This window comes from Saccharopolyspora sp. NPDC000359 (genome assembly GCF_040300525.1).
In the GTDB taxonomy this organism is placed as follows: Bacteria; Actinomycetota; Actinomycetes; order Mycobacteriales; family Pseudonocardiaceae; genus Saccharopolyspora.
The window spans coordinates 223,264-337,449 of sequence record NZ_JBEPDU010000001.1 but is presented as its reverse complement, the minus strand read 5'-3'; the positions used below and the strand labels follow the sequence as shown (position 1 = coordinate 337,449).

Annotated in this window: 105 protein-coding genes and 3 tRNA genes (2 of these 108 cut by a window edge); 42 read left to right on the top strand and 66 right to left on the bottom strand. The window is 71.7% G+C overall.

Annotated elements, in window-relative coordinates; all coding sequences use genetic code 11:
- Window positions 1-566, bottom strand: the 5' portion of a protein-coding gene (locus ABT324_RS01720) for a thiamine-phosphate kinase (RefSeq protein ID WP_502949667.1). 400 nt of this gene lie to the left of the window's left edge; the window shows 566 of its 966 coding nt (coding positions 1-566); its start codon is at window positions 564-566; the stop codon falls past the left edge of the window.
- 97 nt (window positions 567-663) lie between these two features.
- Here ABT324_RS01720 and ABT324_RS01715 point away from each other — a divergent pair, with 97 nt between their 5' ends.
- Both ABT324_RS01715 and ABT324_RS01710 read left to right on the top strand, forming a co-directional pair.
- Entirely contained in the window at window positions 664-897 is a 234-nt protein-coding gene (locus tag ABT324_RS01715; RefSeq protein ID WP_351169880.1) for an Lrp/AsnC family transcriptional regulator, read from the top strand.
- A 226-nt stretch (window positions 898-1,123) separates the two neighbouring features.
- Window positions 1,124-1,657, top strand: a complete 534-nt coding sequence (locus tag ABT324_RS01710) for a DUF3515 domain-containing protein (RefSeq protein ID WP_351169877.1) — start codon at window positions 1,124-1,126, stop codon at window positions 1,655-1,657.
- 51 nt (window positions 1,658-1,708) lie between these two features.
- Here the strand turns inward: ABT324_RS01710 and ABT324_RS01705 are convergent, their stop codons facing one another.
- A complete protein-coding gene (locus ABT324_RS01705) occupies window positions 1,709-2,800 on the bottom strand; it encodes a D-alanine--D-alanine ligase family protein (protein WP_351169874.1) in 1,092 nt (363 codons plus the stop codon).
- 76 nt (window positions 2,801-2,876) lie between these two features.
- Window positions 2,877-4,289, bottom strand: coding sequence for a MocR-like pyridoxine biosynthesis transcription factor PdxR (pdxR, locus tag ABT324_RS01700; protein ID WP_351169871.1), 1,413 nt, complete (start codon window positions 4,287-4,289; stop codon window positions 2,877-2,879).
- A 60-nt stretch (window positions 4,290-4,349) separates the two neighbouring features.
- Between pdxR and ABT324_RS01695 the strand changes: the two genes are divergently transcribed.
- The gene (locus ABT324_RS01695; protein WP_502949666.1) at window positions 4,350-5,012 is read left to right on the top strand and encodes a pyridoxamine 5'-phosphate oxidase family protein; all 663 of its coding nucleotides are present in this window, start codon (window positions 4,350-4,352) and stop codon (window positions 5,010-5,012) included.
- A gap of 50 nt (window positions 5,013-5,062) precedes the next feature.
- Here the strand turns inward: ABT324_RS01695 and ABT324_RS01690 are convergent, their stop codons facing one another.
- The 4 genes from ABT324_RS01690 to ABT324_RS01675 all read right to left on the bottom strand — a co-directional run bounded on the left by ABT324_RS01690 (window position 5,063) and on the right by ABT324_RS01675 (window position 8,814).
- Window positions 5,063-5,545 (bottom strand): cysteine dioxygenase, encoded by a 483-nt coding sequence (locus ABT324_RS01690; RefSeq protein ID WP_351169865.1) that lies wholly within the window; start codon window positions 5,543-5,545, stop codon window positions 5,063-5,065.
- Window positions 5,546-5,806: 261 nt separating this feature from the next.
- Window positions 5,807-6,907, bottom strand: coding sequence for a cystathionine gamma-lyase (locus ABT324_RS01685; protein ID WP_351169862.1), 1,101 nt, complete (start codon window positions 6,905-6,907; stop codon window positions 5,807-5,809).
- A 136-nt stretch (window positions 6,908-7,043) separates the two neighbouring features.
- Window positions 7,044-8,051, bottom strand: coding sequence for an NAD(P)H-dependent glycerol-3-phosphate dehydrogenase (locus tag ABT324_RS01680; protein WP_351170053.1), 1,008 nt, complete (start codon window positions 8,049-8,051; stop codon window positions 7,044-7,046).
- On the bottom strand, window positions 8,038-8,814 hold the full coding sequence (locus ABT324_RS01675) for a lysophospholipid acyltransferase family protein (RefSeq protein WP_502949665.1): 777 nt from the start codon (window positions 8,812-8,814) through the stop codon (window positions 8,038-8,040). Before ABT324_RS01675 ends, ABT324_RS01680 begins: the two co-directional genes overlap by 14 nt.
- 112 nt (window positions 8,815-8,926) lie before the next feature.
- On the opposite strand from ABT324_RS01675, the gene cofC reads away from it, so the two are divergent.
- The 3 genes from cofC to ABT324_RS01660 are packed head-to-tail and all read left to right on the top strand — an operon-like array spanning window position 8,927 to window position 13,009.
- Window positions 8,927-9,643 carry a 2-phospho-L-lactate guanylyltransferase gene (gene cofC / locus ABT324_RS01670; protein ID WP_351169856.1) on the top strand — a complete coding sequence of 239 codons (717 nt, stop codon included), beginning with the start codon at window positions 8,927-8,929 and terminating at the stop codon, window positions 9,641-9,643.
- A gap of 33 nt (window positions 9,644-9,676) precedes the next feature.
- On the top strand, window positions 9,677-11,965 hold the full coding sequence (locus ABT324_RS01665) for an RNA degradosome polyphosphate kinase (RefSeq protein ID WP_351169853.1): 2,289 nt from the start codon (window positions 9,677-9,679) through the stop codon (window positions 11,963-11,965).
- Between the two features lie 39 nt (window positions 11,966-12,004).
- On the top strand, window positions 12,005-13,009 hold the full coding sequence (locus ABT324_RS01660; RefSeq protein ID WP_351169850.1) for an NUDIX hydrolase: 1,005 nt from the start codon (window positions 12,005-12,007) through the stop codon (window positions 13,007-13,009).
- A 355-nt stretch (window positions 13,010-13,364) separates the two neighbouring features.
- Here ABT324_RS01660 and ABT324_RS01655 read toward each other — a convergent pair whose 3' ends face one another.
- The 3 genes from ABT324_RS01655 to leuC all read right to left on the bottom strand — a co-directional run bounded on the left by ABT324_RS01655 (window position 13,365) and on the right by leuC (window position 16,321).
- Window positions 13,365-14,057, bottom strand: coding sequence for an HU family DNA-binding protein (locus ABT324_RS01655; protein WP_351169847.1), 693 nt, complete (start codon window positions 14,055-14,057; stop codon window positions 13,365-13,367).
- A 232-nt stretch (window positions 14,058-14,289) separates the two neighbouring features.
- On the bottom strand, window positions 14,290-14,892 hold the full coding sequence (leuD, locus tag ABT324_RS01650) for a 3-isopropylmalate dehydratase small subunit (RefSeq protein ID WP_351169844.1): 603 nt from the start codon (window positions 14,890-14,892) through the stop codon (window positions 14,290-14,292).
- A gap of 25 nt (window positions 14,893-14,917) precedes the next feature.
- Window positions 14,918-16,321 (bottom strand): 3-isopropylmalate dehydratase large subunit, encoded by a 1,404-nt coding sequence (leuC, locus tag ABT324_RS01645; protein ID WP_351169841.1) that lies wholly within the window; start codon window positions 16,319-16,321, stop codon window positions 14,918-14,920.
- Between the two features lie 88 nt (window positions 16,322-16,409).
- On the opposite strand from leuC, the gene ABT324_RS01640 reads away from it, so the two are divergent.
- On the top strand, window positions 16,410-17,111 hold the full coding sequence (locus tag ABT324_RS01640) for an IclR family transcriptional regulator (RefSeq protein ID WP_351169838.1): 702 nt from the start codon (window positions 16,410-16,412) through the stop codon (window positions 17,109-17,111).
- 442 nt (window positions 17,112-17,553) lie between these two features.
- Here the strand turns inward: ABT324_RS01640 and ABT324_RS01635 are convergent.
- From ABT324_RS01635 to gltX, 5 genes are all read right to left on the bottom strand, one after another.
- A tRNA-Glu gene (locus ABT324_RS01635) sits at window positions 17,554-17,626 on the bottom strand.
- A gap of 402 nt (window positions 17,627-18,028) precedes the next feature.
- A tRNA-Glu gene (locus tag ABT324_RS01630) sits at window positions 18,029-18,101 on the bottom strand.
- Window positions 18,102-18,150: 49 nt separating this feature from the next.
- A tRNA-Gln gene (locus ABT324_RS01625) sits at window positions 18,151-18,222 on the bottom strand.
- A 154-nt stretch (window positions 18,223-18,376) separates the two neighbouring features.
- Window positions 18,377-19,126 carry an HAD family hydrolase gene (locus ABT324_RS01620; RefSeq protein ID WP_351169835.1) on the bottom strand — a complete coding sequence of 250 codons (750 nt, stop codon included), beginning with the start codon at window positions 19,124-19,126 and terminating at the stop codon, window positions 18,377-18,379.
- A gap of 191 nt (window positions 19,127-19,317) precedes the next feature.
- Window positions 19,318-20,817, bottom strand: a complete 1,500-nt coding sequence (gene gltX, locus ABT324_RS01615; RefSeq protein ID WP_351169832.1) for a glutamate--tRNA ligase — start codon at window positions 20,815-20,817, stop codon at window positions 19,318-19,320.
- Between the two features lie 102 nt (window positions 20,818-20,919).
- Between gltX and ABT324_RS01610 the strand changes: the two genes are divergently transcribed.
- Window positions 20,920-22,149, top strand: coding sequence for an FAD-dependent oxidoreductase (locus ABT324_RS01610; protein WP_351169829.1), 1,230 nt, complete (start codon window positions 20,920-20,922; stop codon window positions 22,147-22,149).
- Between the two features lie 19 nt (window positions 22,150-22,168).
- On the opposite strand, the gene ABT324_RS01605 is transcribed toward ABT324_RS01610, so the two are convergent.
- The 8 genes from ABT324_RS01605 to ABT324_RS01570 form a co-directional block, all read right to left on the bottom strand.
- On the bottom strand, window positions 22,169-22,951 hold the full coding sequence (locus ABT324_RS01605) for a fumarylacetoacetate hydrolase family protein (protein WP_351169826.1): 783 nt from the start codon (window positions 22,949-22,951) through the stop codon (window positions 22,169-22,171).
- Between the two features lie 168 nt (window positions 22,952-23,119).
- The gene (gene cimA, locus ABT324_RS01600) at window positions 23,120-24,748 is read right to left on the bottom strand and encodes a citramalate synthase (RefSeq protein ID WP_351169823.1); all 1,629 of its coding nucleotides are present in this window, start codon (window positions 24,746-24,748) and stop codon (window positions 23,120-23,122) included.
- Window positions 24,749-25,043: 295 nt separating this feature from the next.
- Window positions 25,044-26,087: a 3-isopropylmalate dehydrogenase gene (locus tag ABT324_RS01595; protein WP_351169820.1), complete on the bottom strand. Its 1,044-nt coding sequence runs from the start codon at window positions 26,085-26,087 to the stop codon at window positions 25,044-25,046.
- Between the two features lie 306 nt (window positions 26,088-26,393).
- The gene (gene serA / locus ABT324_RS01590) at window positions 26,394-27,989 is read right to left on the bottom strand and encodes a phosphoglycerate dehydrogenase (protein WP_351169817.1); all 1,596 of its coding nucleotides are present in this window, start codon (window positions 27,987-27,989) and stop codon (window positions 26,394-26,396) included.
- A 370-nt stretch (window positions 27,990-28,359) separates the two neighbouring features.
- Complete coding sequence (locus ABT324_RS01585; protein ID WP_351170050.1) at window positions 28,360-28,605, bottom strand: DUF397 domain-containing protein; 246 nt, start codon at window positions 28,603-28,605, stop codon at window positions 28,360-28,362.
- Between the two features lie 167 nt (window positions 28,606-28,772).
- Window positions 28,773-29,768 (bottom strand): ketol-acid reductoisomerase, encoded by a 996-nt coding sequence (gene ilvC, locus ABT324_RS01580; protein WP_351169814.1) that lies wholly within the window; start codon window positions 29,766-29,768, stop codon window positions 28,773-28,775.
- Between the two features lie 156 nt (window positions 29,769-29,924).
- A complete protein-coding gene (gene ilvN / locus ABT324_RS01575) occupies window positions 29,925-30,431 on the bottom strand; it encodes an acetolactate synthase small subunit (protein WP_351169811.1) in 507 nt (168 codons plus the stop codon).
- A gap of 7 nt (window positions 30,432-30,438) precedes the next feature.
- On the bottom strand, window positions 30,439-32,268 hold the full coding sequence (locus ABT324_RS01570) for an acetolactate synthase large subunit (protein ID WP_351169808.1): 1,830 nt from the start codon (window positions 32,266-32,268) through the stop codon (window positions 30,439-30,441).
- 391 nt (window positions 32,269-32,659) lie between these two features.
- Here ABT324_RS01570 and ABT324_RS01565 point away from each other — a divergent pair, with 391 nt between their 5' ends.
- The 4 genes from ABT324_RS01565 to ABT324_RS01550 all read left to right on the top strand — a co-directional run bounded on the left by ABT324_RS01565 (window position 32,660) and on the right by ABT324_RS01550 (window position 36,619).
- Window positions 32,660-33,121: a PH domain-containing protein gene (locus tag ABT324_RS01565; protein ID WP_351169805.1), complete on the top strand. Its 462-nt coding sequence runs from the start codon at window positions 32,660-32,662 to the stop codon at window positions 33,119-33,121.
- A gap of 146 nt (window positions 33,122-33,267) precedes the next feature.
- Window positions 33,268-35,112, top strand: coding sequence for a dihydroxy-acid dehydratase (ilvD, locus tag ABT324_RS01560; protein WP_351169802.1), 1,845 nt, complete (start codon window positions 33,268-33,270; stop codon window positions 35,110-35,112).
- 194 nt (window positions 35,113-35,306) lie between these two features.
- Window positions 35,307-36,374 (top strand): TrbL/VirB6 family protein, encoded by a 1,068-nt coding sequence (locus ABT324_RS01555; protein ID WP_351169800.1) that lies wholly within the window; start codon window positions 35,307-35,309, stop codon window positions 36,372-36,374.
- On the top strand, window positions 36,371-36,619 hold the full coding sequence (locus ABT324_RS01550; RefSeq protein WP_351169797.1) for a hypothetical protein: 249 nt from the start codon (window positions 36,371-36,373) through the stop codon (window positions 36,617-36,619). Before ABT324_RS01555 ends, ABT324_RS01550 begins: the two co-directional genes overlap by 4 nt.
- Window positions 36,620-36,689: 70 nt before the next feature.
- Here ABT324_RS01550 and ABT324_RS01545 read toward each other — a convergent pair whose 3' ends face one another.
- Entirely contained in the window at window positions 36,690-37,439 is a 750-nt protein-coding gene (locus ABT324_RS01545; protein WP_351169794.1) for a DoxX family protein, read from the bottom strand.
- A gap of 111 nt (window positions 37,440-37,550) precedes the next feature.
- Between ABT324_RS01545 and ABT324_RS01540 the strand changes: the two genes are divergently transcribed.
- Window positions 37,551-38,489, top strand: a complete 939-nt coding sequence (locus ABT324_RS01540) for an alpha/beta fold hydrolase (protein WP_351169791.1) — start codon at window positions 37,551-37,553, stop codon at window positions 38,487-38,489.
- Window positions 38,490-38,590: 101 nt separating this feature from the next.
- Window positions 38,591-39,748: a PQQ-dependent sugar dehydrogenase gene (locus ABT324_RS01535; RefSeq protein WP_351169788.1), complete on the top strand. Its 1,158-nt coding sequence runs from the start codon at window positions 38,591-38,593 to the stop codon at window positions 39,746-39,748.
- Here the strand turns inward: ABT324_RS01535 and ABT324_RS01530 are convergent, their stop codons facing one another.
- Window positions 39,749-40,339, bottom strand: coding sequence for a TetR/AcrR family transcriptional regulator (locus tag ABT324_RS01530; RefSeq protein ID WP_351169785.1), 591 nt, complete (start codon window positions 40,337-40,339; stop codon window positions 39,749-39,751).
- Window positions 40,340-40,424: 85 nt separating this feature from the next.
- On the opposite strand from ABT324_RS01530, the gene ABT324_RS01525 reads away from it, so the two are divergent.
- Window positions 40,425-41,840 carry an FAD-dependent monooxygenase gene (locus tag ABT324_RS01525; protein WP_351169782.1) on the top strand — a complete coding sequence of 472 codons (1,416 nt, stop codon included), beginning with the start codon at window positions 40,425-40,427 and terminating at the stop codon, window positions 41,838-41,840.
- A gap of 66 nt (window positions 41,841-41,906) precedes the next feature.
- Here ABT324_RS01525 and gatB read toward each other — a convergent pair whose 3' ends face one another.
- The 4 genes from gatB to gatC are packed head-to-tail and all read right to left on the bottom strand — an operon-like array spanning window position 41,907 to window position 45,413.
- Window positions 41,907-43,412 (bottom strand): Asp-tRNA(Asn)/Glu-tRNA(Gln) amidotransferase subunit GatB, encoded by a 1,506-nt coding sequence (gene gatB, locus ABT324_RS01520; RefSeq protein WP_351169779.1) that lies wholly within the window; start codon window positions 43,410-43,412, stop codon window positions 41,907-41,909.
- Window positions 43,409-43,609, bottom strand: coding sequence for a hypothetical protein (locus ABT324_RS01515; protein WP_351169776.1), 201 nt, complete (start codon window positions 43,607-43,609; stop codon window positions 43,409-43,411). Before ABT324_RS01515 ends, gatB begins: the two co-directional genes overlap by 4 nt.
- Window positions 43,606-45,114 (bottom strand): Asp-tRNA(Asn)/Glu-tRNA(Gln) amidotransferase subunit GatA, encoded by a 1,509-nt coding sequence (gatA, locus tag ABT324_RS01510; protein ID WP_351169773.1) that lies wholly within the window; start codon window positions 45,112-45,114, stop codon window positions 43,606-43,608. The genes ABT324_RS01515 and gatA overlap by 4 nt, the downstream gene beginning before the upstream one ends.
- The gene (gene gatC, locus ABT324_RS01505; protein ID WP_093146731.1) at window positions 45,114-45,413 is read right to left on the bottom strand and encodes an Asp-tRNA(Asn)/Glu-tRNA(Gln) amidotransferase subunit GatC; all 300 of its coding nucleotides are present in this window, start codon (window positions 45,411-45,413) and stop codon (window positions 45,114-45,116) included. The genes gatA and gatC overlap by 1 nt, the downstream gene beginning before the upstream one ends.
- A 304-nt stretch (window positions 45,414-45,717) precedes the next feature.
- Between gatC and ABT324_RS01500 the strand changes: the two genes are divergently transcribed.
- Window positions 45,718-46,371 carry an ACT domain-containing protein gene (locus ABT324_RS01500; RefSeq protein WP_351170047.1) on the top strand — a complete coding sequence of 218 codons (654 nt, stop codon included), beginning with the start codon at window positions 45,718-45,720 and terminating at the stop codon, window positions 46,369-46,371.
- Window positions 46,372-46,665: 294 nt separating this feature from the next.
- Here the strand turns inward: ABT324_RS01500 and ABT324_RS01495 are convergent, their stop codons facing one another.
- The 8 genes from ABT324_RS01495 to ABT324_RS01460 all read right to left on the bottom strand — a co-directional run bounded on the left by ABT324_RS01495 (window position 46,666) and on the right by ABT324_RS01460 (window position 55,437).
- Entirely contained in the window at window positions 46,666-47,151 is a 486-nt protein-coding gene (locus ABT324_RS01495) for a GNAT family N-acetyltransferase (protein WP_351169770.1), read from the bottom strand.
- 37 nt (window positions 47,152-47,188) lie between these two features.
- Window positions 47,189-49,309, bottom strand: coding sequence for an NAD-dependent DNA ligase LigA (ligA, locus tag ABT324_RS01490; RefSeq protein ID WP_502949670.1), 2,121 nt, complete (start codon window positions 49,307-49,309; stop codon window positions 47,189-47,191).
- 217 nt (window positions 49,310-49,526) lie between these two features.
- Window positions 49,527-50,201, bottom strand: coding sequence for a hypothetical protein (locus tag ABT324_RS01485; RefSeq protein WP_351169767.1), 675 nt, complete (start codon window positions 50,199-50,201; stop codon window positions 49,527-49,529).
- A 66-nt stretch (window positions 50,202-50,267) separates the two neighbouring features.
- Window positions 50,268-51,275 (bottom strand): DUF6461 domain-containing protein, encoded by a 1,008-nt coding sequence (locus ABT324_RS01480; RefSeq protein ID WP_351169764.1) that lies wholly within the window; start codon window positions 51,273-51,275, stop codon window positions 50,268-50,270.
- 167 nt (window positions 51,276-51,442) lie between these two features.
- Window positions 51,443-52,471: a methionine synthase gene (locus tag ABT324_RS01475; RefSeq protein ID WP_351169761.1), complete on the bottom strand. Its 1,029-nt coding sequence runs from the start codon at window positions 52,469-52,471 to the stop codon at window positions 51,443-51,445.
- 53 nt (window positions 52,472-52,524) lie between these two features.
- Window positions 52,525-54,057, bottom strand: a complete 1,533-nt coding sequence (locus tag ABT324_RS01470; protein WP_351169758.1) for a fatty acyl-CoA synthetase — start codon at window positions 54,055-54,057, stop codon at window positions 52,525-52,527.
- 34 nt (window positions 54,058-54,091) lie between these two features.
- Complete coding sequence (locus ABT324_RS01465; protein WP_351169755.1) at window positions 54,092-54,877, bottom strand: alpha/beta fold hydrolase; 786 nt, start codon at window positions 54,875-54,877, stop codon at window positions 54,092-54,094.
- Window positions 54,878-54,915: 38 nt separating this feature from the next.
- Window positions 54,916-55,437 (bottom strand): TetR/AcrR family transcriptional regulator, encoded by a 522-nt coding sequence (locus ABT324_RS01460; protein ID WP_351169752.1) that lies wholly within the window; start codon window positions 55,435-55,437, stop codon window positions 54,916-54,918.
- Between the two features lie 507 nt (window positions 55,438-55,944).
- Here ABT324_RS01460 and ABT324_RS01455 point away from each other — a divergent pair.
- Window positions 55,945-56,658: an alpha/beta hydrolase gene (locus ABT324_RS01455; RefSeq protein WP_351169749.1), complete on the top strand. Its 714-nt coding sequence runs from the start codon at window positions 55,945-55,947 to the stop codon at window positions 56,656-56,658.
- On the opposite strand, the gene mnmA is transcribed toward ABT324_RS01455, so the two are convergent.
- From mnmA to ABT324_RS01425, 6 genes are all read right to left on the bottom strand, one after another.
- Window positions 56,642-57,730 (bottom strand): tRNA 2-thiouridine(34) synthase MnmA, encoded by a 1,089-nt coding sequence (mnmA, locus tag ABT324_RS01450; RefSeq protein ID WP_351169746.1) that lies wholly within the window; start codon window positions 57,728-57,730, stop codon window positions 56,642-56,644. The genes ABT324_RS01455 and mnmA overlap by 17 nt on opposite strands.
- 3 nt (window positions 57,731-57,733) lie before the next feature.
- The gene (locus ABT324_RS01445) at window positions 57,734-58,969 is read right to left on the bottom strand and encodes a cysteine desulfurase family protein (protein WP_351169743.1); all 1,236 of its coding nucleotides are present in this window, start codon (window positions 58,967-58,969) and stop codon (window positions 57,734-57,736) included.
- A gap of 33 nt (window positions 58,970-59,002) precedes the next feature.
- Window positions 59,003-60,367, bottom strand: coding sequence for an MFS transporter (locus tag ABT324_RS01440; RefSeq protein WP_351169740.1), 1,365 nt, complete (start codon window positions 60,365-60,367; stop codon window positions 59,003-59,005).
- A gap of 71 nt (window positions 60,368-60,438) precedes the next feature.
- Window positions 60,439-61,278 (bottom strand): lysophospholipid acyltransferase family protein, encoded by an 840-nt coding sequence (locus ABT324_RS01435; RefSeq protein WP_351169737.1) that lies wholly within the window; start codon window positions 61,276-61,278, stop codon window positions 60,439-60,441.
- Window positions 61,275-62,039, bottom strand: coding sequence for a GNAT family N-acetyltransferase (locus ABT324_RS01430; protein WP_351169734.1), 765 nt, complete (start codon window positions 62,037-62,039; stop codon window positions 61,275-61,277). Before ABT324_RS01430 ends, ABT324_RS01435 begins: the two co-directional genes overlap by 4 nt.
- A gap of 136 nt (window positions 62,040-62,175) precedes the next feature.
- Window positions 62,176-63,396 (bottom strand): glycosyltransferase, encoded by a 1,221-nt coding sequence (locus ABT324_RS01425; RefSeq protein ID WP_351169731.1) that lies wholly within the window; start codon window positions 63,394-63,396, stop codon window positions 62,176-62,178.
- 100 nt (window positions 63,397-63,496) lie between these two features.
- Between ABT324_RS01425 and rnhA the strand changes: the two genes are divergently transcribed.
- On the top strand, window positions 63,497-63,955 hold the full coding sequence (gene rnhA, locus ABT324_RS01420) for a ribonuclease HI (RefSeq protein ID WP_351169728.1): 459 nt from the start codon (window positions 63,497-63,499) through the stop codon (window positions 63,953-63,955).
- 56 nt (window positions 63,956-64,011) lie between these two features.
- On the opposite strand, the gene ABT324_RS01415 is transcribed toward rnhA, so the two are convergent.
- Both ABT324_RS01415 and ABT324_RS01410 read right to left on the bottom strand, forming a co-directional pair.
- The gene (locus ABT324_RS01415; RefSeq protein WP_351169725.1) at window positions 64,012-64,962 is read right to left on the bottom strand and encodes an electron transfer flavoprotein subunit alpha/FixB family protein; all 951 of its coding nucleotides are present in this window, start codon (window positions 64,960-64,962) and stop codon (window positions 64,012-64,014) included.
- A 34-nt stretch (window positions 64,963-64,996) separates the two neighbouring features.
- On the bottom strand, window positions 64,997-65,779 hold the full coding sequence (locus ABT324_RS01410; RefSeq protein ID WP_351169722.1) for an electron transfer flavoprotein subunit beta/FixA family protein: 783 nt from the start codon (window positions 65,777-65,779) through the stop codon (window positions 64,997-64,999).
- 283 nt (window positions 65,780-66,062) lie between these two features.
- Between ABT324_RS01410 and ABT324_RS01405 the strand changes: the two genes are divergently transcribed.
- Window positions 66,063-66,905 (top strand): DegV family protein, encoded by an 843-nt coding sequence (locus tag ABT324_RS01405; protein WP_351169719.1) that lies wholly within the window; start codon window positions 66,063-66,065, stop codon window positions 66,903-66,905.
- Between the two features lie 315 nt (window positions 66,906-67,220).
- Here the strand turns inward: ABT324_RS01405 and hrpA are convergent, their stop codons facing one another.
- From hrpA to ABT324_RS01390, 3 genes are all read right to left on the bottom strand, one after another.
- Window positions 67,221-71,162 carry an ATP-dependent RNA helicase HrpA gene (gene hrpA, locus ABT324_RS01400; protein WP_351169716.1) on the bottom strand — a complete coding sequence of 1,314 codons (3,942 nt, stop codon included), beginning with the start codon at window positions 71,160-71,162 and terminating at the stop codon, window positions 67,221-67,223.
- 150 nt (window positions 71,163-71,312) lie between these two features.
- Window positions 71,313-72,095, bottom strand: a complete 783-nt coding sequence (locus tag ABT324_RS01395) for an enoyl-CoA hydratase/isomerase family protein (RefSeq protein WP_351169713.1) — start codon at window positions 72,093-72,095, stop codon at window positions 71,313-71,315.
- Between the two features lie 107 nt (window positions 72,096-72,202).
- Window positions 72,203-72,970 carry an ABC transporter ATP-binding protein gene (locus ABT324_RS01390; protein ID WP_351170044.1) on the bottom strand — a complete coding sequence of 256 codons (768 nt, stop codon included), beginning with the start codon at window positions 72,968-72,970 and terminating at the stop codon, window positions 72,203-72,205.
- A gap of 528 nt (window positions 72,971-73,498) precedes the next feature.
- Here ABT324_RS01390 and ABT324_RS01385 point away from each other — a divergent pair.
- The 3 genes from ABT324_RS01385 to ABT324_RS01375 all read left to right on the top strand — a co-directional run bounded on the left by ABT324_RS01385 (window position 73,499) and on the right by ABT324_RS01375 (window position 76,030).
- Window positions 73,499-74,071 carry a cysteine dioxygenase gene (locus ABT324_RS01385; protein WP_502949669.1) on the top strand — a complete coding sequence of 191 codons (573 nt, stop codon included), beginning with the start codon at window positions 73,499-73,501 and terminating at the stop codon, window positions 74,069-74,071.
- Complete coding sequence (locus tag ABT324_RS01380; protein WP_351169710.1) at window positions 74,068-74,496, top strand: rhodanese-like domain-containing protein; 429 nt, start codon at window positions 74,068-74,070, stop codon at window positions 74,494-74,496. Before ABT324_RS01385 ends, ABT324_RS01380 begins: the two co-directional genes overlap by 4 nt.
- 373 nt (window positions 74,497-74,869) lie before the next feature.
- Window positions 74,870-76,030 (top strand): hypothetical protein, encoded by a 1,161-nt coding sequence (locus ABT324_RS01375; protein WP_351169707.1) that lies wholly within the window; start codon window positions 74,870-74,872, stop codon window positions 76,028-76,030.
- Between the two features lies 1 nt (window position 76,031).
- On the opposite strand, the gene ABT324_RS01370 is transcribed toward ABT324_RS01375, so the two are convergent.
- Complete coding sequence (locus tag ABT324_RS01370) at window positions 76,032-76,976, bottom strand: NADP-dependent oxidoreductase (protein WP_351169704.1); 945 nt, start codon at window positions 76,974-76,976, stop codon at window positions 76,032-76,034.
- A gap of 69 nt (window positions 76,977-77,045) precedes the next feature.
- On the opposite strand from ABT324_RS01370, the gene ABT324_RS01365 reads away from it, so the two are divergent.
- Window positions 77,046-77,984 carry a GlxA family transcriptional regulator gene (locus tag ABT324_RS01365; protein ID WP_351169701.1) on the top strand — a complete coding sequence of 313 codons (939 nt, stop codon included), beginning with the start codon at window positions 77,046-77,048 and terminating at the stop codon, window positions 77,982-77,984.
- A 21-nt stretch (window positions 77,985-78,005) separates the two neighbouring features.
- Here the strand turns inward: ABT324_RS01365 and ABT324_RS01360 are convergent, their stop codons facing one another.
- Together ABT324_RS01360 and ABT324_RS01355 are read right to left on the bottom strand one after the other, a co-directional pair.
- Entirely contained in the window at window positions 78,006-78,671 is a 666-nt protein-coding gene (locus ABT324_RS01360; protein WP_351169698.1) for an HNH endonuclease, read from the bottom strand.
- Window positions 78,672-78,827: 156 nt separating this feature from the next.
- Window positions 78,828-79,418, bottom strand: coding sequence for a TetR/AcrR family transcriptional regulator (locus ABT324_RS01355; RefSeq protein WP_351169695.1), 591 nt, complete (start codon window positions 79,416-79,418; stop codon window positions 78,828-78,830).
- Window positions 79,419-79,529: 111 nt separating this feature from the next.
- Between ABT324_RS01355 and ABT324_RS01350 the strand changes: the two genes are divergently transcribed.
- A complete protein-coding gene (locus tag ABT324_RS01350) occupies window positions 79,530-80,705 on the top strand; it encodes a Cmx/CmrA family chloramphenicol efflux MFS transporter (RefSeq protein WP_351169692.1) in 1,176 nt (391 codons plus the stop codon).
- Between the two features lie 5 nt (window positions 80,706-80,710).
- Here the strand turns inward: ABT324_RS01350 and glgP are convergent, their stop codons facing one another.
- Window positions 80,711-83,260, bottom strand: a complete 2,550-nt coding sequence (gene glgP / locus ABT324_RS01345) for an alpha-glucan family phosphorylase (protein ID WP_351169689.1) — start codon at window positions 83,258-83,260, stop codon at window positions 80,711-80,713.
- Window positions 83,261-83,418: 158 nt separating this feature from the next.
- Between glgP and ABT324_RS01340 the strand changes: the two genes are divergently transcribed.
- The 3 genes from ABT324_RS01340 (at window position 83,419) to ABT324_RS01330 (ending at window position 87,103) form a co-directional block, all read left to right on the top strand.
- Window positions 83,419-84,579 (top strand): neutral zinc metallopeptidase, encoded by a 1,161-nt coding sequence (locus ABT324_RS01340; protein ID WP_351169686.1) that lies wholly within the window; start codon window positions 83,419-83,421, stop codon window positions 84,577-84,579.
- Between the two features lie 267 nt (window positions 84,580-84,846).
- A complete protein-coding gene (locus ABT324_RS01335) occupies window positions 84,847-86,319 on the top strand; it encodes a neutral zinc metallopeptidase (protein ID WP_351169683.1) in 1,473 nt (490 codons plus the stop codon).
- A 91-nt stretch (window positions 86,320-86,410) separates the two neighbouring features.
- On the top strand, window positions 86,411-87,103 hold the full coding sequence (locus tag ABT324_RS01330; RefSeq protein ID WP_351169681.1) for a tyrosine-protein phosphatase: 693 nt from the start codon (window positions 86,411-86,413) through the stop codon (window positions 87,101-87,103).
- Between the two features lie 60 nt (window positions 87,104-87,163).
- Here the strand turns inward: ABT324_RS01330 and ABT324_RS01325 are convergent, their stop codons facing one another.
- Window positions 87,164-88,081 (bottom strand): tetratricopeptide repeat protein, encoded by a 918-nt coding sequence (locus tag ABT324_RS01325; RefSeq protein WP_351169679.1) that lies wholly within the window; start codon window positions 88,079-88,081, stop codon window positions 87,164-87,166.
- A 391-nt stretch (window positions 88,082-88,472) separates the two neighbouring features.
- On the opposite strand from ABT324_RS01325, the gene ABT324_RS01320 reads away from it, so the two are divergent.
- Complete coding sequence (locus ABT324_RS01320; RefSeq protein ID WP_351169676.1) at window positions 88,473-88,673, top strand: hypothetical protein; 201 nt, start codon at window positions 88,473-88,475, stop codon at window positions 88,671-88,673.
- A 76-nt stretch (window positions 88,674-88,749) separates the two neighbouring features.
- Here the strand turns inward: ABT324_RS01320 and ABT324_RS01315 are convergent, their stop codons facing one another.
- The gene (locus ABT324_RS01315; protein ID WP_351169674.1) at window positions 88,750-89,052 is read right to left on the bottom strand and encodes an MTH1187 family thiamine-binding protein; all 303 of its coding nucleotides are present in this window, start codon (window positions 89,050-89,052) and stop codon (window positions 88,750-88,752) included.
- Between the two features lie 139 nt (window positions 89,053-89,191).
- Here ABT324_RS01315 and ABT324_RS01310 point away from each other — a divergent pair, with 139 nt between their 5' ends.
- Complete coding sequence (locus ABT324_RS01310) at window positions 89,192-89,692, top strand: MarR family winged helix-turn-helix transcriptional regulator (RefSeq protein ID WP_351169671.1); 501 nt, start codon at window positions 89,192-89,194, stop codon at window positions 89,690-89,692.
- Between the two features lies 1 nt (window position 89,693).
- Here ABT324_RS01310 and ABT324_RS01305 read toward each other — a convergent pair whose 3' ends face one another.
- From ABT324_RS01305 to ABT324_RS01295, 3 genes are all read right to left on the bottom strand, one after another.
- Window positions 89,694-90,053, bottom strand: coding sequence for a DUF3817 domain-containing protein (locus tag ABT324_RS01305; protein ID WP_351169668.1), 360 nt, complete (start codon window positions 90,051-90,053; stop codon window positions 89,694-89,696).
- A 78-nt stretch (window positions 90,054-90,131) separates the two neighbouring features.
- A complete protein-coding gene (gene cutA / locus ABT324_RS01300; RefSeq protein WP_351169665.1) occupies window positions 90,132-90,449 on the bottom strand; it encodes a divalent-cation tolerance protein CutA in 318 nt (105 codons plus the stop codon).
- Window positions 90,450-90,532: 83 nt separating this feature from the next.
- Window positions 90,533-91,930 carry a glycoside hydrolase family 47 protein gene (locus tag ABT324_RS01295; protein WP_351169662.1) on the bottom strand — a complete coding sequence of 466 codons (1,398 nt, stop codon included), beginning with the start codon at window positions 91,928-91,930 and terminating at the stop codon, window positions 90,533-90,535.
- Window positions 91,931-92,371: 441 nt separating this feature from the next.
- Between ABT324_RS01295 and ABT324_RS01290 the strand changes: the two genes are divergently transcribed.
- The 8 genes from ABT324_RS01290 to ABT324_RS01255 all read left to right on the top strand — a co-directional run bounded on the left by ABT324_RS01290 (window position 92,372) and on the right by ABT324_RS01255 (window position 99,571).
- Window positions 92,372-93,346 carry a LacI family DNA-binding transcriptional regulator gene (locus ABT324_RS01290; protein ID WP_351170038.1) on the top strand — a complete coding sequence of 325 codons (975 nt, stop codon included), beginning with the start codon at window positions 92,372-92,374 and terminating at the stop codon, window positions 93,344-93,346.
- On the top strand, window positions 93,343-94,386 hold the full coding sequence (locus ABT324_RS01285; RefSeq protein WP_351169659.1) for a class I mannose-6-phosphate isomerase: 1,044 nt from the start codon (window positions 93,343-93,345) through the stop codon (window positions 94,384-94,386). The genes ABT324_RS01290 and ABT324_RS01285 overlap by 4 nt, the downstream gene beginning before the upstream one ends.
- Complete coding sequence (locus tag ABT324_RS01280) at window positions 94,383-95,147, top strand: ATP-binding cassette domain-containing protein (protein WP_351169656.1); 765 nt, start codon at window positions 94,383-94,385, stop codon at window positions 95,145-95,147. Before ABT324_RS01285 ends, ABT324_RS01280 begins: the two co-directional genes overlap by 4 nt.
- Window positions 95,147-96,190 (top strand): ABC transporter permease, encoded by a 1,044-nt coding sequence (locus tag ABT324_RS01275; RefSeq protein WP_351169653.1) that lies wholly within the window; start codon window positions 95,147-95,149, stop codon window positions 96,188-96,190. Before ABT324_RS01280 ends, ABT324_RS01275 begins: the two co-directional genes overlap by 1 nt.
- A gap of 48 nt (window positions 96,191-96,238) precedes the next feature.
- Window positions 96,239-97,216: an ABC transporter substrate-binding protein gene (locus ABT324_RS01270; RefSeq protein WP_351169650.1), complete on the top strand. Its 978-nt coding sequence runs from the start codon at window positions 96,239-96,241 to the stop codon at window positions 97,214-97,216.
- A gap of 117 nt (window positions 97,217-97,333) precedes the next feature.
- A complete protein-coding gene (locus ABT324_RS01265) occupies window positions 97,334-97,516 on the top strand; it encodes a hypothetical protein (RefSeq protein ID WP_351169647.1) in 183 nt (60 codons plus the stop codon).
- A gap of 170 nt (window positions 97,517-97,686) precedes the next feature.
- Window positions 97,687-98,106, top strand: a complete 420-nt coding sequence (locus ABT324_RS01260; RefSeq protein ID WP_351169644.1) for a TipAS antibiotic-recognition domain-containing protein — start codon at window positions 97,687-97,689, stop codon at window positions 98,104-98,106.
- 145 nt (window positions 98,107-98,251) lie between these two features.
- Entirely contained in the window at window positions 98,252-99,571 is a 1,320-nt protein-coding gene (locus ABT324_RS01255) for a DNA polymerase IV (protein ID WP_351169641.1), read from the top strand.
- Here the strand turns inward: ABT324_RS01255 and ABT324_RS01250 are convergent, their stop codons facing one another.
- The 3 genes from ABT324_RS01250 to ABT324_RS01240 all read right to left on the bottom strand — a co-directional run bounded on the left by ABT324_RS01250 (window position 99,572) and on the right by ABT324_RS01240 (window position 102,772).
- Window positions 99,572-100,333, bottom strand: a complete 762-nt coding sequence (locus tag ABT324_RS01250; RefSeq protein ID WP_351169638.1) for a hypothetical protein — start codon at window positions 100,331-100,333, stop codon at window positions 99,572-99,574.
- Between the two features lie 81 nt (window positions 100,334-100,414).
- Window positions 100,415-101,602, bottom strand: coding sequence for an acetyl-CoA C-acetyltransferase (locus ABT324_RS01245; RefSeq protein WP_351169635.1), 1,188 nt, complete (start codon window positions 101,600-101,602; stop codon window positions 100,415-100,417).
- 204 nt (window positions 101,603-101,806) lie between these two features.
- Window positions 101,807-102,772 carry a hypothetical protein gene (locus ABT324_RS01240; protein WP_351169632.1) on the bottom strand — a complete coding sequence of 322 codons (966 nt, stop codon included), beginning with the start codon at window positions 102,770-102,772 and terminating at the stop codon, window positions 101,807-101,809.
- A gap of 172 nt (window positions 102,773-102,944) precedes the next feature.
- Here ABT324_RS01240 and mce point away from each other — a divergent pair, with 172 nt between their 5' ends.
- Window positions 102,945-103,391 (top strand): methylmalonyl-CoA epimerase, encoded by a 447-nt coding sequence (gene mce / locus ABT324_RS01235; protein ID WP_351169629.1) that lies wholly within the window; start codon window positions 102,945-102,947, stop codon window positions 103,389-103,391.
- A gap of 115 nt (window positions 103,392-103,506) precedes the next feature.
- On the opposite strand, the gene ABT324_RS01230 is transcribed toward mce, so the two are convergent.
- The 3 genes from ABT324_RS01230 to ABT324_RS01220 form a co-directional block, all read right to left on the bottom strand.
- Window positions 103,507-105,900 carry a penicillin acylase family protein gene (locus tag ABT324_RS01230; protein WP_351169626.1) on the bottom strand — a complete coding sequence of 798 codons (2,394 nt, stop codon included), beginning with the start codon at window positions 105,898-105,900 and terminating at the stop codon, window positions 103,507-103,509.
- 164 nt (window positions 105,901-106,064) lie between these two features.
- Window positions 106,065-106,700, bottom strand: a complete 636-nt coding sequence (locus ABT324_RS01225; RefSeq protein WP_351169623.1) for a TetR/AcrR family transcriptional regulator — start codon at window positions 106,698-106,700, stop codon at window positions 106,065-106,067.
- Window positions 106,701-106,799: 99 nt separating this feature from the next.
- On the bottom strand, window positions 106,800-107,198 hold the full coding sequence (locus ABT324_RS01220; protein ID WP_351169620.1) for an SPW repeat domain-containing protein: 399 nt from the start codon (window positions 107,196-107,198) through the stop codon (window positions 106,800-106,802).
- A gap of 305 nt (window positions 107,199-107,503) precedes the next feature.
- On the opposite strand from ABT324_RS01220, the gene ABT324_RS01215 reads away from it, so the two are divergent.
- From ABT324_RS01215 to ABT324_RS01205, 3 genes are all read left to right on the top strand, one after another.
- Entirely contained in the window at window positions 107,504-109,435 is a 1,932-nt protein-coding gene (locus ABT324_RS01215) for a M protein (RefSeq protein ID WP_351169617.1), read from the top strand.
- Window positions 109,436-109,605: 170 nt separating this feature from the next.
- The gene (locus ABT324_RS01210; RefSeq protein ID WP_351169614.1) at window positions 109,606-110,427 is read left to right on the top strand and encodes a MerR family transcriptional regulator; all 822 of its coding nucleotides are present in this window, start codon (window positions 109,606-109,608) and stop codon (window positions 110,425-110,427) included.
- 104 nt (window positions 110,428-110,531) lie between these two features.
- The gene (locus ABT324_RS01205) at window positions 110,532-110,696 is read left to right on the top strand and encodes a hypothetical protein (protein WP_351169611.1); all 165 of its coding nucleotides are present in this window, start codon (window positions 110,532-110,534) and stop codon (window positions 110,694-110,696) included.
- Window positions 110,697-110,702: 6 nt separating this feature from the next.
- On the opposite strand, the gene ABT324_RS01200 is transcribed toward ABT324_RS01205, so the two are convergent.
- Both ABT324_RS01200 and ABT324_RS01195 read right to left on the bottom strand, forming a co-directional pair.
- Entirely contained in the window at window positions 110,703-111,518 is an 816-nt protein-coding gene (locus ABT324_RS01200; RefSeq protein ID WP_351169608.1) for an alpha/beta fold hydrolase, read from the bottom strand.
- Window positions 111,519-111,596: 78 nt separating this feature from the next.
- Entirely contained in the window at window positions 111,597-112,559 is a 963-nt protein-coding gene (locus tag ABT324_RS01195) for an extracellular catalytic domain type 1 short-chain-length polyhydroxyalkanoate depolymerase (protein WP_351169605.1), read from the bottom strand.
- Window positions 112,560-112,720: 161 nt separating this feature from the next.
- On the opposite strand from ABT324_RS01195, the gene ABT324_RS01190 reads away from it, so the two are divergent.
- On the top strand, window positions 112,721-113,968 hold the full coding sequence (locus ABT324_RS01190) for a tannase/feruloyl esterase family alpha/beta hydrolase (protein WP_502949664.1): 1,248 nt from the start codon (window positions 112,721-112,723) through the stop codon (window positions 113,966-113,968).
- Window positions 113,969-114,039: 71 nt separating this feature from the next.
- Here the strand turns inward: ABT324_RS01190 and ABT324_RS01185 are convergent, their stop codons facing one another.
- Window positions 114,040-114,186: the 3' portion of a helix-turn-helix domain-containing protein gene (locus tag ABT324_RS01185; RefSeq protein ID WP_351169602.1), read on the bottom strand. Its footprint extends 1,635 nt past the window's final position; only the last 147 of its 1,782 coding nucleotides appear in the window; the start codon falls outside the window, past its right edge — the gene reads right to left on this strand; the stop codon is at window positions 114,040-114,042.

Sequence of the window (114,186 nt, the reverse complement as noted above, 5' to 3'; positions counted from 1 at the left end):
CGGAAACCCCGGCCGAGCACCGCCAGCCCGGCCGCCGACCAGCCCAGCCGGCCGGCCACCGCGACCACGTCGCCGGGCCGCGCGCCCGCACGGGTCACCGGCGGGCGGCCCTGCAGGTCGCCGAGGGCTGTGACGGAGATCGTCAGCGAGGCCGCCGTCACCATGTCGCCGCCGATGATGCTGATGCCGACCTGCTGTGCTTCTTCCCACATGCCGTCGAGCAGCTCGTCGGCGACGTTCGTGGGCAGTTCCGGGGAGCAGCCCAGCCCGACCAGCAGGCCGGTGGGCACCGCGCCCATCGCGGCGATGTCGGAGAGGTTGACCGCGACGGCCTTGCGCCCCACCTGGTGCGGCGTGGACCAGTCGAGGCGGAAGTGCACCTGCTCGACCAGCACGTCGGTGGTGGCCACCACCCGCCCGTCGGGTGCCGCCAGGACCGCGGCGTCGTCCCCTGGTCCGAGCACGGTGCCGGATGACTGCGCGCGACCGGCTGTCACTCGATCGATGAGACCGAACTCACCCAACTGGGAAACGGTCTGTGCGTCCTGCGACGAATCAGGACCCAACTGGGACCTTCCTTCCTTGAGCATCCGCTCGGTCCGATGAGGTAGCTTTCTGCCAGTTTCCTACCCCGAGCACATCGGCAAGACGAAGGGGCACGCCGTGGTTCAGGCTTACATCCTCATCCAGACCGAAGTCGGCAAGGCCGCTGCGGTGGCCGGCGAGATCAAGGACTTCCCGGGCGTCATCAGCGCCGAGGACGTCACCGGTCCGTATGACGTGATCGTGCGCGCCGAGGCGGACAACGTCGACCAGCTCGGCAAGATGGTCGTCGCCAAGATCCAGAACGTGGAAGGCATCACCCGCACCCTCACGTGCCCGGTGGTGCACCTGTAAGTCCTCCGGCGGTGACGAGCACCCTCCGGTTCGGGCCCGGTCGTTCCGGGGGTCGTGAGCGCGTAACAGTGTTCCAACCCCGTTTCGCACTCACGACCAGGATCTGAGGGTGCCTCGCCGGGAGGAGTGCGCGGCCAGGCCGGTGTCCAGCGACGACGGCGGCCGTGCTGTAGTGGACGACGTGGTTCACCAATCAGCGACCGGAGTGCCCCGGCCGGTGTTGATCGTGGCGATCACGCTCGGAGCACTCCTCGCCCTGGCGGTCGCCGGAATCGGCACGTACGGCTGGTACACCGCCCGACAGGAGCAGCAGGCGGTCGAGGCCGCCGAGCAGGCCCGCCGCACGGGTCCGCTGGCCCTCGCCCCGATCCCCGCGCCGGAGGCGGGATCGGCGGAGTGCGCCGCGGTCATCGACGCGCTGCCGCGCGAGCTGGCCGTCGGCGACGCCCTGGTCCCACGCCGCGAGCTGGCGCAGCCCGCGCCCGCGGCGACGGTCGCGTGGGGCGATGCCGACCACGACCCGATCACGGTCCGCTGCGGCATCGATGCGCCCGCCGAGCTGACGCCCACCTCGCAGCTGGTCGACGTCTCCGGCGTGAGCTGGCTGGAGATCAACCAGGGCGGCGACACCTCGTGGCTGGCGGTCGACCGCCCGGTCTTCGTCGCACTGAGCGTCCCCGGTGACACCGGAACCGGCCCGCTGCAGGACCTCTCGGCGATCCTGCGCGAGAAGCTCCCCAAGCAACCGGTCTTCCCCTGATCCCGCGCGTCCGGCCCCGGTCCCCGCAGGTGGGGGCCGGGGCCGGACGGGTCAGCGCAGGCCGGTGCCGCGGGCGGTGGCCGTGTCGATCAGGGTGGTCAGCAGGGTCGGGTAGTCCACGCCGCTGTGCGCCCACATCCGCGGGTACAGCGAGATCGGCGTGAAGCCCGGCATGGTGTTGACCTCGTTGACGATCAGCTCGCCGTCCTCGGCGAGGAAGAAGTCCACCCGCGCCAGGCCCTGGCACTCCAGCGCGCGGAAGGCGCGCACCGCGTCCGAGCGCAGCTGCTCGATCGCGTCGTCGCCGATCTTGGCCGGGATGTCGAACTCGGTGACGTCGTCGAGGTACTTGGACTCGTAGTCGTACCAGTCGGACTCACCGGTCACCCGCAGCTCGGCGGGTTGCGAGGCCTCGACCCGGCCGTCCGGGAACTCCAGCACACCGCACTCGATCTCGCGCCCGACCACCGCGGACTCGATGATCACCTTGGGGTCGGTGCGCCGCGCCTCGGCGATCGCGGCGTCCAGCTCGGCCCAGTCGGTGACCTTGCTGATGCCCAGCGACGACCCGGCGCGCGCGGGCTTGACGAACACCGGCAGCCCGAGCCGCTCCCGCTGCGCCTCGTCCAGTGTGGACTGGTCGCGGCGCAGCACCTCGTAGCGGCCGACCGACAGGCCCTCCGCGGCGAGCAGCTTCTTGGTGTACTCCTTGTCCATCGACACCGCGCTGGACAGCACGCCCGGCCCCACGTAGGGCACGTCGGCCATCTCCAGCAGGCCCTGGATGGTGCCGTCCTCACCGAACGCGCCGTGCAGCACCGGGAACACCACGTCCACCGACGACAGCACCTCGCCGCCCCGCTCCGGGCCGAGCAGCACCAGCTCGCGCCGGGTGGGGTCGCCGGGCAGCGCGATGGCAGTGCCGGACTCGACCGCGGGCTCCTTGCGGTCCCGGATCTCCAGCTGCTCCGGGTCGTCGGTGCCCAGCACCCAGGCACCCTCGCGGGTGATGCCGACCGGCACGATCTCGAAGCGGTCCTGGTCCAGGTGCGCGAGGACGCTGCCGCCGGACACGCAGGAAATGCCGTGCTCGGTGCTGCGCCCGCCGAAGACGACCGCCACCCGGGTCTTGCGCTGTGTCATGCGCCGGACCATACCTGCCGAGGCGGGTGCCCGTTCCGCCGCGACCGATCGCGAGTGGCGGTGGTCGCTCTGGGGCTCACCGGCCGCCGCGGCACAGACCAGCGACGACCGGCAGCGCTCGCACCAGGTCGTCCCGCGAGCACGCGGCGTACCCGAGCGCCAGGCCGAACCACTGCTGGGGGCCGCAGTGGTGGCGCCGCAGGCCGTCGAGGACGAGCCCGCGCTCCCCCGCCTCCGCGACCACCCGCTGCTCGGTCCGGGCGTCCGGCAGGGGCAGCACCACGTGCGCGCCCGCGCGGTCGCCGAACACCGCCACGCCTTCGGCCGCCAAGCCCTCCACCACCAACGCGCGGCGCTGCGAGAGCTCCCGGCGCAACCGGCGCAGGTGCCGCCCGAGGTCCCCGTGGCGGGCGAACTCCGCCAGCACGCGCTGCCCCGCGGCCGCCGGGCTGGTGCCGGTGATCTCGCGGCGCTCCACCACCGCCGCGGTGACCCGGTCCGGGGCGAGCATCCAGCCCACGCCCAGCGTCGGCGAGATGATCTTGCTGGTGGTGCCCAGGTGGACCACCACGTCCGGCGCCATCGACGCGAGCACCGGCAGCGGCGCGACGTCGTAGCGCAGCTCCCCGTCGTAGTCGTCCTCGATGATCAGCCACCCCTCGGCGCGCGCCCGCTCCACGAGCGCGATCCGCCGCTCCGCGGGCAACCGGCCGCCGATCGGGTACTGGTGCGCCGGGGAGCAGTAGACCGCGCGCACGCCCGCCGGGATGGCGTCCACCACGATCCCGGCGTGGTCCACCCGCGCCGGGACGACCTGCACGCCGCTGGCCCCCAGAGCGCCGACCGCGCGCTGGTACCCGGGCTCCTCCACGGCGATCGCGGCCCCCGGTTCCAGCACGGCGGCGGCCAGCTCGATGACCGCGGCGGTGGTGCCCCCGGTGGCGAGGACGTTGTCGACCGTCAGCCCGCCCAGGACGAGGCCGCGGTGCCGCAGCAGGTGCTCGACGACGGCTTCGCGGTAGGCGAGCACGCCCGCCCGGTGCGGCTTGGAGTCCGGCTCCACGTCGGCCGCCGCGCGCCAAGCCCGCCGCCACGCCGCGCGGTCGATGCCCTCCGCCCAGGGCACCCCGGGAGTGAGCACCACGGTCGGCTCCTGCGGTTCGCGCGCGGCCTGGGACGTGCCGTGCGGCGTTCCGGCCTGAGCACCGGGCGGGCTCGTCGTGACGTAGGTCCCCGACCCGTGCCGCCCGGCTAACCAGCCCTCGGCGTGCAGCTGCTCGTAGGCGGCGGCCGTCACCGTGCGGCTCACCGCGAGGTGGCGCGCGAGCGCCCGGGTGGAGGGCAGGCGGTCGCCGCCGCGCAGCTGGCCGACGGTCGCCGCGTGCCGGAGGGCGTCGGCGAGCTGGACGGCGAGCGGCCGCGGATCGTCGCGGCGCAGGTCGATGGCGAGCTCCAGCAGCGGTGAACTCGCGGGCACGACATGTGGCATTTCGAAATTCTCCCCGATTGGCACTTCGATAATGCCACTTGCCGGAAGATCCTGGTGCCCGTGACCCCACACCTGTCCCCCACCGAACGGTCCACCATCCGCCGCGGCAGCAACCGTGCCCGGACCGAGCGCGGTGAGCTGCACGCCGTGCTCGACGCAGGCCTGGTCTGCCACCTCGGCATCGTGGTCGACGGCGCGCCACGAGTGCTGCCCACCGGTTACGGCCGCGACGGCGACACGCTGTACCTGCACGGCTCCAGCGGTGCGCGGAGCCTGCGGGAAGCGGCCGAGGAACCGGAGATCTGCGTCGCGGTGACCAACCTCGACGGCATCGTCTACGCACGCTCGGCGTTCCACTCCTCCATCAACTACCGGTCCGCGGTGATCCACGGCCGCCCGCGCCAGGTCACCGACCCCGGCGAGAAGTGGCGGGCGCTGCGGGTGATCACCGAGAACCTGGCCCCCGGGTCCTGGGAGCACGCGCGGCAGCCGAACAAGCGGGAACTGGCCGCGACGGCCGTCATCGCGCTCGACCTGACCGAGGCCGCGGTGAAGGTGCGCACCGGAGGCCCCGCAGACGATCCCGAGGACGTCGAGGCGAACAAGGCGTGGGCGGGAGTCCTCCCGCTGGAGACCCGCTGGGGCTCGCCGGAACCGTCCGACGACCTCGCGCCGGGTTTCGAGCTCCCGGCGCACGTGCTGGAGCGGGGACGCCCGACATGACGCCCGCCCACCCCACCGGGGCGTGACCGTCCGGTGTGGACGGCCGCGGCTCAGCCGAGGTGCGTGCCCACCGGGTGCAGGCCGGTGACCGGGTCGTGCGCGTAAGTCGTCATCGGCGACCGGGCCGGGCGGTAGACGTGGATGCTCACCGCCGGGTCCGCACCGGTGTTGCTCACCTGGTGCACGTAGTCGGGACCGAAGACGCGGGACTGCCCGGTGGTCAGCTGGTGCAGCACCTCGGTGGTCCCGCCGCGCACGACGCGCTCGGTGAGGTCGCCGGAGACGATGGTAAAAGCACCGGTGGCACCACCGTGGTCGTGCAGCTCGGTGCGCTGGCCAGGCAGCCAGCTCAGCAGCCAGGCCTCGTGGTGCTCGGTGCGGGACAGCAGGCCGAACCAGCGCTCGTCCGGGTCGTAGCGCAGCAGGTGCGTCCAGGAACCGCGGTCGGCGGCGAGCTCCCGGGCGATGCGCACCGGGTGCGCGGAGGACAGGTCGGCAGCGGCGGCGAGGGTATTCGGCGGAACGGCGAACACGTGCGGAAGTCCTTCGGGATCGGCGTGGGTTCCGGGAACCGGCGCTCGGGAGCGCGCAGCAGCACCCGGGGATTACCTGGGATCGATCAACACGAAGAACACGAACAGAGCGCGCTGGCCACGCGGTGGAGGTCGATGTGACCCCGCCGTCCGGTCATGGCGCGCAACAACATGGCCCGCACTCAACCAGCCCCGCCGACCCCGAGTCAACTCGGACCGGCCCCATCTCACTCCACGGGGTGTGCCCCACCCCACACCAACTCAGGACAGCGCTTGGAGCACGTCGGCGACGAGGTCGTCCGGGTCCTCGCAGCCCGCGGAGAAGCGGACGAAGCCCTCGGGCACCGGGTCGCCCCACTGGGCCCGGCGGTCCACGGTGCTGTGCAGCCCACCGAAGCTGGTCGCCGACACCACGAGCGAGCTGCGCCGGACGAACTCCTCCACCGCCGCGGCGTCGGCAAGCTCGAACCGGAACACCCCGCCCCAGCGCCGCATCTGCCGCCGTGCGAGATCGTGCGACGGGTCGCCGGGCGCACCGGGCCAGCGCAGGCCGGAGATCGCGGGGTGCCCGCGCAGCGCCGCGACGAGTGCGGCGGCGTTCTCCGCCTGCCGCGCCAGGCGCAGGTCGAGGGTGCCCATGCTGCGGTGCACCAGCCAGGTCTCGAACGGCCCCGGGATGGCACCGGAGAGGGTCCGCGCCCGCACCAGCCGCTCGGCCAGCTCGGGGTCGCGCACCGAGACGTGCCCCATCAGCAGGTCGCTGTGCCCGGCCAGGGCCTTGGTGTCGCTGGCGATGACGATGTCCGCGCCCAGCTCCAGCGGGCGCTGGCCCAGCGGCGTCGCCGTGGTGTTGTCCACCGCCAGCAGGGCGCCCGCCCGGTGCGCGCGCTCGGCGAGCTCGGCGATGTCGCACACGTCCAGCCCCGGGTTCGAGGGGGTTTCCAGCAGCACCAGGCGGACCCCGGCGAAGACGTCGTCGGTCCACGGGCCGGGGGTGCCGACCTCCCGGACGTCCAGCTCCAGCTCGGTCAGCTCGTCGCGCACGAACTGCCGGGTCGCGTAGTAGCCGTCGTTGGGCAGCACCAGCGCGTCGCCGCGGCGCAGCACCGCGCGCAGCACCGTGCTGATCGCGGCCATGCCCGAGGGCAGCAACAGGCAGTGCCCGCCGTCGAGCTCACCGATCGCGGCTTCCAGCGCGCGCCAGGTCGGGTTGCCCGCCCGCCCGTAGAAGTCCCCGCCCTGGAAGTCCTCCCCGAGGTGGAACGGGGCGGCGAACACCGGCCCCGGCAACATCGGGCTCCCGCTCACGGGTTCGGGGTGCCCGCCTCGCACGCACCGCGTGCCGTCGCCGTAACCGCTCACAACTCACCTGCCACATCGCTGCGCTGGACCGAACGCCACCGACCGCTGCTGCGCCCGAGGCCACGACCCAGCCAAGCAGCTCCCGCCCGCGGGGACGACCCAACGTGCGCTGGCCCACCTGCGGATCCAGCGGAAATCACTCGGGCTTGCGCTCGCGCCCCAGCAGTTGCGCCGCCGCCGGTCCGGGCTGCAGGCCTTCGTGGCAGACGCGGTGCACCACGTCGGTGATCGGCATCTCCACCCCGTGGCGGGCCGCCAGCTGGCGGATCGACGAGCAGGACTTGACGCCCTCGGAGACCTGGCCGTGCGCCGCTTCCTGCGCCTGGGCCAGGGTCTCACCGCGACCGAGGCGCTCGCCGAAGGTCCGGTTGCGCGACAGCGGCGACATGCACGTGGCCACCAGGTCACCCAGCCCGGCCAACCCCGCGAAGGTCATCGGGTCCGCGCCGAGCGCGACGCCCAGCCGCGTGGTCTCGGCCAGGCCTCGGGTGATCAGCGAGGACATCGTGTTGTGCCCGAAGCCGAGCCCGACCGCCATGCCGCAGGCCAGCGCGATGACGTTCTTGCACGCCCCGGCGATCTCGATGCCGACCAGGTCGGTGTTGGTGTAGGGCCGGAAGTACGGCGTCGAGCAGGCGTGCTGCAGGGCGACCGCACGGTCGTGGTCGGCGCAGGCCACCACGGTCGCGGTCGGCTGCTCGGCGGCGATCTCCTTGGCCAGGTTCGGGCCGGACACCACCGCGACCTGCTCCATCGGCACGTCGGCGACCTCGGCGATGACCTCGCTCATCCGCTTCAGGGTGCTCAGCTCCACCCCCTTGGCCAGGCTCACCAGGGTCGCGCCAGCGGGCAGCAGCGGTTGCCAGCCCGCGAGGTTCTCGCGCAACGTCTGGCTCGGCACGGCCAGCACCACCACGTCGGCGTCGTGCACCGCGGCGGCCGCGTCGTCGGTGGCGCGCAGGGACTCCGGCAGGCGCACGTCCGGCAGGTAGCCCGCGTTGCTGCGGGAGCCGTTGACGGCCTCGGCGACCTCCGCGCGGCGCGCCCACAGCACGACGTCGTTGCCCGCGTCGGCGAGCACCTTCGCGAAGGTGGTGCCCCAGGACCCGGCGCCGAGCACCGCGATCCGCTCAGGCCGCACCATCATCGCCCCGCTTCTTGCGGGCGGGGCTGAAGAACTCGGTCGGCGGTTGCTCCTCGCGGATCTCGCCGAGCAACTCCCGGACCCGCCGCATGGTCAGCTGGGTGACCTCGCGCAGCGCCTGCCCGTCCGGGTCCGCGCCGCGGTGGGCCGACAGGTCCAGCGGCTCGCCGAAGGCGAACTTGACGGTCTTGCGCGGGAACGGGCGGAACCGCTTGGCGTAGTGGTCGTAGATCTCCTTGGTGCCCCAGCGGGCGGCCGGGATCACCGGGATGTCGTGGGCCAGCGCCAGCCGGGCCACCCCGACCTTCGGCGTCATCGGCCAGCCGTCCGGGTCCTTGGTGATGGTGCCGTCCGGGTAGATCACGATCGCCTTGCCGCGCTCCAGCGCCTCGTGCGCGTCCCGCAGGCTCTTCTGCGCGTCGGCGGTGCCGCGGTAGACCGGGATCTGCTCCACGCCGACCAGCACGCTCTTGAGCACCGGGACGTTCCACAGGGTGTGCTTGGCCAGGAAGCGCGGCACCCGCCCGGCGCGGTGCACGGTCACCGCGTCGAACACCGGGTCCAGGTGGGAGACGTGGTTGAGCACGATCAGCGCCGGTCCGTCGGCCGGGATGTGGTGCAGGCCGCGCACCTCGGTGCGGGCCAGCGCGGCGGTCAGCGGGTAGAACACCGCGCGGGCCAGGCCGAGCCAGAACTTGCCCACGCCCCGCGCCTTCTCGCTGCTTTTCCTCCGCTGGCGCCGGAGGCTCCTCGGTTCCGCCACGGCATCTCCTCATCTCTCCTCGCGAGCGCCCGCAAAGTTACCCCGACCCCGGCCGCGCACCGGCAACCAGTCGGTTCCCCAGGCCTGTCGGCCGAGCCGGGAAGATGGGTGCGTGAGTGCCAACCACACCCGGCCGGGCGGCCGGTCCGCACCGCGGGCCTGCCCCGCGGTGCACCTCATCGTGCCGATCAAACCGCTGCACCTGGCCAAGTCGCGGCTGTTCAGCGGCGGCGCCCGCCACCCCGCCGCGCACGCCGAGCTGGTCGCTGCCGTGGCGTTGGACACAGTGGCCGCCGCGCGCCGCGCCGAGGGCGTCGCCGACGTCGTCGTCATCACCTCCGATCCGCGGCTGACCACCGAGTTCACCGCCGCGGGAGTGGAGGTGCTGGCCGACGTCCCGGCGGCCGGGCTCAACCCGGCGCTGCGGCACGGCGCGGCCGAGCTGTGGCCGCGGGTGGCGCGGATCGGCGCGCTGCAGGCGGATCTGCCCGCGCTGCGGCCGGACGAGCTGGCGGCCGCGCTCCGCGCCGCCGGGTCGGACCGCTCGTTCTGCCCGGACCGGCACGGCACCGGCACCACTCTGCTGCTGGCCGAGCCGGGGCAACCGCTCGACCCGCGCTTCGGCCCCGGTTCGGCCGACGCGCACGCCGAGTCCGGGGCGAAGCCGCTCCTCGGCCCGTGGGACTCGCTGCGCTGCGACGTAGACACCGAGACCGACCTGGCCGCCGCCCGCGCCCTCGGTCTCGGTCGGCGCACCGGCGCGGTGCTGTCCGGCGGAATCGGCTCGAACCACGCGAACCAGCACAACGGCGACACGAAACGACTGTGAACTCTTTTCACAGACATCGGCGGAGCCGGTTCCATGGGCGACAATGGACGGGTGAGCACCGACAGCACCGGCCGGGCCGAGCAGCCCGCCAAGCGAACCACCAGCGGCCGGTCCACTCGCCGCGCGCCACGACCGGCGCGGCGCACCGGTGACCCGAGCGCTGCCACCACCCAGGCGGCCTCGCGGCGCAACGGCACCGCGGACTCCGGCGGTGCCCGCGTCCCCTCCGCACCCCCGGCGGTGACGCGCGCGGCGGCCTCCACCGACCTGCCCGAGGACCGCTACCTCAACCGCGAGCTGTCCTGGCTCGACTTCAACGCCCGGGTGCTGGCCATCGCCGAGGACACCTCGCAGCCGGTGCTGGAGCGCGCCAAGTTCCTCGCGATCTTCGCGTCCAACCTGGACGAGTTCTACATGGTGCGGGTGGCCGGGTTGAAGCGCCGCGAGGAGACCGGGCTGTCGGTGCGCAGCGCCGACGGGCTCACCCCGCACGAGCAGCTGACCCGCATCGCGGCCCGCAACCAGGACCTGGTGGAGAAGCTCAGCCGCATCTTCCTCGACGAGCTGCGGCCCGAGCTGGAAGCGCACGGCATCCGCATCCAGAACTGGTCCGAGCTGGAGACCGCCGAGCAGGAGAAGCTGACCCGCTACTTCGAGGACCACATCTTCCCGGTGCTCACCCCGCTGGCGGTCGACCCGGCGCACCCGTTCCCCTACATCTCCGGGCTGTCGCTGAACCTCGCGGTCACCGTCGCCGACCCGGACGCCGGGATCCGGCGCTTCGCCCGGGTGAAGGTGCCGGACAACGTGCCGCGGCTGATCCGCGTCGAGTCCGACCGGGAGACCGAGCGCGCCACCTTCCTGCCGCTGGAGGAGCTCATCGCCGCGCATCTGGGGAAGTTGTTCCCCGGCATGCGGGTCGCCGAGCACCACATCTTCCGGGTCACCCGCAACGCCGACCTGGAGGTCGAGGAGGACCGCGACGAGGACCTGCTGCAGGCCATGGAGCGGGAACTGGCGCGCCGCAGGTTCGGCCCGCCGGTGCGCCTCGAGGTCACCGACACCATGAGCGAGAACATGCTGGAGCTCCTGCTGCGCGAGCTGGAGGTCGACCAGCACGACGTGGTGGAGGTCAAGGGCCTGCTGGACCTGTCCTGCCTGTTCCAGCTGGAGCGGCTGCACCGGCCGGACCTCAAGGAGTCGCCGTTCGTGCCCGCGACGCACCCGGCGTTCGCCGAGGGCCAGACGCCCAAGAGCATCTTCTCCACGCTGCGCGAGGGCGACGTGCTGGTGCACCACCCCTACGACTCGTTCTCCACCTCGGTGCAGCGGTTCATCGAGCAGGCCGCGGCCGACCCGCACGTGCTGGCCATCAAGCAGACCCTCTACCGGACCTCCGGTGACTCGCCGATCGTCAACGCGCTCATCGACGCCGCCGAAGCGGGCAAGCAGGTGGTGGCGCTGGTGGAGCTCAAGGCCCGGTTCGACGAGCAGGCCAACATCCAGTGGGCGCGCACTCTGGAGCGCGCCGGGGTGCACGTGGTCTACGGCCTGGTCGGGTTGAAGACGCACTGTAAGACCGCGCTGGTGGTGCGCCAGGAGGGCTCCACCATCCGCCGCTACTGCCACCTGGGCACCGGCAACTACAACCCGAAGACCGCGCGGATCTACGAGGACCTGGGGCTGCTGACCGCGTCCCCGGAGATCGGCGCCGACCTCACCGACCTGTTCAACGTGCTCACCGGGTACGCCAGGCACGGCGAGTACCGCCGGATCCTGGTGTCGCCGCAAGGCATCCGCAACGGCATCGTGGAGCGCGTGGAGGCCGAGATCGAGCAGGCCCGGCAGGGCACGCCGTGCGGCATCCGGATGAAGGTGAACTCGCTGGTCGACGAGCAGATCATCGACGCGCTGTACCGGGCGTCGCTGGCCGGGGTGCCGGTGCAGGTCGTGGTGCGCGGCATCTGCTCGCTCAAGGCCGGTGTCGAGGGCCTCAGCGAGAACGTCGAGGTGCGCTCCATCCTGGGCCGGTTCCTGGAGCACTCCCGGGTGTTCCACTTCGTCGGCATCGACGAGCACTGGATCGGCAGCGCCGACATGATGCACCGGAACCTGGACCGCCGGATCGAGACCCAGGTCCGGGTCACCGACCCGAAGCTGACCGCCCAGCTGGACGCGATGTTGGACTCGGCGCTGCACCCGGCAACCCGCTGCTGGGTGCTCAACGCCAAGGGCGACTGGGAGGCCTCCCCGCGCAGCGGCGAGCAGGTCCGCGACCACCAGGTGGAGATGCTGCGCCTGCACGGGGCGAAGGTCTCGTAGGCCCGTTGCCCGACCCGAGCGCTGGAGTGCCTTAGGACGATGAGCGCAACCGAGAACCAGCCGGCTTCCAAGCCGATCGACGGCGAACCGACTGATGCTCCCGGCCGGTCGGTGCGGGCCGCCGGAGCGGTGCTGTGGCGCGACGGCCGCGGCGGTCCGGAGGTGGCGGTGGTGCACCGCCCGCGCTACGACGACTGGTCGCTGCCGAAGGGCAAGCTCGACCCCGGCGAGCTGCCCGCGCACGCGGCCGCCCGCGAGGTCGCCGAGGAGACCGGGTTTTCCTGCGTGCTGTCCCGGTTCCTCACCCGGGTGCACTACGCGGTCCCGGCCCCGGGTGGCACCGCGCCGAAGGTCGTGGACTACTTCACCGCCCGCGCCGACGGCGGGGCCTTCGCCCCGAACGGCGAAGTGGACGAACTCCGGTGGCTACCCGCCCCAGCAGCACGCGAACTGCTCAGCTACCCGCACGACGGGCGCGTGCTCGACGCCTTCGAGGAACTGCCCGCGGAGTTGGCGACGGTATTGCTGGTCCGCCACGCGAAAGCGGGCAAGCGCTCCGAATGGACCGGCGACGACGTGCTGCGCCCGCTCACCGCAGCCGGGCAGCGGCAGCGGGACGCATTGCATTCGCTGCTGCCGTTGTTCGGTCCGACCCGCGTCCATTCCGCGCCCCGGCTGCGCTGCGAGGAGACGGTGGCGCCGATTGCGGCGGACTTGGGAATCGGGATCAGCACCGAGCCGCTGTTCTCCGAAGAGGGTTATCGGGCCGACCCGGCGGCTGCGGTGGCGCAAATGCTGCGGGTGGCGGCCGGGGCCGGACCGGCGCTGGTGTGCAGCCAGGGCGGCGTGATCCCGGACCTGGTGGCGCGGCTGGTGGATTCCAGCGCGCTGAGCGGTCGGCCCGGGCTGCGGCCGGGCGAGGTGGCCAGCCGCAAGGGCAGCGTGTGGACGTTGAGCTTCCGCCGCACCCCGGTCACCGGCAACGGCAGCGCCCCGCAGCCGCAGCTGGTCGCGGCGGACTACCTGGCGAGCCCGCTCCCCTGACCGGGGTCCCGGCTCTCCACGGGTCGGATGCGTCGGCGTCCGGTTCGCCGACGCCCCGGCTCCGTCGGGCAGCGGTCGCGTACCGCTGCCCGGCGCTGAACGCGCCGTGTGGGCGTCGCGCGCCGCTCACCGGGGAGGGGGCGCGGCTGGCCGGTCCTCCGGTCACCACGGCCCGCTCAACCCCGAACGCACCGCGGGTGGGCGCCTCGCGCGGACGCCGCCCCGCTCGGCGGAATCCTCCCCGCCTCGCGGGTCGAGGGGCTTCCTGCCGAAGAGCGGGCGGTGCCTCACCCCGTTGCCCGGGGTCAGATCACCGCCCGCTCGGTCCACTGGTGCTCGCTGCTGGGGCGAGCACTCACTTCTTGGTGGACTTGCGAGTCGTCGTCGCCTTCTTGGTCGCCGGACGGGTCGTCTTGGACGCGGCCTTGGTGGTGCTGGCCTTGGCCGTGCTCGCCCGCTTGGGCGTGGCCTTGGCCGTGCTGGCCTTCGCGGTGCTCGCCTTGGCCGTGGTGGCCTTGGTGGCCCGCTTCGGCGCGGCCTTGGTGGCGGTGGTCTTGGCAGCGGTGGTCTTCGCCGGGGCCTTGGTCGCCTTGGCCGCGGTCGCCTTGGTGGTGGCGGCCTTCGCGGTCGTGCGACCGGTGGTCTTGGTCGCAGCGGCGCGCGTGGAGGCGGCCTTGGCCTTGGTGCCGGCGGCAGCCTTGGTCGCGGAGGCGGTCCGGGTGGTGGCACCACGCGTGGTGGCCGCCTTGACCGAGGACTGGCGCGGCAGTTTCCGCTGCCCGCCCACGACTTCCTTGAACTGGGTGCCGGCGCGGAAGGCGGGGACGTTGGTCTTCTTGACCTTCACGGCCTCACCGGTGCGCGGGTTGCGGGCGGTACGCGCAGCACGGGCCCGCTTCTCGAAAACCCCGAAGCCGGTGATGTTGACCTTCTCGCCTTTGTTGACGTTGCGGACGATGATGTCCACGACGTTTTCCACAGCCTGGCTGGCGGTCTTCTTGTCGCCGAGGCGTTCTGCCAGAGCCTCGATGAGTTGGGCCTTGTTCACTTCAGTCCCTCCCAGGACACAACAACGGCCCCGTTGGGCCGACTCAATGTCAACGGTAAAGCCCCGGATAAACAAATGCCAATCGCCACGCCCCATTTTTTCGTTCAGGGCGCGGGCATTCGTCTCCGGGCAACGGGGCCGCGGTGCTCGTGGAGCAACTGTTCAGTTGTGCCCCGGGTGGCGGGAATTCCTTTGCGCGACAAAGGAATCCCGCCACCCGGGGAGCGGTCGGTCAGCCCTGCGGGGCGGGCAGGGTGGCCGGTTTGAAGCTCGGCCGCGACTGCTCAAAAGTGTCGATCGTCTCGGCGTGCCGGAGGGTCAGGCCGATGTCGTCGAGGCCTTCCAGCAGCCGCCAGCGGGTGTAGTCGTCGATGCTGAAGGCCACCGTGAGGTCCTTGGCGTGCACGGTCCGCTGCTCCAGGTCCACCGTGACGGCGGTACCCGGCTCGTTCTCCAGCAGCTTCCACAGCAGTTCCACATCGGACTGCTCGCACTGGGCCGCCAGCAGGCCCTGCTTGCCCGAGTTGCCGCGGAAGATGTCGGCGAAGCGGCTGGAGATGACCACCCGGAAGCCGTAGTCCTTCAGCGCCCACACGGCGTGCTCGCGGGAGGAGCCGGTGCCGAAGTCGGGCCCGGCCACCAGCACGCTGCCGCCGCGGAACGGCTCCTGGTTGAGGATGAAGTCCTCGTCGGCCCGCCAGGCGGCGAACAGGGCGTCCTCGAAGCCGGTCCGGGAGACCCGCTTGAGGTAGACCGCCGGGATGATCTGGTCGGTGTCCACGTTGGACCGGCGCAGCGGGACGCCGACCCCGGTGTGCGTCTTGAACGGTTCCATCGTCACTGCTCCTGGTGGGTGGGTCTCAGTCGAGGTCTTCGGGCGAGGACAGGGTGCCGCGCACCGCGGTGGCGGCGGCGACGAGCGGGGACACCAGGTGGGTGCGGCCGCCCTTGCCCTGCCTGCCCTCGAAGTTGCGGTTGGAGGTCGACGCGCTGCGCTCGCCCGGCGTCAGCTGGTCCGGGTTCATGCCCAGGCACATCGAACAACCGGCCGAACGCCATTCCGCGCCGGCGGCGGTGAAAACGTCGTGCAGCCCCTCGGACTCCGCCTGCTCGCGGACCTTCATCGAGCCCGGCACCACGAGCATCCGCACGTCCGAGGCGACCTTACGGCCCTTCAGGACGTCCGCGGCGGCGCGCAGGTCCTCGATGCGGCCGTTGGTGCACGAGCCCAGGAACACGGTGTCGACGGAGACCTCGCGCAGCGGGGTACCCGGTTCCAAGCCCATGTAGGCCAACGCCTTCTCGGTGGCGAAGCGCTCGGCCTCGTCGGCGATCTGCTCCGGGTCCGGCACCCGCTCGCCCAGCGGCAGGCCCTGGCCCGGGTTGGTGCCCCAGGTGACGAAAGGCGTGAGCTCGTCCGCGTTGAGCGTGACCTCTGCGTCGAAAGTGGCGTCGTCGTCGGTGCGCAGCGTCTTCCAGTACTCGACGGCGGCGTCCCACTCGGCGCCCTGCGGGGCGTGCGGGCGGCCCTTCAGGTACGCGAAAGTCGTGTCGTCCGGCGCGATCATGCCGGCCCGGGCGCCCGCCTCGATGGACATGTTGCAGATCGTCATGCGGGCTTCCATGGACAGCTGGCGGACCGCCTCGCCGCGGTACTCGAGCACGTAGCCCTGCCCACCGCCGGTGCCGATCTTGGCGATCACGGCCAGGATCACGTCCTTGCTGGTCACCCCCGGGCGAAGGGTGCCCTCGACGTTGATGGCCATGGTCTTGAACGGCCGCAGCGGCAGGGTCTGGGTGGCCAGCACGTGCTCGACCTCGGAGGTGCCGATGCCGAAGGCCAGCGCGCCGAACGCGCCGTGCGTGGAGGTGTGGCTGTCCCCGCAGACCACGGTGGTGCCGGGCTGGGTCAGCCCGAGCTGCGGGCCGACGACGTGCACGATGCCCTGCTCCGCGTCGCCCATCGGGTGCAGCCGGATGCCGAACTCCGCGCAGTTCTTCCGCAAGGTGTCGACCTGGGTGCGCGACACCGGGTCGGCGATCGGCAGGTCGACCCCGGTGGTGGGCACGTTGTGGTCCTCGGTGGCCAGCGTCAGGTCGGGTCGGCGCACCGCCCGGCCCGCCAGCCGCAGCCCCTCGAAGGCCTGCGGGCTGGTGACCTCGTGCACCAGGTGGAGATCGATGTAGAGCAGGTCTGGCTCGTGCCCCTCACCGCGGCGCACGATGTGCGCGTCCCAAACCTTCTCCGCGAGTGTTTTTCCCATCGCTGCTCCCAGTCGAGCCTGCCGAGACCCCGGAACGGGTCTTCCCACAGAGTGGACTTCCCAGATGCCGGGAAGCTAGTATCGGTACGTGGGACAGCATAGCGGCATCGGAGTACTGGACAAGGCGGTGGCCGTTCTGCAGGCCGTCGCCAACGAACCGTGCGGCCTCGCGGAACTGTGCAGCCGCACGGGCCTGCCGAGGGCAACGGCGCACCGCTTGGCGGTGGGCCTGGAGGTGCACCGCCTCCTGCGCAGGGATTCGGACGGGCGCTGGCGCCCAGGAGCGGCCCTCGCGGAACTGGCGGGCGGAGCGGTGGACCCCCTGCTGGAAGCGGCAACCACGGTACTGCCCAAACTCCGGGACATCACGGGCGAGAGCGTCCAGCTCTACCGCCGCGACGGCATGCAACGCCTCTGCATCTCGACCGCAGAACCCCCGGCAGGCCTCCGCGACACGGTCCCGGTCGGCACGGCCCTCCCGATGACAGCAGGCTCCGGAGCCAAGGTCCTGGCTGCCTGGGCGGACCCGGCCACCCAGAGAGCAGTCCTGGCAGAAGCGGTCTTCGGCGAGCGAACCCTCATGGAGGTGCGCCGCCGAGGCTGGGCCCAGAGCGTCGCGGAACGAGAATCAGGAGTAGCAAGCGTGAGCGCCCCGGTGAAGGACTCGCAAGGCGCAGTAGTAGCGGCGATCTCGGTCTCCGGTCCCATCGACCGAATGGGTCGCCGCCCAGGAGCCCGCTGGGCAGCAGACCTCCTAGCAGCAGCAGAAGCCCTCCAAAACCGCCTCTGACCCGCCCCGCCCGGCCACCCCGGCCGGGCCCGAAGGGTCCGAGGGAACCGAGGAACCGAGGAGCCGAGCCACCAGGGACGGTGTGAGCCGGAGGATCGGATGTCATCCGAGAGCCCGAGGGAATTGAGGGCGCGAGGCACCAGAGGATCGGTGGTGATACCGGGCGGACTCGCGGATGAGGGGGCACGGAGCTGCGCGATGTCCAAAGCCCCCGGTGGTCACCCCGCGGTATGCGATTCCAATCGAAATCGGCGTAGTTCGCGACGCACCCGGCGGTCCGGAGATGAGCCGATCCCAATCGAAACAGCAATCGTCACCACTCCACCCCACCAAGTGATGACTCCGGCTCCACAATCCCTCGCAAGGAGGTCCGCGAGGGCCCCGGCCCGAGCGAGAACGAAGAGGGCCCCACCCACAAACCCGGGTGAGGCCCTCTTCTTCGTAGTCCCGACGGGATTTGAACCCGCGCTACCGCCTTGAGAGGGCGGCGTCCTAGGCCGCTAGACGACGGGACCGCGCTACGAGAAGAACTCTACAACACCCCCAAAACCCCCCGAACACCACCCCCCTCCAACCAAAACCACCCCACCCCCAACAACCAAGAAACCCCCAGGCCAAGCCAAGCCAAGCCAAGCCAAGCCAAGCCAGGCCAATCCAGGCCAGGTCAGGCCAGGCCAGGCCAGCCCAACAAGGACACCCCACCAAGTCCCCCCGGCAACCCACGCCACCCCGCCAACCCCGCCAAACCCAACCCGAGGCAAAGCTGGTCCGTGAGCAGCCCAACCCCCACCCCACGCAAGGAGCCAAAGAAGAGCAACCCCCGCACCGTGGGGGGCTTGGGGGGCTCGGGCCCCCCAAATACAAATACGGAAAGGGCCCTGTCTACGCATTACGTAGACAGGGCCCTCCCACCCTTGTAGTCCCGACGGGATTTGAACCCGCGCTACCGCCTTGAGAGGGCGGCGTCCTAGGCCGCTAGACGACGGGACCACGCTTGAGCGATCTTCGGCTCGACAGTGCCGAGCTTCGGAGCTGCTCGCTGGGGTACCAGGACTCGAACCTAGACTAACTGAACCAGAATCAGTCGTGCTGCCAATTACACCATACCCCATGGTGCCGCGCGGCCAGTTCGTCCTTTTTCCGATCTCCCCGGGGAGTTCGGCTTCCGGACTGCTGTCCGCTGCGTTGGTAAGAATATTAGACCATCGCCGCGGGGGCCCGGAATGGGGGGTGGGGTTTCGGGGTCGCCGCAGGTCGCGGCGGGTTCAGCGGACCAGTTCGGGTAGTGCGGGCAGGGCTGCCAGGTCGCCGACGAGGAGTTCGGGGAGTTCGTGCAGGCTTGTGATGGCGGGCACACCGCCGTGGGTTGGAGCGCGCTGGTCGCGGTTGAGCCAGATGCCGTGGAGTCCGGCGCGGGCTGCGCCTTGGGCGTCGGTGTCGAGGCGGTCGCCGACGTGGGCGACTTCGTCGGGGCGCAGGCCGAGGGCGTCGCAGGCGGTGTGGAAGATCCGCGGGTCGGGTTTGGCGACGCCGACTTCGCCGGAGATGACGAGCGCGTCGAAGGTGTCGGCGAGGCCGACGGCGGCGATCTTCTTGCGCTGGTAGGCGCTCGGGGCGTTGGTGATGACGGCGAGCCGGAGGCCACTGTCGCGCATCCAGTCCAGGCAGGGGCGGGCGTCGGCGAAAAGTCCCCAGGAGCGTTGCATGGCGGCCATGCGGAGGCTTTCGCGGCGGGCGGCTTCGGCGTCGTCGATCTGCTCGCCGAAGGCGGCGAAGAAGGCCTTGGTGCGTTCGACGCACATCACGTCGAAGTCGAGTTCGTGGTTGACGTACCGCGCGTAGTAGTCGTCGGTGGTGCGTTCCCAGACCGGCCACGCCCGGTCGGTGCCGAGCAGTTCCCGGAGTCCTTGCCGCGCCGCCCGCTGGCTGTCCAGCAGGGTGTCGTCGACGTCGAGGCACACGGCTTTGAGCTGTCCGGGTGCAGGGGTGCGGGATGGCTTCGGCGCGGATGTCACCCCGAGAGGCTAGGCGTTTGTACGCTGCGTCCGATTCGGCCAACACGGTGATCCTGTCGGCCCATTTCCGCTTGGGCGCGTCAGGCGGTTCGGCGTGGCTACGCCGGGTCGGCGGGCAGCACTGCGCGCCCCGTCGCGGCGTCCGCGGGGACAGCTGCGACGGGGCGCGCTAACAGCCGTGAACCGGCCTCTCAGGCGCCCAGGGCCTGGTTCAGGCGGGCGAGGGAGACCTCGCGGCCCAGGAGCTCCATCGACTCGTACAGCGGCGGCGACACGGTGCGTCCGGTGACCGCGACGCGGACCGGGGCGAAGGCCTTGCGCGGCTTGATGCCCAGGCCGTCCACGACCGAGTCCTTCAGCGCCTGCTCGATGGCCGCCGAGGTCCACTCGGGCAGCGCGCTGAGGGCACCGATGGCAGCTTCCAGCACCGGCTTGGCGTCCTCGCCGAGCGCCTTGTCCGCGGAGGCCTGCTCCGGGGCGAAGTCGTCACCGGCGAACAGGAACCCCATCATGCCGACCGCGTCGGAGAGCACCACGAGCCGCTCCTGCACCAGCGGCGCGGCGGCGCGCACGACCGCCAGCTGCTGCTCGGTCGGCTCGGCGGGCAGCACGCCGCCGTCGACGAGGTAGGGCACGATCCGCGCGACGAAGTCGTCCGGCGCCAGCGCCCGCAGGTGCGCGGAGTTGATCGCGTCGGCCTTCTTCTGGTCGAACCGCGCCGGGTTGGCGCTGACCCGCCCGATGTCGAACGCCTCGACCATCTCGTCGAGGGTGAACACGTCGCGGTCCTCGGAGATGGACCAGCCGAGCAGCGCCAGGTAGTTCAGCAGGCCCTCGGGCAGGAAACCCCGGTCGCGGTGGTGGAACAGGTTGGACTGCGGGTCGCGCTTGGAGAGCTTCTTGTTGCCCTCCCCCATGACGAACGGCAGGTGCCCGAACTCGGGGGTGAAGCTGGTGACCCCGATGCGCTGCAGCGCCTCGTAGAGGGCGATCTGCCGCGGCGTGGAGGACAGCAGGTCCTCGCCGCGCAGCACGTGGGTGATCTGCTGCAGGGCGTCGTCGACCGGGTTGGTCAGCGTGTAGAGCGGGTCTCCGCTGCCGCGCACCAGGACCGGGTCGGGCACGCTGCCCGCGGGGAAGGTGATCTCGCCGCGCACCAGGTCGGTGAAGGTGATGTCGCGGTCGGGCATCCGCAGCCGCAGCACCGGGGTGCGGCCCTCGGCGCGGAACGCGGCCACCTGCTCCTCGGTGAGGTCGCGGTCGAAGTTGTCGTAGCCGAGCTTGGGGTCGCGGCCCGCGGCCTTGTGCCGGGCCTCGACCTCCTCGGGTGTGGAGAACGACTCGTAGAGCTCACCGGCGGCGAGCAGGCGCTGCGCGACGTCGGCGTAGATGTCGCGCCGCTGGCTCTGCCGGTAGGGCCCGTGGGGGCCGCCGACCTCGGGGCCCTCGTCCCAGTCCAGGCCCAACCAGCGCAGCGCGTCCAGCAGCGCCTGGTAGGACTCCTCGCTGTCCCGGGCGGCGTCGGTGTCCTCGATGCGGAACACCAGGGTGCCCTTGTTGTGCCGGGCGAACACCCAGTTGTAGAGGGCGGTGCGGATCAGGCCGACGTGCGGGACACCGGTCGGCGAGGGGCAGAACCGGGCCCGGACGGGCCTGGCGTCGGCTGTTGCTGCTGCTTCTGGCGTGCTCATAACACATCAAGCCTAGCCACCGGCGGGCGGCGCTTGACGAGCACGTCCCGGCGGGTGCATGCTGACCTTATTCAACAGGCGTTGAAAAATGGAGGGATCGCGATGGAGCGAACCACCTGCTGCATCGTCGGCGGCGGACCGGCGGGCATGGTCCTGGGACTGCTGCTGGCCCGCGCCGGGGTCGAGGTCACCGTGCTGGAGAAGCACCACGACTTCCTGCGCGACTTCCGGGGCGACACGGTGCACCCCACGACCCTGCACCTGCTCGACGACCTCGGCCTGGCGGAGCAGCTGTCCGAGCTCCCGCAGCGCCGCGTGGACCGGGTGCAGGTGCCGATCGGCGAGACCGGTGAGCTGTTCACCTTCGGCGACTTCTCCCAGCTGAGGATGAAGTACAACTACATCGCGATGGTCCCGCAGTGGGACTTCCTGGACCTGCTGGCCGACGCGGGCAAGCAGGAACCCACCTTCGAGTTGCGGATGGGCACCGAGGTGACCGAGCTGGTCCGCGAGGGCGGCCGGGTCAACGGCGTGCGCTACCGCACCTCCGACGGCAGCACCGGTGAGATCCGCGCCACCATCACCGTCGCCTGCGACGGCCGCAAGTCGTTCGTGCGCGCGATGCCCGAGCTGGGGCTGCACGACTTCCCGACCCCTATGGACGTCCGGTGGTTCCGGGTGCCGCGCCACCAGGACGACCCGGTGGGCGCCATCGGCATGATCCGCGACCGCACCTTCATGGCGATGCTGGACCGTGGCGACTACTTCCAGGTCGCCGCCATCATCGCCAAGGGCACCGACGCGCAGGGCCGCAACCGGCCCATCGAGGAGTTCAACGCCGAGCTGGTGCGCAAGATCCCCTGGCTGGCCGGGCGGGAGCTGGTGGCGGACTGGGACGACGTCAAGCTGCTGCACGTCACGCTGGACCGGCTGCGCAAGTGGCACCTGCCGGGCCTGCTGTGCATCGGCGACGCGGCGCACGCGATGTCACCGGTGGGCGGCGTCGGCATCAACCTCGCCGTGCAGGACGCGGTCGCGGCGGCGCGCCACTTGGCCGAGCCGCTGCGCGAGGGGCGCCTAGAGCGCAAGCACGTCGCCGCGGTGCAGCGGCGGCGGTGGCCGACGACCGTGCTGATCCAGCGGCTGCAGCGCGTGATCCACCACAACGTGGTCGAGCCGGCGCTGCGCGGCGAGATCGACTTCGGCGGCACCGCGCAGCTCCCGCTACCCCTGCGGGCCATCTCGAGCGCCCCGTGGTTGAGCAAGGTCCCGGCGTACTTCCTCGCCTACGGCGCGGTCCGGGAGCGCCCGCCCCGCGCAGCGCTGCGCTGAGCCGGGCGGGCGGTCCTGCTCAGCCCTGCTGGACGGGGTTGGTGAGGGTGCCGAGGCCGTCGATGGACACCGAGACCTTCTGGCCCGCCTGCATCGGGCCGACGCCCGCCGGGGTGCCGGTGAGGATCACGTCGCCCGGCAGCAGGGTCATCACGCGGGAGATCCAGGACACCAGCGCACCGACGTCGTGCAGCAGCAGCGAGGTGCGCGAGTCCTGCTTGAGCTCGCCGTCCAGCTCGGTGCGGATGGCCAGGTCCGCCGGGTCCACGGCGGTGTCGATCCACGGCCCCAGCGGGCAGAACGTGTCGTAGCCCTTGGCGCGGGTCCACTGCCCGTCGGCCTGCTGCTGGTCGCGCGCGGTGACGTCGTTGGCGATGGTGTAGCCGAGCAGCACCTCGGAACCACGCGCCTCCGGGACGTCCTTGCACGGCTGGCCGACCACCGCGGCCAGCTCGCCCTCGAAGTCCACCCGCTCGGAGCTCGGCGGCAGCTTGATGGGCGTGTTCGGACCGATCACCGCAGTGGACGGCTTCATGAAGATCACCGGGTGCGCGGGTGCCTCACCGCCCATCTCCCGCGCGTGCTCGGCGTAGTTCTTGCCGACGCAGATGACCTTCGTGGGCAGGATCGGGGCGAGCAGCCGGACATCGGCCATCGGCCACTTGCGCCCGGTGAAGGTGGGGTCGCCGAAGGGGTGCTGGTCGATCTCGACCGCGAGCACCTTCTCCTGCGGCGCAGCCGGATCCGGCTCCAGTGCCACGAAGGACACCCCGTCGGAGTGGGCGACACGTGCCAAGCGCAAGACGAACCTCCGCGATCAACTGTGGACTATCCAAGCAAGAGCCTATCCCCGCGCCCCACCAGCGCCTCCGCTGGCGGAGTCCCCGGCCCCGGCGCATCGCGACTCCCATGGGAAGCAGACGTGCGATCTGCATGGGAATCGCGGCGCACCGCACGGCCCAGGCACGCCTCAGCGCGCGACGACCGCGCGGGAGGACTTGTACACCAGGGCGTCGCAGAGGGCGAGCCAGCTGGCCTCGACGATGTTGGCGTGCACGCCCACCGTGGTCCACTCCTCCTCGCCGTCGCGGGACTCCACCAGCACCCGGGTCACCGCGTCGGTGCCCGGCGCGTCGGTGAGGATGCGGACCTTGTAGTCGGCCAGCTCCACCGACTCCAGCCACGGCAGGTGCGGCACGAGCGCTTCGCGCAGCGCGGCGTCCAGCGCGTTGACCGGTCCGTTGCCCTCGGCGGTCGCGATGACCCGCTCCCCCGCGACGTGCACCTTCACCGTGGCCTCGGCGATCACCTCGCCGTCGGAGCGGTGGTCGAGCACCACCCGGTAGGACTCCAGCTGGAACGGCGCTTCCACCGGGTCGGCGCCCCCGGCGGTGGCCATCTCGCGCCGCAGCAGCAGTTCCAGCGAGGCGTCCGCGGCTTCGAAGGACCAGCCGCGCGCTTCGAGCTCCTTGACCCGGCGGACCGCGCCGGTGTCCGCGTCCGGCGCGGTGGACAGGTCGAGGCCGAGTTCGGCGCCCTTGAGCTCCAGGCTGGCCCGACCGGCCATCTCGGTGACCAGGACCCGCATCCCGTTGCCCACCACGGCCGGGTCGAGGTGGTTGTACAGCTCGGGGTCCACTTTGATCGCACTCGCGTGCAGCCCGGCCTTGTGCGCGAAGGTCGACTGGCCGACGTAGGCCTGGTGCGCGTCCGGTGCCAGGTTGGCGATCTCGGCCAGCGCGTGGGAAGTCCGGGTGAGCTCGCGCAGCTTCCCCTCCGGCAGCACCGGGATCGCCAGCTTCGCCGCCAGGTTCCCGAGCACCGCGAACAGGTCCGCGTTGCCCGCCCGCTCGCCGTAGCCGTTCGCGGTGCACTGCACGTGCGTCGCACCGGCCTGCACGGCGGCGACGCTGTTTGCCACCGCGCAACCGGTGTCGTCCTGGCAGTGGATCCCGAGGCGGAAGCCGGTGCGCGCGGCGACTTCGCCGACGGTCTCGGCGAGCTGCAGCGGCAGCTGGCCGCCGTTGGTGTCGCACAGCACCACGACGTCGGCACCCGCGTCCACGGCGGACTCCAGCACGCGCAGCGAGGTGTCCGGGTCGAACGCGTAGCCGTCGAAGAAGTGCTCGGCGTCGAGGAACACCCGGCGCCCTTCGGCCACCAGGTGGCGCACGGTGTCGGCGACCATCGCGCAGTTCTCGGCCACGTCGGTGCGCAGGGCGCGCTCGATGTGCCGCCGGTCCGACTTGGCCACCAGGGTCACCACCGGCGCGCGGGAGTCCAGCAGCGCCTGCACCTGCGGATCTTCGTCCACTTCGGCCCCGGCCCGCCGGGTGGAGCCGAAGGCGACCAGGGCGGCGTGCCGGAGTTCGAGCTCGCCCTCGGCGGCGCGGTGGAAGAACTCGGTGTCCTTGGGCAGCGCGCCGGGCCAGCCGCCCTCGATGAAGCCGACGCCGAGGGAGTCCAGCAGCCGCGCGACGGCGAGCTTGTCGGTGACCGAGTAGGAGATGCCCTCGCGCTGCGCGCCGTCCCGCAGGGTCGTGTCGTAGACGTGGAAGTCGTCGCCCAGGGGCGTTCCGGCCGGGGTGGTGCGGGTCACTGGTTCTTCTCCCGATGGCGTCGGAGGTGGGTCGGTGCGGCGGCGCAGGCAACAAAAAAGACCCCCCGCAGGATGCGAGAGGTCAGCGCGCCGGGGTGCGGAGTCGTCTACCCGGCGCGCTCGCCAATAATGATCGTGCTGCGGAGAGCCACGGCCCCATGCTGCCACAACGCGGCACCCGACCACCAGATGACCACGACTTCCCACGATCTGGTCGCGGCGGGGCCCGCTGCCAGTCGCTGCGGAAGGCGAGGAGGGCGCCCCGGATCGGGACGCCCTCCTCGTGGTCGTGCGGTCAGGCCTGCGGCGCGACCTCGCGGGAGGAGACCAGGGCCGCGAGGCGGTCGCCGATGGCGAAGGTCGCCCCCGGCGCCGAGTGGTCGCGGGTGGCCAGGTCGAACGCCACCGACGCCTCGACCCGCTTGGCGGCCTCGGCCAGGCCCACGTGGTCGAGGAGCATGGCCACCGACAGCACCGCGGCGGTCGGGTCGGCCACGCCCTGCCCGGCGATGTCCGGGGCGCTGCCGTGCACCGGCTCGAACATGCTCGGGTTGCGGCGGGTGGCGTCGATGTTGCCGCTGGCGGCCAGCCCGATGCCACCGGTGGTGGCCCCGGCCAGGTCGGTGATGATGTCGCCGAACAGGTTGTCGGTGACGATCACGTCGAACCGGCCCGGGTCGGTGACCATGTGGATGGTGGTGGCGTCCACGTGCTGGTAGGCGACGGTGACGTCCGGGTACTGCAGCGAGACCTCCTCCACCACGCGCGACCACAGCGAACCGGCGTGGGTGAGGACGTTGGTCTTGTGCACCAGCGTCAGGTGCTTGCGCGGCCGGGCGGCGGCGCGGGCGAACGCGTCGCGCACCACGCGCTCCACGCCGAACGCGGTGTTGATGCTGACCTCAGTGGCGATCTCGTGCGTGGTGTCCTTGCGCAGCAGGCCGCCGTTGCCCGCGTACGGGCCCTCGGTGCCCTCGCGCACCACCACCATGTCGATCTCACCGGGGTCGGCCACCGGGCTCTTCACGCCCGGGTACAGCCGCGCCGGACGCAGGTTCACGTGGTGGTCGAGCTCGAAGCGCAGCCGCAGCAGCAGCCCGCGCTCCAGGATCCCGCTGGGCACCGACGGGTCGCCGACCGCGCCCAGCAGGATCGCGTCGTGCTGCCGGAGCTCGTTGAGGACGGACTCGGGGAGCAGTTCTCCCGTCGCGTGCCAGCGCGCGGCTCCCAGGTCGTATCGAGTGATCTCGGTATCCGGCACGACCTCACCGAGGACCTTCAGTGCCTCGGCAATCACCTCCGGCCCGATCCCGTCGCCGGGGATCACAGCGAGCCGCATCTACACACCTCCCGAGAACCACCCCGACCTGCGGGGCTCGAACTGTTGAGCCGAAGGCTACCGGCATGGGCGCGGCCAGCGGCATGCCGGGCCCACCAAGTGGATGAACCTTCCCGAACTGTGGGACCCCCGAAAGAGTGAGAGGACCCGGGGTCGCTGGTTCGACGCTGAGGACATCCCACATCACGGAACGCCGCAACCGTCACCCGACCGGGCAGTAACCACCGAGCGCTGGCAACGACGAAGCGCGGGGCGCGCCGGAGATCCGGCACGCCCCGCGCTTCGCGGAACAGGGGTGGAACTACCTCACTCGAAGGTCACGGTCCGGACGATCCGGGCACCGACGGCGGCCCCGATCGGCTCCAGGACACCCGGCTCCACCGGGCGGTCCACCCGCAGCAGCATGATCGCGTCGGAGCGCTCGGTGGTCTGGCTGACCGTGGCCGCCTCGATGTTCACGCCGACCTCGCCGAGCAGCGTGCCGACCTTGCCCATCACGCCCGGCCGGTCCGGGTACTCCAGCAGCAGCACGTTGCCCTCGGCCCGCAGGTCGAAGTGGCGGCCGTTGACCTCCACCAGCTTCTCCACCTGGTTCGAGCCGGACAGCGCACCCGAGACGCGGGCGCTGCGGCCGTCCGAGAGCCCCGCCCGCACGGTGACGACGCTGCGATGGTTCGGGCTCTCCGAGGAGGTCTCGACCTCGACCTGCACGCCCAGGTCCTCGGCCAGCTGCGGGGCGTTGACGAAGGTCACCTGGCTCTCCACCGCACCGGCGAACACGCCGCGCAGGGCTGCCAGCTGCAGCACCGAGACGTCCTCGTCGGCGAGCTCACCGCGCGCCTCGATGGTCACCGAGCTCGGCGTGGTGCCCAGCAGCGCGGCCAGCAGCTGGCCGAGCTTCTGGGTCAGCGACAGGTACGGGCGGACCTCCTCGCCGACCGCGCCGCCCTGGACGTTGACCGCGTCCGGCACGAAGTCGCCGCGCAGCGCCAGCCGCACCGAGCGGGCCACGTCGGTGCCCGCGCGGTCCTGGGCCTCCGCGGTGGAGGCACCCAGGTGCGGGGTGACGACCACGTTGTCCAGCTCGAACAGCGGGCTCTCGGTGGTCGGCTCGGTCTTGAAGACGTCGATGCCCGCGCCGCCGATCTGGCCGTTGCGCAGCGCGTCGACCAGCGCGTCCTCGTCGATCAGGCCGCCGCGGGCGGCGTTGACGATCAGCAGCCCCGGCTTGGCCTTCTTCAGCTCCTCGGCGCCGATCAGGCCCAGCGTCTCAGCGGTCTTGGGCAGGTGGATGGAGATCGCGTCCGCGCGGGAGAGCAGCTCGTCCAGCGACACCAGCTCGATGCCGAGCTGGGCGGCGCGGGCGGCCGAGACGTAGGGGTCGTAGGCGATCAGCTTGGTGCCGAAGGCGGCCACCCGCTGCGCGAACAGCTGGCCGATCTTGCCCAGGCCCACCACGCCGACGGTCTTGCCGTTGAGCTCGACACCCGCGTAGGAGCTGCGCTTCCACTCGCCGCCCTTCAGGCTCGCGTCCGCCTGCGGGACGTTGCGGGCCACCGCCAGCAGCAGGGCCATCGCGTGCTCGGCGGCCGAGACGATGTTGGAGGTGGGGGCGTTGACCACCATCACGCCGCGCTCGGTGGCGGCGGGCACCTCGACGTTGTCCAGGCCGACGCCGGCGCGGGCGACGACCTTGAGCTTCTTCGCAGCCGCCAGCACTTCGGCGTCGACCTTGGTGGCGGAGCGGACCAGCAGCGCGTCGGCCTCGGCGACGGCGTCGAGCAGCGCCGGGCGGTCGGTGCCGTCCACGTTGCGGATCTCGACACCGTCCCCGAGGGCGTCGATCACGGACGGTGCCAGCTTCTCGGCGATCAGGACGACAGGACGGCTTGCGTTGGTCACGGGCGAACTCCAGTGGAAGATCACGGTCGGCACGACGATGTGCCCGGACGGGTGGGGAGTTTAACGGGAGATTGAGAAAGTGTTCACAAGGGTGTTGTCCGGATCACCGGTTCGGCGAATGCTCCCCGGAAATCCGGATCACCAGCATTGTCGCAGATCAACCGGGGTGCGAATACGACGGCACGAGTCCGGTGGGGCGAATTGCCACCACATCGGAGCAGTGGTTCGAACTGCTCGTGCACCCGGGGTGAACCCGTCCGGGTTCGACCGGTCGTGGCCCTCCCGGCGGGCAGTGGTCGGCGGAGCCAGGCCGACGCCGCAGCCCCGCCGCCCGCACTGCTCCCGCGGACCGGTCAGTGCGGTCGCCGGATCACGGCTCGTCGAACTCGCCGTCCTTGGCCCCGGCGACGAACGCGTCCCACTCCTCCGGGGTGAAGACCAGCACCGGGCCCTCCGGGTCCGCGCCGTTGCGCATGCCGACGTAGCCGTCGACGAACGCGATCTCCACGCCGGGCTCGTCGGGGTCGTCGGTGCTGGTGATCCACTCCGCGGTGGAGAAGTCCAGCTTGTGGCGGATGTGCGCCTTGTCGTCGACGATCTCGTTGTCACTCACGATCCGCACTGTAGCCCTCACCCGCAGCGACGATCCGCCCCCTGGTGAACGGGAGGCTCCCGCGACGGCACGAGGCCCGGTGCCCCTCGTGGGGTGCACCGGGCCGTTCGCGCCAACCGGTCGCGCGGGGTGGGCGCGTCCGGCTGAGACCTGGGGCTAGTGGCCCGAAGTCACTTGTTCGTCCAGGACATCAGCGAGCGCAGCTTCTTGCCGACCTCTTCGATCTGGTGGGCGTTGCCCTCGGCCTGCAGCTTGGTGAAGTTCGGGCGACCGGCCTCGTCCTCGGCCACCCACTCCTTGGCGAAGGTGCCGTCCTGGATCTCGCCCAGGACCTTGCGCATCGACTCCTTGACGTGGGCGTCGATCACCCGCGGGCCGCGGGTGAGGTCGCCGTACTCGGCGGTGTCGCTGCAGGAGTAGCGCTGCCCGGCGATGCCGCCCTCCCACATCAGGTCGACGATCAGCTTGAGCTCGTGCAGCACCTCGAAGTAGGCGATCTCCGGCTGGTAGCCCGCCTCGACCAGGGTCTCGAAACCGGCCTGGACCAGCGCGGAGGCACCGCCGCAGAGCACGGCCTGCTCACCGAACAGGTCGGTCTCGGTCTCCTCCTTGAAGGTGGTCTTGATGACGCCGGCGCGGGCGCCACCGATGGCCGCGGCGTAGGACAGCGCCAGCGCCTGGGCGTTGCCGGAGGCGTCCTGCTCGACCGCGATCAGGCACGGCACGCCCTTGCCGTCGACGAACTGGCGGCGCACCAGGTGGCCCGGGCCCTTCGGGGCGACCATGGCGACGTCGACGTCGGCCGGGGGCTGGATCAGGCCGTAGCGGATGTTGAAGCCGTGGCCGAAGAACAGCGCGTCGCCCTGCTTGAGGTTCGGCGCGATGTCGTTGGCGTAGATCTCCCGCTGCTTGGTGTCGGGCGCCAGGATCATGATCAGGTCGGCCTCGGCGGCGGCCTCGGACGGGGTCAGGACCTTCAGGCCCTCCTCCTCGGCCTTGGCACGCGACTTGGAGCCCTCCGGCAGGCCGATCCGCACGTCGACGCCCGAGTCGCGCAGGCTCAGCGCGTGGGCGTGGCCCTGGCTGCCGTAGCCGATGACCGCGACCTTGCGGCCCTGCGCGATACCCAGGTCGGCGTCCGCGTCGTAGAAGATTTCAACTGCCATGGGAGTTCAGCTTTTCCTTTCAGGACTTCCGACCTGCTTGGCCAGCGGCGCAGCCGCTCGCCGATCCCGGAGCTCAGGCGGGCGATGAGGTCCCGCTCCCGGCCCGCTGCGCAGATCGGGCTTGGTTCTTCAGTTCTCGCGGCCTGTGGCGGGGTTTCAGCGCACTGCTGTGGCCGTGATGGAGCGCGGGCCACGGCCGATCGCGATCGTTCCCGACTGCACCATCTCGCGGACGCCGTACGGTTCCAGCATTCGCAGCAACGCGTCGAGCTTATCGGCGGTACCCGTGGCCTCGATGGTCAGCGCCTCAGGAGAGACGTCCACCACCTTGGCGCGGAACAGCTGCACCGTCTCCAGGACCTGGCTGCGCACCGACGCGTCGGCGCGGACCTTGACCAGCAGCAGTTCCCGCTGCACCGCGGACTCCGGCTCCAGCTCCACGATCTTGATCACGTTGATCAGCTTGTTGAGCTGCTTGGTGACCTGCTCCAGCGGTTGGTCGTTGACCGCGACCACGATCGTCATCCGGGAGATCTCCGGGTGCTCGGTCGGGCCCACCGCCAGGGACTCGATGTTGAAGCTGCGCCGGGAGAACAGGCCGGACACCCGGGCCAGGACGCCCGGGACGTTCTCCACCAGCACGCTGAGCGTGTGTCGACTCATCGCGCGCTCACTCCTCGTCGTCGAACTGCGGGCGAACGTCGCGCGCCGCCATGATCTCGTCGTTGCTGGTCCCGGCGGCCACCATCGGCCACACCTGGGCGTCCGCGCCCACCACGAAGTCGATCACGACGGGTCGGTCGTTGATCTCCATCGCCCGCTGGATGACGCTGTCGACGTCCTCCTTGGACTCGCAGCGCAGGCCCGCGCACCCGTAGGCCTCGGCGAGCAGCTTGAAGTCGGGGATGCGGTGTTTGTGGGTGCCGAGGTCGCTGTGCGAGTAGCGCTCGGCGTAGAACAGGTTCTGCCACTGCCGGACCATGCCCAGGTTGCCGTTGTTGATGACGGCGACCTTGATCGGCAGGTCCTCGATGGCGCAGGTCGCCAGCTCCTGGTTGGTCATCTGGAAGCAGCCGTCGCCGTCGACGGCCCACACCACCCTGTCCGGGGCGCCCGCCTTGGCGCCCATCGCGGCGGGCACCGCGTAGCCCATGGTGCCCAGGCCACCGGAGTTGAGCCAGGTGCGCGGGTGCTCGTAACCGATGAACTGCGCGGCCCACATCTGGTGCTGGCCGACGCCCGCCGCGTAGATGGCCTCCGGCCCGGCGATCCTGCCCAGCCGCTCGATGACGTACTCCGGGGACAGGCTGCCGTCGCCCGGCCACTCGTAGCCCAGCGCGAACCGCTCGCGCCAGTCGTTGAGCTGCGCCCACCAGGGGGTCAGGTCGGCGGTGCCGTGGTCGGTGGTGGCGGTGGCGACCGCCTCGATCAGCTCGCCGATCACGTCCTTGCAGTCGCCGACGATCGGCACGTCCGCGTGCCGGTTCTTGGAGATCTCCGCTGGGTCGATGTCGGCGTGCACGACCTTGGCCTCCGGCGCGAACGACGACAGCTGGCCGGTGACCCGGTCGTCGAAGCGGGCGCCCAACGCGATCAGCAGGTCGGCGCGCTGCATCGCGGTGACCGCGGCGACCGTGCCGTGCATGCCCGGCATGCCCAGGTGCTGGGGGTGCGAGTCGGGGAACGCGCCGCGCGCCATCAGGGTGGTCACCACCGGGATGCCGGTGCGCTCGGCCAGTTCGCGCAGCTCGGCGTGCGCCTCGGCCTTGATCACCCCGCCGCCGACGTAGAGCACCGGGCGCTGCGCCTCGGTGATCAGCTTGGCGGCTTCCCGGACCTGCTTGCCGTGCGGCTTGCTGGTCGGCCGGTAGCCGGGCAGCTTCATCTCCGGCGGCCAGGCGAACGAGGTGCTCGCGGTCTGGACGTCCTTGGGGATGTCGACCAGCACCGGGCCGGGGCGACCGCTGGCGGCGATGTAGAAGGCCTCGGCGATGGTGCGCGGGATGTCCTCGGGGTTGGTGACCAGGAAGTTGTGCTTGGTGATCGGCAGCGTGATGCCGCAGATGTCGGCTTCCTGGAAGGCGTCCGAGCCGATCATCGCGGTGCTCTGCTGACCGGTGATGGCCACGATCGGCACCGAGTCCATGTGCGCGTCGGCCAGCGCGGTGACCAGGTTGGTCGCGCCCGGCCCGGAGGTGGCCATGCACACCCCGACCTTGCCGGTGGCCTGGGCGTAGCCGGTGGCGGCGTGGCCAGCGCCCTGCTCGTGGCGGACCAGCACGTGCCGGACCTTCTGCGAGTCGAGCAGCGGGTCGTAGGACGGGAGGATGGTGCCGCCGGGAATGCCGAAGACGATCTCGCAGCCCACGGATTCCAGCGAGCGCACCAGTGCCTGGGCACCGGTCACCTTCACTGGGGCACCGCTGGGCGGTGCGGGCTTGGGGCGGCGTCCAGGCGGGGGCGCCGGGACCGGATTCTGCCTGGTGTTGGCGCTGGTCATCGGGTCTGCCTCAAGGTCGGTAGGGTGGGCCGGACACGAAAAAACCCCCGCGGACCACAAATGGCCCCACGAGGGTTGGCGCGTCGACGCTGCGAACTTCCTAGGCGTCGACGCGCCGGGGAAGTACGAGAATGTCGTGCAGTCGCAGCATGGTGTGGACGTTAATCGGCGCGCCCCGTCCCGTCAAACCATGCGGGACGATCCTCCCGCATCGTGGACACCTGGAACACCGCGGTGGCCGCCGCACCGTGACATCACCGCAGGTCACCACATACTCGGGCGCCATCCGTGTGACGTACGACGCGCCCGAGTGGGCCACCGCCCCGGTGGGAACCGCACCGGGCCACGGGACCGTGGCAGCCGCGCAACCGCAGGTGAGACCATCGACGGCGTGAGCGAGACCCCGCAGAAACCCGAGCAGCCCGAGAACGACCAGGCAGCCGAACCCCAGGCCAGCCCCGAGCAGCCCAAGCTGCCGAAGTCGCTTACCTTCCGGATCACCCCGGTATCGCTGCTCGCGGTGGTCGCCATCCTCGTCTGCGCCACCCCGCTGGCCTGGGCCGCCTCCCCGTGGGGCCTGCTGGTCTACCTGCTGCCGCTCGGCCTGGCCTGGTGGATCCTGCGCACCCGGACCACGGTCACCCCGCAGCAGGTCGCGGTGCGCACCGCGCTGGGCGGCGGCCGGTTCGACTGGGACGAGGTCGCCTCGCTGCGCCTGGACGAGAACCGCTGGCTCAAGGCCGTCCTGACCTCCGGTAAGGAGATCACGCTGCCCGCGGTGCGGGTGCGCGACCTGCCCCGCCTGTCGGTGATGAGCGGTGGGCGGCTGCCCAACCCGGAATCGCAGGAGTAATCTCGGCGGCACCGCCACTCCCCGCGCCCACAAGGTGCGTCCCCTCGGCGGCGGGTGCTTTCGAGCGGAAGTCATCGCGCTTTCCCGCGGAGAACTTCGTCCGGCGCCGGGTGAAATGCGTTGCTCTCCCGAACGAGAAGGTGGATATGCCTCAGCTGCGCTCTCGTACTACTACCCATGGACGCAATGCCGCGGGCGCGCGCTCCCTCTGGCGTGCCACCGGCATGACCGACGACGACTTCGGCAAGCCGATCGTCGCGATCGCCAACTCCTACACCCAGTTCGTGCCGGGCCACGTGCACCTGCGCGACCTCGGCGACGTGGTGGCCGAGGCGGTCCGCGAGTCCGGCGGCGTGCCGCGGGAGTTCCACACCATCGCGGTGGACGACGGCATCGCGATGGGCCACGGCGGCATGCTCTACTCGCTGCCCTCCCGCGAGCTGATCGCCGACTCGGTGGAGTACATGGTCAACGCCCACCAGGCGGACGCGCTGGTGTGCATCTCCAACTGCGACAAGATCACCCCGGGCATGCTCAACGCCGCGATGCGGCTGAACATCCCGACGGTGTTCGTCTCCGGCGGTCCGATGGAGGCGGGCAAGGCGGTCGTGGTGGAGGGCGTGGCGCAGGCGCCGACCGACCTGATCACCACCATCGCGGCGTCCGCGAACTCCGCGGTGGACGACGACGGGCTCAGCGAGGTGGAGCGCTCCGCCTGCCCGACCTGCGGGTCCTGCTCGGGCATGTTCACCGCGAACTCGATGAACTGCCTCACCGAGGCGCTCGGCCTGGCGCTGCCCGGCAACGGTTCGACGCTGGCCACGCACGTCGCGCGCCGCGCGCTGTTCCAGGAGGCGGGCCGCACCGTGGTGCGCATCGCCAAGCGCTACTACGGCGAGGACGACGAGTCGGTGCTGCCGCGGTCGGTGGCGAACAAGAAGGCGTTCGAGAACGCCATGGCGCTGGACATGGCGATGGGCGGGTCCACCAACACGGTGCTGCACACGCTGGCCGCCGCGCTGGAGGGCGAGGTCGACTTCACGCTGGACGACATCGCCGAGACCAGCCGCCGGGTGCCGTGCCTGTCGAAGGTCAGCCCGAACTCCGACTACCACATGGAGGACGTGCACCGGGCCGGTGGCATCACCGCCATCCTCGGTGAGCTGGACCGCGCAGGGCTGCTGCACCGCGACGTCTCCTCGGTACACAGCGCGAGCCTCACCGAGTGGCTGTCCAAGTGGGACATCCGCGGCGAGTCCCCGTCGCCGGAGGCCATCGAGCTGTTCCACGCCGCGCCGGGCGGGGTGCGCACCACCAAGGCGTTCTCCACCGACAACCGATGGTCCTCTTTGGACACCGATGCGGCGGGCGGCTGCATCCGCGACGTCGAGCACGCCTACACCGCCGACGGCGGGCTTGCCGTACTCAAGGGCAACCTCGCCGAGGAGGGCGCGGTGGTCAAGACCGCGGGCGTCGAGGAGGAGCTCTGGTACTTCCAGGGCCCGGCGCGCGTGCTGGAGAGCCAGGAGCAGGCCGTGTCGGCGATCCTGAACAAGGAGATCCAGCCCGGCGAGGTGCTGGTGATCCGCTACGAGGGCCCCGCCGGCGGCCCGGGCATGCAGGAGATGTTGCACCCGACGGCGTTCCTGAAGGGCTCCGGACTGGGCAAGAAGTGCGCGCTGATCACCGACGGCCGGTTCTCCGGTGGGTCCTCGGGCCTGTCGATCGGCCACATCTCCCCCGAGGCGGCCAACGGCGGTGCGATCGGGCTGGTGGAGGACGGCGACCAGGTCCTCATCGACGTCCGCGAGCGCAAGCTGGAGCTGCTCGTCGCCGACGAGGTGCTGGCCGAGCGCCGCGCCAAGATGGAGGCCAGCGAGCAGCCGTGGACCCCGGTGGGCCGCGAGCGCAAGGTCACCGCGGCGCTGCGCGCCTACGCCCGCCTGGCCACCTCGGCCTCCTACGGTGCCGTCCGGGACGTCAACAAGTGAGCGAACTGCTCGGGTGAGATGACCCGCCGACGAGAACGGGCCCAGCGCACGCGGGCCCGTTCTCGCTTTTCCGGCCCCTCCCCCGGTGCCCGGCACCCAGCGGCGGCCCCTGACCTGTGTTTTCCTGTCCGCAGCCACCCCGATGCGCGCCGCGCCGGGGTGTGGCGGAGGCCAACGCGAAGAGGGGTAGCGCCATGGCCGACGAGGACGAGTACGACCAGTTCGACGACGAGCCGGACCAGGACGACGAGCTGGCGCCGGAGGAGCGGCCGACCAGGGGTGGCAGCAGCGAGCCCGACGTGCTGCTGGACGTCCCGGACCTGCGGGTGGACGAGATCTCGCTGGAGGTCGAGGACCTGCGGGCGAAGGTGTCGCTGCAGGCGGAGGTGCTCGACCTGGTCAAGCTCAACGTGGGCGCGGACGTCTACCTCGGCCGCGTCGGGCTGGAGATCAAGGGCGTGGGGGCCCAGGCCCTGCTGAAGGTCCGGCTGGACAACGTCGCCAGCATCCTGGAGCGCGTCCTGCAGACCATCGACCGGAACCCGCAGATCCTGGAGAACCTGACGCAGGGGCTCGGGTCGGCCGTCCGCGAGGTCGGCGAGGGAGCGGGCGGAGCCGTCCGCGAGGTCGGCGCGGGTGCGGGAAGCGCCGTCGAAGAGCTCGGCGAGGGAGCGGGCGGAGCGGTCCGCGAGATCGGTGAGGGCGCGGGGAGCGCCGTCGAAGACGTGGGCGAAGGCGCGGGGAGCGCCGTGCGGGACGTCGGCGAGGGGGCGGGCGGAGCCGTCCGGGACGTCGGCGAAGGCGCAGGCGGAGCCGTGCGCGACGTGGGCGAAGGCGCGGGCGGAGCCGTCCGCGACGTGGGCGAGGGTGCAGGCGAAACCGTCCGGGACGTCGGCGAAGGCGCAGGCGGAGCCGTGCGCGACGTGGGTGAGGGGGCGGGCGAAACCGTCCGGGACGTCGGCGAGGGGGCGGGCGGAGCCGTCCGGGACGTCGGCGAGGGGGCGGGCGAAACCGTCCGCGACGTCGGCGAGGGTGCAGGCGAAACCGTCCGCGACGTCGGCGAAGGCGCAGGCAGGACTGTCGAAGACGTGGGCGAAAGCGCGGCCGAGACCGCGCGCGACGTCGGCGACACCGCGCGCGAGACCACCGGTGGCAGCTCGAAGCGGGAGGACAGGTCCAGCGACCGGGAGGGCACCAGGAAGTCGAGCCGCGAGGAACGGCCGCGACGACCGCGCACCACCCGCCGGGAGCGGTCCCGGTGACCGGACCCGACCAGCCGGACATCGACTTCGTCGCCCGGGTGACGGCCGAAGAGCTGCGCTTCTCCGAAGCGCCGGAGTCCAGAGTGGAGTTCTCCGGGCACCCCGAGCGCGACTCCGCCTCGGGCAGCGTCCGGCACAACCTGCCCGGCAGCGTCGACGACGGGGTCACCTACCGCCGCATCCGGGTCGACTACCGGATCCGGTCGAAGATCGTCGAGCCCGCACGACGTCGCAGGCGGAGCTGACGGCACCGCACCAACGACAGAGCGGGGGCGCGCACGTGGTGTGCGCACCCCCGCTCTGCGGGTCCTGCGGTCAGGGCCGGTGGAACAGCAGCACCACCGCCACTGCGGCACCGGCGGCGATGACCAGGCTGATGAAGCCGAACAGCAGCGGGCGGCGGAACCACACCCGCCCGTGGTCCAGCGCCACCCGGCCGGGGCCGGTGAACATCAGGCCCAAGCCCAGCGCGCCGAGCGTCACCTCGTACTCGAAACCACCGGTGGCGGCGAAGAAACCGGCGCCGAGCTTCAGGGTGATCGCGTTGGCCATCACCCCCACCACACCGGCCGCGGCCAGCGGGGTGAACAGGCCGAGCACCAGCAGCGCACCGGCGCCGAGCTCGGTGCCGCCGGTGATCAGCGCGAGCATCGCGCTCTGCTGGAAGCCCATCTCGGCCAGCGCCTGGGCGAAGCCCTCCGGGCCGGGACCACCGAGCACGCCGAACAGCTTCTGCGCGCCGTGCGCGAGGAAGATGCCTCCCAGCGCCAACCGCAGCACCAGCAGACCGAGGTCGGTGCTGCCGCTCCAACCGAACGGCCGACGGGTGTTGCCGAGGTCGTCGTAGTAGACGTCCTCCTCGCTGCCGCGAGGATCGACCAACGACGTGGCGTCGGCGGCGCTGTAGCCATCGTCATCGTCGTAGTAGTCGTACTTCTGCGCGCCGAGGCTCTGCGTGCTCCGGGCACCTTGCGCGCTCGCCCCCGGTTGCTGGGCGTGCGCACCATAGCTGCGATCGTCGGGGTAGCCGCCCGCACCGCCGGGGCGATCGTCGTGAATCCTCACGCCGGACGAGGCTAGGGCATGCTCACCCCACCGTGCGACCCCTTCTCGCAAACCCGTTCCCACCCGTGATGGCTTCGAGACCGCCTCCCGCCCTTGCGGCAGAATGGTCCGATGACGCGGCAGGTGTTCCGGGACTTCGATGTTCCCGCTGGTGGCGGCACGCGGATTTCGGAATGGCCGCAAGCCCCGCGGCCGATCCTGCTGCGGTGTCCGGAACTCCGCGCGGCTCCCGAACTCCTTTCGCTGGATTCCACCACCCGGACGCTCACCTGGACACCCCGGAACGGCCCAGCCACGCCACGTGATCACGCCGAGGACGCCATCGCCGCGCTCGACGCGGCGGGAGCGGGAACCTGCGTCGTGGTCGGTTGGTCGGGCGGCACGGTGGTGGCGGTCGAACTCGCGCAGCGCTTCCCAGACCGGGTGCGCGGCGCACTGCTGCTGACCGGTCCGCCGACCCTCGGCACCGACGCGCTGCTGCGCGCCCTCGGCGTCCCGTCGGCGGTCCGGCGACTGCTCGCGCTCGGCGGAACAGCATCGCTGCACCTGCTCGGCGACTTCCTCGAATCGATCACCGCCAACCTGCCGCTGGCCGACCTCCCCGGTCGGCTGCTGCAGAACTCCGGGCTGCTGCGGGAAGAGGCGGACGGTGCCGCGCTCGCCGCGGCGCTGCGGCGGCTGCTCCGGCACGACTGGCGTTGGCACGCCGAGCTGAGCCTCGCGTGGAGCGCGTCGGTGCGCTCCCGCATCCGCGACCTGTCCTGCCCCACCACGGTCCTCGCCGGTGCCCACGACCTGCTCGCGGACGTCGACAGCCTCGCGAAGTCGGTCGCCCGGCTCCCGCAGGCGCAGGTGCGGACCCTGCCGACCTCCCACTTCCTGCCCTTCGAAGCACCCGACGAGGTCCGCGCGGAACTCGCCCACCTGCTGCGCCGGGTCCAGGCGGTCGAGTGCGCCCGCCTGGGCATCGACCCCCCGCCCCCGGACCTCCCCCGCATCCGCCTGCCCTTCCCGGACCCGATCCCCCGCCGCCGCACCACCCACCCCTGATCCCTCCGCCATTCCGGTGGGGTCGCGGCAAGGCGCTTCCGCCCTGCGGAACCCGGCAGGCTCACCGCGGGTTCACCGGCCGGCCGTTAGGCTCGGGCGTCGTGGCAGCCCCGAAACGCACACGTCGAGTCCTGCTGAGCACGACCCTGGTGCTCGGCACGCTGCTGGCGGGCTGCGCGCAGTTCCCCGAGGAGCACACCAGGCCGTGGGGCGATCCGCCGTCGCTGGAGCCCCAGGCCGGACCCCAACCGTCGTTCGAGAGCGAAGCACCACCGCCCCAGACCGACACCTCCCCGGACAAGCCCGCCGAACCGGTGGGCTGCGAGGACCCCGACCCCGCCGTGGTGGCGACCTGCCTGGACCCGGTCGGCGCGATCGCCGTGCTGCCCGGGGGCACCGCCGCGCTGGTCGGCGAGCGGGCCACCGGACGCGTGCTGCGGGTCGAGCGCGGCGCGAAACCCGTTGAGCTGGCCCGGATCCCGGTCGACGCCAGCGGCGGTGGCGGGCTCACCGGGCTGGCCCTGTCCCCGACCTACCACGAGGACGAGCTGTTCTACGCCTACATCACGACCGGCAGCGACAACCAGGTCGTGCGGGTCGCCGCGGGTGACCGCCCGAAGCCGGTGCTGACCGGCATCCCCAAGGGCCCGAGCGGCAACTCCGGTGCGCTGCTGGACGACGGGCAGGGCGCACTGCTGGTCGCCACCGGCAACGCGGGCAACCCCGGCAACGCCGCCAACCCGCAGTCGCTGGCCGGGAAGGTGCTGCGCATCGACGGCTTCGGCGAACCGGCGCAGGGCAACCCGGACCCGAAGTCGCCGGTGGTCGTCTCCGGCCTGACCAACCCCGGTGGCCTGTGCGGTACGCCCGGCCTCGGCATCTACTGGGTCACCGACCGCCTGGGCAGCCAGGACGCGCTGTTCCGGGTGAAGCTCGGCGAACCGCTGGGCTCGCCGTCGTGGACGTGGTCGGACCGCCCCGGCGTCACCGGCTGCGCAGCCGACCCGTCGACCGTCGTGGTGGCACTGGAGGACGCCGCCGCGCTCTACACCCTGAACCCGGCACCGGACGGCACCGTCACCGGCCAGCCCGCGAAGGTCATGGAGAAGACCTACGGCCGCTTCTCCACCGCGGCGCTCGCCCCGGACGGCCTGATCTGGCTGGGCACCTCGAACAAGGACGGCGGCGCACCGGTCTCCAGCGACGACCGGGTGCTGCGCCTGGAGCCGCCGTCGGGCGGGACCGCCGGCAAGGACTGATCAGCGGCCGTTCACGCCGCGGTCGACCAGGTCGGTCAGCAGGTCGATCGCCTCGTCGTCGGTGAGGTCCGCGGCCGCGGGGTGCTGCTGGACCAGCTTGGCGTGCGTGAACTGCCGCATCAGGGTGGAGACCGCCAGGGCGGTGGCCGCGGGGCGGTCCGAGACCCCCGCGAAGTGGTCGGCGAGGTGCCGCAGGTCCGGTTCCAGCAGCGTGGTGAGGCGGTCGGCGAACCGCTGGTCCACCAGGGCCGCCTGGTCCAGCGCGAGGATGACGGTCCGGTGCGCGCGGAAGAACCGCCAGTACTGCGCGACGTGCCAGCGGATCGCCGCGCGCTTGGCGAAGTCGTCGTCGTGCGCGGCGTCGGCGTGGACCTCCCGGTCGCTGGCCGCGAGCATGTCCGCCAGCAGTGATTCGAGCAGGTCCTCCTTGCTGCCGAAGTGGTTGTAGAACGACCCGGCGGCCCGCCCGGCTTCGGCGGTGATGTCGGTGATCTTGGTGTTGAGGTAGCCGAGCCGGTCGAAGACCCGCTGCGCGGCGGCCTTGAGCGCGGCCTCGGTCTCCGCGGCCCTGGCCTTGCGGCTGTCCGCCATCACACCTCCGTTCCTTGACAGGGCACGCTAGCAAGCATCATTCTGAATCTGAATTCACTGAATCTCAATTCAACGAGGAGTGGGCATGGACACCCGGGTGCTGATCGCGGGAGCAGGCCCGACCGGCCTGGTGCTGGGCATCGAACTGGCCCGCCGCGGCGTCGACCTCCGCATCGTCGACGCGGCCACCTCGCCGTTCGCGGGGTCACGCGGAGACGGCCTGCAACCCCGCACGCTGGAGGTCTTCGACGACCTCGGGGTGCTCGACGAGGTGCTCGGCAGCGGCGGACCGGTGGTACCGCTGCGGGCGCACGTCGGCGGCCAGTACGTGGGCGAGCGCCGGATGGTCGACCCCGTCGACCCCACACCCGACGTCCCGCACCCGAACCCGTGGGTGCTGCCCCAGTGGCGGACCGAGGAGATCCTGCGCAACCGGCTGGCCGAACTCGGCGTCCGCGTCGAGCGGGGCGTGGAACTCCTCGACTTCCACCAGGACCCCGACGGCGTGACGGCGACGTTGAGCACCGGAGCGGTTCACGCGGAGCACCTCGTCGGCGCGGACGGTGGGCGAAGCACGGTGCGCAAGGCCCTCGGCGTGGAATTCGCCGGTGAGACCGACGAGGGCATCCGCGCACTGCTCGCCGACGTGCAGGTCACCGGCCTGGACCACAGCTGCGGCCACTGGTTCGGTGCCGCGGACAACCCGTTCCACGGCATCGGCCTGACCCCGCTGCCCGGCATGGACGCGTTCCAGTGCAACGCCCCGCTCACCGGCGACACCGACCCCGCCGACCCGCTGGGCACCCTGCAACGGCTACTCGACGAGCACTCAGGGCGCACCGACCTCCGCCTGCACGACCTGACCTGGTCCACGGTGTGGCGGCCGAACATCCGGATGGTGCGGCAGTTCCGCCGGGGCCGCGTCTTCCTCGCTGGCGACGCGGCGCACGTCCACCCACCCACCGGCGGCCTGGGCCTCAACACCGGGGTCCAGGACGCCTACAACCTCGGTTGGAAGCTCGCCGACGGCAGCCCCGAACTCCTCGACAGCTACGAGGCGGAGCGCATGCCGGTCGCCGCGGCCGCCCTCGGCGTCAGCGCGGAACTCCTCCGGCGCCACGTCGACGGCCACCCGGACGCCCACCGCCGCGACGACCGGGGGACGAACCAGCTGCACATCTCCTACCGGGACAGCCCGCTCTCCCACGACGAACGCCCCGAACCAGGCGCGGTCCGCGCCGGGGACCGCGCCCCGGACTCACCGCTGCGCGACGAGAACGGCAAGCAGGTCCGCCTCTTCGACCTCTTCCGCGGCCCCCACTGGACCCACCTCGCCTTCGACACCGAACCCCCGGAACCCACACCGGACGTCCACACCCACCGGATCTCCCGCACCGGCCCACTGCTGGACCCCGACGGCACCGCGCACACCACCTACGACGTCACCCCAGGCACCCACGTCCTGATCCGCCCAGACGGCCACATCGCCCGCATCAGCTGAGGGTGGGAAGCACGAAGGGCACCTCCGCGCCGGGTTCCGGCGGGGAGGTGCCCTTCCGTGCTGTGCTTACTGGCCGCAGGCCGCCAGGACGAGTTCGCGGACCCGCTTGGCGTCGGCCTGGCCCTTGGTGGCCTTCATGACCGCGCCGACGATCGCGCCCGCCGCCTGGACCTTGCCGCCGCGGATCTTGTCCGCCACGTCCGGCTGGGCCGCCAGCGCTTCGTCGATCGCCTTCTGCAGGGCCGAGTCGTCGGAGACGACCTCCAGGCCGCGGGCCGCCACGACCTCGTCCGGCTCGCCCTCACCGGCCAGCACGCCGTCGACCACCTGGCGGGCCAGCTTGTTGGTCAGCTTGCCCTCGGCGACCAGCCCGATCACCCGCGCCACCTGCTTCGGGGTGATGTCCAGGTCGGCCAGCTCCACCCCGCGGGTGTTGGCCTGCTGCGCGAGGTAGGACACCCACCAGGAGCGGGCGTCGCCCGGCTGCGCACCGGCCTCCACCGTCTCGGCGATCAGCTCCAGCGCCCCGGCGTTGACCAGGTCGCGCAGCTCCTCGTCGGACAGGCCCCACTGCTCCTTGGCGCGCTTGCGGCGCTCCCACGGCAGCTCCGGCAGCGTCTTGGACAGCTCCTCGACCCACTCGCGGGACGGCGCGATCGGCACCAGGTCCGGCTCCGGGAAGTACCGGTAGTCCTCGGAGGTCTCCTTGCGGCGCCCCGCCGACGTGGTCCCGGTGGACTCGTCGAAGTGCCGGGTCTCCTGCAGGATCGAACCGCCGGAGGTCAGCACCGCCGCGTGCCGCTGCATCTCGAAGCGCACCGCGCGCTCCACGCTGCGCAGCGAGTTGACGTTCTTCGTCTCGGTGCGGGTGCCGAACTCCGCCGCGCCCTTCGGCATCAGCGACACGTTCGCGTCGCAGCGCAGCGAGCCCTGGTCCATCCGCACGTCGGAGACGTCCAGCGCGCGCAGCAGGTCCCGCAGCGCGGTGACGTAGGCGCGGGCGACCTCCGGGGCGCGCGCACCGGCGCCGACGATCGGCTTGGTGACGATCTCGATCAGCGGCACCCCGGCGCGGTTGTAGTCCAGCAGCGAGTGGTTCGCGCCGTGGATGCGACCGGTGCTGCCGCCCACGTGCAGCGACTTGCCGGTGTCCTCCTCCATGTGCGCGCGCTCGATCTCGACCCGGAAGGTCTCGCCGTCGTCCAGCACCACGTCCAGGTAGCCGTCGTGCACGATCGGCTCGTCGTACTGCGAGGTCTGGAAGTTCTTCGGCATGTCCGGGTAGAAGTAGTTCTTCCGGGCGAACCGGCACCACTCGGCGACCTGGCAGTTCAACGCCAGCCCGATCCGGATCGCGGCCTCCACGGCCTTGCCGTTGACCACCGGCAGCGCACCCGGCAGGCCCAGGCACACCGGGCACACCTGGGTGTTGGGCTCCGCGCCGAAGGCGTTCGCGCAGCCACAGAACATCTTCGTCCGGGTGGACAGCTCGACGTGCACCTCGAGGCCGAGCACCGGGTCGAACCGGGCCAGGACCTCGTCGTAGTCCATGATCTCGGCGACGGCGGTCACTTCTCGTCCTCCTCGCCCTTGCGCAGCGCGCGCACGGCCAGCGCGGTGCCGGTGACCAGCCCGGCCGCGGTGATGAACGCGTCCGCCAGCGCGAGCTTGTCCTTCTTCTCCCGCGCCGAGCGGATGCTCGCCCGCAGGCCGAACGCCGCGGACAGGACCGAGGCCAGCTGGAACGCCGCCTTCAACTTCGGGTTCATACCGCCACCTCCAGCTCGGGCACGCGGAGCGCACCGCGCGCGGTCTCGTACGCGGCCCCGACCCGGTAGAGCCGGTCGTCGGCCATCGCCGGGGCCATGATCTGCAACCCGACCGGCAGGTCGTCCTCATCGGACAGTCCACACGGGACGCTCATCGCGGCGTTGCCGGCCAGGTTCGACGGGATCGTGCACAGGTCGGCGAGGTACATCGCCATCGGGTCGTCGACCCGCTCGCCGATCTCGAACGCGGTGGTCGGGGTGGTCGGCGAGACCAGCACGTCGACCTGTTCGAAGGCGGCGGCGAAGTCGCGGGTGATCAGCGTCCGCACCTTCTGCGCCTGCCCGTAGTAGGCGTCGTAATAGCCCGAGGACAGCGCGTAGGTGCCGAGCATGATGCGCCGCTTGACCTCCGGGCCGAACCCTGCCTCGCGGGTCAGCGACATGACCTCCTCGGCGCTGCGCTCGCCGTCGTCGCCGACGCGCAGGCCGTAGCGCATCGCGTCGAAGCGAGCCAGGTTCGAGGAGCACTCGCTCGGCGCGATCAGGTAGTACGCCGGGAGCGCGTAGGTGAAGTGCGGGCAGGAGACCTCGACGACCTCCGCACCCAGCGCGGACAGCTGCTGCACCGCGGTCTCGAACGCGCGCTGCACGCCCGGCTGGTAGCCGTCACCGGAGAACTCGCGCACCACGCCGACCCGCACACCCGTGAGATCACCGGCGGCGCCCTCCCGGGCCGCGGCCACCACCGGCGGCACCGGCTGGTCGATCGAGGTGGAGTCCAGCGGGTCGTGCCCACCGATCACCTCGTGCAGCAGCGCGGCGTCCAGCACCGTGCGCGCGCACGGCCCCGGCTGGTCCAGCGACGAGGAGAACGCGACCAGGCCGTAGCGGGACACCCCGCCGTAGGTCGGCTTCACCCCGACCGTGCCGGTCACCGCGCCCGGCTGGCGGATGGAACCGCCGGTGTCGGTGCCGATCGCCAGCGGCGCCTCGAACGCGGCCAGCGACGCCGACGAACCGCCACCGGAACCACCCGGGATGCGGTTGAGGTCCCACGGGTTGCGGGTCGGGCCGTAGGCGGAGTTCTCGGTCGACGAGCCCATCGCGAACTCGTCCATGTTGGTCTTGCCGAGGATGACCACGCCCGCCTCGCGCAGCCGCTTGGTCACGGTCGCGTCGTACGGCGGGACCCAGCCCTCCAGCATCTTGGAGCCGCAGGTGGTGGGCATGTCGGTGGTGGTGAAGACGTCCTTGAGCGCGAGCGGCACCCCGGCCAGCGGCGAGGCGGCCTTCCCGGCGGCGCGGTCCTCGTCGGCGCGGCGGGCCGCGCCCAGCGCGCCCTCGGTGTCCACGTGCAGGAACGCGTGCACGGCCGAGTCGACGGCGGCGATCCGGTCCAAGTGGGCCTGCGTCACCTCGACCGACGAGACCTCACCCGCCTCCAGCTTCGCGGCGAGCTCGGACGCGGTCAGCCCGGTCAGGCTGCCGCCAGATGCGGTCGTCATCAGGCCTCCTCGGTGAGAATCCGCGGCACGCGGAACCGGTCCTCTTCAGCGGCGGGCGCGGCAGCGAGCGCCTGCTCGCGCGTCAGGCCCGGCCGCACCTCGTCCTCGCGGAAGACGTTGGTCACCGGCACGGCGTGGGAAGTCGGCGGGATGTCGTCCGCAGCGACCTCGCCCACCTTGGCCACCGCATCGAGGATCTGGTCCAGCTGGCCGGCGAAGGTGTCGAGCTCGGCCTCGGTGACGGCCAGCCGCGCCAGGCCGGCGAGGTGCGCGACCTCGTCGCGGGAGATCTTGGACACTGCGAAGGCTCCCTGGTCATGTCCGGTTTCACGGGTACCGCCCAGTCTATTGACCAGGCCACTAGGCACCGCCCGCGGGTGCGCGTCCCGCAGCGCGGCGGTGGTGGCGCGGACGCGCCCCGGGAACCTCCGGGAGCCGTCGATCGTTCCACTGCGTGGACGGCGGTGGCACCGCGAGCCACCGGCATCTGCCACAATTTCAAGGCCAGTTCCTCGTGCGAGGAGCCGCTGCGGTGCGGCCCCGTGCGCTTGGAGCAGCGCGACCGGCGAGGTGTCGCGCACGAAACTGGAGGCGTTGAGTCCGGTGTCCTTCCTCATCCGGGTGCAGATTCCGGACCGGCCGGGCAACCTCGGCTCGGTGGCGAGCGCGCTCGGCGAGATCGGTGCCGACATCCTCAGCGTCGACGTCGTCGAACGGGTGGGCGGCGTGGCGATCGACGACCTGGTGGTGGAGCTGCCCTCCGGGCGCCTGCCGGACGTGCTGATCACCGCGGCCGAATCCGTCGAAGGCGTCACCGTCGACGCGGTCCGCCCCTACGCGGGCGTGCTGGACACCCACCGCGAGCTCGAGCTGGTCGAGGAGATCGCCGCCGAGCCCACGCGCGGGCTGCAGATCTTCGCCGAGGGCGTGCCCAAGATCATCCGGTCCGGGTGGGCGGTCGTGTTCGGCCACCGCTCCGGCGGTGCCGAGCAGCTGGCGGCGAGCACCTCCGCCCCGCAGGAGGGCTACCTGGAGCTGCCCTGGCTGCCGCTGCCGCGTGCCACGATCCTCGACGGCGACGACACCTGGGTGCCGGAGACCTGGCGGGAGCTGGGCACCGAGCTGGCCGCCACCCCCATCGGCAAGCCGGACCGGGTCCTGCTGGCGGGCCGCCCGGGCGGCCCGATGTTCCGCGCGGCGGAACTCGCCCGCCTCGCCCACCTCGCCGGCATCGTCGCGGTGGTCCTCGACAGCTGACCCACCTCGGCCCGCGGAGCGCCTCGGAGCACCCGCACGCCCGGAGCATCCCGGCGCCTCCACGGACCACGCAATCCCATCGGAATCGCACGTCCCAGGAGTGGTGACGAGTCGTCGGACGAGACGGGACGGGCGCAGTTTCAATTGAAACTGCGGGCTTACGGCGTGTTGGGGCCCGACACGCCGGTGGCGCGTCGGGGTGATCTCACCGAGGCCGGCTCAACGGGGGTCAGGCGTCTGAGCTCCGGTGAACTCGCATCGTCGACGGGGTGCCCGGTCGGTGGGGCAGGGGGCTCAGAGGTCGAGGGTGAAGGCGAGCAGGTTGACCCCGGGGGCCGGGACCCAGTCGCGGTCCGGGCAGCGCTCGAAGCCCAGGCCCCGGTAGAGGTGCTGGGCCGTCGTCGAGGTGTCCTTCACGCAGAGCACCACGCGCGCCAGGCCCTGCTCGCGGGCCCGGTCGATGACCGCCTGGACCAGGGCGCGGCCGACGCCGTTGCCCGCCGCTTCGGGGGCGACCGCCAGCATGCGGAACTCCAGCTCACCGGGCTGCGCGATCTCGGCGTAGGCGGTGCCCGGATGGACCACGGTGACGGTGCCGAGCGGCTTGTCCCCGGACAGGGCGACCAGCAGCTCGGCCCGCTCCGCGCGGTCCGCCGCGTCGCGCAGCACCCGGGCGTAGTCGACGTCGGAGGGCAGGCTGCCCGCCTCGGTGTAGGCGCGCACGGCGATCTCGCCGATCGCCGGGTACTCCGCCGGGCGGGCCACTCGGATCGTCGTCATACCGCGGATCCTGCCAAGACGCCCCGACAACCACCCGTCATTCCTCGACGGGCAGGGCGACCTCCGCCGCCGCCTCCGGTCCCTGGTCGAGCAGCACGCGGAAGCCGTCCTCGTCGAGCACCGGAACCTTCAGCTGCACCGCCTTGTCGTACTTCGACCCAGGCGAGTCGCCGACCACGACGAACGCCGTCTTCTTCGACACCGATCCGGCCGCGCGCCCACCGCGCGCCATGATCAGCTCCTTGGCGTCGTCCCGGGAGAAGGTCTGCAGGGTGCCGGTGACCACGATCGACAGGCCTTCGAGGGTGCGCGGGATCGACTCGTCGCGCTCGTCGGCCATCCGCACCCCGGCGGCCCGCCACTTGCGCACGATCTCCTGGTGCCAGTCCACCGCGAACCACTCGCGCACCGCGGTGGCGATGGTGGGGCCGACCCCGTCAGCGGCGGCCAGTTCCTCCTCGGAGGCGGCCTCGATGCGGTCCAGCGAACCGAACTCGCGGGCCAGCGCCTGCGCCGCGGTCGGGCCCACGTGCCGGATGGACAGCGCCACCAGCACCCGCCACAGCGGCTTCTCCTTGGCCGTCTCCAGGTTGGACAGCAGCTTGGCGCCGTTGGCCGAGAGGTTGCCCTCCTTGGTGGTGAACAGCGGCGTCTTGAGCAGCTTCGGCTCGTCGAGGTCGAACAGGTCGCCCTCGTCCTCGAGCACGCCCGCGCTCAGCAGCGCACCCGCGGCCTCGTAGCCGAGCGCGTCGATGTCCAGCACCTTGCGGCTGGCCAGGTAGAACAGCCGCTCCCGCTGCTGCCCGGGGCAGCCGCGGGCGTTCGGGCAGCGCAGGTCGACGTCGCCCTCCTTCTGCTGCGCCAGCGGCGTCCCGCACTCCGGGCAGGTCGCTGGCATGACGAACTCCCGCTCGTCACCGGTGCGCACGTCGACGACCGGGCCGAGCACCTCGGGGATCACGTCACCGGCCTTGCGGATGACCACCCGGTCGCCGATCAGCACGCCCTTGCGGCGCACCTCGTCGGCGTTGTGCAGGGTCGCCATCGACACCGTGGACCCGGCGACCTTGACCGGCTCCATCACCGCGAACGGCGTGACCCGGCCGGTGCGGCCGACGTTGACCTGGATGTCCAGCAGCTTCGTGGTGGCCTGCTCGGGCGGGTACTTGTAGGCGATGGCCCAACGCGGGGCGCGGGAGGTGGTGCCGAGGCGGCGCTGCAGCGGCACCTCGTCCACCTTGATCACGATGCCGTCGATCTCGTGCTCGGCGGCGTCGCGGTTCCTGCCCCAGTGCTCGATGTGCTGGGTCAGCTCCTCCACAGTGGACAGCACGACGGTGTGCCGGGACACCGGCAACCCCCACGCCTTGAGCGCCGCGTAGGACTCGGACTGCCGCTGCGGCTCGAAGCCCTCGCGCTTGCCCAGGCCGTGGCAGATCATCCGCAGCGGGCGGGTCCGGGTGATCCGCGGGTCCTTCTGCCGCAGCGAGCCCGCGGCGGCGTTGCGCGGGTTGGCGAACGGCGGCTTACCCGCCTCCACCAGCCCGGCGTTGAGCTCGGCGAACTCGTCGACGCGGAAGAACACCTCGCCGCGCACCTCGACCAGCGCGGGCACCGGGTATTCGTCGCTGCCGGTGAGCTGCTCGGGCACGTCGGCCATGGTGCGCACGTTGAGCGTGACGTCCTCACCGGTGCGGCCGTCACCGCGGGTCAGCGCCCGCTCCAGCCGCCCGTCCCGGTACAGCAGGTTGATCGCCAGGCCGTCGATCTTGAGCTCGCACAGGTAGTGCGCGTCGCCGCCGACTTCGCGCTCCACCCGCTCGACCCAGGCCTGCAGCTCCTCGGTGCTGAACGCGTTGTCCAGGCTCAGCATCCGCTCGAGGTGCGCGACGGGGGTGAACTCGGTGGAGAAGGTGCCGCCGACGACCTGCGTCGGCGAGTCGGGTGCCTGCAAGGCCGGGTGCTCGGCCTCCAGCTGCTGCAGCTGCGCGAACAGCTCGTCGAACTCGCCGTCGGAGATGGTCGGCGAGTCGAGCACGTAGTAGCGGAACTGGTGGCCGCGGACCTCCTCGGCGAGCTCCGCGTAGCGCTCGCGCACGTCGGCGGGCACGTCCTCGACGCCCTCGGCCGCCCGACCGGCGGCGGGGTCGGTCGGCACGGTCTCCTCCGCGCCGCGTTCCGGGTTGCGGTCGTCCACGTCCTTGCTGGTCACGCCCCGAGACTAGCGAGCGCCCCCGACAACGGCACGCAGCGGCTCGCCGGGCCCGGGCTCCAGGTGCCGCAGTTTCAATTGAAACTGCGATCCGCACGCACGGAGATCCGCAGTTTCAATTGAAACTGCGGATTCACCGGCCGGACCACCGGTGCCAGCGGGATCAGGATTCGGGGGTGGCGGTGCGGTCCAGGTCGCGCACCAGTTCGCGCAGCTCCAGCAGGCCGATCGCGCCCTCCGGTTCCCGTTCCGCGGTCTCCACCCGGCCCAGCCGGTCGGCCGCCAGTCGCTCACCGAGGGTGGCGTCCAGCGGCAGGAAGGTCAACGCCCGGCGCGCCTTGTCCTCCAGGGCCTTGAACCCGGGGTGGTAGACGGCCACGTCGACCACGCCTTCGGCCTCGTCGACCTGGGCGGCCACCCGCACCTCGCCGAGCGGGTACTTCTCGCCGCGCAGGTTCACCGTGACCTCGGTCGGGTCGGGCACCGGGGGCACCGAGTCGTGGTACTCCCACAGCGTGTCCTGCGTCGGCGCCGCCGCGATCCAGGCGTCGGTGTAGGGCCGCAGCTCGGGGTCGGCCTGGCCGCTGAGCACCAGCGCGTACACCGCCTGCTCGCCGTGCTCGATGGCGAAGGTCAGGTTCGGGTGCACCGCGGCCACCATGTCGGCCACCAAATTCTCGACGCGCTGCGGCTCGCTGTCGCCGAGCGCGGAGGCGAGCTCGGGCAGCAGGTCGTCCCACCGCTGCCAGAAGACCTCGGCGCGAGCAGCGGCCTCGGCGTGCACGTCGACCGGTTCGGCGGCGTCTTCAGCGGCACGGCGGCGGAGGAACCTGAACATGCCCCCATTGTGCCGGTCGGGTCGCGCGACGCGTGGCCGAATGGGTGCAGTCGCTGGACTGTGCGGTCACTCGGCCAGTTCGGCCGCGACGAGGCCCGCCAGCTCCCCGATCTCCACGCCGCGCACCTGCCGCGCCGCGCCCAGCACCCCGGCCAACGCGGTGAGTGGGTCGCTGTGCGTCGCCAGGCGCACCGCTTCCGCCGCCCGCAGGTGTGTGCGGGTCTTGCTGAACGGGCGGCTGCGGACGCTCTGCCAGGACAACTCCCGCACCGCGGCCGCGAGCTCGGCCTGGTCGACCGGGGAACCGGTGCTCAAGCAGCACGTGGTGCGGCGCAGCACCGGGTGGTCGACGCAGTCGGCGGTGAGGACCACCTGCCGCGCGATGACCGCCGCGGCCCGCCGCAGTGGCCGCTCACCGGCCGCGCACAGCGCGGAGATCAGCTCCGGCGGGTACCCGGCGACGTGCTCCAGCGGGTCGGCGACCGGCACCAGGTCGTCCGGCCAGGGCGCGACGGGGAAGGTCCGCAGCCGCCCGGCCAGCCAGCCCGGCCCCGGCGGCAACCCGGTGATCCGACCGGCCAGCGCCAGCATCAGAGCCACCGGATCGGCCTGCGACCAGGGCAGATCACCGCGGAGCTCTTCGAGCCCGTCGGGATCGGTGCCCTCCCGGAACTCCGGGAGCACGGCTTCGAACGCGGTGCGCAGCTCGCCGCGCGCGGCGTGCGAGAAGCGGGTCAGCCCGCTGCCGTCCCAGAACACCGAGACGGCCTCGGTCTCCGCGGCTCGCCGCAGCACTTCCGGCCGCCGCCCCTGCTGCCCGCCGTCCTCGATGACCAGCACCCAGTCGCCGACCTGCTTGAGCGCGACCATCGGGTGCTTCTCCTGGTGGGCGAAGGCCTCCTCGCAGAACTCGTCGACGTCGAGCTCCCGCCCGAACCCGGCGACCGCCCCGAACGCCTCGGCCACCCGCTCGAGGTCGCCACCGCGCACGAGGGTCAGGCACGCAGCTTCCTGGATGATGCTGCGCCGAACCCACCCGGCGCGCTCGATCTCGCTGACGCAGTAGCTGCCCACGTCCCCTTCCTACCAGCGTACGAAGGCCCTCACCGGCGAATCGGGAAAAGACGCACCCGCGCGGTGCCCCGGTCCCCGGCCCCGGTCCACAGAGGACTCCCCTCGGTGGCGGCAAGTTGCGCCACTTGGTCCACGACGATCGTCGGTCCCCGACCCGGGGGCGGTTGCTACTGGTCTGATTCGTCGGCGAAGAGCTTGGCCAGGTCGTTGGTGAGTGCGATCGCTCGCCGGGCCCAGGCCGGGGTGGCTCCGGCGAGGCCGCAGGTCGGGGTGGGGACGCTGCGCTCGGCGAGGGCCCTGCGGGCGAAGCCGAGGCGGGAGGCCAGGTCGAACGCCGGTTGGGCGAGGGTGCGCAGGGCCGCGTTCGCCGGTTCGGTGCTGGGGACCAGGCCGAGGAACAGGGTGGTCCCCTCCTCCCAGGCTTCGCCAAGTTCGTCGGCGAAGGCACCTGAGACGTCACCGAGCCCGGAGGCGTCCAGCGCGATCGCACCCGCACCGGCGCGGCGCAGCAGCGCGACCGGGGGCCGCTTGGCGCAGCAGTGCACGATCACCGGTGAACCCGTTGCCGACGCGAGCTTTTCGACCACCTCGCCGAGCAGGCGCTGCGCGTCGGGTTCCGGGACAGCGGGCACCTTGCCGTAGCCGGAAGGCGTCGGCAGGGCACCGGCGAGCACTGCGGGCAGCGACGGCTCGTCCAGCTGCACCACCACGCGGGAGCCGGTGCGGCTGGCCACCTGCGACACGTGCTCGCGCAGTCCTTCGGCCAGCGACTCCGCGAAGTCGCGCAGCGCGCCGTGGTCGGTGAGCACCCGGTGGCCCCGGTGCAGCTCGATGCCCGCCGCCAGCGTCCACGGGCCCGCCGCCTGCACCTTCACCGCGCGGGGCGCGCCCTTCTCCGCAACCGCCTGCTCCAGGGCGTCCAGGTCCCAGCGGAGCAGGTCGACGGCGCGCTGCTGGTCCCGGCCCGGGCGCCCGGCGACCCGGTAGCCGGAGGGCACGACCTCGACGGCCAGGTCCACCAGCAGCCCCGCGGTCCGGCCCAGGACGTCGGCACCGACACCGCGGGCCGGGAGCTCCGGGATCGGCGCCAGGTCGGGCAGCTCCCCGACCACGGTGCGCGCGGTCTCCACCGGATCGGTGCCGGGCATCGACCCGATGGTGGTGGCGGTCCCCGGGCCCCAAGCTGCGTCAGTCACCCCGCCATTATCGACAGCCCGCACCCGTCGCACCGACCGGCGTCCCGGAGCGCTCAGCCGCTGAGGCGGTCCCGCAGGACCCGCTTGAGGAGCTTCCCGGAGCTGTTGCGCGGCAGGTCGTCCAGGAAGTGGACCTCCTTGGGCATCTTGAACCCGGCCAGCCGCCCGCGGGCGTGCGCGAGCAGCTCCGCCTCGGTCACCTCGCCCTTGGTCACCACGACCGCCGCGATCCGCTCGATCCACTTCGGATCGGGCACCGCGACCACCGCCACCTCGGCCACCGCCGGGTGCCCGTAGAGCGCGTCCTCCACCTCGCGGGAGGCCACCAGCACCCCACCGGTGTTGATCACGTCCTTGATCCGGTCCACCACGAAGACGTACCCGGCCTCGTCGCGCCGCACCAGGTCACCGGAGTGGAACCAGCCGCCGCGGAACGCCTCGGCGGTCTCCTCGGGCTTGTCCCAGTACCCGGTGCACAGCTGCGGCGACCGGTAGACGATCTCGCCGGACTCCCCCGGCGGGACCTCCTCGCCCTGCTCGTCGACGACCTTCGCCTCCACGAACAGCACCGGCCGCCCCGCCGAGTCCGGGCGCTCGTCGTGCTCCTCCGGGCGCAGCACGGTGGCCAGCGGCGCGATCTCGGACTGCCCGAAGCAGTTGTAGAAGCCGAGCTCCGGCAGCTGCTCCCGCAACCGCCGCAGCACCGGGCCGGGCATGATCGAGGCACCGTAGTAGGCCTTGCGCAGCGACTCCAGGTCCCGCTCGGCGAAGTCGGCGTGGTTGGCCAGCGCGACCCACACCGTCGGCGCGGCGAAGAACGAGCTGATCCGCTCGTCCTGGATGCGCCGCAGGACATCGCCCGGTTCCGGCACCTCCACCAGCCGGTTGGTGGAGCCGATCATCAGGTTCGGCAGCAGGAACACGTGCATCTGCGCGGAGTGGTACAGCGGCATCACGTGCAGCGGCCGGTCGTCCTCGGTGAAGTCCAGCGCGGCCAGGCAGGACAGGTACTCGTGCAGCAGCGCGCGGTGGGTCATCATCGCGCCCTTGGGCAGCGACGTCGTGCCCGAGGTGTAGAGCAGCTGCACCAGGTCGTCGTCGGAGACGTCCACGTCCAGCTCTGGGACCGGACCGGCGCTGCACTGCGCGAGCAGCGAGTTCTCGTCGTCGCGCAGCGGGAGCACGTGCTCGACCGCGGTCTCGGCGCGGACTTCGTCGAGCTTGCCCGCCAGCGCCGGGTCGACCAGTGCGGTGCTGCTGCCCGACTGCGCCAGCAGGTAGGCGAGTTCACCGGAGGTCAGGTTGTAGTTGATCGGCACGTGCACCAGGCCTGCCCGCGCGCAGGCGAGGAAGCCGATCAGGTAGGCGTCGGAGTTCTTGCCGTAGGCCGCGATCCGATCGCCCTTGCGCGCGCCCGCGGCCAGCAGCAGCCCGGCGGCGCGGGTGACCGCGTCGTCGAGCTCGGCGTAGGTCCACTCCGCCTCCCGCCCGGCGCTGTCGACGAAGCGCAGCGCGACTCGATCCGGGACCCGTGCGGCGCTGCGGCGCAGGACGTCGGCAACGGTGCTGGCGCGAAGATCGGACATGGGACCTCCCAGTCGACGCGGGTGATCCCAGACACTAACCGCGCGGTGCGCCCGCTTTCCAGAACTCGCGCAGCGCCGCGTTGACGAGGTCGGGTCGCTGGCTGTGCGGCCAGTGCGAAGCACCGTCCACCCGCAGCAGTTCCGCGCCGATGCGCTCCGCGGTGACCCGCGCGCACTCCATGATCGGTTCGCCGCCGTGCTCCCGGTAGGCCTGCGGCGCGCCCTCCCAGGTGCCGGTGACCACCAGCCTCGGGAACGCACCGAGCCGGTCGAGCGGGATCTCCGCCTCCCAGGCCGGGAACTCGTTCAGCGCGGTCCGCGTGGCGCGTGCCAGCTCGGGGGTCGGCTCGGGTGCCTCGAACCCCACCGACTCGAAGTTGAGGCGCACCAGGTCGGCGTCCGAGAGGTCCGGCGGCACCGAGGCGACAGCCGCCCGGTTGCGTTCCAGCGCGGCGGCGACCAGCAGCGCGTCAGCAGCGACCTGGAAGCAGGCGGGCTCGATCAGTGTCAAGGACCGCACTGACTCCGGCGCACGCGCCGCGGCGAGCAGCGCGACCACACCACCCGAGGAGTGCCCGACCAGGTGCGCACCGCCGTCGAGCAGCTCGGCGATGTCCTCGGCGTCCTGCCCGTAGTCGCTGCGCTCGACGTCCGGGCTGCCGCCGTAGCCGCGCCGGTCCGGCAGCACGAGCCGGAAGTCCTCGGCGAGCGGGAGCTGCGCGCCGAAACCGAACGCGTCGTGCGTCGCCCAGGAACCCGAGCCGTGCACGAGGACCGCACGCTCGCCGCTTCCCCGCTCGGTCACGTGAATCGCTGTCATGCGGTGATCATGTCGCCGCCGCCAGCGGTCCGGCAAGGTCAGCTGCGCAGCGCCGCGATCGCCGCCGCCAGCGCCGCGTCGCGGAACTCCTCCACCGGGCCCTCGGTGAGCGCGCAGTCCTGCAGCCCGCCGATCGCCACCGTCGCCTTGGCGATCTGGGCGGGCGTGGCGTCCTCACCCACCAGCACGTGGTAGGTCTGCTCGCGCCAGCTGAGCATCTGCTCCATCAGGTCGAGCTGCGCCAACGCCGAGACATCCCGGATGACCAGCTCGAACACCTGCCGGTGGCGCAGCACGACGTCGAAGTAGCCGGCCAGGAACTGCTCGGGCTCGCGCCCGCGGCTGGCGGCGAGCACCTCCCCGACGTCGTCGAGCAGCGGTTGCACGATGCCGCGCACCAGGTCCGCCTTCGACGGGAAGTGGTAGTACAGCGCGGCTTTGGTGATGCCGAGCTGCTCGGCGACCTCGCGCAGGCTGGTCTTCTCGAACCCCTGGCGGGCGAACAACTCGGCGGCGACCGCGCGGATCTCCGCGCTGGTGTCGACCCGTGTCCTCGGCATCGGCGTCCTCCTCCGCGGGTGATCCTAGTGCTTGCCGACCGGTAAGTTACTTGCCGACCGGTAAGCAACGGTCTAGCGTGGCCGCCATGACCGACGCCCCCGCGCCCCTGGTCGGTTCCTCCTCGCTGGGTCCAGCGCTGCGAGTGGTACCGGAGGACCGCCGCCGTTCCGCCGCTACGAACAGGAGAGGCGAAACTTCGTGATCCTGCACCGCAAAATCCTCACCGACGGCGCGAAGGAACTGTGGCTGCGGATCCAGCTCCGCCGACACCTCCCGAAGACCGCAGCCCCGCCCAGGAGAATCGACCGAGCGGACGTAGCCTTCAGCCTCCCGGGCCACGTATGAACCACACCTACCGAACCGCGCAAGGCCAGAAGGCGATCGAGCGGTGGTGCACCGATCAGCTCGACGCGTGGGCCACAGCGCATCAGCGCGACCTGATCACCGCCAACGGCGCCGCGACGCACCTGACCATTGCTGGCAGTGGACCTCGGACAGCTGTCTTCGTGCCCGGGACGAACCTCTGCTCGGCCAGCTGCCTGCCGCTGGCCACCGCCCTCGCTGCCCGCTGCCGCGTGGTCCTGGTCGACATCCCCGGCCAACCTGGTCTCAGCACCGGTCGGCGAATCCCCGCACCGCAGCGGAACTCCTGGTACGGCCGGTGGCTGGCGGACGTGCTCGACCAAGTCGCCAAACCCGGGGTCGTGGTCGTCGGTCACTCGCTGGGTGCGGCGATCACGCTGGCCACCGCCTCGCCGCTGGTCTCGCGGCAGGTGCTGCTGTCCCCCGGCGGCCTGGTCCGGGCCCGGATCACACCCGGGATCCTCGCCGCGTCCTCGTCATGGCTGCTCCGCCGCCGCGCTGCCGACAGCGCGCGGTTGCTGGCCACGATGCTCGCACCGGACCAGGTCCCCCGCCCGGAGCTGGTGGAGTGGATGACCTTGGTCGCCCGGCACGTGCGCTCGAGCTTGGACCCCGCCCGCGCGGTGGTGGCGGACCAGCGGGTGCAACGCGCGGTCGTCGTCGGCGACCAACGACCGCTACTTCCCCAGCCGCCCGCTGGCCCGCGCCGCCCGGCGCGACCTCGGCCTGCCACTCGACGTCGTCCCCTCGGCGGGACACCTGCTCACCGAAGAACATCCGGACCACCTGGCTGGGCTCATCACGGCGGAGGGCGGCCACAGGTGATCGAGGCGTGGTCCGTCAGCGGGTGGTGGTGATGATTCCGCTGCCCAGGACCACGTCGCCTTCGGTGTCTGGGCGGTAGAGGACGATCGCTTGGCCTGGGGCCACACCGCGCAGCGGCTGGCGGAGGTGGACCTGGATGCCTTCGCCTTCGGCTTCGGCGACCGCTTCCGCGGTGCCTCCGTGGGCTCGGACCTGGATCACGCACTCCGTTGGGCCGAGGAGGGGTTGTTCGGACGGCCAGATCGGGCGCTTGGCGTCGATCTCGGTGACCGACAGGCGCTCCGCCGCGCCGACCTTGACCGTGCCGGAGACCGGCTCCAGGGACAGGACGTAGCGGGGGCGGCCGTCCGCCGCTGGGGCGTCGATGCCCAGGCCCTTGCGCTGGCCGATGGTGAAGCCGTGGACGCCGGTGTGCTCGCCGAGCACCGCGCCGGTCTCGGCGTCGACCAGCTTGCCCGGCTGCTGGCCGAGCTTGGTCTCCAGGAACTTCTTGGTGTCGCCGTCCGGGATGAAGCAGATGTCGTGGCTGTCCGGCTTCTCGGCCACCGCCAGGTCGCGCTCGGCGGCCTCCGCCCGCACCTCGGACTTCAGCGAGTCGCCGAGCGGGAACATCGAGTGCCGCAGCTGCTCGGCGGTCAGCGAGGCCAGCACGTAGGACTGGTCCTTGCCCTCGTCGCGGCTGCGGCGCAGCTCCGGCACGCCGTCCACGACGGACAGCCGGGCGTAGTGGCCGGTGCAGACCGCGTCGAAGCCCAGCGCCACCGCCTTGTCCAGCAGCGCCTCGAACTTGATCTTCTCGTTGCAGGTCAGGCACGGGTTCGGGGTGCGGCCCGCGGCGTACTCGCCGACGAAGGTCTCGATGACCTCCTCGGTGAACCGCTCCGCGAAGTCCCACACGTAGAACGGGATGCCCAGCAGGTCAGCGGCGCGGCGGGCGTCGCGGGAGTCCTCGATGGTGCAGCACCCGCGCGCGCCGGTGCGCAGCGTGCCGGGCTTGGCCGACAGCGCCAGGTGCACCCCGACGACGTCGTGCCCGGCCTCCACCGCCCGCGCCGCGGCAACCGCGGAGTCCACCCCGCCGCTCATCGCTGCCAGTACTCGCACGCCTCACACCTCCGTGGCGGTGGCCGTCCGCCCCGCCGAAGATCGGCGCAACCCGGCCAGACCGGCGCTACGCGCTCGTCGCACCACCGGCCCGATGGCCTCGGTGAGTGCCTGTACATCGGCCGCCGTCGAGGTGTGCCCCAGCGAGAAGCGCAGCGAGCCCCGCGCGGCCTCCGGGTCCGCCCCCATCGCCAGCAGCACGTGGCTGGGCTCGGAGACCCCGGCGGTGCACGCCGACCCGGTGGAGCACTCGATGCCCTTGGCGTCCAGCAGCATCAGCAGGCTGTCGCCCTCGCAGCCGGGGAAGGTGAAGTGCGCGTTGCCGGGCAGCCGCGACGGCCCGCCACCGACTGCGCCCTCCCCGGGGTCACCGTTGAGCACCACGTCCGGGACCACCCCGCGCACGCCGCGGACCAGGTCGTCGCGCAGCTTCGCCAGCTGCGGCGCGTGGGCCCCGCGGGCGTCGACGGCTTCCCGCACCGCGGCGGCCAACCCCAGCACGCCGGGGGTGTCGAGCGTGCCGGAACGCACCTCGCGCTCCTGACCGCCGCCGTGCAGCACGGGTGTGCACTTGACGTCCCGGCCCAGCAGCAGCACGCCCACCCCGTACGGGCCGCCGACCTTGTGCCCGGTCATGGTCAGCGCGGACACGCCGGAGGCGGCGAAGTCCACCGGCAGGGTCTCGACGGCCTGCACCGCGTCGGTGTGCAGCGGCACCCCGTGGCGGTCGGCGAGGGCGGCCAGCTCGGCGACCGGGTTGACCGTACCCACCTCGTTGTTCGCCCACATGACGGTGGCCAGCGCCACGTCGTCCGGGTTCTCCGCCAGCGCCGCCTCGAACACCTCCGGCCGCACCCGGCCGTGCTCGTCGGCGCGCAGCCAGGTGACCTCGGCACCCTCGTGCTCGGCGAGCCACTCGACGGCGTCGAGCACCGCGTGGTGCTCCACCATCGAGGCGAGGATGCGGCGGCGCGCCGGGTCAGCGGCCCGGCGGGCCCAGAAGATCCCCTTGACCGCCAGGTTGTCGCTCTCGGTGCCGCCCGCGGTGAACAACACCTCGGACGGCCGGGCGCCCAGCGCGTCGGCGATGTCCTCGCGTGACTCCTCCACCGCGCGCCGGGCCCGACGCCCCGAGGTGTGCAGCGACGAGGCGTTGCCGGTTCGGGTCAACGCCTCGCTGAGCGCCGCGACCGCCCCCGGTCGCATGGGCGTGGTGGCAGCGTGGTCGAGGTAAGTCATCGCCCGTCCAGGGTAATGCAGGCCGACTGCTGGTCAGGACGTCCGGTTGCCAGTGGCACGCCACAGCCCCGCAGCGGCCAGTCCCGCCACCACCAGCAGCGCCAGCTCCAGCGGCGCGACGCCCGCGGTCGGGTTCCCCGGGGTGGCGAGCGCGGCGACCACCACACCGGCCAGACCGACCAACGCGGCCTGGCCGAGCATGTCCGAGATCTGCAGCGCGGACGAGTTGAATCCGCGATCGCCCTCCTCGGACAGCGCCAGCACCCGCACCGAGGTGCTGGAGATCCCGATGCCCACCCCGCACCCGGCCACGAACCAGCACGCGAAGACCAGCCAGTGCGGCCCCCACGCGGGCAGGCTCAGCGCGAGCCCACCGGCACCGGCCCCGATCAGCGCGAACCCGACCGCAACCACGCGCTCGCGCCGCAGCTCCCGCTGCCTGCTCTGCCACAGCGCCCCGGTGGTCCAGCCGAGCGAGCCGACCGTCAGCGGCAACCCCGCCGTTGTCGGCGAGTAGTGGTGCACCACGGTCAGCGCCAGGGGCACGAACGCCTGCGCGGTGAAGAACAGCCCGGAGAGCAGGCCCCGGGAGAGCACCATCACCGGAATGCCCGGGCGAGCGCGCAAGGTGCCCTTGGACAGCAGCAGGCGCAGCGAGGGCACCAGCACCACGACCCCGGCCAAGCCGACGAGCAGCGCCACCACCGTCAGGTCCTGCGCGGCCCAGTTCAACGCCACGACACCGCCTGCCGCACCCACCGCGGCCAGCGGCAAACCGGGCCGTGGTGCCGGAGGTCCCGCCGAACGCGCGCCGAACCGCCGTGCCGTGGGAACCAGCATCACGGTGCCCAGGCAAACCAGCGGAGCCAGCCCGAGGAAGACCCACCGCCAGCTCGCCTGCTCGGTCAGCGCCCCCGCCACCACCGGACCGACCAGCGCGGGCACCACCCACGCCGAGGACAGCGCACCGAACGCGGCCGGGCGGTGCTCCTCCGGGAAGACGCGGGCGATCATCACGTACAGCGCGACGATCAGCACCCCGCCGGCCAATCCCTGCAGCACCCGCGCCACCAGCAGGACCAGCATGTTCGGCGCGAAACCGGCGACCAGCAGCCCGACCGCGAAGGTGGGCAGGGCCACCAGCAGCGGCACCGCCGGGCCGCGGCGGTCGGACTGGCGGCCGCCGATCACCGTCCCGAACGCGCTCGCGGCCAGGAAGACGGTGAACGGCCACGCGTACCAGTGCTGCGCATCGAGCTCGGCGACGATCGTGGGCAGCGCGGTGCCCAGCCCCATGGCCTCGAACGCCACGAGTGTGATGACCAGGACCAACCCGGCGGTGAAGGTGCGACGTTGCGGATTCCAGAGAGCGCTGCGGGACACCTCGGCAGTAGCCACCAGCCCACCCTGCAACCTCAACCCTGCTGCAAGTCCACCTGTTCTCGCGAATCGACCCCTTCAGAGCAACGTCACGCGGCGAGCCCGTGGCTGGGCCGCTCGACGCGGTGCCCGTGCGCTGCCCCGCTGGCCGCCGCGATCAACTCCTGCGCCCGCCTGGCCAGCTCCCGCCGATCGCTGCCGCGCAGTTCGGGCAGCACGACCAGCTCGACCACCAGCCCCCGCGCGCGGGCGACGGCCAGCACCGAGCTGACCAGCGTCGCCTCCCCGAGGAAGGCCGCCGCCGTGGTGAGCTGCCCGGTCCGGTCGCGGAACCGCAGCGCCACCGGCTGCATCCGCGCCCCGGCGTCGACCGCGGCCTGGAAGACCGCGGGCCGGAACGGCCCGATCGCCCGCCCGCACCAGGTGGTGCCCTCCGGGAAGGCGCCGATCACGGCACCGGCGCGCAGCTCGTCGGCGATGGTGCGCACCGAGCCGGGCAGCGCCGACAAGCGTTCGCGGTCGATGTAGACCGTGCCCACCCGACCGGCCAGCGGGCCCAGCAGCGGCCACGACCCGACCTCCACCTTGGCCAGCATCCGCATCGGGCACAGCACCTGCAGCGCGACGATGTCCAGCCACGACACGTGGTTGCAGATTACCAACGCACCGCCACCGGGCATCCCGCCGTAAAGCACCATCCGGACGCCCAAGGCGCGCAGCAGCGTCCGGAACCACGCCACCAGCGCCTGCCGCCTGCGCACCGTCCCGAGCGCCGGTAGCACCAGCGCCAGCACGCACCCGCTGACCAGCAGCGCGACCACCCCGCTGAGCCGGAGGGCCAGCCGCAGCAGCCCGACCTCGCTGTCACGATCGCGTGGCGGCAGGCACTGGTCACCGCACGGCGACACCGGCATCCACGGGTGGTTCATGCCGCCTCGCCCAGGAAGAACCGCAGGTAGCGCTGGTCCGCGCGGTCGAGGTCAAGCAGCACGAAGAAGTCGGCGACGTCGAAGTCCGGGTCGTGTGCGGGCCGCCCGCACACCTGGGCGCCCAACCGCAGGTACCCCCTGAGCAGTGGCGGGAGCTGCGCGCGACCGGTCACGGCGAGCGGCTCCCAAGGCCGGTGCGGGACCACGCGGTGCTCCTCGGACGCGTAGTGCTTGGCCGACACCGCGTTCCACACGTGCGACGCCAGCACACCACCGTCGTCGAGCGGCACGGACGCGCACCCCGCGAGCACCCGGTGCCCGTGCAGCAGCATGTACCGCGCGATCCCCGTCCACACCAGGCCGATCACCGCCCCGTTGCGGTGGTCCGGGTGCACGCAGGAGCGCCCGGCCTCCACCAGCGAGGAGCGCAGCGGGGCCAGCGCGGAGAGGTCGAACTCGGTTTCCGAGTAGAGCATCCCGGCAGCCGCCGCCCGCTCCGGCGGCAGCATCCGGTAGGTCCCGACGACCGCCCCGGAGTTGTCCTCGCGGACGATGAGATGGTCGCAGTGGTCGTCGAAGGCGTCCCGGTCGAGACCGAACTCCCGACCGGTGACCGTGGCCCCCATCTCCTCGGCGAACACCTGGTACCGCAGGCGTTGCGCGGCGTGCACCTCGTCGGAGGTTCGGGCGACCAGCAGCGAGTAGTGGGCTTCGGCCGCCGCGCTCGGCGCGGCGCTGGCCAGCAGCTGCGTCTCGGACATGCCGCAGGTGTACCGCCGCGCGGCGAACGGCCAACACACCGGACGAGGGCACGGCGCCGGAACTTCCGGTGAACCCCTGGTGCGGGAGGCAAGGGCTGCCCCGAACGGCCGGTTGCCGCGCAACCGGCCGACCGGATCACCGGGGGAAGGCAGCCACCGCGCGCTCCAGCACCGAGGCCGGGCTCGGCTGGGTCGCCATCTCCTCGCGCACCTCGCGCGCGGCAGCGGCGAACGCGGGCTCCTCGAGCAGCTCGCGGACCGCGGAGCGCACCGCCTCGACGTCCACTGTGGTCGGATCGTGGGAGAGGCCGACACCGCGCTTGACGACGATCTCAGCCGACATCGGGTTGTCCGCGAAGGCGGGCAGCACCAGCTGCGGCACGCCGTGGTGCAGCGCGGCCGCCGTGGTCCCCGAACCACCGTGGTGGACCAGCAGCGAACTGGTCGGCAGGAACGCCGACAACGGCAGGAAACCCACCGCCCGCACGTTCTCCGGCAGCGGCGCGACATCGGCGAGGTCCGACTCCCGCCCGGCCAGCACCACGTCCGCGTCGAACTCGCCGAGCGCCTCGACGACCACGGACAGGCTGCTCGTGCCGGACACCACCGGCACCACGGTGCCGAGCGTGACGCCGATGCGCGGGCGCTCCTCCCGCCGCAGCGCCCACTCCGGCACCGGCGCTCCGCCGTTGAACGGCACGAACCGCATCGGCCACCACGGCAGGCCGTCCACCACGTCCGGCTCGTCGTCGACCAGCCCGCCCATGCTCGGCGGCCGCGGGTCGACCCGCGCGATCACCTCCGGCTTGCCGTCCGGGATGCCCAGCTGCGCCCGCAGCGCCAGGGACATCTCGGTGTCGGCGTAGAAGTTCCGCCCGGTGCTGGAGCTCCCGTCCCGCGACGACCAGGACACCCGGTTGCCGACCTCCAGCACCGGCACCCCGAGCGCCACCGCGCTGAGCGCGCCCGCCGGGTGGTCGGTGGTGTGCACGACGAGATCGGCGCCGAACGCCCGCCCCGCCTCGATGGTGCCCTGCGTCATCGTCAGCGTGAACAGCGAGAACGGTCCGCCGTCCTGGGGCATCTTCTCGTAGGCCGTGGTCAGGCCGCGCGCCGCGAGGAACCGCGCGAACTCGGGCGTCGGCTCCGCCTCGCGCGCGACGCGCATCAGCTCCCGCCACACGTCGTGGTCCGGCAGCACATCGGCCACCGGCAACCCGGCCCTCGCCCCGGCATCGACCATCTCACCGGTGGTGGCCAGCAGCACCTCGTGCCCAGCGGCCCGAGCCGCCCAGATCAGCGGCACGACCGGGAACGTCAGCCCGTAGCCGGGCGCAGTGGTGAACAAGATCCGCACGATGATCGAGCATGCCACCGCGCGCCACCCCCGCGCAGCCCATTTTGCGGCGCGCGGGGAACCTCCCGGCCGCACCCGGGCACCGGCTAGATTCCCGGGCATGCAGCGAACGACCGAGCGCGTGGACCTCTACACCGACGGCGCATGCAGCGGGAACCCCGGCCCGGGCGGCTGGGGCGTCGTGCTGCGCTACGGCGCCCACGAGCGGGAGCTCTACGGCAAGGACGCCGCTACGACGAACAACAAGATGGAGCTCATGGCGGTGATCGAGGGCCTCGCCGCCCTGACCCGCCCGGTGCCCGCGGTGCGCATCCACACCGACAGCACCTACGTGCTCAAGGGCATCACCGAGTGGATGCGCGGCTGGAAGCGCAACGGCTGGATGACCTCGGCCAAGAAGCCGGTCAAGAACGCTGACCTGTGGCAGCGCCTGGACGCCGAGTGCGCGCGCCACGGCGAGGTGCAGTGGGAGTGGGTGAAGGGCCACAACGGCCACCCCGAGAACGAGCGCGCCGACCGGCTCGCCTGCCGCGGCCGGGACGAGGCCCGGGCGGGCTGATGCGCGGAAAGGGCGGGCCGCACCTCGGTGCGACCCGCCCTCCAGGTTCCTCGCGCTCAGCCCTTGCGCTTGGTGACCTCCTCGGTCAGCTGCGGCGCGACCTTGAACAGGTCGCCCACGACGCCGTAGTCGGCGATCTCGAAGATCGGCGCCTCGGGGTCCTTGTTGACCGCGACGATCGTCTTGGAGGTCTGCATGCCCGCCCGGTGCTGGATGGCACCGGAGATGCCCAGGGCGATGTAGAGCTGCGGGGACACGGTCTTGCCGGTCTGCCCGACCTGGAACTGGTGCGGGTAGTAGCCGGAGTCCACCGCCGCGCGCGAGGCGCCCACGGCCGCACCCAGGGTGTCGGCGAGCTTCTCCACGACCTCGAACGACTCCGCCGAGCCCACACCACGACCACCGGAGACCACGATGCTGGCCTCGGTCAGCTCGGGGCGGTCCCCGGCCTCGGCGGGCTGCCGACCGGTGATCTTCGCGCCGGAGGCCGCCGGGACCTCCACCGACTCCACCGCCGCCGCACCGGAGGCCTGCTCGGCCTCGATGCTGCCCGGCAGCACGGTGATCACCGCGGTGCCCTTGGTGACCTTGGCCTTGGCGTCGTAGGTGCCGCCGAACAGCGAGTGGCTGCCCACGCCCTCGGCGTCGAGGTCCACGACCTCCGACAGCAGACCCGAACCGGTCCGGATCGCCAGCCGACCCGCGACCTCCTTGCCGTCGATCGACGCCGGAACCAGCACCGCCGCCGGGGACGCGCTGCTGACCAGGTTGGCCAGCACGTCGACCTGCGGCGTCACCAGGAACTGCCCGGCCTCCGCCGACTCCGCCGCGTACACCTTCGCCGCGCCGTGGGCGCCCAGCGACTCGGCCAGCTTGCCCGCGGTGCCCGGCTCGCCGACCACCACCGCCGACGGCTCACCGATCCGGCGCGCCGCGGTCAGCAGCTCGTAGGTGACCTTTTTGACCTCGCCGTCCACGTGATCGACGAGGACCAGAACCTCAGCCATGAAAACTATGCCTCCTCGAAAACCCGTGAACGACTCAGAGCAGCTTCTCGCCAGCCAGGAACTCGGCGACCTGCACGCCGCCCTCGCCCTCGTCGGTGACCTTCACGCCACCGGACTTCGGCGGCTTCGGCGCCGACTCGAGCACCTGCGAGGCGGCACCGGCCAGCCCGACCTCGCTCGCGTCGATCCCGGCGTCGGCCAGCGACAGCACCGCCACCGGCTTCTTCTTCGCGGCCATGATGCCCTTGAAGGACGGGTACCGCGGCTCGTTGATCTTCTCCGTCACCGACACGACCGCGGGCACCGCGGCCTCCACGGTGAACACGCCCGCGTCGGTCTCCCGCTCGATCTTCACGCTGGAGCCGTCGGTCTCGACCTTGCGCGCGTAGGTCAGCTGCGGCCAGCCGAGGACCTCGGCCACCATCGCCGGAACCGCGCCCGCGCGGCCGTCGGTCGACTCGTTGCCGGCGATGACCAGGTCGACACCCTCCACGGTGCCGATCGCCTTCGCCAGGGCGCGAGCGGTCGCCGGGGCGTCCGAGCCCGCCAGCGCCTCGTCCGAGAGGTGCACCGCCTTGTCGGCACCCATCGACAGCGCCTTGCGGATGGCGTCGGTGGCGCGGTCCGGACCCATGCACAGAACGGTCACCTCGCCGCCCTGCGCCTCCTTGATCAACAGCGCCTCCTCCACGGCGCGCTCGTTGATCTCATCCAAAACCGCATCGGCCGATTCGCGGTCCAACGTGTGATCCGCATCCTTGAGCTTCCGCTCGGAATACGTGTCGGGCACCTGCTTGACCAGGACGACGATGTTCATGGGCCCTCTTCGACCTCCTGCGGACTGACGACGCTCGCTGGCCCTCCAGCGGCTTTGCTTGCGGACCCGGCGCTGTGCGGTCCGGGTAGGTTGACCTTGCCATGCCCCTGTGGGAAAAGCACAGTGATGCCAACCACCGGTAATGTTACCGGCCGGTAGCCCCGGGGCAACCAGGCCCCACCCGTGACGGTACTCACCTTTTCCCACCTGGCGGGTGCGCCAGTGGTGCGGACCCGCCCCGGGGCAGATATGAAGAATGTTTACTACTTAGTAGCCTGACCGCATGAGGCAACGCGTCGCCATCGTGACGGACTCGACGGCTTCCATCCCGCTCGACGTCGCCGATCAGCTAGGCATCTCCATCGTCCAGCTGGAGCTCAAGGTCGGCGACGAGTACAACGACGAGCGCCGGGTGCCGCACGCGCAGCTGGCCCAGGCCATGCGCCAGGGCACGCCGGTGGCCACCGGGGAACCGCCGCCGCCCGCCTTCTTCTGGAACTACAGCGACGCGGTGGCCGCCGGGGCCGAGGCGATCATCTCGGTGCACATCTCCGAAGGCCTGTCCCGCACGTGCGACTCCGCCCGCATCGCCGCGGCGGAGATCGGCATCCCGGTCTACGTGGTCGACTCGCGGCTGGTCGGCCTCAGCCTCGGGTTCTCGGTGATCGCCGCGGCCGAGGCCGCGGCCTCCGGAGCCACCCCGCAGGGCGTGATGAGCGTGCTGGACCGGCGCCTGCGCACCACGATGCAGCTGCTGTACGTGGACACCCTCGAATACCTGCAGCGCGGTGGTCGGATCGGCCGGGCGCAGGCGTTCCTCGGGCAGGCCCTGTCGATCAAGCCGGTGCTGGCGCTCAAAGAAGGCGTGATAGACCAGCACGCCAAGGCGATCGGGGCCGAGCGGGCGTTCAAAAAGGCCGTAAGCACCGCCGTCGAGCGGGCTGGCAACAACCCGGTGGACGTCGGAGTCGAGCACTTCGAGTTCGCCGACCGCGCCAAGCAGGTGCTCGACGAGCTCCGCTCGCAGCTGCCCCAGGTCCGCCGCGCCACCGTGGAGGAGACGAGCGCGATCCTCGGCGCCCACGCGGGCCCGGGCGCACTCGGGGTGACCATCTCCCCCGCCTGACCTGCAGGCGCGGCACCGTCCTCGGCCGACGGGTCAGCGCCGCGCGGTCAAACGCAGTTCCACACCGGGTGAATCCGTTCTCCTCGGGCGGAATTCCGTTCATTCCGAAGGGTTTTCACCAAAATCGCCCCGCGGTTCCACTCCGTCGAGTGATGCAAACGGATGTTCGACTCCGGATACTCGATCTCGGGCAGCGCGAAGCGCACCGGTCCTGCCGGACCGCGCTGCACCGCTCACCCGAGGTCGAGCCCGGAAGGAACCCCCATGTCGTCCACCACCATGTCGCCCACCACCGTGCTGCGCCGCCTGATCCGCTCAGCGCGTCAGCTTGTCCATCGCGCGGTTGATGCGCTTGACCGACACCGGGTACGCCGTGCCGAGCGACTGCGCGAACAGGCTGACCCGCAGCTCCTCGATCATCCAGCCGACCTGCTGCAGGGCCTCGCTGGGCGCACGTCCCTCCGGCACCCCGGCCAGCAGGTCCCGATAGCGCTGGTCGACCTCGTCCACCTGGTACATCCACTCGCGGTCCCGCTGCGGGTGGTACTGGAGCTTGTCCAGCCGCTGCTCGATCGCGCGCAGGTAGCGCACCAGGTCGGGCAGCCGCGCGAACCCGGTCGCGGTCACGAAGCCGGGGTGCAGCAGCGCGTCGAGTTGCTCCCGGATGTCGGCGTAGGACTCGGCGGGCAGCACCTTGACCCGGTCCACGAGCGTGGACTCGACCCGCTGCGCGGCGACCAGCACCTGCTCCACTGTGGACACCGCAGCGGCGGTGACCGCGCCGAGCTGCCCGCGGACCTTCTCCTGCAGCGCGGTGAACGCCGCCTCGTCCCAGACCGGGCCGCCGCAGTCCGCCACCAGCTTGTCGACGGCGCAGCGCACGCAGTCCTCCAGCACGGCGTTGAGGTCGCCGTACTGGCTGCCGCCCAGCACCAGCCGGGTGGTGCTGCTCATGCCGCGCTGGAGGGACTTCACCGGCGAGGGCAGGTTCAGCAGCAGCAGGCGACGGGTGCCGTCCCACAGCGCCCGGCGCTGCTCCTCCTCGGTGTCGAACATCCGCACCGCGACGCTGTCACCGTCGTCGACCAGCGCCGGGTAGGCCTTCACCGCGTGCCCGGAGCGCTGCTGCTCGAAGGTGCGCGGCAGCTCGCCGAAGCTCCAGGAGCGCAGCCCGCGCCGCTCGATGTCGTCGGCGGCCTTGGAGATCTCCGCGCGCAGCTTCGGCTTCAGCTTCCGCTTCAGCGCGTCCAGGTCCTTGGACTCGGCCAGCTTGCGGCCCTTGCCGTCGACCACGCGGAAGGTCATCTTCAGGTGGTCCGGCACCTTGTCCAGGTCCCACTCGGTGCTCGGCACCGCGACCCCGGTCATCTGCTGGAGCCCCTGCTGCAGGCTCTCCAGCAGCGGTGCCGCCACGGGCTCGATGCGGGACAGCACCGCCTTGGCGAAGTCGGGCGCCGGGACGAAGTTGCGGCGCAGGGTCTTCGGCAGCGACTTCAGCAGCGCGGTGACGAGTTCTTCGCGCAGCCCGGGGATCTGCCAGTCGAACCCGCTCGGATCGACCTGGTTGAGCACCGGCAGCGGGATGTGCGCGGTCACGCCGTCGGCATCGGCGCCGGGCTCGAACTGGTAGGACAGCGCCAGCCGGAGGCCGCCCTGCTGCCAGGTGTCCGGGTAGTCCTGGTCGCTCACCGCAGCCGACTGCTCGTTGATCAGCATCGACTTCTCGAAGTTGAGCAGGTCGGGCTGCTCGCGGCGCACCTGCTTCCACCACGAGTCGAAGTGCCGACCGGAGACCACCTCGGCGCCGACGCGCTGGTCGTAGAACTCGAACAGCGTCTCGTCGTCGACCAGGATGTCGCGCCGACGCGCGCGCTCCTCCAGGTCCTCGACCTCTTCGAGCAGTGCCCGGTTCTCGTGGAAGAACGCGTGCCGGGTCTCCCAGTCACCCTCGACCAGCGCGTGCCGGATGAACAGCTCGCGGCTGAGCTCCGGGTCGATGCGCCCGTAGTTGACCTTGCGGCCGACCACCAGCGGAACGCCGTAGAGGGTGACCCGCTCGGCGGCCACCACGGCGGCCCGGTCCTTCTCCCAGTGCGGTTCGCTGTAGCTGCGCTTGACCAGGTGCTGCGCGAGCCGCTCCACCCACTCGGGTTCGACGCGGGCGACGATGCGCGCCCACAGCCGGGAGGTCTCCACCAGCTCGGCAGCCATCACCCAGCGCGGCGGCTTCTTGAACAGCGACGATCCGGGGAACACCGCGAACTTGGCGTTGCGGGCGCCCTGGTACTCGTTGGCGCCCCGCCCCGGCTGCCCGGACTTCTTCTCCACGTCCTTGAGCCCGATGTGCGAGAGCAGTCCGGCCAGCAGCGACTGGTGGATCCGCGCCGGGTCGGCCTCCTGGTCGTTGAGCGTCAGGCCCATCGACCGGACCATCTGCCGCAGCTGGCCGTAGAGGTCCTGCCACTCGCGCACCCGCAGGTAGTTGAGGAAGTCGGTGCGGCACAGCTTGCGGAACTGGTTGGACGACAGCTCCTTCTGCTGCGCCCGCAGGTACCGCCACATGTTGAGGAAGGTGATGAAGTCGGACTCGACGTCCTTGTCCACGAAGCGCGCGTGCTTCTGATCGGCGGCCTGCTGCTTGTCGGTCGGCCGCTCGCGCGGGTCCTGGATGGACAGCGCCGCGACGACCACCAGCACCTCGCGCAGGCATCCGTTGCGGTCGGCCTCCAGCACCATGCGGGCCAGCCGCGGGTCGATCGGCAGCTGCGCGAGCTTGCGGCCGATCGGCGTGAGCCGCTTGGACAGCTCGGTCTTCGCGCTGTCCAGCGCGCCCAGCTCCTGCAGCAGGTTGACCCCGTCGGTGATCTGCCTGCGGTCCGGCGGCTCCAGGAACGGGAAGGACTCGATCTCACCCAGCCCCAACGAGGTCATCTGCAGGATGACCGAGGCCAGGTGGGTGCGCAGGATCTCCGGGTCGGTGAACTCGGGGCGGGACAGGAAGTCCGCCTCGGAGTAGAGCCGGATGCAGATGCCCTCGGAGACCCGGCCGCAACGGCCCTTGCGCTGGTTCGCCGAGGCCTGCGAGATCGGTTCGATGGGCAGCCGCTGCACCTTGGTGCGGAAGCTGTACCGGGAGATGCGCGCGGTGCCCGGGTCGATGACGTACTTGATCCCCGGCACCGTCAGCGACGTCTCGGCCACGTTGGTGGACAGCACGATCCGCCGCCCGGAGTGCGGCTGGAACACGCGGTGCTGCTCGGCGGCCGACAGCCGCGCGTACAGCGGGAGGACCTCCGTGCCCGCGAGCTTCTTCTGCTTCAGCGCGTCCTCGGTGTCCCGGATCTCCCGCTCCCCGCTGAGGAAGACCAGGATGTCGCCGGGGCCCTCCGCGCAGAGCTCGTCCACCGCCTCGCAGATCGCCTGGGTCTGGTCGCGCACCACGTCCTCGGCCTCGTCCGAGTCGTCCAGCAGCGGGCGGTAGCGCACCTCCACCGGGTAGGTGCGGCCGGAGACCTCGACCACCGGCGCATCGTCGAAGTGCCGCGAGAAGCGCTCCGGGTCGATGGTCGCCGAGGTGATGATCACCTTCAGGTCGGGGCGGCGCGGCAGCAGCTGCTTGAGGTAGCCGAGGATGAAGTCGATGTTCAGGCTGCGCTCGTGCGCCTCGTCGATGATCAGCGTGTCGTAGCGCCGCAGCAGCCGGTCGTGCTGGATCTCGGCGAGCAGGATGCCGTCGGTCATCAACTTGACCAGCGTGTCCTCACCCGCGCGCTCGGTGAACCGCACCTGGTAGCCGATGGCGTCGCCGAGCTCGGTGCCGAGCTCCTCGGCGACCCGTTCGGCGACGGTGCGGGCCGCCAGCCGGCGGGGCTGGGTGTGCCCGATCATGCCCTTGATGCCGCGACCGAGCTCCAGGCACATCTTGGGCAACTGGGTGGTCTTGCCGGAGCCCGTCTCACCAGCGACGATGACGACCTGGTGATCGCGGATCGCGGCGAGCAGGTCGTCCCGCCGCTGGCTGACCGGCAGCCGCTCCGGGTAGCGGACCTCGGGTACGTTGGCGCGCCGGTTCTCGACGCGCAGCTCGGCCGCCTCCACGTCGGCGGTGATCTCCGCGGCCACCGACTGCAGGGCCTGCGGATCGCGGATCTTGCGCGCGCCCTCGATGCGACGGCGCAGCCGACGCTGGTCGTGCAGCATCAGCTCGGGCAACCGGTCCCGCAGATCAGCGAGCGGAGATTTCACAGACGTACCCATACTCCGCACAAGCATAGAGAAGGCACCATCGACCCTGCCGCTGAATTTCACCACCCTCACAGCGCACCGGCGATCCCGCCCGTGGTGCGCGGTGGGGCTGGTGGTGCGGACTCGGCGGCGGCGCCGTGGCCGCCGCCGAACCCGCCCGGATCACTTGCCGGTGAACTCGGCCTTGCCCGGGCCGTTCTCGATGAACGAGCGCATGCCGATCTTCTGGTCCTCGGTGGCGAACGTGCCCGCGAACAGGTGCGTCTCCAGCTTCAGGCCGTTGGCCAGGTCCAGGTCCAGCCCGCCGTCGATCGCCGCCTTGGCGGCGGCCAGGGCGCGGGCGGCGCCGCCGGCGAACTGCTCGGCCCAGCGCCGCGCGGCCGCGTACACCTCGTCGGCCGGGACCAGCTCGTCGACCATGCCCAGTGCCAACGCCTCCTGGGCCTCGACGAACCGTCCGGTGTAGATGATGTCCTTGGCCTTGGACGGCCCGATCAGCCGCGCCAGCCGCTGCGTGCCCCCGGCGCCGGGGATCACACCCAGCAGGATCTCCGGCTGGCCGACCTTGATGTCATCCGCCGCGATGCGCCGGTCGCAGCTCAGCGCCAGCTCGAAGCCGCCGCCGAGGGCGTACCCGGTGAGCGCGGCCACGGTCGGCTTCGGGATCGCGGCGACCTGGCTCATCGCGTCGGACAGGCCGCGCTGCTCCTTGCGCGCCATGTCCCCGTAGGACATCTCGGCCATTTCCTTGATGTCCGCGCCAGCGGCGAAGACCTTCTCCCCGCCGTAGACGATCACGGCGCGGATGTCGTCGCGCTCGGCGGCCTCGAGCGCGACCTCCCGCAGCTCGACCTCGATCTGCCGGTTCAACGCGTTCATCTTGGGCCGATCCAACCGGATCGTCCCGATCGCGCCGTCCACCTCAAGCCTGACGAACTCGCCCACGCGGCAACCTCCTCATCGAACCGCCACCTCGCCGGGCAGGCTATCGCGCACCGCACCGGAACTGCTGTGTCCCGGGTCTCAGCACGGCCCCGCGCTCCGGGAAGCGCTCAGCCACGCCGCCGCGCGAAGTACCGGTCGCCGCTGCGCTGCAGCTCCAGGTCCTGGTCGAAGGTCTTGGACAGGTTGTCCTCGGTGAGCACGTCGTCGAGCAGGCCCTGCGCGACGACGTGGCCGTCGCGCAGCAACAGGCCGTGCGTGAAGCCGGGCGGGATCTCCTCGACGTGGTGGGTGACCAACACCGACGCCGGGGCGTCCGGGTCCATGGCCAGCGCGGACAGCCGCGCGACCAGGTCCTCGCGGCCCCCCAGGTCGAGACCGGCCGCGGGCTCGTCGAGCAGCAGCAGCTCAGGATCGGTCATCAGGGCGCGCGCGATCGTGGCGCGCTTGCGCTCCCCCTCGGACAGCGTGGCGAACTCGCGATCGGCCAGGTGCGCGACACCGAGCAGTTCGAGCAGCTCCGCGGCGCGGTCGGTGTCCATGTCGTCGTACTCCTCGCGCCACCGGCCGAGAACCGAGTACCCGGCGCTGACGACGACGTCGCGGACCAGCTCGTCACCGGGGACGCGGGCGGCCAGGGCCGCCGAGCACAGCCCGATGCGGGGGCGCAGCTCGAAGACGTTGGTCTTGCCCAGCCGCTCGCCGAGCACGTCGACGGTGCCTTCGCTCGGGTGCATCTCGGTGCTGGCCATCTTCAGCAGGGTCGTCTTGCCCGCACCGTTGGGCCCGAGCACCACCCAGCGCTCGTCGAGTTCCACCGACCAGTTCACATCGGCCACCAGCGTGGTCTTCCCCCGCCGAACACCGACGCCATCCATCCGGATGACCAGGTCGTCCACGTCTACCTCCCCGCTGTGACTGACCGCAGCGCCTGGGCGTGGCGCCCCCGGTTCGTCTCGATCCAGGACCGCCGCAGGCCGCCGGCGGGTCCGCTCCGCGCCCCATTGTTCCGTCCGCGACCGCAGCGGCTGCGGGCGGGAGCACCCAGCGCCTCGCTCGGCCGGGTGACGCCCGGCCAGGACTCAGCCGACGTGGCCGTCCAGCATCCGGGAACGCTGCGGTGGTGCTGGCGCAGCCCACCTGGCCGTGCCACGATCGCTGACGTGTCCGATTCGTTGCTCACCCGCGATCGCGTGATCGACCTGTTCCGGGTCGTCACCGCCGCCTGTTGCTGAAGCGGCTCCACCGCTTTCCAGGTCCTCGCGCGGCTCGACGAATCCCTCCACTCCACCTCCCCCGCCACGTCCGGCGGCGGTCGTGTCGTGCCGTGCCACCCGCAAGACACGAACTGGAGACACGCCTTGAGCGCTGTTCAGCAGCACCGGCCCGACCAGCACACCGCCCACCTGTCCGAGTACACCCCGACCGAACCCGTGCCCGCACCCGGCGAGGTCGAGCTGCACCCCGGCCTCGACCTGCCCCTGTTGCGCGACCTGATCCGCCCCGACCACCCGCTGTGGACGCCCCGCGAGCTGCGCGACCTGACCAGCCTGGTGTCCTCCGAGCTGACCGGTCCGCTGCTCGACATCGTCCGCATCGACGACGAGAACCGCTGGTGGGCCAAGCTCGCCCTGACCGCAGGCGTGGAACTGTGGTTGCTCTCCTGGGCACCCGGCCAGGGCACCGCACCCCACGACCACGGCGGGGCGTCCGGCTCGTTCTCCGTGCTCTTCGGGGCGCTCCGGGAGGACTACCGCTACCCGGCGGGCCCGATCCGCACCTCGCACCACGACGTCGGATCCAGCATCGGCTTCGGCAGCGGCCGCGCCCACCAGGTCCGCAACGTCAGCTCGGTGAACTCGGCGAGCGTGCACGCCTACTCGCCCCCACTGCTGCCGGTCCACTACTACTCGGACCTGTCCGAGGTCCCGCCGATCCCACCCCAGCGCGCCACCAAGCGACTCGAGGAGCACGGATGACCGCCATCCCAGCCCAACGACGCACCGACGTCGCCCCTGGCCCGTTCGGCATCGACCACCTGCTGGCCGAGTCGCGGGAGAAGCTGACCCGGGTGTCCCCGCAGGAAGCGCTCGCACTGCAGCAGGCCGGTGGCCTGATCATCGACATCAGGCCCCAGTCCGACCGGCTCGCCGAAGGCGAGATCCCCGGCGCGCTGACGGTCGAGCGCATCGTCCTGGAGTGGCGCCTGGACCCGTCCGGTGGCCACCGCCTCGACGGCCTGCACCCGGACCGCCCGGTGGTCCTGGTGTGCAACGAGGGCTACGCGTCCAGCCTCGCCGCGGCCCAGGCGAAGGGCCTCGGCCTGCGCCGGGCGACCGACCTGGCCGGTGGCTTCCGGGCTTGGAAGGCGGCCGGACTCCCGGTCACCACCACCGTCAGCTGACCGACACCACCTGAGAGCCGGGGGAACCTCCCCGCCACCCATGGCCGGGAGGTTCCCCCGCTCTCGCCCCTGGGATGACAGGAAGGGTCCCATCCTCACGCCCCCACCTGGCATGCGTGGCAGGAAGATCTCCGCCCCGGAGGTCCGCGCAGGCTCGGTCGGCACTGCGCCGACCAGGTTCGGGCGCTGGGCGTGCGGCCAACCGTTCTCGCGCAGGTAGCACTGGCCTTCCGACTTTTCAGGAAGGCGCCCCCAGCCACCACCTCGCGGCCGCCCGGTGACAGGAAGGTTCCCTTGCTCACAGCGGCGGCGGGTGTGGTCCTGGGTCAAAGCGGGCATGGGCGGCGAACCCGTCCCGTACGCTTCTGACCTTGTGCAAGCGCAGAATGTGGTGTTCCGCCCGTGGTTCGTGGCCGGGCTCGTCGGGGCCGTCCTCATCGGTGCGGTGGAGGCGATCGCCGGGACCGGGTTGGCTGGGACCGCCGTGGGGTGGGCCGGGGCTCTCGTCGGGGTGGTGCTGCTCCCGATGGCCACGCAGCTCGGGTTGATCCTCGGGTCCGTCGTCTTCGGGCTGCGGGTGCGGCACGTGATCTTCGGGGCCATGCGGGAGGTTGCGTCCTGGACTCCCGGGCGGGTCACGTTCACCTTGCGGGCGCTGCCGATCACGTTGCGCGCCCAGATCGGCCCGTGGCGCTCGCCGGTGATCCTGCGCTGCTGGCTGGCGGGGTTGGTGTCGGCCGTCGTCGGCGTCGCGGTGGTCGTGGGTGGCTGGCTGCTGGTCGATTCGGCGTTCTGGCGTGGTTTCGTCGTCGCCGTCACGCCGCTGATGCTCTACAAGCTGTGGCCGCAGCGGGTTCCGCTGACCACCTCGACCGGGTGGTTGCTCTTCGCGCTGCCGCGCCTGGAAGGCGCGGAGCGTTCCGAGTTCGTGGCCGCGCCGTTGGCCGCCCGCGCTTACGAGGCGTTGCGCGTCGGGGAGATCGACCGGGCGGAGTCCTTCGCCGACGAACTCACCGAGAAGCACCCCGGGTTGAACGCCACGACGTCGTGCCGGATCTCGGTGCTGGAGGCGCGCGGCGAGTACGCGCCGGGTGTTCTGCTGCTGCTCAAGCACCTGTCGGAGCAGAACGACCTCCCGCCGCGCAAGATGTCCTACCTGCTCGCCGGGTTGGCGGGTCTCGGTTTCAAGGCGGTCGAGGCCGGGCAGCTGCCCGCGGAGTCCTTGCTGCCGACCGCGAAGAAGGCGTTGGAGGACGCCATCAAGCTCGGCTACCCGGAGTTCGAGCTCAGCGGCACCAACGGGCTGTTGGCGCTGATCGAAGGCGACCCGGAGTCCGCCGTCCGGCTCGCCCGGACCGGCGCGGACTACAACCACACGCCGCTCTCCCGCGCCGACGACCTCGTCACGTTGGCTCGCGCCCACATGGCCTGCCACGACAACGCGGCCGCGCGCGAAGCGCTGGCCAAGGCCGAGGAGCTGGCCCCGTGGTCGCCGCGCGTCACCGAGACCCGCCAGCGGTTGTCCGTGGCGTGATTCAGCGCGCGGTCAGGACGAGCTTGCCGGTGGTGCGACCGGTTTCGCCGAGCGCGTGCGCCTTGGCCGCGTCGGCCAGCGGGAACGTCCCGGCGATCTCCGCGCGCAGCTGCCCGGACTCGACGAGGTCGGCGATGGCGCGCATCCCCGCCTGGTCGGCTTCGACGAGGAGCAGCTCGGCGCGCACGCCCAGCTCCGCGGCTTCCGCCTCCAGCTGGTCGCGCCCGTACGGGAGGATGGAGACGAGCAGCCCGCCGGGCTTGAGGGTGCGCAGCGACCTGCTGCGGTAGTCACCGGCGATGGTGTCCAACACCACGTCGACGTCGCTGACCGCTTCGGCGAAGTCGACCTCCCGGTAGTCGACCAGCTCGTCGGCACCCAACCCGCGCAGGAACTCGTGCTTGCCAGCGCTCGCCGTGCCGATGACGTGGGCGCCCCTGGCCTTGGCGATCTGCACGGCCAGGTGCCCGACACCGCCCGCGGCGGCGTGGATCAGCACCCGCTGCCCGGCTTGCAGGTTCGCGGTGTCCACCAGGGCCTGCCAGGCGGTCAGGGCGGCGAGCGGGATCGCGCCCGCCTGCACGTGATCCACTCCGGACGGTTTGCGCACGAAGGCGCGGGCCGGGCCGGTGACGTACTCGGCGTGCGAGCCGGCGCCGTGCGGGTAGGGCAGCATGCCGAACACCTCGTCGCCCGGCTTGTGCAGGGTGACCCCGGTGGCGACGGCCTCCACCACGCCGGAGACGTCCCAGCCGAGCACGTAGGGCGGCTTCCCCAGGAACAGCTGCTGCGCCCGGTGCTTCCAGTCCGTCGGGTTGACCCCGGCCGCGTGCACCCGGATCAACACCTGGCTCGGACCGGGTTCGGGGCGCGGCAGCTCGACCTCGCGCAGCACCTCGGGACCGCCGAACTCGTCCTGCCTGATCGCGCGCATCGTTTCGCTCATGCTTCAAGCCTGCCGCACCCGGACCGCCGGTGGAATGGCATGAATGCCAACATTCGATAGGATCGTGCCATGCATCGGGTCGTGGTGCTCGCGCTCGACGGGGTCTACCCGTTCGAGCTCGGCGTTCCGCAACGCGTGTTCGGCAGCGCCGGTGGCCGCTACGAGGTCCTCACCTGCACCGTCGACGGCCGACCGGTGCGCAGCGAAGCCGACTTCACGATCACCGTCGAGCACGGCCCGGAACTGCTGCGCACCGCGGACACGGTGGTGATCCCGCCCTACGACATGTCCCTGCTCACCACCGAGCTGCCGCAGCCGGTGGCCGACGCGCTCGGGATGATCCGACCGGGCACCCGCATCGTGTCGATCTGCACGGGCGCGTTCGCGCTGGCCGCGGCGGGCATGCTCGACGGCCGCCCGGCGACCACGCACTGGTGCCTGACCGACCAGTTCCGCCGCTGGTTCCCCGCGGTCCAGCTGGACCCGGACGTGCTGTTCATCGACGACGGTGACGTGCTGACCTCGGCGGGCGCGGCCTCGGGCGTGGACGTGTGCCTGCACATCGTGCGCAGCGACCACGGCAGCGAAGTCGCCAACCAGGTGGCTCGGCTGTGCGTGGTGCCGCCGTGGCGCGACGGCGGCCAGGCCCAGTACATCGAGCACCCGGTGCCCGACCCCGCGGAGTCCAGCACCGCGGCGACCCGCGCGTGGGCGCTCGCGCACCTGCACCAGCCGCTGGCGCTGGCCGACCTGGCCGAGCACGCGCGGATGAGCGGCCGCACGTTCGCCCGCCGGTTCCGCGACGAGGTGGGCACCAGCCCCGGCCGGTGGCTCACCCAGCAGCGCGTGGCGCGAGCCCGCCACCTGCTGGAGTCCAGCGACCTGCCGATCGACGAGATCGCCACGCAAGTCGGCTTCGCCACGGCGGCCTCGCTGCGCCAGCACCTCAACGCCGCGATCGGCGTCGCTCCCCTGACCTACCGCAGGACCTTCCGCGCGGGGGTGTGACGCCGGGAAACCGGTGCCGGATCAGAGGTCAGCCCCCTTCTCCTGGTTGCAGCGCGCGCAGAGCAGCTGGAGGTTGTCCTCGGTCGAGCTGCCGCCGAGGACGACCGGGATGACGTGGTCGTACTGGATCTCGAAGTCCGTCCCGCACTCCACGCAGCGCCCGCCGTCGCGTTCGAAGACCCGCTTCTTGACCTCCCGTGGGATCGCGGTGCGGCGGCCGGGCGCGCGCCGTTCGGTGTTCAGGCGCAGGTGCGCGCGTTCCAGCCTCGCCTTGTCGCGCCGCTGCTTGTCCCGGATCAGCGCGAGGACGTCCGCGACCGAGTACCCACCGGACTCCCAGTAGAAGCCGTCCTCGAACCACCACCAGGTGCGGTTGCCGGAAGCCGCCACCCGCACCGGCTCCACGCTCTGCGCGGTGCGCATCTCGGCCAGCCGCTGCCGGTCGATCCGCACCGGTGGGCAGCCAGTTCCCACGAAGAACCACCGGCGCAGGAACAGGAATCCGCGGTCGTGGAAGAACGTCGCGTTGCCGTCGTGCCGCAGCTGCTCACCACTGGTGCCCCGCGTGCGGGCGAAGCGGGGTGTCGGCGGCCAGCTCCGCCGCCAGAGCGAGAGCCCGGCGACGACGACGAAACCGATGACGGCGAGCTGAACCAGGTCCAGCACAGCATCGACCAGACCGGCCACTGCGCAACCACCCCAGATCCGACGTGCGGAGAACGACCGGGGGTCGAAGTTATCGAGCTCGCACGGCGGCGGTGTGGCGCACGGTTTCAAGATCACACAGATGGCGCAGCGGATCGCCGGTGCTCCACAAGCGCTTTCGCCAGGCAGGGGTGGAGCTCAGCTCGAACGCGTGAAGCCGTCCAGGAGGTTGTCCACCACGTCCAGCAGGGCCGCGCGGTCCGGTTGGACCCTGGCCAGCACGCGCAGGCCGTAGTAGGTGCTCAGCACCTGGCGGGCCAGGACTTCCGCACTGCGCTCCGGGTCGATCTCGCCGCTGCGCTGGCCTTCCGCGAGGGTGTCGCGCAGGGCGCGCTCCACCACCTCGAAGTTGCTCCGCACCTCGTCGCGGACGTCCGGATCGGCCGCGGCGCGCTCGATGGCCGCGTTGATCGCGAAGCAGCCCGGGCGGCCGGTGCCGGAGAGGTCGGTGTCGATCGCGGTGCTCAGCAGGTTCCGCAGGCGGTCGGCGACGGGCCCCGGGGCGCGCAGCAACTCGACCTGCTCGGCGGTGGCCGTCTCCTGGTACTTGCGCAGGCTGCGCAGGTAGAGCTGGTGCTTGTCGCCGAAGGCGTTGTAGAGGCTGGACGGCCCGAGCTCGGTGCGCTCGCTGAGGTCGCGGGTCGAGGTCGCCTCGTACCCGCGGCGCCAGAAGGTGTCCATCGCCGCGTCGATGACGCGGTCCTCGTCGAACTTCCGCGGCCTGGCCATACCACCACCCTACCCGTTTTGGAGCGACCGGTTGAAAACCTCACATTTTTGAATCGGCCGCTTCAAAACGCTGCTACGGTCGGCCCACACCCGATCACCGCAGGAGGTTCCGTGCCCCTCGCCATCTACGTCCTCGGCCTGGGCATCTTCACCCAGGGCACCTCGGAGTTCATGCTCTCCGGCCTGCTCCCCGACATCGCCTCCGACCTCGGGGTCTCCATCCCGGACGCGGGACTGCTGATCTCCGCGTTCGCCGTCGGCATGGTCGTGGGCGCCCCGCTGCTGGCCATCACCACGATGCGCTGGCCGCGCCGGACCGCGCTGGTGGCGCTGCAGCTGGTCTTCATCGGCGCGCACGTCGTGGGCGCGCTCGCGCCGGGCTACTGGGTGCTGTTCGCCACCCGCATCGTCAGCGCCGTGTCCTACGCCGGGTTCTGGGCCGTCGCGGTGGCGACCGGCGTGGGGCTGGTGGGGCCGGAGTCCCGGAGCCGGGCCGTGGCGATCATCGCCAGCGGGCTGACGCTCGCCACCATCGTCGGCGTGCCCGCGGGCACCGTCCTCAGCCAGTTCACGGGCTGGCGCGCGGTGTTCTGGGCCGTCGCCGCGCTGACGCTGGGCAGCCTGGTCTGCTCGCTGCTCACCATCCGCGAGGACACCGAAGCGCGCGAGGAGGCGCGCAGCACAGCTTCCGAGCTGCGCGCGATGGCCCGCCCGCAGCTGTGGCTGTCCTACGCGGTCACCGCGCTGACGTTCGGCTCGGTCATCGTCACCTTCAGCTACCTGGCACCGCTGCTGACCGACGTGACCGGCCTGTCCGCGCAGTGGGTCCCGGCCCAGCTCGCGCTGTTCGGCATCGGCGGCCTGCTCGGCATGTCGATCGGCGGCCGCACCGCGCAGGCGCACCCCGTCGGCACCCTGCTGCTCGGCCTCGGGGTCCTGGTACTGGCCTCAGCGCTGCTCGCGGTGGTTGCGGACAACGCGCTGATCACCACCGTGCTTGTCTTCGCCCTCGGTGTGAGCGGCTTCGTGACCAACCCGGCCCTGCAGTCCCGGGTGTTCGCCCTCGCCCCCGGTGCGCCGACGCTGGTCGGTGCGGGCAACACCTCGGCCTTCAACATCGGCAACACGCTCGCGCCGATGCTCGGCGGCCTGACCATCAGCGCTGGCCTCGGCTTCGCCTCGGTGGCCTGGGTGGGTGCCGCGATCGGCGCGGCGGCCCTGCTCGCCGCGGCGTGGGCAGGCCACCTGGAGCGCCGCACCACCCCGGCCCCGCTCGCGCGGGTGTGACCCGCTCAGCCAGCCAGGACGACCTTGCCGAGCTCAGCGGGCCCGGACAGCAGCGGGTGGCGGGGCAGCACGCGGACGGTGTACCCGGCCGGTCCGGCGTGCGGCAGCGTCACCGTCGCCTCGTAGCGGCCGTCGCTGGTCGGGTGCATGGACTCGGAGACGAAGTCGTGCAGCACGTCGGAGTCGTCCACCCGCCCGACCACCACCTCGACGTCCACATCGGACGGGTCGAGCCCGGCCAGGTCGACCCGCGCCCGCACCGTCACCTGGCCACCGAGCAGCGGCGTCCCGTCCTCCACCGACATCTCGGTGTCGCTCACCCGCACCCAGGTCCACGCCGCCTGCAGGCGGGCCCGGTAGTCCGCGACCTCCCGCGCCCCGCGGAAGTCGTCCGCGGTCATCGCCCGCATCGACCGGGCCGCCGGGGCGTAGTGGTGGTCGACGTACTCGCGGATCATCCGCGACGCCTGCACCCGCGGACCCAGCGTGGCCAGGGTGTGGCGCACCATCGACATCCACTTGCCCGGCACCCCGTCGGTGTTGCGCTCGTAGAACATCGGCGCCACGTGCTCGGAGATCAGCTCGTACAGCGCGGCCGACTCCAGGTCGTCGCGCCGGTTGGGGTCGCTGACCCCGTCGGCGTTGGGAATCGCCCAGCCGTTGTGGCCGTCGTACATCTCGTCCCACCAGCCGTCGCGAACCGACAGGTTCAGCCCGCCGTTGAGCGCGGCCTTCATCCCCGAAGTGCCGCAGGCCTCCAACGGCCGCACCGGGTTGCTCAGCCACACATCGCAGCCGGACACCAGGTAGCGCGCCAGCGACATGTCGTAGTCCGGCAGGAACACGATGCGGTGGCGCACGTCGGCCTGGTCGGCGAACTTCACGATCCGCTGGATCATCGCCTTGCCGCCCTCGTCGGCCGGGTGCGACTTGCCCGCCACCACGATCTGCACCGGCCGGTCGGGGTCGAGCAGCAGCTCCCGCAGCCGATCGGTGTCGCGCAGCATCAGCGTCGCCCGCTTGTAGGTCGGCACCCGGCGGGCGAAGCCGATGGTCAGCACGTCCGGATCGAAGACCGAGTCGCACCAGCCCAGCTCCAGGTCCGACGCACCGCGCTGCAACCACGCGGTGCGCAACCTCCGGCGCACCTCGTCGACCAGCCGCTGGCGCAGCGAGCAGCGCAGCTCCCACAGCAGCGAGTCGCTGACCGGCTCCATGCCGCGCAGCCCCGCCCCGCTGTCCATCTCGGACTCGCCGAGCAGCTTGCCCAGCTCCCGCGCCGACCAGGTCGGCCCGTGCACGCCGTTGGTCACCGAGGTGATCGGGACCTCCTCCAACCCGAAACCCGGCCACAGGCCGCGGAACATCTTGCGGATGATCTCGCCGTGCAGCTCCGACACCCCGTTGGCCCGCTGCGCGAGTCGCAACCCCATGTGCGCCATGTTGAACATGCCGGGGTTGTCCTCGGCGCCCATCGCCAGCACGCGGTCGGTCGGCACCCCGGGCAGCAGGGCCTGCTCGGAACCGTCACCGAAGTAGTGCCGCACCAGGTCCACCGGGAACCGGTCGATGCCGGCCGGGACCGGGGTGTGGGTGGTGAACACCGTCCCGGCGCGCACCGCCGCCACCGCCTGGTCGAACTGCAGCCCCGGGTCCTCCTGCAGCTCCCGGACCCGCTCCAGGCTGAGGAACCCGGCGTGGCCCTCGTTGGTGTGGAACACCTCGGGCTGCGGGTGCCCGGTCAGCGCGCAGTAGGCGCGGACCGCGCGCATACCACCGATGCCAGCCAGGATCTCCTGGCGGATCCGGTGCTCGGCGTCGCCGCCGTAGAGCCGGTCGGTGGTGCTGCGCAGGTCGTCGTCGTTCTCCGGCAGGTCGCTGTCGAGCAGCAACAGCGGCACCCGGCCGACCTGGGCCTTCCAGATCCGGGCGTGCAGGGTGCGGCCAGCGGGCATCGCCACCCGCACCAGCACCGGCCGCCCGGACTCCTCGGTCAGCACCTCCAGCGGCAGGCCCCGCGGGTCCAGCACCGGGTAGTGCTCCACCTGCCAGCCCTCGGCGGACAGCGCCTGCCGGAAGTACCCCGACCGGTACAGCAGGCCGACGCCGATCAGCGGCACACCCAGGTCGGAGGCGGCCTTCAGATGGTCCCCGGCGAGCACGCCGAGACCGCCGGAGTAGTTCGGCAGCGCCTCGGTGAGGCCGAACTCCATGGAGAAGTACGCGATCGAGTCGGGCAGCGCGGCACCCTCATCCTGCCGCTGCTGGTACCAGCGCGGCACGGTCTGGTACCGGCGGAGGTCGTCGGCGACAGCGCGGGTGCGGGCCAGGAAGTCCTCGTCACCGGCCAGCTGCCGCAACCGGTCGGCGGGCACCTCGGCGAGCAGCCGCAGCGGGTCGCCGCCGACCGCCGACCACACCTGCGGGTCGACCGCCGAGAACAGGTCCTGCGTCGGCGGGTGCCAGGCCCAGCGGAGGTTGGTCGCCAACGTGCCGAGGGCGCTCAACGGCTCGGGCAGGTGGGCGCGCACGGTGAAACGGTGGACGGCTCTCACGGGAGCGGACCATATACCGGACCGGCGCGGAACGTGCGGCCCTACCAGCCGCCGACCGGGGTGCGAAGCTTGTCCTCGTGCGTGCGTTCGGACCAGTGGCGATGATGATCTTGTTCCTCATCAGCTCGTGCGCGGCAGCGCCCCCAGGACCGCCCCGTGTGGCCCATCACACCGTCGACCCGGCGTTCGTGCACGGCAGCGATCGCAGCGACGTCGACCGCCTGGCCGCCACCGTCGTCACCGACGTCCAGGACTACTGGGCGAAGCAGTACCCGGAGGTCTTCGACGCCCCGTGGCACAACCTCGACGGCGGGTTCTTCTCCGTCGACACAAACGGCGAGGGCACCGCCCCGCCCTGCTCGGCGGACGTGAGCGACCTGGTGGGCAACGCGTACTACTGCGCCACTGTCGACGCCATCGCCTGGGACCGCACAGCACTGCTGCCGGTGCTCCAAGAGCACTACGGCGACGCCTCGGTCGTCGTGGTGCTCGCGCACGAGCTCGGCCACGCGGTGCAGCAGCGCGCGGGAATCGGCTCCGACGACGAGCCCGCGCGACTCGAAGCGATGGCTGACTGCTTCGCGGGCGCCTACGTCCGCTCCGTCACCGAACAGGAGTCGGAGCGCCTAAGCATCAACGCGGAACAGCTGGACCGCGCGCTGCGCGCGATCACGCTGTTCCGCGATCCGGTGAGCACCAACAGCACCGAGGCGCACGGGAGCGCCTTTGAGCGCGTGACGGCGTTCCAAGACGGCTACAGCCACGGCCCGCGCCGCTGCACCGACATCACCGAGACGCACTTGGCCGCACTACCGCCCGACGGCCCCAACCTCCCGCTGAACGACGCACTGCGAACGGAGAGCATCACGACGTACTTCGCCGATCTGGCCGGTCCGGGTTGGGCCCCACCAGCCATCCGCTCGGAGCGGAGTTGCCCCGAAGCCATCGGCGCGGCCGGTTACTGCCCCCACCCCCCGGCCATCGTCCTCAACGACCGCGCGATCACCGACGTGCACGCGAAGATCGGCGACCAAGCCGTCACCACCCTGCTCGCCGCAAAGTTCGCGCTCACCGCCAACGCCGAACTGGGCAACCCCACCACCGGAGCGGCGGCGAGCCGCCAGGTCGCCTGCCTCACCGGCGCGTACACCGCAGCCCAACCCGAGCTGACCCAAGGCGACCTGGACGAGGCCGTGACCGTCCTGCTCGACTCCGACAACATCGCCCGCGACGCGCGGGGCGCGAACCCGCTGACCGGGTACGACCGCCTCGCCGCCTTCCGCACCGGCGCGCTCGGCGGCGCCGCCGCCTGCACCTGACCGCCACCGCGAGCATGGGAACCTTCCTGTCATCCACCCCCAGCCGCACGTGAGCAAGGGAACCTTCCTGTCACACCTGGGCCTCGGTGAGCATGGGAACCTTCCTGTCACCAACCCCCGGTTCACGTGAGCAAGGGAACCTTCCTGTCACTGCCCGATCCGACCAGATCGCGCTGGCGGTGATCGACCACCCGATAGGCTGGCTCGCGCACCGGGGCGGGGCTCCCGGGTGCGCGGAGGAAGCTGCAGCAGGGATGGGGCGCGCCAGTGGCACGGGCATCGACGAGAAACCGACGGCGGAAGCAGGTCCTCGGCACCGCGCTGTCCGCGATCACCTGCATCGCGCTGGTCGCCGGGTGCTCGCAGCAGATCAGCGGCGTCCCGACCACGATGGGCAGCTACTCGACGACCGAGGTCGCCGGGTTGCCGGTCACCAACGGCCCCAGCGGGCCCAAGCCGGGCGCGCCGGACGCGCCGCTGCCGGTCGAGGGCACCGACAACGGCGAGATGGACGAGCTGGCCCGCAACGCCGTCGCCGACATCGACGAGTACTGGTCCTCGGTGTTCCCGGAAGCGTTCAAGGGCAAGCGGTTCGTGCCGGTCAAGCGGCTGGTCTCCTACGACGCCAACGGTCCGGGCGCGCAGGTGTGCGGGGAGAGCACCGCAGGCGTGGTCAACGCCTTCTACTGCCCGCCGGACGACCTCATCGCCTGGGACCGCGGCACCCTGCTCCCGGAGCTCGACAACAGCTTCGGGCCGATGGCCGTGGTCGCCGTGCTCGCCCACGAGATGGGGCACGCGGTGCAGCACCGGGCGCGCACGGCGTCCGGCAACGACCAGGTGATCGTGCTGGAGCAGCAGGCCGACTGCTTCACCGGCGCCTACTTCCGGCACGTCGCCGAGGGGTCCTCCAAGTACTTCCAAATCTCCACCGGCCAGGGCCTCAACGAGGTCATGGGCGTGCTGAGCTTCATCCGCGACGCGCCGGGCAGGTCCGACTTCCAGGGCAGCAACGCGCACGGCAGCGCCTTCGACCGGGTCACCGCGTTCCAGTACGGCTTCGACGAGGGCCCGCAGCGCTGCGCCGCGATGGACTTCGACGACGTCTCCAAGCGGACCACGCTGTTCGGCTCGTGGAAGGCCGAGCAGGACACCGACCTGCCGGTGGACGCGAAGGGCTTGGACGCCGTGGAGGAGAGCCTGCAGGAGGTCTTCCGAGACACCGGCGCCGAGCCGCCGCGCATCACCACCGACCCGACTTCGTGCAGCGGCCAGCGGCCCACCAGCCCGGCGTCCTTCTGCGCCACCTCGAACACCGTCTCGCTCGACGTCCCGGCGCTGCAGAAGATCGCGACACCACCGAACAAGGACACCGAATCCGGCTACGGCGACTTCGCGGCCTACGCCCAGGTCGCGTCGCGGTACGCGCTGTCGGTGCAGAAGGCGGCGGGTCTGCCGCTGGACGACCCGGCCGCGGGCCTGCGCACGGCGTGCATGGTCGGCGCGTGGAGCGGTCTGCTGGTTGAGGACCCGATCGGCAAGCGCAACCCGGTGGGCAGCCTGCGAGTGGTTCCCGAGGACATCGACGAGGGCGTGGCCGCGCTGCTCGGCGAGGACAGCCTGATCGCCGCCGACGTCAACGGCAAGCAGGTGCCCGTCGGGTTCGCCCGCGTGGAGGCGTTCCGCATCGGCGTCCAGGAGGGCATGGCGCCCTGCAGCACCAAGTACAGCGCGTCCTGACCTGACGCCCGATCAGCGAGTGCCGTCCCAGGGCGGCACTCGCTGTTCGCCGGGCCGGGCAACCCGGCTGCGGCAGCGACGTCCTACGGGAATGCGACGACAACTCGCCTGGGACGGCTGCTACAACGTCCGCGATCTCGGCGGCCTCCGCACCAGGAACGGGCGAACGCGGTGGGGCGCCGTCATCCGCGGAGACCACCCTTCCGGCCTGACCGCCGCTGGCTGGCAGGCCCTGCGGCAGCACGGCGTGCGCACGATCATCGACCTCACCGGCGCTGGGCCCCCACCGGAGGCCGCTGGGCTGGACCACGTGGCGCTGCCGCTGGACGACCACAGCGACACGGAGTTCTGGTCGCGCTGGACCAACGCACTCTCCTGCACCCCGCTGTACTACCGGGCCTTCCTCGACCGGTTCCCGGGGACGGTCGCCGCCGTGGTGACCGCGATCGCCGAGGCCGAGCCGGGCGGGGTGCTGGTGCACTGCAGCGGCGGCCGGGACCGGAGCGGGCTGATCACCGTGGTCCTGCTGGCCGCGGTGGGCATCGACGCGGCCGACATCGCCGCCGACCACGCGCTCAGCCACGACCGCCGCGCCGAGCAGTGCGCAGCGGTGGGCCTGCCCGACGACACGCCGAAGGTGCACCAGCTCGTGGCCGAGCACGGCACGTCCGAGCAGGAGGTGATCGCGGACGTCGTCGCCTCCCGCGACTTCGCGGCCTACCTGCGTTTTGCCGGGGTCAGCGCAGAACTCCTCGCCGCGCTGCGCGACCGGATGGTCACCTGACCCCGCAAACGCGCACAGCCCGCCACCCGGGTTCCCGGGTGGCGGGCCGTGCGCAGGGGTTCAGAACAGGGCGCTGGCCAGCGCTCGGCGGGCGGCGGTCACGCGCTCGTCGCCCTCCGGAAAGACCTCGAACATCTCGACCAGGTGGCGGCGCACCCGGTCCCGGTCGTCGCCCGAGGTGCGCTTGACCGCGCGGACCAGCCGGTCGAAGCCCGCCTCGACACGACCGATCGCCAGCTCCGCGTCGGCCGCGGCCAGCTGGGCGTCGACGTCGTCGGGAGCGGCGTCGGCCCGCTCGATCGCGGCCGGGTCGGACTGCTCGGCGCGCGCGGTGAACCGGACCTGCGCGAGCGCGGCCTTGGCCTGCTCGTTGTTCGGCTCGCTGTCCAGGATCTTCTGGTAGGCGGCCTCGGCGGCGGCGTAGTCGCCGCGCTCCAGCGCGTCCTCAGCGGCGGTGAACCGCGGGTCCTCGGGCTCCTCGACCGGCTCGCCGGCACCACCCTGCTCCGCCGCCCGGATGCCGGGCAGCTGGTCGCGCAGGGCGTTGAGCAGCTGGTCGATCCACTGCCGGATCTCCGGCTCCGGGAGCGCACCGGTGAAGGCGTCCACCGGCTGCCCGCCGGCGATCGCGATGACCATCGGCACCGACTGCACCTGGAACAGCTGCGCGATCCGCGGGTTGGCGTCGACGTCGACCTTGGCCAGCACCCACGCGCCGCCGCCCTCCTGGGCGAGGCGCTCCAGGACCGGGGAGAGCTGCTTGCAGGGCCCGCACCAGGTCGCCCACAGGTCGACGACCACCGGCACCTGCAGGGACTTCTCGACCACCTCGGCCTGGAAGTTCGCCTCGGTGACGTCGATGACCGACGCGCCCGCCGGTGCGGCACCGGCTTCGCCGTTGGCGGTTGGCTGCGCTGCTGCGCGGGCACTGGCCTCGGCCCGGCTCTTCAGGGCCGACAGGTCGACTGCGCCCGCCATCGCGGCGGACATTGCGGCTGCGTTCTGGCGTGGATCCGGCCTCGTCACGTCCCCATCCTGACACGTTCGGCCCGTGGGGCGGCGGCAGGGCGGGGCATGTTTCGCCATCAGCGATACGGCCGCGCCAAGCCCGACACGCCGCGAACCCCAGAGATCAACTCCAAGTGGTGAACAACTTCCCTCGAAGGAGTGGAAGCAGCGCCGGATCTCTCAAGCTCGGCGAACCCCTGCGCCGAATGTGGTGGCAGAGCCTGCGGGGACTACTGGTCACCCGTGGGCCTTCGAGGCCTCCGTTTGGTGGACCTCCTGCAAGTAGTTCAACGAGAGGTACGAAACAGTGCGTATTGCTACCCGTGTTGCCGGTGTCGCCGGTGCCGCTGCCCTCGGTGTCGTGACCCTGGGCACCGCCGCGTTCGCGGACAGCGCCGACAACAACGGCATCAACGCGGTCGACGACAACAACATCAGCGCCGTCCCGGTGCAGCTGTGCGGCAACAACGTCGGTGCGGCCATCGGCGTTGTCGTGCCGGTCCTGTCGCCGCAGGCCAACAACTGCGTCAACGCGCCGGTCGTCGACCACCCGAAGTTCTGAGGGTCACCAGCCGGAGCTGGCACCGGGGGCGGCGTCGACACCGACACCGCCCCCGGTTCGCGCCGCGCGGCGGAGCTCACCGCTCGCGCAGGTGCTCCTCCACCCGGCGCACCTTCTCGTGCAGCTGCCCGGTGTGCCCCGGCCGAATGTCCGCCTTGAGCACCAGGCTGGTGCGCGGCGCCCCGGCCGACGCGGCCTCCGTGGCGCGCTTCACCACGTCCATGACCTCGTCCCACTCGCCCTCGATCGTGGTGAACATCGAGGTTGTCTCGTGCGGCAACCCGGACTCCCGGACCACCTTCACCGCGGCCGCCACCGCCTCGCTGACACCATCGCTGTCACCGACCCCGCTCGGGGCCACGCTGAACGCCACCAGCACGACTGCTCCTCCTGTTCCCGTCCGGCGCACCACCGGACCGATGTGATCACGCGCTTGACCGCACCACTGTCGCCGATTTCACCGGCCCCAGCACCACAGCCCACAACCGGCCTGGTCACCGCTGCTAGCGTCGAACACCATGAGCACCCGTAGTCCGCTGCCCTTCGACCCCATCGCGCGCGCGGCCGAGATCTGGGCCGACCGGGTAGGCCCGTCGACGACGATGGCCGCGGTGACCAGCGTGATGCGGGTGCAGCAGATCCTGCAGTCCGCGGTCGACAACGCGCTCCGCCCGCACAACCTGACCTTCGCCCGCTACGAGGCGCTGGTGCTGCTGACCTTCTCGCGGCGCGGCAGCCTGCCGATGCGGGTGATGGGCGACCGGCTGCAGCTGCACCCGACCAGCGTGACCAACATCGTCGACCGGCTCGAGCAGGACAGCCTGGTGCGGCGCGTACCGCACCCCACCGACCGGCGCACCACCCTGGTCGAGATCACCGACGACGGCCGGGATCTGATGCAGAAGGCCACCGAGTCGGTCACCGAGATCGACTTCGGCCTGCGCGGCATCACCGAGCGCCAGACCCAGCAGCTGACCGAGCTGCTCGGCAAGGTCCGCCACGCCGCGGGCGACTTCTGACCTAGTTCAGCTCGCGCAGGGCGTAGCGGACCCGGCCCCAGAACGTCGGCTCGTCCGAGTCGGACTCGGTCAGCAGGCCGCGGCGGTTCGCCCAACGCTCGAACCACACCGACGCCAGCGGCGGCGCCGACGAGACCAGCGCGAGCACCAGCACCCAGAACTTCCAGCGCAGCGGGCTGAACACGACCAGGCAGGTGACCACGTAGGCGGTGAAGACCGCCCCGTGCACCCAGCCCATCACGGTGACGCCGAGCGGCATGCCCAAGCCGTACTTGAACGCCATCGCCACCAGCAGCCCGATCCACGAGAACGCCTCGGCGATCGCCACCAACCGGAACCACCCGGCATTAGTCCGCGGCACGTCGACCCCACTTCCGTCCAGAACGGCCCTCCTAGCGAGTGTGCCGGGTGACGGGTATCACCCTGATGCCGGTGTCCGTCACGTCCGGGTCTGCTCGTCGACCCAGGACAGGTAGTCGGGGTTTCCGCCGATGATCGGCGTCGCGATGATCTCCGGCACCTCGTAGCCGTGCTCGGCCCTGAGGTGCTCGACGAGCGCGGGCACCCGGGCGGCGGCGGTCTTGATCTGCAACTGCCACTCGGGGTCGTCCTGCGCCGCGCCCTCCCACACGTAGAAGCTGCGGATCGGCACGACCTGCACGCAGGCGCCCAGCGCGGCCTCGACGACGCCCCGCGCCAGCGCAGCGGCGGACTCCTCGGAGTCGGTGGTGGTCACGACCAGCACATGATCAGCCATTCCCCCAGCGTAGTGCGGCGCGGGGTGACAGGAAGGTTCCCATCCTCGCACTGGAGCATGGGAACCTTCCTGTCATCCGGCGGTCAGCGGCGGGCGCCGCGCAGCAGGTTCGCCTCGGTGCTCAGGTAGTGGTCGCGGTAGTCAAAGCGTGGGGTGTCAGAGAACAGCAGCCAGTAGTACTTCATCTGCTCCGACCACCAGTAGCCCGGACAGGTGTCCTCCCGGGACGGTGGTGTCGCGGTGACGTCGGAGAGGCTGGCGAAGCCGTGGCGGGTCTTCGAGGTCCGGAGCATGGCCTCGAAGTGGATCTTCGCGCGGTCGCGGAAGACCTCGTCGCCGGTGGCCAGCCACAGCGCCAGCGCGGCGTCGGCGAACTCGGGGCGCAGCGCGTTGCTCGGGTCGGTGGCCGACATCGTGGCGTAGTCGAGGGAGTGCGGGATGACCCCGAACTCCTCCTGCGCGGTGGTGAACGCGTCGTGGTAGGCGCGTCCCTCCGCCACACGGCCGGATTCGGCCAGCAGCCCGGCGTAGAAGGCGGCCAGCACGCTCTGCTCCCGGCTGAGGACTTCCCCGGTGAAGGCGTCGACCTGCGGGAACCACAGCAGCCCGGCGCGGCGTTCGGCCTGGTGGGTCAGGATCGCGTCGGTCAGCGTGTCGTACCACTGGCGGAGCTCCGCATCCCCGAAGAGCGCGTAGCCGTCCCACAGGTACTCGTAGAAGGAGTCACCGGGTGGGCCGACGGTGGCCTGGCGGTTGCGCCACTCCCCCGTCTCGGCGTGGATGTCGTGCGGCAGCAGGCCGAGTTCGGTCCGCTTGTCGTGGACCACGCGCATGGCGCGCTTGGCGAGGTCGTAGTAGCGGCGGTCGCCGGTCCACTCCGAGAGCACGCCGAACTCGGCGACGTAGGTGCCGACCTCGACGATGTTGGTCTCGGGGCGGCTGACCTCGCCGGTCGCCAGGTTCACGTAGCGGTAGGGCAGCCCGGTCGGTGACGCGGTGAACGCGGGCAGCAGCCGGTCGGCGACGTCGACGGCCAGTTCCAGCAGCCGGGGCCTGCCGGTGCAGTGGTAGGCCGCCGCCAATCCGCCGACCATGCGGATGTTGGTCTCGAAGACCTGGAACGGCGCGTCGATGTCGAAGCTGAGGTTGTCCTCGATCCACTGCACCGCCTGCGCCACTTCGGCATCCGCCCCCATCAACCACAGGGTGTCGACGGCTTCCACCGCGCTGAGCCCGATCGAGTGCCCCGGGACGAAGAAGTCCTCGCGGCCGCCGGAGATCGGTTTGATGTGGTCGGCGCCCAGCGCGCGGTCGGCGTAGTGCTGCCACGCCCACAGGAACTCGCGCCGCACGGATTCGGCGGTGGGCTTCCAGTCGCGGCTCGCCGAGGCCGCTGCCGGGACCGCCGCCAGCAGCCCTCCCGCGACGGCTGCCCCACCCACCAACCGCAGAACACCTCTCCGGGACACGCCTCCGAGCATCGCCGCCTCCTCGCGCTGGACAACCTTGTCAAGCCGCGCGGTTCACCGTCGCGGGCCGCCCCGGCGAGGTCAATGCGGCCCGCCGATCCTGTCCGGTTTCGACACAGCGCGGTGCCGATCAGCGGCGCGCGGTGCCGCCGTCCGCCCCCTTGACCCGCGCCCGGTCGGCGGGGCCCGGGTGCGAGGAAGGGAACCTTCCTGTCACCGAACCCGGTGCTGACCTGAGGAAGGGAACCTTCCTCCCACTCCCGTCCGGTCGACGGTGGAGCATGGGAACCTTCCTGTCACCCCTCCCCCGGCGGGGCTGGGCCGATCGGCCGCCGGTGCGGAGCCGGGTGGCGGGGGTGGGGCCGGCGGCATTGACACGGGTCGCCGCGGTGGGGTGCAATGCCGCTCGACATGACAACGTTGTCTGATCCCGGGAACGTCCGGCGCGCCACGATGAGCGACGTGGCGCGGCTGGCGGGCGTGAGCATCAAGACCGTGTCGCGGGTCGTCAACGCCGAGAGCGGCGTGCACCCCGCCACGGCGGAACGCGTGCTGTCGGCGATCGACCAGCTGGGGTTCCGGCGCAACCTCAGCGCCCGCAACCTCCGGCGCGGCACCGGGACCGGCACGCTCGGGCTGGTCCTGGAAGATCTGGCGAATCCGTTCTACTCGGTGCTGACGCGCGCGGTGGAGGAAGTCGCCCGCGCCCACGGCAAGCAGGTGCTCACCGGTTCGTCCGATGAGGACCCGGCGCGGGAGCGCGAGCTGGTGCTGGAGTTCTGCGCGCGCCGCGTCGACGGGTTGGTCGTGGTGCCCGCCGGTCACCAGCACGGCTACATCGCGCACGAGATCAACGCCGGGACGCCGGTGGTGTTCGTGGACCGCCCGCCCGGCAACCTCGACGCCGACGCGGTGCTCATCGACAACTCCGGCGGCACCGCGCTCGCCGCCCAGCACCTCGCCGAGCACGGGCACCGGGAGATCGCGTTCCTGGGGGACGCGCCCGAGATCCACACCGCCGCCGAGCGATTGCGCGGTTTCCGCGAGGGCTGCGCCCGCGCCGGGGTGCCCTTCGAACCCGACCTGGTGCTGATGGGCCCGCACACCGACGAGTCGGTGGCCGAGGCGCTGCGCACCACCCTGCGGCGGGCGACCGCGCTGGTGACCGGCAACAACCGGATCACCATCCACGCCCTGCGCGCGCTGGCCGGTCGGCCCGACCGCCCGGCGCTGGTGGGCTTCGACGACTTCGAGCTCGCCGACCTGCTGGACCCACCGATCACGGTGGTCACCCACGAAACCAGCGCGCTGGGCCGCTCGGCCGCCGAGCTGCTGTTCTCGCGGCTGGACGGCGACCGCACGCCGCCACGCCGCATCGTCGTCCCCACTCGGCTGCTGGCCCGAGGATCTGGAGAGGTTGCACGGTGAGTTCTGTCCACGATGATCAGTCGGCGCGGGCGCTGGTCCTGCCCGCCAACCAGCCGCAGCAGTTCTATCGCGGTGGCGCGTCCATCGCGGCGCTGCGCGGCGGTGGTGGTGATCGCGAGTTCGGCCCGGAGGACTGGGTCGCCTCCACCACGACCCGGTTCGGCCAACCCGAGTCGGGGTTGTCCCGGCTGCCCGACGGCCGCTGGTTGCGCGACGCGGTGCGCGAGGCCCCCGCGCAGTGGCTGGGTCCCGAGCACGTGGCCGCCTTCGGGGACAGCACGGCGCTGCTGGTCAAGCTGCTCGACGCGGGTCAGCGGCTGCCGGTGCACTGCCACCCGTCGGACCGGTTCGCCCAGCAGCACCTGGGTTCCCGGTTCGGCAAGACCGAGGCGTGGATCGTGGTCGGCACGAGCGGGACGAACCCCGTCGTCCACCTGGGTTTCCGCGACGACGTCGCACCGGAGGTGGTCGAGCGCTGGGTGAGCACCCAGGACTCCTCGGCGCTGCTGGGCTCGCTCAACGAGATCCCGGTGCGCCCCGGCGACACCGTGCACGTGCCCGCGGGCACCCCGCACGCGATCGGCGCAGGCGTGTTCATCGTGGAGTTGCAGCAGCCGACGGACTTCTCCGTCACGTTGGAGTGGCAGGGTTTTCTGGCCGACGCCGAGAGCGCTTTCCTCGGCATGGACCAGCGGACCGCGCTGGAAACCCTCAACCACAGCGGGTTCGACGACACCGCGCTGGACTCGCTGATCAAGCGCACCGCGGGCCAGGACGCGGCGCGGGTGGGGCTGCTGGCCGAGGACGCCGAACCGTTCTTCCGCGCTGATCGGCTGCACGGCACCGTCGAGCTCGCCCCCTCCTTCGGGGTGCTGATCGTGCTGGACGGCAACGGGAAACTGCGTTCGGACAACGGGGCAGACCTGGAGCTCGAGCGCGGAACCACCGTGGTCGTCCCGCACGCGGCCGGGGCCGCGCAGCTCGAAGGTGACCTCACCGCGGTGCACTGCCGACCGCCGTCCGCTGGGAGCCGGAGATGACCGAACCACTGCTGGAAGCCCGCGACCTCGTCAAGCGCTACGGCGGCGTGGAAGCGCTGCGGGGCGCGTCGTTCACCGTCCACCCCGGCGAGGTCGTCGCGCTCATCGGCGACAACGGTGCCGGCAAGTCCACACTGGTCAAGTGCCTGTCCGGGGTGGAGCAACCGGATTCCGGGCAGGTCCTGGTCTCCGGCCAACCAGTGGTGCTGGACTCGCCGGCCACCGCCCGCGCGCACGGCATCGAAACCGCCTACCAGGACCTCGCGGTCGCCCCGGACCTGGACCCGGCCGCGAACCTGTTCCTGGGGCGGGAACTCCGGCGCCCGGGACTGCTGGGCCGCCTCGGCATGCTGGACAAGGCGGCGATGCGCGCGCAGGCCGCCGAGCAGTTCGCCAAGTTCGGGGTCTCGCTGCCCGACCTGGCGGTGCCCATCGGGTCGCTGTCCGGTGGACAACGGCAGAGCGTCGCGGTGGCCAGGTCGGTGGCGTGGGCCGACAAGCTGGTGTTCATGGACGAGCCGACCGCCGCGCTGGGCGTCGTGCAGCGCGAACGCGTGCTGGAGGTGGTCCGCCGGGTCCGCGACACCGGCATCGCGGTGGTGTTGATCAGCCACAACATGCCAGAAGTGCTGTCGGTGGCGGACCGGGTCGAGGTGCTGCGCCTCGGCAGCCGGGTGGCGCGGTTCAACGCCGCCGAGGCGACCTTGGAGGACCTCGTCGGTGCGATGACCGGCGCGCTGTCGCAGGAGGACGCGAGCTGATGACCACTCAGCAAGGAACCCGGAAGTCCGATGTGGACGGCTCGCCGCGGGAGAAGGGCCTCGGTGCCCGGCTGGCGTCCTCGAACACGCTGTGGACCGGCCTGGTGCTGGTCGCGCTGTGCGTGCTGTTCAGCGTGCTGCGCCCGGACGCCTTCCCGACCCTGTTCAACGCGCAGAACCTGCTGGTGCAGGCGGCGCCGCTGCTGATGCTCGCGGTCGGCATGACGTTCGTGATCATCACCTCCGGCATCGACCTCTCGGTGGGGTCGGTGCTGGTGTTCTCCGGTGTCGTCTCGGCGATGACCATGGAGGGTCTCAGCGGTGGGGACGCCACCGGCGCCGGGTGGGGCGTGATCGCGATCGGCCTGGTCGTGTCGCTGGTCGGCGGCGCGCTGTGGGGCGTGCTCAACGGGGTGCTGGTGGCGGTGGCCCGGGTCCCGGCGCTGATCGTCACGCTGGGCTCCTTCGGCGCGGCACTCGGTGCCGCGCAGCTGCTCACCAACGGCGTCGACGTGCGCACCGTGCCCAGCTCGCTGCGCACCACGCTCGGCACCGGCACCTCGCTGGGGATCGTGCCGAACCTCGTGATCCTGGCCGCGCTGGTCACGCTGGCGGCGATCTGGCTGCTGCACACCACGGCATTCGGCCGCTACACCTACGCGATCGGCTCCAACGCCGAAGCGGCCCGCCGCAGCGGCATCAAGGTCACCCGGCACCTCATCGCCGTCTACGCCCTGACCGGGGTGCTGGCCGGGTTGGCCGGGTTCATGTCGCTGGCCTACTTCGGCACCACCACGATCAGCGGTCACAGCAACGACAACCTCAACGCGATCGCGGCGGTCGTGCTGGGCGGCACCAGCCTGTTCGGCGGCATCGGCACGGTGCTGGGCAGCGTCATCGGCGTGTTCATCCCCGCGGTGCTCGACGCCGGGTTCGTGATGGCCGGGGTGCGGCCGTTCTGGCAGCCCATCGCGGTCGGCGCGGTGCTGGTCGCCGCGGTCTGGCTGGACCAGCGGCGCCGTCGGGCCCGCAACAACCGCTGAGAAGTTCTTCGAGCAAACCAGCACAACGGCGTGTGAAGGGTGATTCGGATGAGAACTCGCAAGACGGTGCTCGCGGTGGGCGCGGCGCTGCTGCTGGCGGGCTGCGGCACCGGCCAGATCGGCGACACCGGGGGCGGCCAGACCGATCCCGGCAACAAGGACCTCGCGCTGATCACCGGGATGCGCGGCGAACCGTTCTACGTCTCCATCGAGTGCGCCGCCAAGCAGGAGGCGGCCGCCCAGGGCTACCAGCTCAACGCGCAGGCCCCGGAGAAGTTCGAGCAGGCCGAGCAGTCGCAGATCCTGGGCGGCATCGTCAGCAGCCGCCCCGGCGCGGTGATCATCTCCCCAACCGACGACAAGGCACTGGCCGCACCGCTGCAGCAGGCCAAGGGCAACGGCATCCAGGTCGTCGAGGTCGACACCGCCCTGGAGGACCGCTCCATCGCGGTCACCTCGCTGTCCTCGGACAACTACGCGGGCGGGCAGCTGGCCGCGCAGACCCTGGCCCAACTGGTCGGCGACAAGCCCGGCTCGGTGCTGGCGTTGAACACCAAGGCGGGCACCTCCACCACCGACGAGCGCGCCAAGGGTTTCGAGGACGAGATCGCCAAGCACCCGAACCTAAAGCTGCTGCCCACCCAGTACACCGAGAACGAACCGGCGACGGCGGCCCAGATCGTCTCCGCGACGCTGGCCGCCAACCCCGACCTGGTGGGCGTGTTCGGCACCAACCTCAACACCGGTGAGGGCGCGGCGACCGCGCTGTCCAACGCGGGCAAGTCCGGTCAGGTGCAGCTGGTCGGCTTCGACGCCAGCCCCAAGCAGGTCGACGACCTGCGCAACGGCCGGGTGCAGGCGCTGATCGCGCAGGACCCGGGCAGGATCGGCCAGGAAGGCGTCCGGCGGGCGATCGCGGCGATCAAGGGCGAACCGGTGGAGCGCGAGACCAAGACCGAGATGATCGCCATCACCCGCGACAACATGGAGCAGCAGAGCCGGTACTTCTACAAGTCCAGCTGCTGAGCGCAGGAGCCCCGGGCCCGGTGTCCGGGGCTCTCCGGCGCCCGGGCAGGTCGCGAGGATGGGAACCTTCCTGTCATCGACCGGTCCGGAACCCTGGTGCGCAGCTACCGTGGGGGCATGGCCTCCTACGGTGAGCTCCTTCCCGGGCGCAAGCTGAAGCACGAGGGTGACCAGGGCGGCATCTCGCAGGGGCACGACCCCGGCGGGCCGCTGGACCTGGAGCGGGGTGTGGTGTACCTCGCGCCGCCCGCGCAGGCCCAGCCCGACGAGCGCGACGACACCGCCGACGAGCAGGGTTGATCGGCGTCACAGCCCGGTAGCGGATCTTCTCAATCACCCGCGGTACCCGGACCGCTCCGTTACTGTGCCACGGGCAGTTGAACATCTCGCGCGAAAGCGTGCTTCGTTGGTCACTGCCTGTGCTCTATCGGAGTGCGCCGTACCCGTGCGGGAGTAGAGGAAGGGACGCCGTGCAACCGGACAAGGTGTTTGGGGATCCAGGTCTCGAGCAGGCCGAGGCCGTCGAGGACGGGACCGCCCTGATCGGGAACATGACGCCCGCCGGAGTCGACGGTCCCCTCACCCCGCAGCAGCGGCAGGCCATCGCGCACAAGATCGGCCAGGACTGGAACCGGATCAGCTCCAGCATCGCCGAGCTGTTCGCCACCGGGGTCCCCGGCAACGATCCCCGCACCCAGCAGGTCGTCGGCGAGCACTATCGCTGGATCTGCAACTTCTGGACCCCGGACCGCACCTCCTACCTGCGGCTGGCGGAGATGTACGTGAACCAGCCGAAGTTCCGCCGCCGCATCGAGCGCCGGAAGCCGCAGGGCATGGCCGCCTACCTCCGCGAGGCGATGATCACCTACGCCTGGGCCAACCTCCGCTGACCTGCGCGCTCGCTCGCGAGGTGACAGGAAGGTTCCCATCCTCGCACCAGCGGACCGCGGCGCAGGGGTGACAGGAAGGTTCCCTTCCTCGCACCCCCGCCGCCTCCGTCGGCCGGTGTCAGGGCGATCCCGTTGAATGGTCGGCATGCGGAGGTGGGTGCTGCACGTGGACATGGATGCGTTCTTCGCATCCGTGGAGCAGCTCACCCGCCCCACCGTGCGGGGCCGTCCGGTGCTGGTCGGCGGGCTCGGGCCGCGCGGCACCGTGGCCGGTGCCAGCTACGAGGCGCGCGAGTACGGGGCGCGCTCGGCGATGCCGATGGCCGAGGCGCGGCGGCGCTGCCCGGTGGCCGTGGTGCTGCCGCCGCGGTTCCGCGTCTACCAGGCGGTGAGCTCGCGGGTGCTGGGCATCGTGCGGGAGGTCTCCGACGTCGTCGAGCAGGTGTCGGTGGACGAGGCGTTCCTGGAGCCCACCGAGCTGGCCGGTGCGCCGACCGAGCGGGTCGAGCAGTTCTCGGCGCAGCTGCGCGCGCGGGTGCAGCGCGAGGTCGGGGTGACCGCGTCGATCGGGGCCGGGCCGGGCAAGCAGCTCGCCAAGATCGCCTCCGACCTGGCCAAACCGGACGGGATGCTGGTGGTGCCCGCCGAGGACCAGTTGGAGCTGCTGTCGGCGTTGCCGGTGCGCAAGATGTGGGGCATCGGCCCGGTGACCGAGTCCAAGCTGCACCGCATCGGGGTGCACACCATCGGGGAGCTGGCCGCGCTGCACCTGGGTGACGTGGTGTCGCTGCTCGGGCAGGCGCACGGCACCGAGCTGCACCGGCTCGCGCACGGCATCGACGACCGCCCAGTGGCAGAGCGGGCCGAGGCCAAGCAGGTCAGCGCCGAGACCACCTTCGACGTCGACATCACCGACCAGGCCGAGCTGCTCTCGGAGGTGCTCAAGGTCGCCGAGTCGGCGCACCGGCGGCTGGTGTCCTCCGGCCGGGCGGCGCGCACGGTGACCATCAAGGTGCGCGACTCCGACTTCACCACGATCAACCGGGCCGCGACCTTCACCTACGCGACCAGCGACTTCGGCGCGCTGTCCGCGGCGGCGCGGCGCCTGCTGCCGATCGCGGTGCCGCCCGGCACCCCGGTGCGGTTGGTCGGAGTGTCCTACTCGGGGCTGGCGACCTCCGAGCAGGAGCCGCTCTTCGACAACCCCGCCGACCACGGCGGGCAGGCCGAACCCGCGCCGCAGCCGGTGGTCCGCAGCGCCCCGGATCCGGAGGTCCGGCAGTGGCGGGCCGGTGACGACGTGGCGCACGCGGAGTTCGGGCACGGCTGGGTGCAGGGCGCCGGGCACGGGCGGGTCACGGTGCGGTTCGAGACCGCGACCACCGGGCGCGGGGTGGCCAAGACCTTCGCCATCGACGACCCGCAGCTCGGCGCCGCCGACCCGCTGGACAGCCTCGGCTGGTGATCAGTCCTGCGGCTTGGGCAGCTGGCGGCGGTAGTGGCCGACCCACTTCTGCGGGGCGACGTCCTGCACCGCTGCTTCCAGGGACTTCGCCAGCCTGCTGAACGGCGGGAGGTGGAACCGGTAGCGCTCGCCGGGCATGCCGGGCATCGACGCCGGTTCGGTCACCCGCCAGCGCTCCAGCTCCGGGTGCCGCGCGGCGAAGCCCGGGTCGGCCGGGTAGAACTCCAGCGCCTGGCGGCGTTCGGGGGACACCGGGCGGTTGTGCTGGACCCACGGCAGGGTGCCGACGCCGATGGCCTTGATCTCGTCCCACGCCACGCCGAAGACCTCACCGGAGGTGCGCGCGTAGAAGCCGCTGCGGTCGACCAGGAATCCGCGCCCGTTGAGCACGCCGCGGGAGGCGGTGATGAACCACAGGAACAGCACGCCGAAGACGAGCTGCCAGATCCACAGCCCGACGCTGTTGCCCTGGTTGACCAGCGTCGCCGCGACCAGCACCGTGAGCAGCCCGCTGAGGCCGCCCCCGATCAGCAGCAGTCGGAAGCTGCTGGCGCTGACGTCGACGTCCCGCGCTTCAGCACCGAGGACGACGGGCCGGTGCCCCACGCCCGGCTGCACCCGGGTGGCCGGTTCCGGTGCCGCGGGGCCCTCCGAGGTGTAGCGGGCGGTGCCGCGCCCGTCCAGCGGGCGAGCGGGCACCGTCTGCCGCGTCTGGTCGTCAACCCGGTCGGCGCGTTCCCATCCACCTGGAAGCCACTTCATGCCGTCCAGGGTAGTCGCGAACGCCCTAGTTGATCATGGTTGTGCCCCGATTTCCGGGTCGACCTCGGGGGCTTCTCAGGGTCAGGCGGTGGGAACCCGGAGGATCAGCGCGTCACCCTGGCCTCCACCGCCGCACAGCGCGGCCGCGCCGACCCCGCCGCCGCGGCGCTTGAGCTCCAGCGCCAGGTGCAGCGCCAGCCGCGCACCGGACATGCCGATCGGGTGGCCGAGGGCGATCGCACCGCCGTTGACGTTGACCTTCTCCTCGGCGATGCCCAGCGCGCGGGTGGACACGATGCCCACCGCGGCGAAGGCCTCGTTGATCTCCACCAGGTCCAGCTCCGCGGCGTCGATACCCGCCTTGGCGCAGGCAGCCTTGATCGCGTTGGACGGCTGCTCGTGCAGGCTGGCGTCCGGACCGGCGACGACGCCGTGCGCGCCGACCTCGGCGATCCAGGACAGGCCCAGCTCCTCGGCCTTGGCCTTGCTCATCACCACGACCGCGGCCGCGCCGTCGGAGATCTGCGACGCCGAACCGGCGGTGATGGTGCCGTCGGAGGCGAACGCCGGGCGCAGCTTGGCCAGCGACTCGGTGGTGGTGCCCGGGCGGACGCCCTCGTCGGTGTCGACGACCAGCGGGTCACCCTTGCGGCGGGGGACCTCCACCGGGACGATCTCCTCGGCGAAGATCCCCTTCTCCGCCGCCACGGCCGCGCGCTGGTGCGAGCGGGCCGAGAACGCGTCCTGCTCCTCGCGGGTCACCGCGTGGCGGGCGTTGTGCTTCTCGGTGGACAGCCCCATCGCGACCTGGTCGAAAGCGCAGAACAGGCCGTCGTGGGCCATGTGGTCGAGCATCTGCACGTCGCCGTACTTGAAGCCCTCGCGCGAGCCGGTCAGCAGGTGCGGGGCCTGGGTCATCGACTCCTGGCCCCCGGCCACCACGATGTCGAACTCACCGGCCCGGATGAGCTGGTCGGCCAGCGCGACCGCGTCCAGCCCGGACAGGCACACCTTGTTGATGGTCAGCGCGGGCACGTCCATCGGGATCCCGGCGGCGACCGCGGCCTGCCGCGCGGGGATCTGGCCGGCGCCAGCGGTCAGCACCTGGCCCATGATCGTGTACTGGACCTGGTCGGGGCGGATCCCGGCGCGCTCCAGCGCGGCCTTGATCGCGAACCCGCCGAGCTGGGCGCCGGAGAAGTCCTTGAGCGACCCGAGCAGTCGCCCCATCGGGGTCCGCGCACCTGCCACGATCACCGAACTGCCCACGACTACCTCCCGGTCTTCGCCACGCCTCGTCGCGCCGCACCACGACCCATCATGACCCGGTGCGACCACCGGGACCATACCCGCGATGACACCCGGTGCCGCCTGTGACGACCGCCATACGCGCCGGGTGGCAGGAAGGTTCCCATGCTCACGCCACCCCCGGCCCGCGGTGCCACGACGGCGCGGGCCGGGGGTGCGCCGCGGTCAGCAGTTGCCGCTGCCGGTGGTGGTGTCGCAGAGCCCGGATTCGGCTTCCCAGCTGAGCTTGGTCCTGGCGTTGACGCCGAGTTCGCGGGAGGCCGAGACGTCGGTCTCCGCGCCGGAGTCGGCCTTGAGCCAGTAGCGGACCTCGTAGTCCTTGCCGGACTTGCGGTAGGTGAAGACGTAGAACGGGTCCGGGACGGGCGCGGGCCCGTAGTCCGGGGACGTCCAGGCGTCCTCACCCTGCGCCGAGCTCGGGTCGACGTACAGGCAGTCGTACTCGGCGCCCTCGTAGGTGCAGGTGCGCATCTCGGCTCCGCCGTAGCGGGTGACGGTGGAGTCCTTGACCACGCCGTCTGCCTCGAGCCGCTCGTAGATCGACTCGCAGGCGCCCTGGTCGCAGGCGTGCCAGTCCTTCCACGCGGCGGCGCGGGCCTGGGCCGCGGTGGCGCCGCCGTCGCGGGCGGTGCAGTACTTGCCGACGATGTACGGGGCCATCTTCTGCGCCGCGCCGACCGAGTCGATGGCGGTGGCTGCGGTCTCGTCGGCGCCGAGCCCAGCGGAGTCGAGCTGCCAGATGCCGATGCCGGGGTTGAAGAACAGCCCCTTCCCGCGCTGCTCGGGGTCGGCGAGGGAGGTCTGGTCGTCGTAGCGGGACAGCGTCATCGGCGACGGCGAGTCGCCGGATCCGGACACCTCCGGCCAGGTTGGGGACAGCACCAGGTTGGTGGCGTCCGCCGCGCTGATCTCGCAGGAGGCCTCGCCCGCCGCGTCGGCGGCGGCCGAGCTCACCGCCTCGTAGGGTTCCGCGCCGAACTTCAGGTCCCCGGCCCGCACCCACGCCCGCTCGCGCCGCAGCTCGTCGGCCCTCGGGTTGTCGCCGCCACCGCCGCTGGGCGTGCCGTCGCCGCCTGCGGCCAGGGCGGACCCGCCGAGGCCCAGCAGCAGTCCGAATGATGCCAGCAGCACTGCGGTCCTGCGGCCCGGTCCACGTTGCCTTCTTGCCATGTGCGCCCCTCTCACGTGAATCAGCCACATGCTGGTGCGAGAGCAAGGGCACCCGACTCCGCCCATCGGAGCAATTCGATCTAGGGGTTTTCCACGCTTTTCCCAGCCCTGCGGGCGCGGCTAGGCTGCGGGCATGCGAGCGGAACTCGACGGTCTGGTCACCGCGGTCGACCACGTGGGCATCGCGGTCGCGGACCTGGAGGCGGCGATCGCCTTCCACCGCGACACCTTCGGCCTGGCGGTCACCCACTCCGAGGTCAACGAGGAGCAGGGCGTGCACGAGGCGATGCTGCGGGCCCCGGGTGATGCGACGGGCGCCACCCAGCTGCAGCTGCTCGCGCCGCTGCGGGAGGACTCGGCGATCGCGAAGTTCCTGGACCGCAGCGGTCCCGGCCTGCAGCAGCTGGCGTTGCGGGTGACCGACGTCGAGGCCGCCATGGCCGCGCTGCGCGCCAAGGGCCTGCGCCTGCTCTACGAGGAGCCGCGCCGGGGCACCGCGGGCAGCCGCATCAACTTCGTGCACCCCAAGGACGCGGGGGGTGTGCTCGTCGAGCTCGTGGAGCCCGTCGAGGTCCACTGAGGACCTGCTCGTGAGCGGCGATGGTCGCTCTTGCCACCATCGCCACTCACGACCTGGTGACGTGGGGTCGTGAGCGGCGATGGTCGTTCCTGCGACCGTCGCCGCGCACGAGAGGTCAGGCGGGCAGCAGCCGCACGCGGCGCTGGGCGATGCGCTCCACCGCCTCCCGGCTGTAGGCGAGGGGGAAGTACTCCCCGGTCCGCCACCGCTCGGCGAGGTCGCGGTAGTGCGGGTCGTCCGGGTCGCCGGACTGGCCCGGGGTGTTCACCGCCACCGAGGAGTCCCAGTCGCCGACGTCCAGGACCATCCGGAACGACGGGCCGCTGGTCTGCCGGAAGTCGCTGGTCCGGTAGGACGACTGGTTGACGGTGTCCGGGGAGCCACCTCGCGGCAGCGGGCCGACGTCGAAGCGGGCCCGGTCAACGGCGTTGAACGCCTCTGACGCCGGGTGCTGGAAGAAGCTGTGCTGCAACCTGCCCCACTTCCAGCCCCGCTCGCCCCGCCCCAGCAGCTCGCGCACCTCCGCGTAGGCCGAGCGCAGGGTGTCCAGCAGCAGCCGGTCGCGGGCCGCCGTGTCCGGCAGCCACCGCCCCGGGGCCTCCAGCTCGTCGAGCAGCACCCGGGTGTCGGCGTCGTCGATGAGCCCGGCCGCCGCCGGCACCGCGGCCCGCACGAACCCCGGGCCGAGGTGCTTGGACAGCCACACCTCGAACAGCGCCGCCGGGCCGGAGTCGGCCGCCTCCACCGCGTCCCAGCCCCGCAGCACGCGCAGCGCGCGGCGCAGGTCGGACTCGCCGCTGTCCAACCCGGACAGCAAACTGATCAACCGGCGAGCCGGGATGGACAGCTGGTCGTTCTGCAGCTCCTGCGAGTCGGCGGTGGTGTGCCTGCGCTGGCGGGACAGCACCTCGACGATCCGCTGGTGGCGGAACGGGTTGGTCCACTCGTAGCCGAGCCCGAGGTCCTGGTGCTCGGGCGGCAGGTTGAACTGGTTGGCGGTGGCGATGAACCCCTCCGCCGGGTTGAGCCGCCGCGGCAGGTCGTCGCCGGAGCGGAAGCCGTCCCACTCGTAGCGGCCGTCGCCGGGCACCGGCAGCAGGCCGTCGTAGCCGACGCGCTTGGGCACCAGCCCGCCCGGCACCCACCCGATGTTGCCGTCGACGTCGGCGTAGACCTGGTTCTCGGTCGGCGCGCCCCAGTTGCGCATCGCGCGGGTGAACTCGTCGAAGTTGCGGGCCCGCATGTAGGCGATGCTGCCGAAGTACGGCGACATGCCCGGTTCCAGCCATGCGGTGCGCACCGCGTAGGCCAGGTTGCGCTGCTCGTCGACGTGGATCACCGGGCCGTGCCGGGTGAAGACCAGCTCGACGGTGCGCGCTGCCTCCCCGCGCACCTCGACCTGCTCGCGCAGCACCGACATCGCCTCCCAGCCGCCCTGGTAGCGGTAGCGGCGGCGGTCGGCCGGGTCGAGCTCGTAGACGTAGAGGTCCTCCTGGTCGACGGGGAAGATGGTCAGCCCGAAGGCGACGGTCCCGTTGTGCCCGATGGAGATCCCGGGTAGCGCGGGCTCGCCCGCGCCGATCACGTCGAGCCCGGGCGCGGACAGGTGCGCCAGGTAGCGCAGCGACGGCGCCGAGTAGGCGCGGTGCGGGTCGTTGGCCAGGACCGGGCGGCCGGTGGCGGTGCGCTCGCCGCTGATCACCCAGTTGTTGCTGCCCTCGGTGGCCGGGTCGCGGACCACCGCCTTGCGGATCCGGCCGTCGGCGAATTCCACCTCCTGGGTGGCCAGGTCGAAGACCTCGAGCACGTCGTCGGGCAGCGCGCACGGGTCGAAGCCGTCGGGCACCACGGTGCGGTGGTCCGGTTGCAGGCCCTGCCGGACCTGGTCGGCGTCCACCCCGGCGGCGCAGGCGACCCGGGCCCGCTTGACCTCGCTGGTGAGGTTGCGGGTCAGGCCGTGGCTGCGGATGCGCACCACGTCCTCCGGGGCCCAGCGGTCCGGCCGGTAGCCGAGGATGCCGAACTCGGCGGGCAGCTGCTCGGGGTGCTCGTCGAGCCAGTCCAGGTAGGCGTTGATCCCGGCGGTGAACCGGGTCGCGATCCGCTGCGCGTCCGGCGAGTAGCGCGCCCACTCCACGTCCATGTCGCCCCGGTACAGGAACAACCGGGTGGCCCGGTCCTGCGGCACGTGGTCGGGGCCGAGCACCTCGGCGAGCTTGCCGAGCCCGCGGCGCCGCCACAGGTCGATCTGGAACAGCCGTTCGCGGGCGGCGTTGAAGCCTTGTGCGAGGAAGACGTCGTCCTCGTCGTGGGCGTAGAGGTGCGGCACGCCGTAGCGGTCCTCGATCAGCTCGACCGGCGCCCGCAGGCCCCGCACCCGGTACTGGTACTGGTCCTGGTCCGATGCCGGGTCCGCGGCGGCGCTGCCCATCACCCCAGCTCCTGCGATGCCGACCGCGGTGGCGACGAGACCCTGCCGCCGGGAGAACCGCACCTGATCAACGCCCACCACAACCTCCCGCATCGACCGACTGCAGGAGTTTTTAGCGCGGGCAATGATCTTTCACAAGACGGAAGGGGATTCAGATGTGTGGCGCTCGGCGTCCACCTCCCAACCGGACCTTGGTCTTCACCCGAACCGGGCAGCTCGAACCGCGTGCACCAGGCGGCCGGTCAGGCGGGTTTGGCCTTGCGGGACTTGCTGCCGCCCGGTTCCAGGGCGCGGGCTATGAAGCCGATTTCGCGGTCCAGCCCGTCGTCGTGCGCGCCGTGGCGGGCCAGCGAGTGCCGGTGGTTGACCACCCGCGCCAGCAGCAACGCGGCGGCGTCGATGTCGCCGCCGGGCAGGCCCGGGGGCAGCGCCAGCTCGATCACGCCGCGGATCTGCTCCACCACGTGCCGGAACCGCTGCTGCAGCGCGTCGCGGACCGCGACGTGCGTGTCCGCCTCCCGCCACAGCAGGTGGCTGAGCAGCGGCGACGCCTCCAGCCGGGCGTCCAGCTCGCGCACCAGCCGACGCAGGCTGCCCGCGACGTCACCGCGCACCGCGACCCGGTCGGACACCACCGGGTCGTCGGGCAGCTGGTCGACCAGCGCGGTCAGCAGGTCCTGCTTGCGGCGGAAGTAGTAGTGGATGAGCCCCTTCGGCACCTCGGCCCGCTCCGCGATCCGCGAGGTGGGGGTGGCCTCGAACCCGTGCTCGGCGAACAGCTCGCCAGCCGCCTCGAGGATCCGCTCCCGCGCGGACGCGCCGTCGTCCGCGGAGTCCGAAGTGGACCCCCGTGCACCGGAGCCGCGAGCCTGAGCCATCAGCCGACCTCCCACCACCTGCGCACCGGCGAGGCGCGCGGCCCGGAGGTTACCGCCAGGCCACGCGCCGCACCCAGGAGCGCTGCGATCGCACCGCCGTCAGTGCTGACCGGCCATCCCGCGGTGCGCGGAGTTTGCCTCCGGGAGCGCGGCTGCCCCGGCGAGCACCGCCAGCACGCCGACGATCCAGGAGGTCCACGCGGCCCCCACCAGCTCGCTGTAGCCGAGGACCCACGGCGAGATGAACAGCAGCGCGCCGAGCAGCATGTGGCAGTACTCGCTGGTCATCGACCCGGGCATGGCCAACGACCACACGCTGGCCAGCAGCAGCAGCGCACCCAGCACGATCATCGCGGTCATCGCCGACCCGTTCGTCGGCGTCCACAGGGTTCCGATGATCAGGTAGGCGCCCAGCACCACCCCGGCCCAGTCCTGCCAGCGAACCCACGGCTTCGCGGTCGAACCGCCAGACCTGTCGGCCACGTCGATCACCTCCACTGAGCACGACCAACAACTCCATTGCACTCTTGGTTGGCCAGCCGGTCAAGTGCCCGCGGCTGATCCCGGCGACCAGTTCGCCCGGCGGCCCGGACCAGCGGACTTGATCATTCCGGGGGATCTCGCCGCTGTCTGGTTCATCACCTCCGCACCTGCGCCGCGACGGAGGTCGACAGCTTTCCGTTGGCGGGGTTGGATGTTGGCCGACGCGCCCGGTGGTGGGCTCGCGGGCGCGGTGCGGAAAATCCGGTCGATACGCGCCACACCTCCCACAACAACGTCGTCTTCCAGGTAGCTTGGTTGCCATGGGCCTTGCCGACGACCGCGACTTGCTACCTCTTGGATCGGGATTCGACCTCGTTCGCAAGAACGGCTACGACCGCGCCCAGGTCGATGAGCACCTGGAGCGGCTCGACGCCGACATCCGCATCCTGAGCGCGGATCGCGATGCCGCTGTCTCCCAGGCCAACGACCTGTCCAAGCAGCTGGAGTCGGCCCGCTCCGAGGTCGAGAACCTGCGCGGCCAGGTGGACCGGCTGGCCAAGCCGCCGACAACCCTGGAAGGGCTCAGCGAGCGCCTGCAGCGGATGCTGCGCCTGGCCCAGGACGAGGCCAACGAGATCCGGAGCCGCGCCGAGAACGACGCGGCCCAGATCCGCGCGCGCTCCGAGGCCGAGGCCACCAACCTGCGCACCCGCTACGAGCGGCTGCTCGCCGAGGTCGACGCCCGGCGCTCCGAGATGGAGACCGAGCACCGCTCGCTGATGGACAAGGCCAAGTCCGAGGCGGAGCGGATCACCCGCGAGGCCGAGGAGAACCGCAAGCGCGCCGACCAGGAGTCCGAGGCCCGCCGCGCGCAGGTCGAGGAGGACTTCGAGATCGCGATGGCCGCGCGCCGCAGCGAGTCGATGCGCACCCTCGCCGAGCAGGAGGCCACCAGCAAGTCCGAGGCCGAGCGCCGCGTCCGGGAGGCCACCGACGAGGCCAACCGGCGCCTGCGCGAGGGCACCAACGAAGCCCACCGCCGCGTCCGCGAAGCCACCGACCAGGCCAACCACCTGGTCAGCGAGGCGACCGCCAAGGCCGAGAAGCTCACCCGCGAATCCACCGAAGCCGCCACCAAGCGCGAGCGCGAGAGCATCGAAGCGGCCGAGAAGCGGGAACGCGAGAGCAAGGCCGCCGCCGAGAAGCGCGAGCGGGAGAGCATCGAAGCGGCCGAGAAGCGCGAGCGCGAGAGCACCGAGGCCGCGGAGAAGCGCCTGCGCGAGTCCAAGCAGGAGGCCGAGCGCATCGTCCGCGAGGCGACCGAGAAGTCCGAGCGCATGATCCGCGAGTGCACCGAGGAGGCCACCCGCCTCATCGACGACGCCACCCGCGAGAGCAAGCGCCTGGTCACCGCGGCCCGCGAGGACGCCCGCATCCGCCTCGGCTCCACCACCGAAGAGGTCCAGCGCCGCCTCCGCAACGCCGACGAGCACGTCCACTCGCTGACCCAGCTGCGCGACGCGGTGGCCAAGAAGCTCCGCGACGCGGCGGAGATGCTCGGCCAGACCACGCCGCTCCTCGAACGCCTCGACCAGGAGGACGCCGAGGAGGAGAAGCTCCGCGAAGCAGCGGCCGAAGCCCGCGAACAAGCCCGCAAGGACGCCGAGGAAGCCCTCGCCCAGGACAGCCGCGAAGCCGAGCAGCAGCCGCAACCCGCGAAGCCGGAGGCGAAGCAAGCGAAGCCGCAGGCGGAGCAGCCGCAGGCGAAGGCCGAGGCGACGAAGTCGCCGCAGCCAGCAGCCGCGAAGCCGTCGGCGCAGCCCGCGAAGCCGCCGTCGGAGCAGGCGAAGCCGTCGGAGCAGGCGAAGCCTGCGGAAGCTGGCGCGAAGCCGGAGGCGAAGCAGGCCCAGGCGAAGCCCGCGGAGCAGGCGAAGCAGGCGCAAGCGGGTGCGAAGCCGCAGGCGAAGCCCGCGCAGCAGGCGAATCCTGCGCAGCCGGAAGCGAAGGAGAAGCCTGCGCAGCAGGCGAATCCGAAGCCGAAGCCGCAGGGCGGCAGGCCGTCGGGCGCCGAAGTCGCCGACGACGGGCCGACGGAGCAGATCCACCGCGATGTGGTCCGCGGTCAGGGCGCCGCGAAGGCCCAGCACAACCCGCACGACGAGCCGACCCGCCGCATCCAGCTGCCGGTCCCGGACAAGAACGGCAAGGGCGGTGGTCAGCGCTCGCAGGCCACCGGCCAGCAGCGCCGCTGACCAGGTCCTGGACCCGCCCAGCGGCCACCGCCGGGCAACCTCGGAGGGCACCTCTTCCGCGCCGGACAGCGCGAGGGGTGCCCTTCTCGCATCCGGCGGGTGATCGTCGGGACGGCCGCTGGACCGGCGCTTGCACCTGACACGGTGTCAGGTCCTAAACCAGGGGTGTCATGTTCAGCATTGGAGATTTCGCCAGGCACGGGCGGGTGTCGGTCCGAATGTTGCGCCACTACGACGCCGTTGGGCTGCTGCCGCCCGCCCACGTCGACCGGGCCACCGGGCACCGGGCCTACCACGCGGCCCAACTCGCCCGGCTGAACCGGATCGTCGCGCTGAAGGAACTCGGGTTCACCCTGCAGCAGGTGCGGCAGGTCCTCGGTGCGGAGTTCAGCGCCGAGCAGCTGCGCGGCATGCTCAGGCTGCGGCAGGCGGAGCTGGAGAACCGGGTCGCGGCGGACATGGCCCGGTTGGCCGATGTGCGGGCGCGTCTCCAGGTGATCGAGGCGGAGGGCACCATGCCTACCGAAGAAGTGGTCGACAAGTTTTTGCCCGCGGTGCGGTTGGCCGCGTTGTCCGGCACGGCGCGGAACATGGATCCGCAGTCGATCGGCCCGGTGATCCAGGGCCGCTACGACGAGCTGTGCGCGGCGCTGGAGCGGGCCGAAGTGCCGGCGGTGGGTCCGGCGACCGGCTACTACGAGGAGGGGGCGGACAGCGACACCGTGGTCGTGCACGCGGGGATCCCGGTCAACGTCGACCCGGATCCGGCGTTCGAGTTCGCCGTGCTGGACCTGCCCGCGGTGCCGCGGGCGGCCACGATCGTGCACCGCGGTTCGATGGACGACTGCCTGCCCGCCTACCAGGCGCTGGCGCAGTGGATGGAGGCCGCCGGGCACCAGCCGGCCGGGGGTGAGCGCGAGGTCACCCTCGCCATGCCGGCGGACCCGGCCGGGATGGTCACCGAGATCCAGTCACCCATCCGGACCAGTTGAGGTTCTGCCTGCTCATCTCAGGTGTGCGTCATCGATCAAGTGGTCGGCCGTCTCTACTACCGGAGGGTGGTTGCAGGTAGTGCGCCCATGGAAAGGACCCATCGATGGTGGACCAGGAGTCGCCGACCGGTGAAGACGTCAACGCCCGGGCCAGGCGGAAGTCGGGTCAGTACTTCGTGCTGCCCAGCGAGATGGCCGACGAGCTGCGGCGGACCGAAGCGAAGTCGAACGAGCGGGACTCGCGCCGTCCCGCCGCGGACGACGACTAGCGCCGGTCAGCCCAGTTCGGCCAGCCAGGGCCGGACGGCACCGGCGAACTCCTCCGGTGCCTCGACCGGCGGCAGGTGACCTGCGCCTGGCAGCGTCACGAGCTCACCTCCCGGCAGCACGTCCGCGAGCTCGCGGGCGTGCTCCGGGGGCGTGAGGCGGTCCTCCTCACCCACGACCACCAAGGCGGGCCCGGTGAATGCCCGCAGCACGTCCGTGCTGTCCGGGCGGCCTGCCATCATGCGCTGCGCCCATGCAACGCCTTCCGAGGGCTGCGCGTCGATCCACTCCCGAACCTGCTTGAGCACCTCGGGACGCTGCTCGTGCGTAGTGCGCCCGAGAACGTTGGGCAGCGTGTTGTCGGCTAGCCACCCGTTCGTGCCTTCGCGCTCCGCGCGCTCAGCGGCGTTGAGGCGATTGGTGCGCTGCTCGTCGTTGTCCGCAACTGCTTTGGTGTCGACCAGCAGCAGCCCAGCGACGCGCTGCGGCGCGGCCCGCAGCACTGCCATCGCGACGTAGCCGCCCATGGAGCAGCCGCCCAACACGACCTCCGGCAGCTCCAGCCGGTCGAGCAGTTCGACGATGTCCTTGGCCGCGACGTCAACGCTCGGGTGCTCGGCCGCCCAGCGGCTGTCGCTGGGCTCAGCCAAGCTCCGCGCCCACGAACCGTCCAGCGGGCTCTCCCCCAGCCCCCGCTGGTCCGGTGCGATCACCCGCGCCTGCTCCTCCAGCCGGGCGCGAGCCGGGTTCCACATCCGCGCATCCGCGGGGAACGCGTGCAGCAGCACCAGCGGTGTTCCGACACCCGATTCGACGTAGTGCACCGCACCATCGTGCCGCACCCAGCCCGCCAACGCGCCCCAACCGCGCGGGCGCGTTGCGCGAGCATGGGAACCTTCCTGTCACCGGGCCCCGGCCAGCAGCCCCCACGAGCTGCTCAGATGCCATGCGGCGCAGGCGTCGACGTCGAGCAGGTACGAACCGGCCTGCCCGCACTGCCCGTCACCGGTGCCGGGATCGATCGGCTGACCGTGCCCCATCCCGGTGACGGAGATCGTTTCGACCAGGGTGCGCCCGGAGCTGTCGGCGTAGCTCTCGTGCGGGTAGCCCGCGATGGTGTCGGTCGAGGTCGGGGTGTCGGGGATGCCGTGCACGTCCGTCCACTGCTCGACCAGTTCGCGCTGGTTCGCCGGTGCCACGGTGCTGTCCGCGGTGCCGTGCCAGATGCTCAGCGTCGGCCACGGCCCCTGGTGGGAGCTGGCGCCGCGCACCGCGTCGCCCCACTGCTGGGGCGTGCGGTCCTTGCCGGGGTTCATGCAGGTGAACGCGTCCACCATGCTCGACGCGCAGCCGTGCGGGACGCCGGCGACGACGCCGCCTCCGGCGAACACGTCGGGGTAGGCGGCGAGCATGGACGCGGTCATGGCCCCACCCGCCGACAGCCCGGTGACGTGGACCCGGGCCGGGTCCGCGCCGGTGTCGTCGATGGCGCGCTGGACCATCTGCGCGATCGACTCGGCCTCGCCGCTGCCCCGCGCGGTGTCCCCGGCCTGGAACCAGTTGAAGCACCGGTTGGCGTTGTTGGCCTGCTCCTGCTGCGGCAGCACGAGGGTGAACTGCGCGCGGTCGGCCATCTCCACCCAGCCCGCGCCGGTGCCGTAGCCCGCGGCGTCCTGGGTGCAGCCGTGCAGCGCGACGACGACTGGTCGTCCTTCCGGCAACCCGTCGGGGACGTACTCGAACATGCGGAGCGCACCGGGGTTGCTGCCGAACCCGGTCACTTCACCGAGTTCGGCCGCCGAAGCCGTCGGCGCTGTCACGACCGTCGCGAGCAGCGCCGTCAGGACGAAGGGGAAGACGCGCATGTGAACCACCTCCTCGTGGTTCGGCTCACGGTAGGTGCGGCCACCGCAGCACTCCACAGTGGACATCACTACTCTTCCGCTCCAGTTTGTGTGCCCCGCGCACATGTCCGGCTTCGCCGCCGCGCCCTACCGTGACCGGGCGACCACGAGGAGGTGCCGCCGTGCGCAGGGGAACCACTCTGCTGTCCGCCGGGTTGCTGACCGGTGCATTGCTCGTCCCGACCGCGTCCGCCGCGCCGCAGTGCGGCCCCGAGGTGCGGGTTCCCGGTGCCGTTCACCAGGAATCGGCGTGCCTGGAGGACCTGACGACCACCGGGACGCTGGTCTCGGGGCACACCGTCGAGGAGGACTGGGCCGGGCTGACCGCCGCCGACCTACCCGCGCCGCCGCCGGTACCGGGCAGGCAGGTCGACGGCTACTTCCCGGACACCTCCACGACCAACGGCAACCACGGCTGGCACCACGACGCCCAGTTCGTGATCCGCCTGCCCGAGCGGTGGAACGGCGGGCTGGTCGTCTCCGGGGCGCCGGGCAACCGCAGGCAGTACGCCAACGACCGGGCAATCGCCGACCACGTGCTGGCCGCCGGTTACGCGTTCGCCGCCACCGACAAGGGCAACACCGGCGCGGAGTTCTTCACCGACGGCACGCGGCCGGGTGATGCCATCGCCGAGTGGAACCACCGGCTCACCGAGCTCGCGGTTGCCGCCAAGCTCACCACCTGGCGCCACTACGGCCGACCGCCGTCGCAGACCGTCGCCGCCGGGCTGTCCAACGGCGGCTACCTGGTGCGCTGGCAGCTGGAGAACCGGCCGTGGCTCTACGACGGCGGGATCGACTGGGAAGGCGCGCTGTGGACGCAGCGCGACAACCTGCTGACATTCCTGCCCCCAGCGCTGCGCGGCTACCCCGCCGGTGACGAACGGGCCGTCCTGGAGGCGGGTTTCGCGCCCGGGTCGCAGTTCCTGTGGGACTACCACCACCGCGTCTACTGGGACCTGACGCAGCGGATCTACCGCGAGGAGTTCGACCCCGGCTTCGACGGCGACCGGCAGGCCGGGATCCCGTTCTGCCACCCCGGGACCCCGGACTGCGACGCCGACTACGACTACGCCGCGCGGCTCGCTGAGGTGCACCAGGCGGTCGAGCGCATCGCGCTGACCGGGCGTATCGGCAAACCGCTGATCACCCTGCACGGAACCCTGGACACGCTGCTGCCGATCAGCCGCAGCTCGGACGTCTACGCCGGGATGGTGGCCGCCAGCGGCCGCGGTGACCTGCACCGCTACCACCGGATCGAGGGCGGCAACCACACCGACGGCCTCGTCGACGAGTTCCCCGGGCTGCAGCCGCTGGCCCCGCACTTCCGCGACGCGTTCGACGAGATGCGGGCCTGGCTGGGTGGCTGACCGGCCCGCGCGCTGACGTGAGCATGGGAACCTTCCTGTCACCCAGCGCGCTCCCGAGCTGACCGCCGCAGCTAGGTCTGCAGGGCGTGCAGGCGCAGGGCCAGCTGGATCTCCAGCGCCCGGTCCGGCGCCTGCCAGTCCGCGCCGAGCAGCGAACCGATGCGGTCGAGCCGCTGCACGACGGTGTTGACGTGCACGTGGAGCACGCCCTTGGCGCG

Coding starts and splice junctions, on each gene's coding strand:
- ABT324_RS01390 (WP_351170044.1), bottom strand. CDS start 72,970: ATGGATGGCGTCGGTGTTCGGCGGGGGAAGACCACGCTGGTGGCCGAT.
- gltX (WP_351169832.1), bottom strand. CDS start 20,817: ATGAGCACGCCAGAAGCAGCAGCAACAGCCGACGCCAGGCCCGTCCGG.
- ABT324_RS01435 (WP_351169737.1), bottom strand. CDS start 61,278: ATGAACCACCCGTGGATGCCGGTGTCGCCGTGCGGTGACCAGTGCCTG.
- ABT324_RS01470 (WP_351169758.1), bottom strand. CDS start 54,057: ATGTCCGATCTTCGCGCCAGCACCGTTGCCGACGTCCTGCGCCGCAGC.
- ABT324_RS01460 (WP_351169752.1), bottom strand. CDS start 55,437: ATGCCGAGGACACGGGTCGACACCAGCGCGGAGATCCGCGCGGTCGCC.
- ABT324_RS01660 (WP_351169850.1), top strand. CDS start 12,005: ATGAGCGCAACCGAGAACCAGCCGGCTTCCAAGCCGATCGACGGCGAA.
- ABT324_RS01525 (WP_351169782.1), top strand. CDS start 40,425: ATGGACACCCGGGTGCTGATCGCGGGAGCAGGCCCGACCGGCCTGGTG.
- ABT324_RS01215 (WP_351169617.1), top strand. CDS start 107,504: ATGGGCCTTGCCGACGACCGCGACTTGCTACCTCTTGGATCGGGATTC.
- rnhA (WP_351169728.1), top strand. CDS start 63,497: ATGCAGCGAACGACCGAGCGCGTGGACCTCTACACCGACGGCGCATGC.
- ABT324_RS01705 (WP_351169874.1), bottom strand. CDS start 2,800: ATGACACAGCGCAAGACCCGGGTGGCGGTCGTCTTCGGCGGGCGCAGC.
- ABT324_RS01380 (WP_351169710.1), top strand. CDS start 74,068: ATGACCGCCATCCCAGCCCAACGACGCACCGACGTCGCCCCTGGCCCG.
- ABT324_RS01430 (WP_351169734.1), bottom strand. CDS start 62,039: ATGTCCGAGACGCAGCTGCTGGCCAGCGCCGCGCCGAGCGCGGCGGCC.
- ABT324_RS01665 (WP_351169853.1), top strand. CDS start 9,677: ATGGGCGACAATGGACGGGTGAGCACCGACAGCACCGGCCGGGCCGAG.
- ABT324_RS01495 (WP_351169770.1), bottom strand. CDS start 47,151: ATGACGACGATCCGAGTGGCCCGCCCGGCGGAGTACCCGGCGATCGGC.
- ABT324_RS01515 (WP_351169776.1), bottom strand. CDS start 43,609: ATGAACCCGAAGTTGAAGGCGGCGTTCCAGCTGGCCTCGGTCCTGTCC.
- ABT324_RS01415 (WP_351169725.1), bottom strand. CDS start 64,962: ATGGCTGAGGTTCTGGTCCTCGTCGATCACGTGGACGGCGAGGTCAAA.
- ABT324_RS01410 (WP_351169722.1), bottom strand. CDS start 65,779: ATGAACATCGTCGTCCTGGTCAAGCAGGTGCCCGACACGTATTCCGAG.
- leuD (WP_351169844.1), bottom strand. CDS start 14,892: ATGGAACCGTTCAAGACGCACACCGGGGTCGGCGTCCCGCTGCGCCGG.
- mce (WP_351169629.1), top strand. CDS start 102,945: ATGCGAGCGGAACTCGACGGTCTGGTCACCGCGGTCGACCACGTGGGC.
- ABT324_RS01325 (WP_351169679.1), bottom strand. CDS start 88,081: ATGGCGGGCGCAGTCGACCTGTCGGCCCTGAAGAGCCGGGCCGAGGCC.
- ABT324_RS01365 (WP_351169701.1), top strand. CDS start 77,046: ATGCATCGGGTCGTGGTGCTCGCGCTCGACGGGGTCTACCCGTTCGAG.
- pdxR (WP_351169871.1), bottom strand. CDS start 4,289: ATGCCACATGTCGTGCCCGCGAGTTCACCGCTGCTGGAGCTCGCCATC.
- ABT324_RS01330 (WP_351169681.1), top strand. CDS start 86,411: ATGCGACGACAACTCGCCTGGGACGGCTGCTACAACGTCCGCGATCTC.
- ABT324_RS01405 (WP_351169719.1), top strand. CDS start 66,063: ATGAGGCAACGCGTCGCCATCGTGACGGACTCGACGGCTTCCATCCCG.
- ABT324_RS01255 (WP_351169641.1), top strand. CDS start 98,252: ATGCGGAGGTGGGTGCTGCACGTGGACATGGATGCGTTCTTCGCATCC.
- ABT324_RS01250 (WP_351169638.1), bottom strand. CDS start 100,333: ATGAAGTGGCTTCCAGGTGGATGGGAACGCGCCGACCGGGTTGACGAC.
- ABT324_RS01445 (WP_351169743.1), bottom strand. CDS start 58,969: ATGACTTACCTCGACCACGCTGCCACCACGCCCATGCGACCGGGGGCG.
- gatA (WP_351169773.1), bottom strand. CDS start 45,114: ATGACGACCGCATCTGGCGGCAGCCTGACCGGGCTGACCGCGTCCGAG.
- ABT324_RS01310 (WP_351169671.1), top strand. CDS start 89,192: ATGAGCACCCGTAGTCCGCTGCCCTTCGACCCCATCGCGCGCGCGGCC.
- ABT324_RS01290 (WP_351170038.1), top strand. CDS start 92,372: ATGAGCGACGTGGCGCGGCTGGCGGGCGTGAGCATCAAGACCGTGTCG.
- ABT324_RS01275 (WP_351169653.1), top strand. CDS start 95,147: ATGACCACTCAGCAAGGAACCCGGAAGTCCGATGTGGACGGCTCGCCG.
- leuC (WP_351169841.1), bottom strand. CDS start 16,321: ATGGGAAAAACACTCGCGGAGAAGGTTTGGGACGCGCACATCGTGCGC.
- ilvD (WP_351169802.1), top strand. CDS start 33,268: ATGCCTCAGCTGCGCTCTCGTACTACTACCCATGGACGCAATGCCGCG.
- ABT324_RS01205 (WP_351169611.1), top strand. CDS start 110,532: ATGGTGGACCAGGAGTCGCCGACCGGTGAAGACGTCAACGCCCGGGCC.
- ABT324_RS01570 (WP_351169808.1), bottom strand. CDS start 32,268: ATGACCAGCGCCAACACCAGGCAGAATCCGGTCCCGGCGCCCCCGCCT.
- ABT324_RS01210 (WP_351169614.1), top strand. CDS start 109,606: ATGTTCAGCATTGGAGATTTCGCCAGGCACGGGCGGGTGTCGGTCCGA.
- ABT324_RS01595 (WP_351169820.1), bottom strand. CDS start 26,087: ATGCGGCTCGCTGTGATCCCCGGCGACGGGATCGGGCCGGAGGTGATT.
- ABT324_RS01225 (WP_351169623.1), bottom strand. CDS start 106,700: ATGGCTCAGGCTCGCGGCTCCGGTGCACGGGGGTCCACTTCGGACTCC.
- ilvN (WP_351169811.1), bottom strand. CDS start 30,431: ATGAGTCGACACACGCTCAGCGTGCTGGTGGAGAACGTCCCGGGCGTC.
- ABT324_RS01680 (WP_351170053.1), bottom strand. CDS start 8,051: ATGGTGCGGCCTGAGCGGATCGCGGTGCTCGGCGCCGGGTCCTGGGGC.
- ABT324_RS01465 (WP_351169755.1), bottom strand. CDS start 54,877: ATGACAGCGATTCACGTGACCGAGCGGGGAAGCGGCGAGCGTGCGGTC.
- ABT324_RS01270 (WP_351169650.1), top strand. CDS start 96,239: ATGAGAACTCGCAAGACGGTGCTCGCGGTGGGCGCGGCGCTGCTGCTG.
- ABT324_RS01370 (WP_351169704.1), bottom strand. CDS start 76,976: ATGAGCGAAACGATGCGCGCGATCAGGCAGGACGAGTTCGGCGGTCCC.
- ilvC (WP_351169814.1), bottom strand. CDS start 29,768: ATGGCAGTTGAAATCTTCTACGACGCGGACGCCGACCTGGGTATCGCG.
- cutA (WP_351169665.1), bottom strand. CDS start 90,449: ATGGCTGATCATGTGCTGGTCGTGACCACCACCGACTCCGAGGAGTCC.
- ABT324_RS01485 (WP_351169767.1), bottom strand. CDS start 50,201: ATGTTCAGGTTCCTCCGCCGCCGTGCCGCTGAAGACGCCGCCGAACCG.
- ABT324_RS01555 (WP_351169800.1), top strand. CDS start 35,307: ATGGCCGACGAGGACGAGTACGACCAGTTCGACGACGAGCCGGACCAG.
- ABT324_RS01280 (WP_351169656.1), top strand. CDS start 94,383: ATGACCGAACCACTGCTGGAAGCCCGCGACCTCGTCAAGCGCTACGGC.
- ABT324_RS01530 (WP_351169785.1), bottom strand. CDS start 40,339: ATGGCGGACAGCCGCAAGGCCAGGGCCGCGGAGACCGAGGCCGCGCTC.
- ABT324_RS01295 (WP_351169662.1), bottom strand. CDS start 91,930: ATGCTCGGAGGCGTGTCCCGGAGAGGTGTTCTGCGGTTGGTGGGTGGG.
- ABT324_RS01610 (WP_351169829.1), top strand. CDS start 20,920: ATGGAGCGAACCACCTGCTGCATCGTCGGCGGCGGACCGGCGGGCATG.
- ABT324_RS01265 (WP_351169647.1), top strand. CDS start 97,334: ATGGCCTCCTACGGTGAGCTCCTTCCCGGGCGCAAGCTGAAGCACGAG.
- ABT324_RS01195 (WP_351169605.1), bottom strand. CDS start 112,559: ATGCGCGTCTTCCCCTTCGTCCTGACGGCGCTGCTCGCGACGGTCGTG.
- ABT324_RS01355 (WP_351169695.1), bottom strand. CDS start 79,418: ATGGCCAGGCCGCGGAAGTTCGACGAGGACCGCGTCATCGACGCGGCG.
- ABT324_RS01540 (WP_351169791.1), top strand. CDS start 37,551: ATGACGCGGCAGGTGTTCCGGGACTTCGATGTTCCCGCTGGTGGCGGC.
- hrpA (WP_351169716.1), bottom strand. CDS start 71,162: ATGGGTACGTCTGTGAAATCTCCGCTCGCTGATCTGCGGGACCGGTTG.